Consider the following 115,343-nt stretch of genomic DNA (forward strand, 5'->3'; position numbering starts at 1 on the left):
ATCAAACGGAAAAGCCGAAACCCAGTCACTGCGATGCAATTGATTGCCACCCATCATAATCACGCATTCCGCACCAAAACAGACAAAATTGCCAATATGTAATTGATCAATTGGCTTGTCTGCTGTTGCAGGTTTGTCATGTAAATAACGCACCACACAACGTTCAAAACCCTGATCCCAATAGGCTGAATAATAAGAGTAATTGCCTTTGATGTGGATGTTGGGGTTTTTCACAGTTTTGGAGATGAACTCAAATTCGCACCAGTGTTTAACAGGGGAATTAATCAGCGTTTCGGACATGGTTTTTTCGTGTGGAGAGATGAGGGGATTATATCTGAAATTTTGAACCTCTCCCTAGCCCTTTCCTAGAAGGAGAGGGAATGTTCAAAATATTAGTTGACCACTACACTTTAGTGATTTGAAAGCTTAAAGTATCTATCTTAAAAAACTCCACAAATACATAAAAACATTTTTAACACTGTTTGGAAATAAGAATCCCCAAATAGCAAAAAAGAGTGATGATGCCAATACGATACTGACAGGACTGGTTTGTGTATTGATAAAGAGTCCCCAGACTGGAATTAAAATCAGTCCTAACACAGCCCCAGAAAGCGCATAAACAAATGCATGAATGATGCGATTTTCCATCTTATTTTCCTCTATTTTTATCGCAGTATAATCTATAAGCTCGGCTGTATGATTTATAGGCAATAAAAAACCCCTCAAAGAGGGGCATCGCGTGTAGTCATCTTTATTAAAACTTAAAGATATTCTACATTCACAATTTCATATTCCACTTCGCCTTGCGGAGTGACAATTTTGGCTTCATCGCCTTCATTTTTGCCCAACAAACCGCGTGCAATAGGCGAATTCACTGAAATTTTATTGATTTTAAAATCAGCTTCATCATCACCTACAATTTTGTAGGTTTTTTGCTCTTCGGTGTCTAGGTTTTCAATGGTCACAGTCACACCAAAAACCACACGTCCGTTTTGTTCCAATTCTTTAACATCAATTACTTGGCAAGCGCCTAATTTACCTTCGATGTCTTGGATACGACCTTCGCAGAAACCTTGCTGTTCACGTGCGGCATGGTATTCAGCATTTTCTTTTAAATCGCCATGTTCACGCGCTTCTGCAATCGCTGCAGTAATACGTGGACGTTCAACCGATTTAAGTTGTTGTAATTCTTGCTCTAAAGCGTGTTTACCTTCAGGCGTCATAGGATAACGTTGCATGTTGTCCCTCTTTAAAAATATTGAAGTCTATAAATGAAAAAAGCCCGCCACCCGAAAGGTGACGGGACTTTATTGAAATGTATTAACCTACAGTAAGATCTTGCAGGCGATATACATCCATTGGTAATTTAATCGCTAAGGCTTGGCATACAGCATCTGCGCCATTCAAGGTCGTGGTGTAATACACTTTACCTTGCAATGCAGAACGACGGATTGAGAATGAATCCTGCTGAGCTTGTTTGCCTTCAGAAGTATTGATGATGAGGTGAATCTCACCATTTTTCAAGCGGTCTACAATGTGTGGGCGACCTTCAGTCACTTTATTCACACGTTCACACTCAATACCTGCATCGGTGATGACTTTATGCGTACCACCCGTTGCAACAAGTTTGAAGCCAAAATCAGCCAATTGTTTTGCAATACGCGCCACATGCGGTTTATCTGACTCACGTACAGATAAGAATGCATGTTTTACTTCGCCTTCAGTTGGGATTCCTGGTAAGCGATCATTCGAGCCTAACACAGCTTTATAGAATGCTTCACCAAAAGTTTTGCCCACACCCATCACTTCACCTGTAGATTTCATCTCAGGCCCAAGCACAGGGTCTACACCAGGGAACTTGTTGAATGGGAACACAGCTTCTTTCACAGAGAAGTGTTGCGGAATAATTTCTTTAGTAAAGCCTTGTGCTTCTAAAGATTGACCTGCCATACAACGTGCTGCAACTTTAGCCAATGATTCGCCAATACACTTAGAAACGAACGGAACAGTACGTGATGCACGTGGGTTCACTTCCAAGATATAAACGTCATTGCCTTTCACTGCAAACTGTACGTTCATTAGACCAATAACGCCCAACTCTTTTGCCATGGCAACAGTTTGACGACGCATTTCGTCCTGTACTTCATCTGACAATGAATAAGGTGGAATTGAACATGCTGAGTCGCCAGAGTGAATACCTGCTTGTTCGATGTGCTGCATAATACCGCCAATCACCACATCTTTACCGTCAGATACGCAGTCTACGTCAACTTCAATCGCATCATCCAAGAAACGGTCTAACAGTACAGGTGCATCGTTAGATGCTTGAACTGCATCACGCAAGTAGCGTTTCAATTCTTCTTCGTTATACACGATTTCCATTGCACGACCACCCAATACATAAGATGGACGAACAACGAGCGGGTAACCCACTTTCGCTGCTTCTGCGATACCTTCTTCAGCAGATTTTACAATGCTGTTGTTAGGCTGACGCAATTGCAGACGTTGAATCATTTGCTGGAAACGCTCACGGTCTTCTGCACGGTCAATTGCATCTGGTGATGTACCAATAATTGGCGCACCTGCCTCTTCTAAAGCGCGTGCCAATTTCAATGGAGTTTGACCACCGTACTGTACGATAATGCCTTTTGGCTTTTCAGTACGTACGATTTCAAGTACATCTTCCAAAGTAATTGGTTCAAAGTACAAACGGTCTGAAGTGTCGTAATCGGTAGATACTGTTTCAGGGTTACAGTTCACCATGATGGTCTCAAAACCATCTTCACGCATTGCAAGCGCAGCGTGTACACAGCAGTAATCGAATTCGATACCTTGACCAATACGGTTTGGACCACCGCCAATCACCATGATCTTGTCTTTCGCTGAAGGATTTGATTCACACTCTTCATCGTAAGTTGAATACATATATGCTGTGTCAGATTCAAACTCTGCAGCACAGGTATCCACACGTTTGTAAACTGGGGTTACGCCCAAGTTCCAACGGTGTTTACGGAATTGCTTTTGTGAAATTCCCATCAAGTTCGCAATACGCAAGTCAGATAAACCTTTACGTTTGAACGAACGGATGTTGTCAGCGTTTAGATCGCCAAAACCTAAAGTTTTGATTTCATTTTCAGTGTTAACGATGTCTTGAATTTGAATTAAGAACCAACGGTCAATTTTGGTCGCTTCAAAAACTTCGTCCAAGCTAAAGCCATGACGGAATGCGTCAGCCACGTACCAAATACGCTCAGGGCCTGGAACTTTTAATTCAACTAAAATTTTGTCGCGTGCGCCTTCAGCACCCACTTCAATTTGTTCGTCAAAACCACACGCACCAGTTTCTAAACCACGAAGCGCTTTATTTACAGACTCTTGGAAATTACGGCCAATTGCCATGACTTCACCTACAGATTTCATCTGTGTGGTTAAAGTCGCGTCTGCTTGCGGGAACTTTTCAAAGTTGAAACGTGGAACTTTAGTGACAACGTAGTCAATTGATGGTTCAAATGCCGCAGGAGTGGTACCGCCTGTGATGTCATTTTTCAGTTCATCAAGGGTATAACCCACAGCCAATTTCGCTGCAACTTTTGCAATTGGGAAACCAGTGGCTTTAGATGCAAGTGCAGATGAACGAGATACACGTGGGTTCATCTCAATCACAACCATACGACCAGTATTCGGGCAAATACCGAACTGAACGTTAGAACCACCTGTTTCTACACCAATTTCACGAAGTACCGCTAAAGATGCATTACGCATCAATTGGTATTCTTTGTCCGTCAAAGTTTGCGCAGGAGCAACGGTGATTGAGTCACCAGTGTGCACGCCCATTGGGTCAAAGTTTTCGATTGAACATACGATGATACAGTTGTCGTTTTTATCACGTACAACTTCCATCTCATATTCTTTCCAACCAATAAGTGATTCATCAATCAATAATTGTTTGGTTGGAGAAAGATCGAAACCGCGTTCACAGATTTCAAGGAATTCTTCTTTGTTATATGCGATACCGCCACCAGAACCACCCATGGTGAATGATGGACGAATAATCACAGGGAAGCCAAAGCGAGATTGAATCTCAAGTGCTTCTTCCATAGATTCAGCAATTGCTGCTTTTGGACACTCAAGACCAATTTTACGCATTGCTTCATCAAACAATTTACGGTCTTCAGCTTTTTCAATCGCGTCTTTGGTTGCACCAATCAATTCAACATTGTATTTGGCTAAAATACCGTTGGCATCTAATGCAAGCGCACAGTTCAACGCAGTTTGACCGCCCATGGTTGGAAGTACTGCATCTGGACGTTCTTTTTCAATGATTGCTGCAACAGTCTGCCAAGTGATTGGCTCGATATAAGTTGCATCTGCCATTGCAGGGTCAGTCATGATGGTCGCAGGGTTCGAGTTTACCAAAATCACGCGGTAACCTTCTTCACGCAGCGCTTTACATGCTTGAGCACCAGAATAGTCAAACTCACAAGCCTGACCAATAACAATAGGACCAGCACCAATAATTAAGATGCTTTTAATATCCGTACGTTTAGGCATTATTTCGCTCCTTAATTACTTCTTAGCGGCTTCAATAAGTTCGATGAAATGATCGAACAATGGTGCGCAGTCATGTGGACCTGGACTTGCTTCTGGGTGACCTTGGAAGCTAAATGCAGGCTTGTCTGTACGATGAATACCTTGGTTTGTGCCATCGAACAATGAACGATGCGTTGGACGTACATTGCTTGGTAAGGTGCTTTCATCTACCGCGAAGCCGTGGTTCTGAGAAGTAATCATCACTGTACCAGTTTCTAAGTTTTGTACAGGATGGTTTGCGCCGTGGTGTCCGTTCGGCATTTTCATTGTTTTAGCACCTGATGCAAGTGCAAGAATTTGGTGACCTAAACAGATACCAAATACAGGAGTATTCGTGGTTTCTACAATTGTTTTTACAGCTTCAATTGCGTAGTCACATGCAGCAGGATCGCCAGGGCCATTTGACAAGAAAATGCCATCTGGGTTTAACGCAAGGACTTTTTCAGCAGGGGTTTGTGCAGGAACAACGGTTAATTTGCAACCGCGGTCTGCCAGCATACGCAGGATGTTGGTTTTGACACCGTAATCGTATGCAACCACATGATATTTAAGTTCAGGTTGAGTAAAGCCTTTGCCAAGTTCCCATGAACCTTCAGTCCATTCAAAACCTTCAGGGTCGCAGCATACTTTTGCAAGATCTAAGCCGTTTAAGCCGCCAAATGCACGTGCTTTTGCAATTGCTTCTTCTTCAGTGATATTTTCACCAGCAAGAATACAACCGTTTTGCGCACCTTTGGAACGTAAAATACGGGTCAATTTACGGGTATCAATATCGGCAATTGCAACAACATTGTGTTGTTGTAAGTATTCGCCTAAAGATTGAGTAGAACGGAAGTTACTGTGTAATAAAGGCAAATCACGGATAATTAAACCGTTTGCCCATACTTTATGAATTCGACCTGACTCAACATCTTCATCATTGCAACCAGTGTTCCCAATATGTGGGTAAGTTAAAGTCACAAGTTGTTGTGCATAACTCGGGTCGGTCAAAATTTCTTGATAGCCAGTCATGGCAGTGTTAAAAACGACTTCACCAGTCGTGCTTCCCGTTGCACCGATAGACGTACCTTTAAAGATTGTACCGTCGGCGAGGGCTAAAATGGCGGGGGTGCTCAAACCAAAGCTCCTGAACTAAAACCACAAAAATAGGGCTGTAAAAAAGCGAGTAGACGAAAAAAAAGGAAGGTCAATATTTAAACCTACCCTCCTATGTCTGCTCGCTTGAACTTAACATTGCATTATACGCATGAACTCGCCAAAAGTCCATTGTGAATCTAACGAATATGTAAGATAAAAGACTTGCTTTTTTTGCTAGGTTTATGTTTTAGCGTGTAGTCCAAATGTAAGCAATCTACGATTGTTAGACAATCCAAAACCCATTTGAGTCTAAATTGCCTTATGCTTAATTTATAAACAACAACGACCTTGGGTAAAAGCGAATGACTGAACAAGATAAATCAGCCACTGAACCACAAAACAGTGCAATCAAAGCAGTAAGTGAAGGCGCTGAAAAGCTTGAAAAAGTAACGCATGATGCCAAAGAGCAGGTGCTTGATGTGGTTGCAGAAACGCAAGAAAAACTTCAAGCCGAAGCAAAACAACTCAATGCCAGCGTGCAAGAGCAATTGGGTCAGTTAAAGCAAGATGTGTTGCAAAAAATTGAAGCTTTAAAAGCACAATTTGGCAGTTCACCTAAAGATTTGGGCGAATTAAAAGACTTTGTAAAAACTGAATTTAGCGCAATTATTGAAGATCTTTCTAAACTTGGTAAAGAGTTGAAAGAAGATGTCAGCAGCATTTCAGTGAAACACAAAGACCAATTGGCTGAAACGTTTAAGCGTTCTAAAGAGCACACACTAGAAGCATGGAAAAAAGTAAATCCATCAAAAACTGAAACTAATGATGAAACTGATCAAGCATAATCCAGTTTAATCTGTTGCTGATTCAGCCATAAAAAAAAGTGAGGTCATGCGCCTCACTTTTTTTATTCAAATTTCTGCTCAAGTACAAAATGAAAATCCAATTATGCATTTTGAAACTAGTCAAGATTAGAATTGATGTAACCAATCTCGTTTATTATGAAAATCGGCGGCAGGGCTGCTGTGTTGCATGGCATAAAATTGCTCGCCTTGACTGGTTTTTAATACAGCTGTGAGCCCAATAAACAAATCTGTCCATTTCAGTTTATGTTTCAGCATAAATTCGGTTAAATCCAAACTGACATTTAAACCGTAATGCGTACGTTTTAGCTGATTCAACTCAATATCATAAGCGGCCACAGGTGGCATTTGCTCAGGATAACGATATTCTTCAAAGGCATAGGCTTGCCAAGCTTGAGAAGGGGAGAGATTGATTTCACGATAAAAATCTACGCCCTGAACGCCAATGAAAATTTCAAAGCAGGTCTGTTCCCACAAAAAGTCCTGACGCGGATGTGAAGCCACCAATGCAGGCCATTCGACCCATTGATTCGGATCACGCAGCCAATAACCTACATTTAAGCTAAACGGACTTTGTTGTTCAATTGCACCGACCAAAGAAATCGCTTGAAACTGACGATCAAAGGCGCTGAGTTCGTAACTTGCCATATAAGCTTAGTTAGACAAATGAGCGTGACGAACTAAATTTGACAACTTGGCATTTTGTTTTGCTGCTTTTTTATAAAGTAAAGCAATTTTACCAATTGTTTGTACCACTTCAGAACCTGTTGCTGCAGCAATTTCAGTAATTACAGCTGCACGTACTTCACGGTCTTCACCACCTATTTTAACTTTAATCAATTCGTGATCGTTTAAAGCACGGTTGGTTTCTTCAATTACATTTTCAGTCAAACCTTGACCGCCAACCATCACTACAGGGTTAAGTGCATGACCAATTTGACGTAAACGCTTGCGTTCCTGAATAGAGAGAGCCGCCATAAAGATAACCTAATTTTAAAAACGGCTTAGTATAACAAAAGCCAATTTGAAACGCTGTAAATTCTATGCAAATAATCCGCGATCTTGCAGCAGTACAAAAATATCAAAATTGAACATTTGCTTAGGTTTATCCATTAGTGATGAGTGTGGTTTTTTATGCCACAGTACAGAAATAAGCGATGGATTTAATAGAAAAAACTTGTCAGTTATTGGCATTTAGATACAGATGTCTACTGCAAGCTTGCTAATTTTCACGTACAATCGCAATTTAGATGGCTATTCGTTACTAAGAGAGTTATGGCAACACGCATTACCAACCAAAAGTTATCCAAAAGTAGTCGTGCGTGGATGAGAGAGCACCTAGATGATCCCTTTGTGAAAAGAGCGCAAAAAGAAGGGTATCGTGCACGTGCTGCATACAAACTACTTGAGATTCAAGAAAAATATAAACTGATCAAACCGGGCATGACGGTGGTGGACTTAGGTGCAGCACCAGGTAGTTGGTCGCAAATCGCAGGGAAACTTGTCGGCGACAAAGGTTTGGTGATCGCTTCCGATATTTTGGAAATGGACGCATTACCAGATGTGACCTTTTTACAAGGTGACTTCCGCGAAGAAGAAGTGTTCGAAAAATTGTTAAATATTTTAAACGGACGCACGGTAGACGTTGTAATTTCCGATATGGCCCCCAATACATCAGGTAATAAAGCTGTAGATCAACCGCGTCAAATTTACTTATGTGAGTTGGCTCTCGATTTTGCCAACCGTGTATTGGGACCTAATGGTCAGTTTGTGGTCAAAGTGTTCCAAGGTTCGGGATTTGACGAATTTCGTAAACAGGTCGTGGACGGTTTTGATGTGTTAAAGACAGCAAAACCCGCTGCTTCACGGGCGCGTTCCAAAGAAGTATTCCTTATTGGACAAGGACGTAAAAAAGCGTCTAAATAAAGTTTACTTGCCAAGCCGTTAAAAATTGTGCATTTTGTACGTTTTTAATGAATTGTCTAGCTGATCTTCAGCTTTTTGAATGAAAGGTCACCCAGTAACGGGCATGATCAAATTAGATTGATATGGGAATAAAGCTTTGAGCGATCTCTTCAAGAATGCCGTATTGTGGCTGATTATACTTGGTGTGCTGATTCTAATTTTCAGCAACATCAATAACAGTGAAAAGCCAACTGCAATGAACTATTCAGAGTTCGTTACAGCGGTGAATGCTGGTCAAATTAAGCAAGTCACAATTGATGGCGAAATAATTAGTGGCGAAAAAGTCAACGGCTCGTCCTTTGAAAGCATTCGTCCAGCAGTTCAAGATCCTGAACTGATGCCGAATCTGATTAAAAACAACGTTGTTGTTGAAGGTACTGCACCTCAACGTCAAGGTTTGTTAATGCAACTATTGATCGCAAGTTTCCCTGTACTTTTAATCATTTTGTTATTCATGTTCTTTATGCGCAACATGGGTGGCGGTGCAGGTGGTAAAAACGGCCCGATGAGCTTTGGTAAATCTAAAGCCAAAATGTTGTCTGAAGACCAAATTAAAGTCACATTTGCCGATGTAGCAGGCTGTGACGAAGCAAAACAAGAAGTGGTTGAAATTGTAGATTTCTTAAAAGACCCAGCTAAATTCAAACGTTTAGGTGCAACTATTCCTAAAGGTGTGTTGATGGTGGGTCCACCGGGTACAGGTAAAACCTTATTGGCGAAAGCCATTGCAGGCGAAGCCAAAGTGCCATTCTTCAGCATTTCTGGTTCTGACTTCGTTGAAATGTTCGTGGGTGTAGGTGCTTCTCGTGTCCGTGATATGTTCGAGCAAGCTAAACGTCATGCACCATGTATCATCTTTATTGATGAGATTGATGCGGTGGGTCGTCACCGTGGTTCAGGTACAGGTGGTGGTCACGATGAGCGTGAGCAAACACTCAACCAAATGCTTGTTGAAATGGACGGTTTTGAAGGCAATGAAGGCATTATTGTCATCGCTGCGACAAACCGTGCCGATGTACTGGATAAAGCTTTACTTCGTCCAGGTCGTTTTGACCGTCAAGTCATGGTTGGCTTGCCTGATATTAAAGGGCGTGAGCAAATTCTAAATGTTCACTTGAAAAAATTGCCTTCTGTTACAGGTGTGGATGTCAAAGTCTTGGCACGTGGTACACCTGGTTTTTCAGGTGCGCAATTGGCGAACCTTGTGAATGAAGCTGCATTGTTTGCTGCCCGTCGTAATAAAAACACGGTGGATATGCACGACTTTGAAGATGCCAAAGACAAGTTGTATATGGGTCCTGAACGTAAGTCGATGGTGCTGCGTGAAGAAGAACGTCGTGCAACGGCTTATCATGAAGCAGGTCATGCGATTGTTGCTGAAATGCTGCCGGGTACAGACCCTGTGCATAAAGTGACGATTATGCCGCGTGGTTGGGCATTGGGTGTGACATGGCAATTGCCTGAACATGACCAAACTAGCCATTATAAAGACAAAATGCTGAACGACTTGTCTATCTTGTTTGGTGGTCGTATTGCAGAAGAAGTCTTTATTAATCAAATGTCGACAGGTGCATCGAATGACTTTGAGCGTGCGACTAAATTAGCACGTGCGATGGTGACCAAATACGGTATGTCTGACAAGTTAGGCGTAATGGTCTATGAAGACGATACACAACAATCATTCATGGGTAGTTTAGGCAGCCGTACGATTTCTGAAGCCACCCAGCAACAAGTGGATGCTGAAGTTCGTCGTATTATTGATGAGCAATATAAAGTTGCCCGCGATATTTTGGAAAATAACCAAGACATTGCCCACGCAATGGTAAAAGCATTGTTGGAATGGGAAACCATTGATCGTGACCAAATCCGTGACATAATGGAAGGTCGTGAGCCACAGCCACCGAAGGTGTATATTGCAGACAATCCTGTGATTGATGTAACACCAACCGATGGTCCAAGCACACCGCCACCATTACCAGCGAGCTAATCAGCTCACATGATGTTAAAAAAGAGTCTTTGTATAAAGGCTCTTTTTTTTATTCGTGTGGTTTATGTGCAGTTGTGACCGGAATATTAGGGTCTGTTGACGCTCATCGAAAAGAATTCCACATCTTTAAAATTAGCCTTGTTAAAATAAGCTTTTCAAATTGAAAGGAAGACCAGCATGCAGCTAATGCCATTACCCAAACGTGTATTGCAATGTGGACGTTTAAGTTTAGATTTATCTCAACCGCATGTGATGGGAATTCTAAATGTGACGCCAGACTCATTTAGTGATGGTGGGCGACATAACGAAAAAGATGCGGCTGTAGCACGCGCTTTGGAAATGATGGCCGAAGGTGCAACCGTGATTGATATTGGCGGTGAGTCTACACGTCCGGGAGCCAGTCCTGTGAGTGTGGAAGAAGAAATTCGTCGTGTCGTGCCTGTGGTAGAAGCCTTATCTGCTTATGATGTGGTACTTTCGATTGATACGTCACAGCCTGAAGTGATTCGTGCTGCCGTAGCTGCAGGGGCGCACATCTGGAATGATGTACGTGCACTGACCCGTCCAAATGCGTTGCAAACAGCCGCTGAGTTAAATATCCCCGTGATTATTATGCACATGCGTGGTGAACCGACTACCATGAACAATTTAGATCAATATGATGATGTCACTATAGATGTAATTGCAGAATTGCAGCAGCGTGTCGCCGATGCTTTGGCGGTAGGGGTTAAGCCTGAAAATATCATGATTGATCCGGGTTTTGGTTTACCTAAAAATGCACAGCAAAACTTGAAATTGTTAAATGAGTTGCATCAACTCAATGGTATGGGGTATCCCATTTTATCGGCATTGTCTCGTAAAAGTTTTATTGGTGAAGCTTTAGGTGGGGCAGAGCCAACACAGCGTGCAGTCGGTTCAGTAGCGGCTCATTTACTCAGTATTCAGCAAGGTGCTTGTATGGTGCGTGCGCATGATGTGAAAGCCATGTCTGATGCCATTAAAGTTTGGCAAGCAATGCAGTTGGCAAATTAATCGCTGTTTGTAGATTTGGGTGAAGCTAGAATTAAAGCCCTGCTTATGCTATATAGGCACGCTTGAATCTCTGTATTTTTGAGTGCCTGTATGTTTGCAGATTTACTTCTCCCTATGTTTGATGATGAGTTTTATCCTGATATTTTGGTTGCTGAGTTAAAACAACTGATTCAACAGTTTGCAAAACATGTGTCTAAATCCAATTTATCTGAAACGGATATTTATCATTTTGCTGACCAGACCGTGCAAGCCATCAATAAAATGAAACCACAATTTGAAGATCTAGATTCAGATTTGGACGATACCGCAGCAGATTATATTGCTGAGGCGATGATGATGGTGCTGCAAGAGCAAGGCTATTTTGAGATTGAAATGGAAGAGTTGATTGCAACGAGAGAGTGGTGATAGACACTCTCTTTCAGCTTTCACTTATAGATGATTTAACAAATCATCCAAAACATCATTCAAATGGCAACTTTGCTGTGTATGTAGTTCTGCAATTTCCCGAACATTTAGCGTGTATTGACCATTGTGTTCACTTGGCTGTGCAATTAAATTGACCCAAAACTTTGTATTTTGTTGCAGCAAAGTTTTGAGTTGCTTTTCTTCTTCAGGATTTTGGAAATTTAATAAATATAAATTGTTGCCTAAGCTGCAACGACGTAATTGTAATTCTTGATTTTTATATTGCAATGTTCCTGCAAAAACATCATAAAATTCTGCATCAGTTTCAATTGGGTTTACGGATTCGGTTGCTGACTCAAGGCTGGGATTTTGTGCATGGCTTGCAAAACTGAGCAAGCAGCATAAACAGATCACCCATTTGAAAGAGAAGATAAAGCGTTGTAGAGACATTTCAAATCATCGGCACATAAGTGTTATCGTTTTCAATATTATATTTTTTAGGCATAAAAAAACCAGCTTAATGCTGGAGTTCTTTATTTGCACCATTTGAATGATTTGATTCATTAAAATGGTGCCCGAGGCCAGACTCGAACTGGCACGCTTTGAGGGCGGGGGATTTTAAATCCCCTGTGTCTACCGATTTCACCACTCGGGCATGTGCGCAATAATAGAGGACGAAATAAATCTTGGCAAGTAAATTTATTTACAATTGCTTTCTTTTCAATCAATTCAACTTATTAGCTTGAAAAAAGTTCGGTTTGCAGTATATTTCTGCTGTTTGTCATCAATATTTCATGAATTTGAGATCAAAGCGAAATCATAAATTTCTATGTTGAGCGCTCAAGAAAAATAAAAGGAATATTCATGAACATTCGCTTAACTCGCCGAGAGCTGATTCAAAAAAGTTTGGCTGGTTTTGGGGCGTTGTCATTGCCAGTCGCATTAACTGCATGTGGTGATGACAATGAAAATACAGCAGAAAATGCATTAAAGGTGCAGTTTTTGCATGGTGTCGCCAGTGGTGATCCGCTGCATGATCGTATCATTTTATGGACACGTGTAACGCCAAGTGACATGGCAGCATGCATTGAAGTGGTTTGGGAAATTGCCAGCGATGAGGCGTTTAAGCAATTGGTAAATACTGGCAAAGTACAAACCAGCGCAGCGCAAGATTTTACTGTTAAAGTGGACGCAGATCGTTTACAGGCAGGGACTAAATATTATTACCGTTTCCGCTTTGGTAATACGGTTTCTGCTATAGGACAGACCAAAACCTTGCCACAACGCAGCGATCAAGTGAAATTTGCGGTCTGTTCTTGCTCGAACTATCCCGCAGGTTATTTTCATGTGTATAAAGAAATGGCACAGGAAAACAATCTGGATGTGATTATTCACTTGGGTGATTATATTTATGAGTATGGACAAGGTGGCTACGCGACTGACGATGCAAAACAGTTAGGACGTACCTTTGCTGCAGACAATGATAATGAAATTATCAAGTTAGATGATTATCGTAAACGTTATGCTTTATATCGTACCGATGCTGATTTGCAGACTGCTCACCAACGCCATCCATTTATTGTCATTTGGGATGACCATGAACTCAGTAATGATACTTGGGAAGCGGGTGCAGATAATCATCAAGAAGGTGTAGGCAGCTTTATAGAACGTAAAATTGCGGCATTACAGGCTTATTTCGAGTGGATGCCAATTCGTCCAGTTGCAGAAAATGATCATTTGAATATTTATCGCCAGTTTGATTTTGGTGGTTTGGTGAATCTGATGATGCTGGATACGCGTATTTTGGCGCGTCATAAGCAATTAGATTATGCTAACTATATGACGGCAGAAGGTATTGATGCTGCTAAATTTCAGGCAGATTTATTTAGTGATCAACGCACATTGATGGGTGGAGTTCAACGAGAATGGTTGCAAAAGCAGTTGGGGCAGTCTAAGGCTACTTGGAATGTTTTGGCTCAACAAGTGTTGATGGCGAAAATGCTGATTCCACAAGAACTGTTATTGCCTTTAGCGAAAATCACCAATGGTGATCAGCAACCTGAAACACTTGCACAAATGAAGCAGAAAATTACAGAATTGGTCACGCTGAAATTGCGTTTAAAAGCGAATGATCCAACTTTGACAGCAGTAGATAAGGCACGTTTGTATGCGGTTGCACCTTATAACCTCGATGCTTGGGATGGTTATGCCTACGAGCGAGAAGTTGTGTATGGGACATTGCAGCAACTTGGGAAAAAAGCAGTGGTGTTGGCAGGTGATACTCACAATGCTTGGGCTGCAACCTTGCATACACATGAAACAAATCATGAGGTTGGGTTGGAATTCGCGACCAGCTCGGTATCATCGCCCGGAATTGAGTATTACTTAAATGTGCCTGCAGACGAAATGGCAGCGTTGGAATATGCCTTTCAAGAACTGATTGATGAACTGGATTATTGCAACTTAAATCAACGTGGTTATTTAACGGTGACTTTTGATCGTGCGCAAGTGGTTGCAGATTGGAAGTTTATAGATACGGTTAAGGCACGTGAATACAAACTCGATGATACGCGTGGTCATCAACAGAAGTATGGTGTAGACTTAAAACCAATCATTGATGTCGCTAAAACTGCTTAAAATCAGTCTGATACTTACAGAAAACCGAGCCTAAGTTGCTCGGTTTTTTGATAATCTTTCTGATGTTTGGCGTGATGTTTTAATCGAGTTTATCTTGAATATAACTATCTAAATCTATGTACTTAATCCTTTTACATAAATTGTGTTCAGCCTGCATCAGTTGTTGATGTAACTGAATTGCATGTTGATATTGCTGATTCAATTGGGCAAAACGAGGGCTATTTTTATTGGAAAAATACATCCGATCTTGAATTTTAGCAGCTTGACGATATGACCAATACGCAGCACGGCGAAATTGCGTTAAGCAATATTTTTGTTCAAGGCTTATGTGGTCACGGAACATATTCTCTTTATAGAAACGTACAAAACCAAAACTGATGCAAAAAAAGAAAAGAGCTCCTTGCAGAATTGCACTCTGAAAATAGGCGAAATTTACCGCTTGTAGCAGAATCAATACTGCTATTTTTATGGTGGCATGTTGCTGTAGTTGATACCACGATGCCGAACTGTGTTTAATTTGATACAACACATAAGGTAGAAGCAGCATAAAACCTAACATGATGGCTAAAATCGCCAATGCCTTGGCTTGAAAGGCATCGTACTGCGGTGCAAAGTTTTGAATCCCGTGCGCCAGACTGATTGAAATAGGAATAAAAATCAGGCAGGCCAAGACCCATGGAATCATTTCTTTCCAATCATCCAGCATGCCTTTGCTTTGTATAAAACCGTAAAACAAAATATTTTGTTTAAAGGCAGCAGGGTATTGTTGCTGTAATTGCTGCACATAAAGCAGTGCTTGTTGGGGCTTCATAGGCAGGTCATACAGAGAAATGAATATGGATAGGAGAGGGCTAAATCGCAGGCATAAAAAAACCAGCTAAATGCTGGGTTCTTTACTTGCACCATTTTAATGTGATTTAAAATGGTGCCCGAGGCCAGACTCGAACTGGCACGCTTTGTGGGCGGGGGATTTTAAATCCCCTGTGTCTACCGATTTCACCACTCGGGCATAGTTTTACAAGATTGGAGGCGGAGGTCGGAATCGAACCGGCGTCCACGGAGTTGCAGTCCGCTGCATGACCACTCTGCCACCCCGCCACGTCTTGTTGATGCGTATATTAGCAAGCTCTGAAAAAAAAACAATACTATTAAATGAGCAGATGCACATTAATTCGGCATATAGAATAAAATAGTCTAAATAATCATGTATTATTTGCAAAATTGATTCATATCAACATTTGGAGATGTGCCGTGGCATTAATTTTAGACGGTCGTGCATTGGCAAAACAAATTGAAGCTGATCTGTTAACACGTGTAGAAGCGTTAAAAGCAAAATCAGGTCGTACCCCAATTCTAGCGACTATTTTGGTCGGTGATGACGGTGCATCTGCAACTTATGTGCGCATGAAAGGCAATGCTTGCCGCCGTGTGGGCATGGATTCTTTAAAGGTGGAATTGCCTACAGAAACCACCACAGAACAACTTTTGGCAGAAATTGAAAAATTGAATGCGAATCCGGATGTGCACGGTATTTTGTTGCAACATCCAGTTCCTGCGCAAATTGATGAGCGTGCTTGCTTTGATGCAATTTCGCTTGAAAAAGATGTAGACGGTGTGACTTGCCTTGGTTATGGGCGCATGGCGATGGGTGAGGCTGCTTATGGTTCTGCAACGCCAGCAGGCATTATGACCATTTTAAAAGAAAACAACATTGAAATTGCAGGCAAACATGCTGTTGTTGTAGGTCGTTCAGCAATTTTAGGTAAACCAATGGCTGCGATGCTGCTTGAAGCCAATGCAACGGTAACAACTTGCCATTCACGTACACAAAACTTGGCAGACTTTGTAAAACAGGCCGACATTATTGTGGGTGCTGTTGGTAAAGCAGAATTGATTCAAAAAGACTGGATTAAGCCGGGTGCGGTAGTGGTTGATGCCGGTTTCCATCCACGTGATGGTGGCGGTGTGGGTGATATTCAACTACAAGGGATTGAAGAAATCGCTTCTGCATATACGCCTGTACCGGGTGGTGTTGGCCCAATGACGATTACAACTTTGATTCGTCAAACGGTTGAAGCGGCTGAGAAAGCGTTAGGTTGATGAAGACCTCTCCCTAACCCTCTCTTGCGCTTCAATTTAAAAGCAGTGCTTTAAATTTTGCTCAGGAGAGGGGAAATTCATTGTGAAAATAATGGATGCTCCTTCTCTTGCGCCGTATACGGCTCAGGGAGAAGGCTGGGATGAGGGCTTAAAAATTCTCTCCCTAACTCTCCTAAAAAAGAGTGGGGAATTCATTGTAAAAATAATGAATGCTCCCTCTCCTTTAAAAAAGCAGAGGGAACTTTTTAAATTAGAACGAATAAAAATCCAATGAGCTGTACCTTTCAATTTCCTAAAGCCCCTGAACATCTTTTAGATGCTTTACATGATGTAATTCCAAATTGTGAATTACTGGCACAGCAATTGCCTGAAACGCCTATTTCACTTTGGCTTATTCCACCAGTATTTCCTACCGACAAGCTAGATGATGAAGTGATTCGTCGTATTTGGAATGATACGCCGTACTGGATTTTCTGTTGGGCTTCAGGACTTGCAATGGCGCAATGGTTATTGGCAGAACCGCAGCAAGTAAAAAATAAAGTCGTTTTAGACTTTGGTGCAGGTTCGGGCGTGGTGGCGATTGCTGCAAAAATGGCAGGTGCCAAACGGGTAATTTGTTGTGATATTGACCCCATTAGCCTTGCAGCCTGTCGAGCCAATGCTGAATTGAATGATGTGGTGCTTGAATATTTAGATGATCTATACAAAGCAGAACAAGTGGATGTATTGTTGGCTGCCGATGTACTTTATGATCAATGCAATCGCTTTTTTTTAGATGAGTTCTTAAAGTTCGCCCCAGAAGTTTGGGTGGCAGACAGCCGAGTGAAAAACTTTAGTCATCCACAATATATAAAAATAGATGAACGCAGCGCGACCACATGGCCAGATTTGGATGAAGCCAAAGAGTTCCGTAATGTGAGTTTTTATAAGACGCGATAACTCATCACGTCTTATAGGAAGCCAGTTTTGTGGCGCGAATTAATTGCAGCTATAACGCACAATGCGCAGTGTGCTTGGGCGAGCATCTAAGGCCTGACGTGTAGCATAGTTTTCACTGCTATGTAGCTCAGGTGTGTTCGATAAGCCAATAGAGGTGCGGCTTTGCCCAAGTTGGCGACCATACGGGTCTTGTTGGTTGGCTGCAGGATTCACCACTTCATTAATACTTAAAATCCGCAATTGATAAGTTTTATGCGCACCAAGTTCTTTTTGGCAGGCACGCTGTAATTTACTTTCATCGCGCTGTTGGTTTTGACGTCCTGCAAGCGTATAAGCCAATACGGCAGTGCGATCAGTTTTGCTTTCGACTTTATAGCCAACAAAACTATTCTCGTTTTGCTCTGGCAAACTTTGACAAGCGGATAAACCTAACCCAAGTCCCGTCATAGCCAAAATAATCATTGTATTCTTCATGGTTTTATTCATGATCATGTCCCATGTTTTTGATGTCATTTCGTTCTTGTTTTAAGTATGCCATAGCTGAGAGGACAAAGCATGGCTTTGTTGGCGGTGTAGCAGGCTGTCTATATTTGAGCTGATAAGCGTGTGCTTGTGATGTCATGTTTTTACCTTGAATCTTCGTATTATTTAGTATTTACACATCAGGTGGGATTGTTGAAGAGCGGATTTCGGTGCTTTTAACACATAAAATATTAGGGCAATAAAAAAGGTCACCGAAGTGACCTTTTTTTAGCCATCAGCGTTGAATTACGCAGACTTAACCGCTTCAAGTAAAGCAGCTTGACGTGCTTTCAATGCAGCAGGTAAGCGCTCACCAAGTTTGTTGAATAACTCAGTGTGGCTTTCTAACTCTTTGATCCATTGTTCTTTGTCTTGCGCTGTTACAGTTTCAAATTGCTCTTTAGAGAAATCTAAACCAGTCCAGTTCAATTGCTCATACGTTGGAACAAAACCAATTGGAGTTTCAACAGCTTCTGCACGACCTTCGCAACGATCAATGATCCACTCAAGTACACGCATGTTTTGACCAAAACCAGGCCATACGAAGTTGCCTTCTGCATCACGACGGAACCAGTTTACGTTGTAAATACCTGGTAATTTGTTGCCTGCAGCTTTTGCTTTTTCGCCAACTTTCTCACCCATTTCTAACCAGTGAGAGAAGTAGTCTGCCATGTTGTAACCAGCAAATGGAAGCATTGCAAATGGGTCGCGGCGTACAATACCTTGTTGACCAACGGCTGCTGCAGTAGTTTCAGAACCCATCGTTGCTGCTTTATATACGCCATCTACCCAGTCAAATGCTTCTGAAATTAGAGGCACTGTGTCTGCACGACGACCACCGAAGATGAACGCTGAAATTGGAACACCTGCTGGATTTTCCCAGTCAGCATCGATAGAAGGGCATTGACCTGCTGCAACAGTGAAGCGCGCATTTGGATGAGCTGCTTTTTCTGCGCCAGTGTGTGGTTGACCTTTCCAGTTGGTTAGGTTTGCAGGAACTTCTTTAGATAGACCTTCCCACCATACTTCGCCGTTGTCAGTCACAGCAACGTTGGTATAAATCACGTCTTTGTGCAGAGTTGCCATACAGTTCGGGTTAGTCTTGGTGTTTGTACCAGGAGCAACACCGAAGAAACCAGCTTCTGGGTTAATTGCATATAAGCGACCATCTTCACCTGGTTTGATCCAAGCAATATCGTCACCTACGGTTTCAATTTTCCAGCCTTCGTAACCTGCAGGTGGAATTAACATCGCAAAGTTGGTTTTACCACATGCAGAAGGGAATGCTGCAGCGATGTAGTGTTTTTCGCCTTGTGGATTGGTCACGCCTAAAATAAGCATGTGTTCTGCTAACCAGCCTTGTTCACGGCCCATTGCAGAAGCAATACGAAGCGCTAAGCATTTTTTACCCAATAATGCGTTACCGCCGTAACCAGAACCATACGACCAGATTTCACGAGTTTCTGGATAATGTACGATGTATTTTTCTTTGTTACATGGCCAAGCAACGTCTTTTTCGCCTTCAGCCAATGGTGCGCCCACAGTGTGTACGCAAGGAACAAATTCGCCATCTGTGCCCAATACGTCATAAACAGCTTTACCCATACGAGCCATTTTAGACATGCTGACAGCAACATAAGGAGAGTCAGTTAATTCAATACCGATGTGCGCAATGTGGCTACCTAATGGGCCCATAGAGAATGGAACCACATACATGGTACGACCAGCCATTGAGCCGTCGAATAAACCGTTTAATTTAGCGCGCATTTCAGCTGGCGCTTCCCAGTTGTTTGTCGCACCAGCATCTTCTTTGTTTTCAGAGCAGATGTAAGTACGGTCTTCAACACGAGCAACGTCAGAAGGATCAGAATTTGCAAGGTACGAACCAGGGTGTTTTTCTTGGTTTAATGCTTGCATGGTGCCGTTAGCGATCATCAAGTCGATTAGACGTTGATATTCTTCTGCGCTACCGTCACACCATTCAATTTTTGCTGGTTTCGTTAACTTTGCAATTTCTTCAACCCATGCAATAAGCTTAGGGTGACGAACGAATTCTGGTGCGTTCACTTGGGTCATGGTGAGGCCTATCTTAAATGTGTACAAGTCGTGTACAAAGTACAATCTGAACGATGGGGTACATGGTTCAGATGAAATATGAAAAAAAAGTGGCTGTATTAAAGCACAAAAACATAAAAAAAATAAGACATAGGCTTGATTTAGCTTTATGTGAAAAATACCCATATAAATAATGAATAACATATATGAAACATGGGCTTACAACTTTTTTGTGTTCTATTTATCATTATTTAAAAAAAATATGGGCATTATTTATTTTAATTATTTTTAATTAAAACATATGTTTATAGCTTAAATTTTATAAAGAATGATTATTGATTTAATGAATGGTCATCATTCGATTTTTACATAAAGCTGCTTTTCATTCTGCATCAATTGGTCGAAATTAGAGCAAAAGCTTTAAAATGATTGAAGAAAATGTCGACAACATTACAGCCTTTATCGCTTATTTATAATCAAAAATCTGGATTTCATGCCACACAGCAAGAAGGTGTCTATGAAGAACTGTTGCATGTTTTGTCACAGCATGGTTTTGAAATCCAATTGTTTGAAATGGGTGAAATCGCCAATTTTGATCAACTGATGCAACAGGTGTTAGCACGGCATCAAGCAGCGCAGTTAAGCGGTGTTGTGGTTGCAGCGGGTGGAGATGGTACTTTAAATGCGGTTGCTGCAAAGTTAAAAGGGACATCTATCCCCATGGGTATTTTGCCTTTGGGCACGTTTAATTATGTGGCGCGCTTACTGAATATTCCGCTAGATTTAATTGAAGCAGCGCATGTCATCGCAACTGGCAGTACGCGTGCTGTGCATGTGGCACAAATCAATCAACACATCTATTTAAATAATGCCAGTTTGGGTTTATACCCTTTATTTATTCAAAAACGTGAGCGTTATAACCGTTATTTAGGACGCTTTCCTTTACATGCCTATACCTCGGCTTTAGATGTACTGCTGCGTGACCGTAAAGAATTAAAATTAGAAATAGAGGTCGATACAAAGCGCTATCCGCTGAAAACGCCGCTCATTTTCTTTGGGAATAATCAATTACAACTGTCTGAAATGAATTTACGTATTGCCAAAGCTGCTGCAGCAGGCAAAGTCGCAGGTGTTGCAGTGGCAAAGTCCGATAAATTGACTTTATTTAAAATTCTGTGGCAATTAATTCAGGGGAACGCTGAGCAAGCGAATGATATGTACAGTTTTGCAGCAGAGCAGGTGGTCATTCATAGTAAACGCCAACAACTGACCGTGGCGCTTGATGGGGAAATTGTCAAAATGCGCCCACCACTGCGTATTTCTGTATTGAAAAATGCATTGAAGATTAAGGTGCCGCATGCTGCTGCATCTGTCTGATTTGCACTTTGGCACTGAAAATGTGGCTTGTATGCAGGCAGTACAACAACTGTGTGCAAGTATGCGACCGGAAGCGGTTGTGGTCAGTGGTGATTTAACCCAACGTGCACGCTATGCACAGTTTTATGCTTGTAAGCATTTTTTAGACAGTTTGAATTTACCGTATTTGGTTGTGCCAGGAAATCACGATATTCCGCTATATCATCTTTGGAATCGTTTTTTTAGTCCGTTTGCGCGGTATCAGTTGTTTTTTGGGCGTATGGAAAGTGTGTTGGAAACGCAACATTTTTATCTGATAGGCGTAAATAGTATTCGACGCCGTTTTCATACTCGCGGGCATATTTCTTTGAATCAAATTCAGGAAATAGATACTTTGCTGCAAGCTGCGCCCACAAATAAGTTAAAAATTTTGGTGGCGCATCAACCATTTTATACACCACCAGATGATCGCCACAGCATTAAAGATTGCCCAGTGTTGGGGCGAATTGCCTTAGAGCAGTGGAGTAAAAATGGTTTATATGCCTTGCTGCATGGGCATTTACATCAACCCGCAGTATATGACTTAAATCAAATTTATGCCTTAGGCGCAGCGCATCCTGTGCTGGATATTCATGCGGGTACTGCAATTTCATATCGTTTGCATCAAGGTATGCCGAATAGCTTAAATGTATTGTGTAACAATGGTGATGTGCAGCATTACATTTTTGATGCTGAAAAAAAGCAATTTGTGTTGTGGCAACAAAATGCAGAATAAAACACCGACCTAGCCAATTTGTCTAAAAAAACAACAAAAACTGAAATATTTTTATCTTTCCCCCTTGAAGCGTTTATTTCCATCCCCACAACAGTGTCATCTAAAATTTATTTTGATGATGACCAAAGGAATAATTAAGTCGTCATCAGGAATCTATACATTGACTTAGTCTAATGGAGTTATTTATGAGCAACATTCGTCCATTACATGACCGCGTAGTTATTCGTCGTGTTGAAGAAGAAACAAAAACAGCTGGCGGTATCTTGCTTCCAGGTTCTGCTGCAGAAAAACCAGCCCAAGGTGAAGTGATTGCAGTAGGTAATGGTCAAATTACAGACAATGGCGTACGCGCTTTAGACGTAAAAGTGGGCGACAAAGTCTTGTTTGGTACTTATGCAGGCACCACAGTTAAAGTAGACGGTGAAGAACTTCTAATTATGAAAGAGTCTGATATTTTAGCGGTACTTGAAGGCTAAGTTCAGAACTCTTATTCAAAGCAAATTTGAACATTATTTAAAAATATTTGGAGTTAAACATGTCAGCTAAAGACGTAAAATTTGGTGATTCAGCTCGCACAAAAATGATCGCAGGTGTAAACGTACTTGCAGACGCAGTTAAAGTAACTTTAGGCCCTAAAGGTCGTAACGTAGTGATTGACCGTTCTTTCGGTGCGCCGCACATCACTAAAGATGGTGTATCTGTTGCGAAAGAAATCACCTTGAAAGACAAGTTTGAGAACATGGGTGCTCAGCTTGTACGTGAAGTGTCTAGCAAAACCAATGATATCGCAGGTGACGGTACGACCACTGCAACAGTACTTGCACAAGCCATTTTAAATGAAGGCATCAAATCTGTAACTGCGGGCATGAACCCAATGGATTTGAAACGTGGTATCGACCTTGCTGTAAAGGCAGTCGTTGCAGACATTAGAGCAACGGCTAAACCTGCTTCTGACACGAAAGCGATTGAGCAAGTAGGTTCTATTTCTGCAAACTCGGACACGACTGTGGGCAAGTTAATTGCAGAAGCAATGGAACGCGTTGGTAAAGAAGGCGTAATCACTGTTGAAGAAGGTTCAGGCTTTGAAGACGCGCTTGACGTTGTAGAAGGTATGCAGTTTGACCGCGGTTATATCTCGCCATACTTCGCGAACAAACAAGATACTTTGACTGCAGAACTTGAAAACCCGTTCATTCTTCTTGTTGATAAAAAAATCAGCAACATTCGTGAACTGATTACTGTCCTAGAAGCGGTTGCAAAAACAGGTAAGCCTCTTCTGATCATCGCTGAAGATGTTGAAGGCGAAGCGTTGGCAACACTTGTTGTAAACAACATGCGCGGCATCATTAAAGTATGTGCAGTGAAAGCGCCTGGTTTTGGTGATCGTCGTAAAGCAATGCTTCAAGATATTGCAATCTTGACAGGCGGTACGGTTATTTCTGAAGAAATTGGTATGTCTTTGGAGCAAACATCACTAGAGCATTTGGGGAGCGCGCACAAAGTTACAGTCTCTAAAGAAAACACCGTGATTGTGGATGGTGCTGGTGATGCAAATCAGATTTCTGAGCGTGTTCAGCAAATCCGTGCGCAAATCGAAGAATCTACTTCTGAATATGACAAAGAAAAACTTCAAGAACGTGTTGCTAAATTAGCAGGCGGTGTAGCAGTCATCAAAATTGGTGCTGCAACTGAAGTTGAAATGAAAGAGAAGAAAGACCGTGTGGATGATGCGCTTCACGCAACTCGCGCTGCGGTTGAAGAAGGTGTTGTTGCAGGTGGTGGTGTTGCACTGGTGCGTGCTGCATCTGCACTTGATGGTCTGACTGGTGCTAACGATGACCAAAACGTAGGTATCAACATTCTTCGTCGTGCAATTGAAGCTCCGCTTCGTCAAATCGTAGCCAATGCTGGTGATGAGCCATCTGTAGTAATCAATGCTGTGAAGAACGGTGAAGGTAACTATGGTTATAACGCTGCGACTGGTGAATATGGCGACATGTTGGAAATGGGTATTCTTGACCCTGCAAAAGTAACTCGTTCTGCACTTGAGCATGCAGCGTCTGTTGCTGGCCTGATGTTAACAACAGAATGTATGATTACTGAAATTCCAGAAGACAAGCCAGCAATGCCAGATATGGGTGGCATGGGTGGTATGGGCGGTATGATGTAATTATCAGCGTACCCAAACTTCAAAAACCTCGTATCGTCAGATACGGGGTTTTTTTTATGGCGCAGTTTTTGTAATGTAGAGATTGCACACATAAAAAGACAAAATCACCTAGCTATTTTTTATTTACACATTAAATGTGTAATATGTATCTAAACTCCTTTTTTTTGTGAATAAAACTCATTATTCTTTTTAGAACAATAAGAAAAACAAATGATTAAATAAATGTAATGCAGATTGGAGTAGGCATAAAGGGGATAAAAATGGATAACCGAGAACACGAAATTATAGGCAGTATTTATGATGCCGCTGTAGATGTGAATTTATGGCCGCAAGTAATTGAAAAAATTGTTCAATATACAGACAGTAAAACCGCCATTTTTACTGCCTTAGATCAATTTAGTCCAAGTTACGATTTTTTATTTAGTCACAATATTCCAGATGAAGCTTTGCATGCCTATCGTGATGAGCGGATTCGTGTGATTGACATGCAGTTACACCGAGTATTGTGGGAAAATTTAGGTGTGGGCCAAGTAGCGAGCTCGGATTTATCGCATTATGGGGAAAACCCTGAAAGTGATGAATATATCTTTTATGAACGGTGTTTGAATCCGACGGGAATTAGTTATATCTCGGCTGTTTTGCTCGATCAGGGTTCACATCGTTGGGCAGTTTTAGGATTACATCGTGCGCCAGATGTAGCGCCGTATCAACAAAAAGAGTTGGATTTTTTAAAGCATTTGGGTGTGCATTTGCGCCGTGCCTTACAAATCCATCGTCAATTTAGTTTGGTTAAACAAGAAAATTTAAGTTTGTATAGCGTGCTCGATCATTTAAAAACAGGTGTAATTTTGCTTGATCATCAGCTGAGTTTGACTTATTCAAACCCTTTAGCTCAAAGCATGCTGGAACACGATTCATGTTTAGATTTGGATTTGTATAATCGATTAAAAACCCATGCTTATGATCAAAGTCGTTTAGATCAACTATTACATTCAGCGTTGTTGGGACAGTCGGCATTAAACGCAGATGTAGGCGGTGTATTGTCTTTGTCAGATGCGAAAGGACAACAATTAATGCTGACTATCGTACCTTGTTCTAAATTAAAAAATATGCAGCATCAAAATGCAGGACAACATCAAATTGCGGTATTTCTGACCGATAAACATCAGCACTATGCCTTGTCTAAAGCCTATTTGCAGCAAGCTTATCAATTATCTAAACGTGAGTTTGAGTTGTGTGAGTTGTTGTTGAATGGTTATAAGTTAGAAGAAATTGCGGAACATTGCGGGATTACCCTCAGTTCGGTGCGCACTTATTTTAAAAATATTTATGAAAAAACCCAATGCAACTCGCAAATTGAACTTATGCATTTATTAATGGGTTGTACCATTCATTTTGAGCATATTGGTTAAAGCAGCCTAAGTCGGGCTTAAGCTGCTTCTGAGTATTTTAGTTACTACGTTGTAGGGTAAAAGTGTCTTCGCCTTGCGGATGCAAGGTTAGGCTTGTTCCTGAGATGCTATAAGTTGCATTAACTTTAGTGCTATCCGAAGTGTCATGTAATCCACCGCAACCGTTGGTGTCATATAACACTTCTGTTACGGCAAGTGTATTGGATGTTATTGAATATTTACCATATTCAATTCCTGGGTTATCGCAATCACCTTCGGTGTCTAACAAGAAATAGAATCCTGTGTCAAAGAAAGCAAACAAGTGAGTTTGATTAAATTGCCAAGTGCCAACTAGACCTGATGATTGTTTTACTTTAGTTAAAATATAGGTGCTATTACTTCCTACATCAGTCAGCACTAGATCTGTGCCATTATAACTTAGGCGGTGGTGACCATCATTGTCAGGATGTGAAAGCCCGTAGTCACCGTTTGTATCTATGGAAATTACAGGGTTCAGCGCTGAGGTTAAAGCATTCCAATTTAATTGTCCGATTTCAATACCAGGCTTCCCTGTTTCATCAGCTACATCTGCTTCACCCAGAGCATAACGTCCATCGGGTAAAATATGTAATAAAACAGCAGATGCATTGGTACGTCCAATTTCCCAAGTTCCAGCAATATCTTTATAGAATTGGCTTGCGCTACTTGTGGTAGCACCTTCTGTATTGGGTCTTGTGAGTATAAATGTACCTTCATTTGGTTCGTGGAGTGTAAGTGATGTCGAATTAACCGTGACTGGTAGACCTGAGCTTGAGTTTGCACTATTGTCAGATAAGCCTGCACAGCCATTTGTATCGATCAGGATATTATCTACGAATAACTTTCCATCTTGAACACGATATTTACCATATTCGATACCTGGTCCACCACAAGGCATTTCTCCAACTTCCACTTGATCGTCCCCAACAGCATCAACCATGATATAGGTATTATTATCTGGATTGAAAACAAATAGTTGCTTGCCTGAACTTGAGTTCCAAGCACCGGCAATGCTCGAATTGTTTTGAGGGACTTTAGTAAATGTTGCACTTTCATTAGGGTTTTGAGCTTCAGAAATTTTTAACTGCGTACCATCAAATGATATTTTCATATCACGTGTTTTTCCAGAATCAGTTAAGCCCCAATCTTCATTTGTATCAATTGAAGATTGCGCCCATAAATCTCCAGCAACAGCATTTACCGATAACTCACCGTACTCCATGCCATTCGCACTATCAGATGGTGAGCTAACAATAGGTTCGCCAATCAGGTATTTCCCGTCTGAGGTTACTTGAAGTACGATTTCTGATTCAGCATTTTTTGCGTACCAAACCCCAACGATATCTTTGAGGAGTGTTTTGTTAAAGTTAGCTTGTGCTTCTGTTGCGCTAACTACGACTTTATCTTTAAAAACTTCTATTGTTTGTAGAACAGGTTGAAAGCTTGTAATAAATTCTGTTGTTGGTTTAGAGAAGTCAATTGAGTTTGCAGGGAGTTGACTCACTGAGTCAGGGATTTGAATACCATCGTCATGATCACCCTCAGAATCTAAAGATTGTAAAAAAATAAGTAAATTTGTTCGTGTTGTTACATCATCAGCTAACTCCACAGGGGTAATACGATCAGCACCAATCACTGTGCCAATTTCAATATTTCCGATGGAGAAAGTGATTTCATCACCCTCTTGATATTCAAACTCCCCTTGAGCATTTGTACGTTTAGAGACACCATTAATTGTATAAGTTGCACCACTCACAGGCCCATCGGTCAGTACGCCAGTTTTTGTGGTGTTTGATGGTGGGGGAGCAGAACTACCAGAATCATTGTCTGAACCACCACATGCACTGAGTAAGCCTGCTAAAGTTAAGCATAATAAGGTTTTTTTCATCATGAATTCCTTGTCATCCAAATTGTTATGTCAGAAGTATAGAAATAAGATGAATCTAGGAGCTATCCCAAAATTGGGAGGTCAAATACAAAATCTGTGAGAAAAAATGAAGACCAATCAATATTTTTGTGACAAAACTAGATTTTTTGATATGCAGTCATCGAAGTTCTATTTTGCTGTGTTAATTTGAAAAACGGTTTCAAGTTTTTTTGATGATCTTCATCCACTTGATTCATTTCATATTTAAATATCAACATTGCCATCTATAAGTGATCCAGTTTTATGTTGTCTAAATTTTTTATTGAACGTCCTATTTTTGCAGGTGTGCTCGCCATTGTGGTGATGGCACTCGGGATTTTTTCAGTATTAAATTTACCTGTAGAACGCTACCCAGACATTGCACCACCTCGTATCACTGTCAGTGCAACTTATACGGGAGCTTCGGCAGAAACGGTTGAAGAAAGCGTCACACAGGTTTTAGAACAGCAAATTAAAGGCTTAGATCACTTACTGTATTTCAGTTCTAGCAGTGATTCTTCAGGACGAAGTCGCATCAGCATTAGCTTTGAAAATGGTACCAACCCCGATACCGCACAAGTCCAGGTACAAAATGCGATTAATGGCGCAATTAACCGCTTACCTGAAGATGTGCAGCGTCAGGGGGTAAATGTCTTTAAATCATTGGGTGATACCCACATGGTCATTGGGCTGTACGATGCCACAGGCAAAAGTAGCAATATTGCCTTGTCTGACTATATGATGGGGCATTTAGAGCAAGAACTGGCACGTATTGAAGGTGTAGGTGAGGTCGATGTTTTTGGTGCACAATATGCAATGCGGATTTGGCTGAATCCGTTAAAGTTAAAACAATACGCACTCATGCCAAGTGATGTACGTGCCGCAGTATTGGCACAAAATACCCAAGTCGCGGCAGGGGCAATTGGTGAATTACCCACAGCACAAGAACAATATCTCAATGCCAAAGTCACCTCAGGTTCACGCTTAAAAACGGTAGAAGAATTTGAAAATATTATTTTAAAAGCAGATCAGGCTGGCAGCTTTGTTTATTTAAAAGATGTGGCACGTATTGAACTCGGTGCAGAAAATTATCAAAGTTTTAATACCATTAATGGTTTTCCATCGGCAGGGATGGGGGTTTCCTTATCGTCTGGTGCCAATGCGCTACAAACTTCGGCCTTAATTCAAAAACAAATTGAGCATTTAAAACAGCAATTGCCCGAGGGTTACAAAATTGTCTATCCTCGAGATAACACGCCATTCGTACAGGAATCGATTAAAGAAGTGGTGAAAACTTTAATTGAAGCGGTGATTTTAGTTGTCATCGTGATGTTCTTGTTTTTACAAAACTGGCGCGCGACGCTCATTCCTACCGTAACCGTGCCTGTGGTGATTTTAGGCACTATGGCCGTGTTGCAACTCTTTGGGATGAGTATTAACACGCTGACATTATTCGCTTTGGTCTTAGCCATTGGTTTATTGGTGGATGATGCGATTGTCGTGGTGGAAAACGTCGAGCGTTTAATGCACGAACAGCAGCTCTCGGCTAAACAGGCATCTATCGCATCTATGCAGGAAATTAGCGGTGCTTTGGTCGGCATTACCTTGGTTTTGACCGCAGTATTTATTCCAATGGCATTTTTTGGTGGTTCGACTGGAGTAATTTATCGCCAGTTTTCTATCACCTTAGTGACTGCGATGGCGCTGTCTTTAGGTGTGGCCTTAATTTTAACGCCTGCTTTGTGTGCTTTGATTTTAAAACCCAATTCACAACCTGCTCAATGGGCCATCTGGTTTAATCAAAAACTGGAAAGCTTAAAACAACACTATCTCAAATTATCAGGCTGGATGATTCAGCATAAAGCGATTTGTCTGGTTATTTTTGCAGGCTTACTGACGGTTTTTGCTTTGTTTTACCGTGCCCTACCTACCAGTTTTATTCCTAATGAAGATCAGGGCATGTTGTCGGTGCAATTTAAATTACAGGAAGGTGCGCCGTTGTCTAAAAGTCGTGAAGTGGGCGAAAGCATACGCGAATACTTTATGCAGCATGAAGCCCATAATGTCGATTTGGTGATGATTCGTTATGGACGTAATTTTTCAGGAACAGGGCAGAATTTAGGTCAGGGTTTTATTGCGCTAAAACATTGGGATGAGCGTCAAGGGCAGCAACATACTGCACAAGCCATTCGTGAACGTGCCATGCAGCATTTTCGACAGCATCCCAATGCACAAATTACCATTGGCATGCCCGCAGCAGTTCGTGGTTTGGGGCAAACCGATGGCTTAGAGTTCTGGATGCGCGATGTGAATGGTACAGGACGCGATTTTTTAATTCAGCAATTTCAAAATTTACAGCAGCAAGCCGCTCAATATCAAAGCTTTAAAAATTTAGATCAACGTGCCAATCCTGAAAAAGCGGAGTTAAACGTCACGATTGATCAGAAACAGGCGATGGCAGCAGGTTTAAATCAAACGGCTATTAACAGTACCTTAGCGGCAGCTTGGGGCGGTAGTTATATCAACGACTTTATTGACCGTGGTCGAATTAAACGTGTGATTATGCAGGGTGATGCCGAATTTCGTGGTAAACCTGAAGATTTGAATCAATGGTCGGTACGCAGTCAGCAAAATCAAATGGTACCTTTTAGCCAGTTTGCTCAACTCAGTTGGAGCGGTGGGCCAGAAGTCGTCAATCGTTTTATGGGGTATAGCGCCGTGCAAATGGAAGCCGATACTGCCGAAGGATATAGCTCAGGGCAGGCGATGCGTGATTTAGAACAGATGGTGGCACAGCAGCAGGGCATTGACTTGGCATGGAGTGGGTTGTCTTTTGAAGAAAATCAGTCTAGCAATCAGGCTTTGTTACTGTATTTGGTTTCCATCGGGTTTATTTTCTTGTGCCTTGCGGCCTTGTATGAAAGTTGGAGTATTCCAACAGCGGTCATGAGTGCCATTCCTTTAGGGATTGGTGGAAATATTATTTTCAGCTATTTGGCAGGTTTCCCGAACGATATTTATTTCCAAATTGCCTTGCTCACCACCATTGGTTTGTCATGTAAAAATGCCATCTTAATTGTGGAGTTTGCTTCGGCTGCGCAGCAACAAGGCAAACAGGTGATTCAAGCCGCTTTAGAAGGTGCAAGCTTACGGCTCAGACCTATTTTAATGACCTCATTGGCATTTGGTGCAGGTATTTTGCCGCTAGTATTTGCCTTTGGTGCAGGTGCAGCAAGCCGTCAGGAAATTGGGGTGAGTGTTTTAGGTGGAGTTATTTTTGGCACAATTTTAGTGCTTGTTTTTATTCCGTTTATGTATGTGCTGGTTCGTTCTATATTTCAAGTGAATCGTTCATCACCCATAAACTAAAGATGTTTTTTATTAGGCACTTAGCAAAATTATAGGCTATGATATGAAACGCTAAAAATCTTGCATAAATCTACAGATTTTCGGTTTTTTAAGGGTTGGTTTGGGCCGAGACACTGCGCCCATTCTTCATTTTACGTTTTTGGAATGATGGAGTGGGTGAGAGCAATGACCAATCTGCACGCTGAACAGTTAGAACAAGCCTTACAATTGCATCAGCCAAGCACAGTACACAGCCTGATCGACAGTATCAATCCTGCCGATTTAGCCGACTTAATGCAGTATTTAAGCCTGAAAGCACAGCTGAGTTTAATTGAACAAATTGACAGTGCTGCCTTGGTGATGGAATTTTTACCACTGCATTCACAACTTCAAATTGCCGAAGCGATTGCACCGCAGCAATTGGTCAAACTGATTTCAGCCATGCATTCAGATGACCGCACCGACTTATTTAAGTTACTTTCTCCGCATTTACAGCGTTTTGTCAGCTTACACATTACGGAAGAAAAACGCGCACAGATTCAGACTTTAGCGCGCTATCCTGAAGAATCTGCGGGCGCGATTATGAGTTCGGATTTCGTGGTGCTCTCGCCAGAACTGAACATGCAGCAAGCTATAGATGAATTGCGCAGAATGACCACAGATCGGGAAACTTTGTACCTGATTTATATTGTCGATGAACTAATGAAACTATTGGGGGTTATTTCTTTAAGGGAAATTATTCAAAACCCGCCTGAACAAAAAATTAAAAATGTGATGTGCACCGATTTGGTCACAGGTTTGGTGACTGAAGATCAGGAAAGTATCGCGCAAAAACTCAGCCATTATGATTTTTTGGCCTTACCGATTGTAGATGATGCACAGCATTTACTGGGGATTGTCACCTATGATGATGCGATGGACGTGGTACAGGCAGAAACTACAGAAGACTTTTTAAAATCCAGTGCGGTAGCGTCTTCACCTGGCATGAGTATAAAAACTGCGCCAATTTTATTTTTATATCGCAAACGTGTGTTTTGGTTGGTGATTTTGGTATTTGGCAGTTTATTGTCTGGAATTGGCATTGCGCATTATGAAGACATTATTGCAGCACATATTGTACTGGTTTTTTTCTTGCCGCTTTTGGTCGGTAGTGGTGGTAATGCGGGTTCTCAGTCTGCGACCTTAATGGTACGGGCACTGGCTACAGGTGATGTGCAATTTAAAGATTGGCTGCATTTACTCGGACGTGAAAGTTTGGTGGCGCTATGTTTGGGTGGAACGATGGCTTTTGCGGTTTCAATTTTAGGCTATTACCGTGGTGATATGATGGTGTCTGTGGTATTGGCACTGAGTATGCTGGGCATTGTGCTGATGGGCTGTTTAATTGGCATGAGTTTGCCTTTTATTTTGCATCGCCTGAAACTAGACCCTGCCAGTGCCTCTGCGCCTTTGGTAACCTCGATTTGTGATGCAACGGGCGTGGTGGTGTACTTATTTATTGCTTCACAGTTGTTACTTTAAACACTGTCGGTGATGATGACTTATTCAAGACCTCATCTTAAACTTTTTGCATTGATCAAAATTCTGTTTATAAAATCATAACAGACCTGAGTAAAAAACTGCTTTATTCTCAAGTAGATTGCATTTACCCAACGATACGTTTTCTATGCCAGAACCTGCATCTTCAAAAAAACTTAGCCAGCAAGAGGTGATTCGCTTAGAGCGCGATTTAGCCAAGTTTGCCAATATGATGGATTCTGTGGTGCGTATTCCATTTACCAAGCAGGGCGTGGGAGCAGATGCCGCATTAGGCACTGTACCTGTCGCGGGGGATGTCGCAGGTTTTGCACTGACCTGTTATGCGATTTATAAAGCCAAACAAATTGGTGTACCGCAAACTAAACTCACCCCAGTGATTAAACTTGCTGTGGTAGATGCAGTAGTTGGTTTTGTACCCATTGTCGGTACAGTATTTGATGTATTTATTCGTCCAAGCCGTAAAGCTTTAGATGTAGTGCATACGCATATCCGTGAAGAATATCAGATTCACAGTGAGCATCATGTGGTACATCCTTTTTTACATGAGCGATTGGAACGTAAACAGCAGCAGTCAGCATTTTGGCGTAATCCTGTAGTGGCATGGCTGTGGCTACATTTGCCTGATTTGCTTGGTGTGATTTTTCTTATTTTCTTTATTTGGGCAGCATGGCTCGGTGCAAGTTGGTTGTGGCACTGGTCACAAAGTTTTGCTGTTTAAATGAACCTGTTTTAAGTACAAAACCATCTGGCAGATCTAATTTACAGACATGAAAAAAGCTTCCCTGAGGAAGCTTTTTGGTGTCGCTGTTACAATATCTTGCTAGCAGTATTAAGGTAAATTTAATTGCTGTAAAGCTGCAACACGTTGTTCAATGCTTGGGTGAGTTTGGAATAACGCTGCCAAGCTAAAACCTTCTTCTTTACCTGCAGAAATCGCAAAAGCTTTCATTTCTTTTGGCATTGCATCTGGCATTTCAGATTCTGCTTGTAAGCGTAATAATGCAGAAATCATGGCTTGTTTACCTGCCAAACGTGCACCTGCTTCATCGGCACGGTATTCACGTTGACGCGAGAACCACATCACGATTGAAGAGGCCAAAATACCAAATACGATATCCAGTACAATGGTAATTGCAAAATAAGCCAAGCCTGGTGCTTCGCCATCTTCACGACCAAATACGTTACGGTCAATGAAGTCACCTGCAACACGGGCAAAGAACATGACGAATGCGTTGACCACACCTTGAATCAGTGCCAAGGTCACCATGTCACCATTGGCAACGTGACCAATTTCGTGTGCCAAAACTGCACGTAATTCATCTTTGTTCATACGCTCAAGCAGCCCTGTAGATACAGCGACTAAAGCATCGTTTTTATTCCAACCTGTTGCAAAAGCATTCGATTGGTAAGAAGGGAAAATACCCACTTCTGGCATTTTGATACCAGCACGTTGCGACAATTGCGCAACTTCATTTAATAACCACGCTTCAGCTTGGTTACGAGGGGCATTCGGGTCAATTAATTCAGTCCCAGTTGTTTTTTTCGCCATCCATTTAGACATGAATAGTGAAATTAAAGAGCCAACCATACCAAAGACAAAACAGATGACCAACAGGTTGCCTAGGTTTAAGCCACCCGCGCCATGGTAACTACCGACACCGAAGAGTGACAAAATTATGCCAGCTACAACCAGTACCGCGAGGTTGGTTAGCAAGAACAAACCAATCCGCATCATTGAGTAAATCCTCTTATATTAAAAATGTAATCTGATTTATTAATAAACCATGCCGTAAATATGCGGTGTATGTATTAAAAATTCAAGAAAAAATAATAAAACTGTACTAAAAATATTTTGCGCTGATACTGCAATTGGCATTTCAAAAAGGCTTGCGTTGCCGCAAGCTCAAATGAAGTGCTGCAGCTTTTATTCTGAAATAAAAATACGTGCCGAAGCCGTGGCATTCCCTGTCGCGTATGAACCTGCAGGTGCATCGGTAAAGCGACCATCGGCGGCCATAATAATTTGACGTTGTGGGCGTTTGTTTGCCGCCACTTGATGACTACTGGCAGTGTAATTGTCTGACTGCGCAATCACTTGTGCATTTTGACTCTGAGTATTGCTATTGTTATTTGCCGTAATCGCATTGTTATTAGCACTTGCACTAACACCGTTGGCATACAGGTTGCTATAACGACTGGTCACACGACGTACATAGTCCTGAGTTTCACGAAAAGGTGGTACACCGCCGTATTTTGCAACATTGCCTTCGCCCGCGTTATAACCCGCCAAAGCTAAAGTGGTGTTGCCATTAAAGCGTTTGAGTAACCAAGCCAAGTATTTTGCACCCGCCATAATGTTTTCATGCGGGTCATAAGCATTGCTAACATTAAAACGTCGTGCTGTCGCAGGCATGAGCTGCATTAAACCTTGCGCACCGACAGGCGAGCGGGCGTTGACATTAAACCCCGATTCAGTATGCATTACCGCTTTAATTAGACCTTCTGAAACACCGTGTTGCTGTGCTGCCTGCTGAATAATATGGTCAAAGGCATTTTTATTGCGGCTATAACTTGGCAATACCGATGCTTCGGAATTGCCCCAGTTGCGATAACTGTGAATATTGCTGTCTGGATAATAGGTGACTTTTACTTTTGTCAGCGAACGATCTGCACTTTTACGGTTGGTCAGCAAGGTACTGCCATTGCTGTCCTTATACATATAAATTTGACCTGCGTGCGTTGTCGTTGCCAAAGGCATGATGCTGGCAGTCCCCAAAATATACAGTAAAAAGGCATTAATTTTATTGTTCATGCTGTGAATACACTAAAAGCTGTCCCCAAACAGTTAATAGGAGTTTAACAAAAATCACACAGATGAAAAGGCTTTGTACAAATTCATTTACAGTAGTGTCGAAAAAAATCAAGCTTAATTGCTGACAGAGTAATCAAAAAAAATATTTATTTTTTTTTAATTGGATCAGCTTGACACACTTAAGTGTATGATTTTAAATTAAAATAAAATCGATCAAAAAGTAATCAATTTAAAGAGAAGCCTTAGAATAACGGCAAGAGGCGTTGTCAAGTTGTTTTAAATCCACAAAGTTATCCACAGCTTTTGTGGAAAACTGTGGAAAAGTCCAAAAGATAAGCATCTTGGCGAAAAAGTGAACCTGAGGGTTCAAACTTGCCGCAGAAAAAACGATCTGCGCAGACAAAAATAAAGTGTGCAAACAGAAATGAACGCGCAGTCAGAAATTAAGTTCTCTGACGAAAAGGAAGATTGCGATGAAATTACATTCTTTTGATGCGGGATTGGTCTGAATCGGCTAAAATTGCGCGGTAATTTTTTTCATGGGTTAATCGCGTCTATGTTCTCACCAGTTGAGTCCGATCAAGGCTTTAATTTCAAACCAGAACTTCCAACCAGCTCTGCGTATTATCGTTTGTTGAAAAAGCTGCGTCGTCAAGTCGGGCATGCGATTCGTGACTTCAACATGATTGAAGATGGCGATAAAGTCATGGTGTGTATTTCTGGCGGGAAAGACAGTTATACCTTGCTGGACATTATGTTGCAGTTTAAACGTATTGCGCCAATCAACTTTGATGTGGTGGCAGTCAACCTAGACCAAAAGCAACCTGGTTTCCCTGAAGATGTATTACCGCGTTATTTAGAAGAAAATAACATTCCGTATTATATTTTGGAAAAAGACACCTATAGCATCACCAAGCGTTTAACCCCTGAAGGAAAAACCTATTGTGCGGTATGTTCACGTTTGCGCCGTGGTTCGCTCTATGGCTTTGCACAGGAAATTGGTGCAACCAAAGTGGCGCTTGGGCATCACCGTGATGATATTTTGGCGACTTTTTTCTTGAACTTGTTCCATGGGGGCAGTTTAAAGGCGATGCCGCCGAAGCTACTTTCTTCAGACAAGAAAAATATGTTGATTCGTCCACTGGCTTATGTGGAAGAAAAAGACATCATCAAATATGCAGAAATGCGCAAATTCCCAATTATTCCGTGTAACTTGTGTGGTTCACAGGAAAACTTACAGCGTGCGATTATTAACGACATGCTGCGTGAGTGGGATAAAGCCCATCCTAAGCGTTTACACAGTATTTTTGGTGCTTTGCAGAATGTATCGCCATCACAATTGGCAGACCGAGAATTATTTGACTTTGAAGCTTTAGATAGCCAGCGTGTATTTGATTTTGCAGATCAGGCTGAACAAAATGCTGCTGAGCAGAACAAGCGCATCAATATGGTCAATTTAGGCTACGCTGCAGACTAAGTTTAAATAGTGCGTCAATCCTAGATTCAACATGAACCCCAAGCTTCGGCTTGGTGTTTTTTTATGCTATTGATTTATTTGATAAAGTATTAAATATACAAAAACTGAACGTCCCGTACAAAATTTCTTAGCCTTTATTCAGGTTATCATGCTATAACAATCAGCAAGCAAAATAGCTTAATAATGATGGTGTCTGGATAGACAACACACATGCACAAATATATTGAGGAAGAATCATGCCTGCTTTTTTAACTGATGATTGGTTTGCGACTGTAGAAAACTTAACGGCTCAAGCTGGTGATTTAAATTTACCTCCTGCATTGGCAAATCTAGCAATTAACTTAGTGGTGACTGATGCTGCAGGCAACACCGAGTTGTCTTTAGATGGCGGTAAAATCCAAAAAGGTTTGGCGGACAACGCGAAAACAACATTAAATATGGATGCGGAAACCTTACGCAAAGTATTCTTAGAATTTGATATGGCTGCTGCAATGCAGGCTTTCATGACAGGTAAAATCAAAGTACAGGGTGATATGTCACAATTAATGGCATTGCAAACTGCAAAACCAAGCCAAGAACAAAAAGATTTGTTTAAGAAGATTCTTGAGCAATCTGCTTAATTAAAGTCATTTCTGCTGTAGTGGGTATTTATTGCCGCTACAGCATTAAAAAAGCCTAGCTGACGTATCAACTAGGCTTTTTTATTTGGGCTATAAATAAGAAGCGACAAAATCAAATTTGCGATTTAAGAGACTTAGATGTTAACCAATTGTGGTGTGGTCTTAATATGCTCTAAATAAGCACGAATACGGGTCACGTATTGCACCGCTTGACGATAACGACCATTGCTGGCTTTGTTACGGTCTAAATAAGCATATAAGTTCACCCAGTTATTTGGGTTTTTACCTTGCGCACGAATACGCTTCTGAATCTGACTGACTGCGCCTGGGCCCATGTTATAAGCCACTAGTGCGTACCAGTTACGATCAGGAAATGGAATATGCTCATAACGGCTCAGCATTTGGTCATAATACTTAGCACCACCCTGAATACTTTGTGCAGGATCGGTACGGTTGCTTACGCCCATCGCTTTGGCTGTATTATTGGTCAGCATCATAATACCGCGCACACCTGTTGGCGAAACCGAGTTGGGTTTGAGGTAAGATTCCTGATAACCAATTGCCGCCAAAAGATGCCAGTCTAAATCGTACTGCGTGGCAGTCTTTTTAAAGTTGGCCTTATATAAAGGTAAACGATTACGCAAATCCCGCTGGATCACATCCCACGATTCTTGTTTGACCACATTACGATTATAAAATGAAGCCAATTGGGTAATTGAGCCGTTTTGCTTGCCACGACAAACAAAGTTGCTTGCGGTTTGGCTAAGAGGATCATCTGCGTGTTTAAACACCCAGTTCAGCTCACTATTTAAACCATTACGCTTTAAAGTATTTAAATCGCCACAACTGGCAGAAAATGCCGTGAGTTGCTGCTTTTCGATGCTTTGGATACTCGACGTGGTCATGGCAAAGTTCGCTTTACCAGAAGACACCCATTTTAAAGCGGTCGCATTGTCGCTTACCGTTTTAAATTCGAGTTTCACATTCATGCTGTCGGCATAGTTACGCACAAGGTCATAACCAAAGCCATGTAAATGTTGTCCATCTTTAAACACTGTGGTTGGATTTTCCACAGACACAACGGTCAATTTGTTCTGATTGACGACGCTGTCAAATTGATGAACGGCTTTGCCTGCGTTAATACTGTGGAATGGGAGAAGAACAGTACTGAAAGCGAGGACTTTGAATGGGAGGCGATTAAAAAATGAGTGAAGGCTAAGCCTAGACCCAGACGTTGAACTACTGTGCATGTTGGCTCCGCTACAAGTAATTTATGCCCTAAAAAGCAAAGGCAACACACCTTAAACTTTTTCAAGTTTGATAAATTCAATAAGGGTTGGGCAGTCATGACGTCATTCAAAATGACTTGGGATTAAAGGGAAAATGTGTAAAATTTATACACAGGTTAAAAAGTGATCAAAACTAAAAGATGTGCGAATAATAAAGATGAAAATTTTGGATGTCAAATTTTGTACATAAATTTTTTGAAAAATGTAACATAAGGTATTCATTTCATTGAGAAATAAATTTTATAAATTTTTATTGTGTATAAAAATGCAATAAAATATAGGATTGATGTTAACCAAATGTAAAAAACCGGCTGCAAAAACACCATGAAATCTAACTTAATTACACGTTCTGGACACGATAAACTCGTGGCAGAGTTACAGCATTTGTGGCATGAAGAACGCCCTGAAATCACCAAAAAAGTAAACTGGGCGGCAAGTCTCGGCGATCGCTCTGAAAACGCAGATTACCAATATAACAAACAGCTTTTGCGTAAAATTGACCGTCGGGTACGTTATTTGGGCAAGCGTTTGGAAGAGTTGCGCATTGTCGATTTTGCACCTGAACAAGAGGGTAAAGTATATTTTGGCGCATGGGTCGAAATTGAAAATGAACAAGGCGAGCTAAAGACCTTGAGAATTGTGGGCGTGGATGAAATTTATGATCATCATCCACAACATATTTCGATTGATTCACCTATGGCTAGAGCTTTGTTGTCTAAACAGGTAGATGATGAGGTGGAAGTGCAGACGCCGTTAGGCAAAAAGAGCTGGTTTATTAATTCGATACGCTATGAAAAGCCTGAAATTGCAGAAAATGACTGATTTTTGATTTTATTTTGAACATTTGGATCATAATTTTTAGAAAATATTTGCCAAGCTGAATTTTTCTTTATATGATAGCCGCCATTGGAAGCGTGGCAGAGCGGTTTAATGCACCGGTCTTGAAAACCGACGAGGGTGTGAGTCCTCCGTGAGTTCGAATCTCACCGCTTCCGCCAAATTTAAAAAGACCCTTGATTTTCAAGGGTCTTTTTTTTGAGCTAAAGTTTTCTAGTTTTAATTACTATAATATGAGCTTGACTTTCCCAATAATTATAATATTTGTGTAGATAATTTTGATTAGGTCTAAAAAAGACTAGGTTTTTGTTAGAATCTCAACTTGGAAAATTAATGATTTTTAGATTAATAATTAATCAATAAGCGAACTTTAAAATGGTATAGATATATGAAATACAATAAAATAATAAAAAACATTTATTTTTACTTATGACCTTCTCAAAAAAAGATGTAACTCGCGCAGGCGAAGCTTTAATTAATGATAGTTTATTAGATGACCGCCAATTGCTAGAACGTACTATGCAAATACTAACATATTGGAGAGATAGTCATATTCAGCCTTTGAATGAAGCACACAATTTATTAAATCGCTTTATCTATCGAATTGATAAGAAAGCATTTACTGCTAAAAGATTAAAACGATTTGAGTCAATTAAGAAAAAACTTAAACGTTTTGATGGCATGCAACTCAAAAATATGCAGGATATAGGTGGTATAAGAGTAGTTGTTGAAAATTTAAAACAAGTAAATGCTATTTTTAAAGTTTTAGCAAATGAACATTGTTTTTATAATGATGGAAAATTTATAAAAATGGACAACTACATACTTAACCCCAAAAATGATGGGTATAGATGCATACACATAGTTGGTAAGTTTAACAATAAGTTAAATGAAGAAAGAAAAATTGAATTTCAAATTCGTACTAAACTTCAGCATAGTTGGGCAACAACATTAGAAATTGTTGATATTTTTACAGGGCAAGATCTAAAAAGTAATGATGGTCTTTATGATTATAAAAAATTTTTTAAAGATGTAAGTGATCAATTTCAAATTATTGAAAATTTGAAAGGTTTTCTTGAGAATGATAAAGGTCAGTTAACAAAAGAATATTTAACTAAAGTTGTTCAGACCCAACACCTTATAAATCAATGTATTGATATAAAAAATTTTATGGATCGCTCTGTAGGTGGAATCACTATAGAAAACCATTTAAAAACCTATTGTGTTACTTTAAATGATTTGAATACTGTATTGACTGCAAAAAACAGCAGGGATGGATTTATACTAATTCGACTTAATGTGCAGACAAGAAAGATTGAACATGAATTTTTTGCAAACTCAGAGCAAACATTGGCTTCTCAAAGATATAGTCAATATGAGCAATTATTATCAAAAGATGAAAAATGGATAGTTGCACTTCTTTCAACGAATGCTATTGGGGGATTAAAAGAAGCTTATCCAAACTATTTTGCCGATTCAGAGATTTTTTTATCTTATATCGGTTTGATTAAAATTGCAGCAGTTCTTGGTGGTGCAAAGAAAGTCACTTCAATAGCTGTTTAGGAGTAAGCTATAACCTCTACTGATGATTGTTGATGAATAGTAATTACTCTCCATTCATCATAAGACAAAATAGGCGGAAAAGCGGCTACTAACAACTAAATAGTAGTCGCTTTGTTCTTTCTATGGGTTTCGTTTAGCTGAATACCTTTCCCATAGAGGTGAGAAAACACCTTTAACAGTCAAATTACTCAACAAATTTAGATTAAGTAACGAACTGCCCATAAAACAAAAAACCAGTGAATTTTACAATTCACTGGCTTTTGAAATGACATTATATAGCGCATGGGCAGATGAACCACCCATGCAGCGCAATGCACTTAATTAATCGAATCATCCAAGTTTGGAGCTAACCAACGCTTCGCTTCATCTAAACTCCAGCCTTTACGCTGTGCATAATCTTCAAGCTGATCTAACGAGATTTTACCCGCGTTAAAGTACTCAGAAGCAGGGTTGGCATAGTAGAAGCCGCTCACAGATGAAGGCGGCCACATTGCAAAGCTGCTCGTAAGCTGTGTGCCAATCTTTTCAGTCGAACCTAACCAGTTAAACAGTGTGGCTTTTTCAGAGTGCTCAGGGCACGCAGGATAGCCCGGTGCAGGACGAATCCCTACATATTTCTCTTTAATCAGCTCTTCATTGCTTAGCTGCTCATTCGGCTGATAGCCCCAGAATTCTTTACGAATACGCTCATGCAAATGCTCTGCAAATGCTTCTGCAAAACGGTCACCCAAAGACTGCACCAAAATGGCAGAATAGTCATCGCCTTTGGCTTTAAACTCATTGGCCATTTCTTCCGCACCAAAAATCGACACGGTAAAGCCGCCCAAGTAATCTTGCCCTTGCTCTGTAGTTGCGACAAAGTCTGCCAAAGACAAGTTTGGTTTACCTGTGACTTTGTCTGACTGTTGACGAATATGATGGAAGGTATGCGTTACTTGATTACGTGCTGCATCATATACTTGTACTGAATCTGCCGCAGAACGGTTGGCAGGGTAAATCCCAAAGACTGCACGTGCATCAAAGCGATTATTTGCAATAATATCTTTGAGCATGGCTTGCGCTTGATTATATAAGTCGGTTGCAGCTTCGCCCACCACTTCATCTTCCAGAATTTTCGGGAATTTGCCCGCCAAACTCCAAGAAATAAAGAATGGTGTCCAGTCAAAGTATGGCAACAAGGTTTCAAGCGGGTAATTGGTCAGCACTTGTGTACCAATTAATTTTGGTACTGCAGGCGTGTAGTTGTCCCAATCAATTTTTAAACCATTGTCGATGGCTTCTGCATACGACAATTTCGCAGCTTTTGGTTGCTTATTGGCAATACGTTCACGAATTTTAGCGTATTCCGCACGATGCTCTGCAACAAAAGCAGGTTTCATTTCAGGGGAGAGTAAGGTTGTCGCAACACCAACGGCACGCGAAGCATCGGCAACATAAATCACTGCATCATTTGAGAACTGTGGATCAATTTTAACTGCAGTATGTGCTTTAGATGTAGTTGCGCCACCAATCAACAATGGAATGTTAAAGCCTTTACGCTGCATTTCTTTGGCAACAAAAACCATTTCATCTAAAGATGGGGTAATCAGACCAGACAAGCCAATGATATCGACTTTTTCATCAATAGCCGTTTGCAAGATTTTTTCTGCAGGTACCATCACACCGAGATCGACAATATCGTAACCATTACAGCCTAACACCACGCCCACAATGTTTTTACCAATGTCGTGAACGTCACCTTTTACCGTTGCCATCAAAACTTTACCTTTAGACTGACCTTCGGTTTTTTCAGCTTCAATGTACGGGTTGAGCCATGCAACGGCTTGTTTCATCACACGGGCAGATTTCACAACTTGAGGCAGGAACATTTTACCTGCACCAAACAAGTCACCCACAACGTTCATGCCGTCCATTAATGGGCCTTCAATTACATCTAAAGGACGTTTGGCTTTTAGGCGTGCTTCTTCGGTATCTTCATTAATGAAGGTGGTGATCCCTTTGACTAAGGCATATTCAAGACGTTTTTCGACAGATTCATTACGCCATTCTAAGTTTTCTTCGGCTTTTTGTGCGCCTGCCTGACCACGATATTTTTCGGCCACTTCCAGCAGCTTTTCTGTAGCGTCCTGACCAGTTTCACCTTGGTTTTGGTTCAAAATAACGGCTTCAACCGCATCTTTCAGTTCTTTTGGAATGTCATCGTAAATGGCCAACTGACCTGCGTTGACAATCCCCATGGTCATGCCTTGCTGAATTGCATGATAGAGGAATACAGCGTGAATGGCTTCACGTACAGGTTCGTTACCACGGAAAGAGAAGGATACGTTCGACACACCACCCGAAATCATGGCGTGTGGCAAGTTTTGTTTAATCCAGCCTGTGGCTTCAATGAAATCAACAGCGTAGTTGTTGTGTTCTTCAATACCTGTCGCAACTGCAAACACGTTCGGGTCAAAAATAATGTCTTCGGCAGGGAAGCCAACATCATTGACCAACACATCATAAGAGCGTTTACAAATTTCACGTTTACGTGCTGCAGTGTCGGCTTGTCCGACTTCGTCAAAGGCCATAACAATAACTGCTGCGCCGTATTGGCGGCAGAGGCGGGCTTTTTCGACAAACTCATCATATCCTTCTTTTAAGGAAATAGAGTTGACGATGGCTTTACCTTGTACACATTTCAAGCCTGCTTCAATGATTTCCCATTTTGAGGAGTCAATCATGATGGGTACGCGAGAAATATCAGGCTCAGAGGCTACCAAGTTCAAAAAGTGCACCATTGCACCTTCTGAATCGAGCATGCCTTCATCCATGTTGATGTCGATGATTTGCGCACCGCTTTCTACCTGTTGACGTGCAACATCTAAGGCTTCGGCAAAGTTTTCTTCACGAATTAAACGCAGGAATTTTTTAGAACCTGTAACGTTGGTACGTTCGCCCACGTTTACAAATAAAGAATCATCATAAATGTTAAATGGTTCTAAACCACTTAAACGGCAAGCAGGTTTAATCTCTGGAATTTTACGTGGTGGAATATCTTTTACCGCATTGTAAATCGCGCGAATGTGTTCAGGCGTTGTACCACAGCAACCGCCTGTAATATTGATCAAGCCACTTTCAGCAAACTCTTTGAGGAAAGCTGCAGTTTCTTCAGGCGTTTCGTCATAGCCACCAAATGCGTTGGGTAAGCCTGCGTTCGGGTGCGCAGAAACAAATACATCGGCAACGTCTGAAACGGTTTTGACGTGTGGACGCATGGCATCTGCACCCAAGGCACAGTTAAAACCAATAGAAAGTAAATCGCCATGACGTACCGAGTTCCAGAACGCTTCTGCAGTTTGACCCGTTAATGTACGTCCTGAAGCATCGGTAATGGTACCTGAAATCATTAACGGCAATTCACGCCCGAGCTGTTTAAACACTTCTTTCACTGCAAAAATCGCGGCTTTACAGTTTAAGGTATCAAATACAGTTTCAATGAGCAGGATATCTGCACCCCCTTCAATTAAGGCAAGCGCAGCTTCAATATAGTTTTCTTTGAGCGCATCAAATGTAATGTTACGAAATGCAGGGTCGTTTACATTCGGTGAAATTGAACAGGTACGTGATGTTGGCCCAAGTACACCTGCCACAAAACGTGGTTTGTCTGGCGTTGAATATTTTTCGCAGGCTGCTTTGGCTAAACGGGCTGCTTCACGGTTAATTTCTGGAACCAAATCTTCCATGTGATAGTCAGACATGGAAACGCGCGTGCCGTTAAAGCTATTGGTTTCGATAATGTCTGCGCCCGCATCTAAGTAGGCTTCGTGAATACCCTGAATAATGTGCGGTTGGGTCAGTACCAATAAATCATTGTTGCCTTTGAGGTCATGTGCCCAATCTGCAAAACGCTCACCACGATAATCGGCTTCTTCCAATTGATGGCGTTGAATCATAGTACCCATGGCACCATCGATAATTAAAATTCTTTGGGCAAGAAGCGCTTTCAGGGTGGTAAGCGTGGACATAAAAAAACCTTTATGACTGAATCCGAAATGAGCGCTATTTTAGCAGAGTTCGCAAGGCTTTCGTGCACTTGACGCGAGCAGAGCGAGTGGAAGTCGTAAAAATAGTGCATAAAGCGGTATTTTTAGAATTTTGATGGGGAGTGTACTGTAGGTTTTGATCCCAAATAAAAGCAGTGATGATACTTATGCTAATTTTAATTTTCTTTGATGCGTCATCGCTTTGTCATATTGCTCAGGCAAAATTGGCTCAATCTGAAATTTGTCTGAACTTTTAGACAAATATGACAACCGTGTAATAAATCTAAATTTGAGAGAATGGCATAAGGAAAGTAGGTTTATTTATTCTAAGTGTTTAAATTTAAATATTTATTTTATTTTTATGCACCTAAAACACAGCTTAAAGTGTGAAAATAAAGTATGAAAGTTGCTTTATATAGCAGCTCTTTGTCATATAATTGTCACAATTTAATTGAACAATAAGGGGATTTTAAATCCTCTTTTCTGCTTGCATGAATTCTAAACCAACTCCTGTAGATTCAGCGCACAAGTCGACCACTAAATCGACCAATGTTCATGTGCCTACACCGAAATTTTTTATGCCGGTGTTTTTAACGATCATCGTTTCTACCCTTATTTATATTGGTTTCCAATTGTCTGCGGACTTATCCCACGTACCTGCCTTGAGCATGTACTCGGTGATTTTATTGGCAACTGCTTTATTCATTGCCTTAGGCTTTGAATTTGTGAATGGTTTCCACGACACAGCCAACGCTGTAGCAACGGTCATTTATACCAATGCCTTGTCTGCACCTGTGGCAGTAATGTGGGCGGGTTTCTGTAACTTCCTTGGGGTGATGGTCGCCAGTGGTGCAGTTGCCTACGGTATTATTGCTTTGCTTCCAGTCGAACTGATTATGAATGTCGGTTCAGGTGCAGGTTTTGCCATGGTGTTTGCCATGTTGATTGCCGCAATTGTCTGGAACTTAGGAACGTGGTTCTTTGGTATTCCTGCGTCAAGTTCACACACTTTAATCGGTTCGATTTTAGGTGTGGGGATTATGAACTACTTGCTTAACTCAGGTGCAGGCGCTAGTGGCGTAGACATGGAACAAGTCATGAAAGTGGGCAAGGCTTTATTGTTCTCGCCACTGATTGGTTTTGCCTTTGCTGCGATTTTGTTCTTCTTGGTGAAAAAAATCTTCAAGAAACAAATGGAGTTGTTCCAGCCACCTGAAGGCAATAAGCCACCACCACCACTGATTCGTGCCATTCTAATTTTTACTTGTACTGGGGTAAGTTTTGCGCATGGTTCAAACGATGGTCAAAAGGGCATGGGTTTAATCATGTTGATTTTGATCGGGATTGTGCCGTTGGCGTACTCGTTAAATAAAGAGTTAGACCAAAACCACATTCAATCGTTCCAACAGCTTTCAACGCAAACAGCTGATGTGATTTATGCACAACATGTCGATATGCCAGATGAAAAAGCACGTCAGGTCATCACTAGCTATATTCAGACCAAAGAAATTACCCCTGAAGTCGTGCCTGCTTTGGCAAGCTTAACTGACCATTTGGGTGAGCGTGTGGGTCAATATGGCAACTTGAAAGATGTGCCTGAAGCTGAAGTAGCAGAAATGCGTAATGATATGTATTTAAGCACGACTTCATTCAAGCGTTTAGACAAAGCCAATGCCTTGCCTGAAATGTCGGAAGAACAGAAAAAAGTGGTTAAAAGCTACCGCAGCCATTTAGATTCATTCTTACAATACATTCCAACTTGGGTCAAAGTTGCCGTTGCCTTAGCACTAGGCTTGGGTACGATGGTCGGCTGGAAACGTATTGTGGTGACTGTTGGTGAACGTATCGGTAAGCAGCACATGACTTATGGTCAAGGTATGTCTGCCGAGCTTGTGGCAATGTCAACTATTGCTGCTGCAGATGGTTTGGGGATGCCAGTTTCAACTACACACGTACTGAACAGTGCGGTGGCAGGTACCATGGTGGCAAATAAATCGGGTCTGAATTTCCAAATGGTGCGTACAATTCTTTCGGCTTGGATTTTCACTTTACCTGCGACAATTTGTTTATCGGGTAGCTTGTTCTGGTTGTTCTTAAAAGTGTTTTAATCCATTCTCAACTTTTTTGAGTGGTTGAAAAAAGCGCTGTGATGATACAGCGCTTTTTTTATACCTGCAGATCAGTCTAGAGAAATATTTGCAGGCAAGTTTTTGAATAGATAGATTAGCGGTTTACATTACTTTTTAAATTTTTGGATGACTTTGTCCAGCGGTAATTTATCTGCAGCAAAGCCATAGAGCGCAGCGAAAGGTAGGGCCGTTCGTGCCAAATACGCCACGCGCCACAATCCACCATGGTTCGCACCTTCCATCATCAATTCGAGCGGATGCTCAAGTTTCACTTCAGGATTGGCTGCCGAGTTTGGATTGCGTAAGTCATGAATCCACAATGCCGCCATAATCGCATTGGTGGTTTCAGGGCTAAATGCTTCAACATCAAACAAACTTGCGCCACTAAATGCTGCTTTGAGTAATGGATTTTTGGTCACAGAGTGTGTGGTGGTCGAAGGTGCAATATTGATGCTGACATGCTGTCCTTGATGACGCGCTAAAATTGCACGCCATTGCTGGATGCGTTTTGCTAAAGCATAGTTTGGCCCTTGTTCAACCACCAAACAGTCGGCAATACCATAATGTTGACCATTGTCTGAAGCAATTAAATTATGCAGATTCTTTTGGAAGAAATGACTGCGTGAAATGGTTTCAATACTTTTGGTAAGTAGCTTTTGCCCTTGCGAACGCTGCTGAAACTTCTCTGCCGATGCGCTAATCACTTCTTCAGGAACGGCATAAACATCGGTTGGGGTGCACATAAACATAAGGCTGCTATCAGCTTTGTGTTCGCTGACATATTGCATAATGGCATCCATCGCCATCGAAACACGCACGTGTTTTTCACCATCTAAATAGGCAATGGCTGCTAAATCTAGCGTTTCAGGTTTTTGAGCTAACCATTGTGCAATTTCTGGGGTTTGTGTCAGTAGATTTGCACCCAACTGTTCTGTTAAAATATCAAGTGGGGTATCTGCCGCGAGTTGTGTTGTACTGGGTGCATATAAGGTGGCATTGCCTTGTTGCACAGTGCTTAAAATTTTATTCCACACACGTCTATTTGGTAAATCGACTGCAATAATATTGGCTTTCCATTTGGCTAACCATGTGAGTGGCCCTGCTTCTGAAGCTGCACCAAATAGCACCATGTTACGGTCAGACAAATCAAACCATTCAGGATGCGCGATTGCAGCATTTAACGCTTCGGCATGACTTGGTTCAATAATGCCTGCTGCTAGCCAAATTGCAATTTGATCTAGTAGAGCTTGACCTTGTAACTTTTGCCCACGATACGGCACATACCATTCGGGTGCTGCTTGGCTGCTGCCTTGTAATTTAAAGGTATGTAAAGTTTCAGTAGGCAAGAGCATGACATCTTTCAGCACATATTTTTGCTCATGACGATAAAACTCAAAACTTTGATGAGCTTTTCTTAAACCATCTTCTGCAATTTGAATTGCGTTAGCTTGTTCACGAATACCATTGGTCACGAGGGCTTTAAAGTATTTTGGATAGTGTTTACGCCAGTTTTTTTCTGCCAAAGCATCGACTGAGCTTTGATGATCGACTGTGGCTAAGGCTTCGGCAATAATTTGTTTGCCCGTGCTTGAGGTGCTGGGTTTATGATTTTCTGGATGAATTGGAAACTGTAAGCCATCGTAAGAAGTGGACATGCAAAAACTCGCAAACTAAATTGAAATTAATATACAGATGTATACATTATCTATGCCAAGTTGCGATATGGGGTAGCAAAAACTACCAAAATTGAGTGAAATTTGAATAAAAAAACCTTCACGAAGTGTAAAGGTTTTTAATGTGAATGAAATGTTGTTGAGATTTAAAGGTTAGTGTTTAAATGTCTAGGTTCGAATCATAAATGAGTCTGATGCTGTATCAACAATGTTTTATTCACTCAGACCAACAGCTTAACAACGTCCTTTTTTCGCCTGACCTGGAGGACAAAAATCACCATCACCATGCGGATGTTGGTGTGGATAATAGCCTTTCGGGTAGATCGTGCGGTCAGGATCAATCACCACACTGCCTTCAGGAGTATGTACGGCACATGCGCTTAATCCTAGACTGAGTAACAGGGCGCTTAGAAGTGCAAACTTTTTCATGGCTGACTCCTGATTGCTTGATAGTTTTAGTCTTTATATTCTTAGTATAAGTGCTTGTCGAGTAACTGCATGTTATTTGTTGTGTGCTTTATGCTGTATTGGATCATTCAGATGCTTTCATCAATCAAAAATACTTATCAGCAGTTCATAAAATGACGATTGAAAGTCGTTTTTCCCAATGAGAGAGGCTGAAGATGAGAGGCAATAAATGATGGTGTTAAGCGGATTTATGAAAGCAGTCTATTGACGGATTTGAAAATTCTTTAAAGTAGCAACGACTCAGTGGTAGATGTACCGAGTCGTTATAGTTTCAAAAGTTAAAACGGCAGTTGCGCCAGTTTATTCAGGAAGTGAGGCAAGATGCGTGGTTCAATTAAAATAGTCACAATCACACCATAGGCCGCACCCCATAAATGCGCACTGTGATTAATATTGGAATTGCCGCGTTTACCCGACCAAATGCTATACGCTATATACAGTATTGCAAAAATAATGGCAGGCACTGGAATAAAGAACACGAAAATCAACTTCCACGGCTCAAACAAAATATAGGCAAACAACACCGCAGATACAGCACCAGATGCGCCTAAGCTGGCCCAACGATGGTCATTTTTATGCTTTAAATAACTTGGAATAATCGCGGCGATTAAACCACCCAAATAGAATAAAACAAAGCCTAAATCATAGACGTATTGGCGATAAAAACTTTCAATAATGCTGCCAAAGAAAAACAGGGTAATCATATTGAACAGCAAATGCGCACCATCGGCATGCACAAAACCATGGGTAATGAAGCGGTCATATTGACCACGTTGCATAGCAGGCGGCCAAAAAATCAGACGATTCATTAATTCTTGTTTGGAAAACGCCAACATAGACACAATGACCGTAATAATGATAATGGTCACGGTATGATTAAAAGGTAAATCGAGCATAAACGCCTATTCTTTTACTTGAATTCTGCTGTAATAATGCATCAAAACTGAGTTTGAGTCGAACTTTAGGAATAAATCCGACAATTTTGGTTGATTTTTTTTTATTCCCCCGCATCTTCAGTTAAAATAGCCACTTCAGCTTGAGGAAATTATTGTTATGTCGACTGAGAACAGCAGCACAGCAGTTGTAGATGAAATTCCAAACTTATTGATTACGCCAACTGCTCAAGAGTATTTGAAGGATTTATTGGCAAAGCAAAATACACCGGGTATTGGTGTGCGTGTTTTTGTGGAAAATCCTGGTACACCGCGTGCTGAATGTTGCATGGCTTATAGTGCGCCCGATGAAGTTGTACCTACAGACTACAAACAGGAATATCCAGACTTTCCTGCATTTATTGATACGCCGTCTATTCCGTATTTATTGGATGCTGTAATTGACTACAATAAAGACCGTTTTGGTGGTCAATTGACTTTCCGTGCACCGAACTCAAAAGTGCCACGCGTAGGCCCAGATGCTTCAGTAGAAGAACGCATTACTTATGTTTTACAGTCTGAAATTAACCCAGGTTTAGCAGGGCATGGTGGTAACTGTGCTTTGGTTGAAGTGGTTGAAGATGAAGAACACGGCTTAACTGCAGTATTGAAATTTGGTGGCGGTTGCCAAGGATGTTCAGCGATTGATGTGACTTTAAAGCAAGGTGTTGAAACAACCTTGAAACAACACGTACCTGAATTGATGCGTGTGGTGGATCAGACTGACCACAGTCAATCTGAAGGTGCTTATTTTAAATAAGCTCTAAGCCTCGCTTAAAAATAACCTCCTAAATTTTAGGAGGTTATTTTTTATCTGAAATTGTCAACAGACCCTATTCATTCGTTTGTAGATTTAAAATTTGTTGTGTTTTTTCAGAATAATAAAATTTCTCTAAATAATGGCGCGCACGTTGCTTTAAATAGCCTTCAGCGATCATTTTTTGAATGACTGGATTTAACAGTTGTTGTAATTGTTGTTGGACTAGCGCTTCATCAATGTTTAAGTCGTGCAATAACAAGTCAAAAGGGCGCGCCTGATTGCGTACATACCACGCATAAACCCCATCATGCACTTGCTGTTTCAAATAGTCACTTTGGCGTAAATGATCCCAAATTTCATGTCCTAAATTGACAGTTTGGGATAGGTCTTGTACTTCAATATAATTTTTTAAAACGGAAAGTGGCAAGTCTTTAACTTTGTGCCATAAATTGGCTTGGAAGTGATACAGTTTTTCCTCATCAAAATGTTGATTAAGCACCGACTCGCTCATTTGAGTCAGCTTCTGCACATTTTTTTGCAAATAATGCTGAATGGTCTGGTCTAAATTGGTATCGGTAACGCTTTCCAAAACCGATTTACCCATTTTCATAAAACGCGATACGCCAGGCACGCTTTTGGCGATCACCGAATTATCCATATAATCCTGAATGGAATGTTGAATGAGTTGGGTAATCATGGCGGCAAAGGCAGGATTATTCACCACGGCTTTAATCAAACGCTGACGATGTCCACTTTTACTTGCAACATATTGTGCAATTTTGTCGATGGTCAGCACAGGTATCACATCGGCAATTTTACTGCTGTCATTAACAGGGTGTACCAGTGCAAAACGAATATGCTCAGCAATTTGTTCCACTAAAAATGAACTGGCAGGTGTATTTAAAATTTGATGTTGAATCAGTTGATGAATGGCTTCAGATGTCCATAAATCTTGTAAGCTTTGTTTGCGAAACCATTGGTAAAACTGCACAAATTCAGTTTGTACCATTTCACTTTGGTTAAATTCTTGATCTAAAAAATCAAGCTGAGCTTCAATTAGTTGCTCAATGATGGGATGTTTCTGCATGAAGGTTTTATATAATAATTAATTTAGAGGAATCAGTTTATCAGCAAGTGGGTTTTTTAGGTTCTGAGTTTTAGCCAGAAACGGCAAATAATATTGTGCGACTTGTTTTTCAGCTTCCAATAACGGCATGTGTCCAACATTATTAAGAATCACAGGTGTTTCGGCGCGTTTGAGTAAAGATTGTAATTCCTTCGCCACTTCAACATTAATAATGCGATCTTGCTTACCCCATAAAATCAGGGTCGGTGCTTCAATTGATCCTGCTAAACGTGCAAATGAGTCTGGAGTATAAATATGGTTGAGTTTGACAATTTGCTCAATTGCTTTACGGGTTTGTTCTGAGCGAGAAATCAGGACTTCTTCTTGCGCATGTTGAATTTGTGAGGTCATGGCAGGCGGGCTTTGCATGATTTGTTTGGCGACGTCGGCTAAATCGCCATGTTTGCTCACAATTAAGTCATTTAAAGATAATGGATTTTTGGTGTAAGGCGTATTAGCAAGTTTATAAATGCCTGCACTATTGAGTAAAAATAAACTTTGCGTATCAAAAGGATATTGCGAGGCATACACGGTTGCAATTGAGCCGCCTAAAGAATGTCCTGCCACGTGTAAGTTTTCTTCACAGTCAATTGCTTCAATAAATTGACGCAGTTGTGAAGTTACATTCGGAACTGAATTATCAAAATTGCTTGGGGTTTTGGTGTCTCCGCTATTGGGTAAATCTGGAATAATCACATGATAATGCGGTGTTAAAAATTGCGCGACACGGTTCCAATTGTCACGTGTGCCTGCCAAACCATGAATCAATAAAATTGTGGGTTTGCTGTGCGAGCCACCTTCGTTATAGCTCCAGACGACATCTCCAACACGAATGCTTTTAGAGCTGAGTCCTGCTTGTTTGCGCTGTTGCTGAAAGTGATTTTGTAACAGTTTAAGTTCAGTCGCGTTGTTGCTATTAATATTATTGTTTTTTGTGAAAGTATATTGATTAGGCGCAGCACTATGCACAAGGCAAGATGTACTTAGTCCCAAAGCCAAAAAAATCGTATGTAGATAACGTGATCGAATACATTTCATCAAAACGTCTTCCCCTGACGAACCAAAAACAGGCTCCAATAATGGTCGGCATTAGCTCTTAGATCTAATTGCACATCTGTAATCTGTCTATTGTAGGCGATTAAAAATGAAAGTCATCCATTGCTTTTTGACCAAAGCTTTGAAATTGGTAGAAAATGTGACATATCTCTATAAAAAGTGAAAAAATTTATAACAAAAATGAATAAAGAAAAGCGCGGTTGTATATTTTTTTGCAAGTGACATTCATAAAGACTGGCTTTAGAATATTCCAACTTCAAAGATCGGTGGTAAATCAAGAATGCTAACAGCTCAAGAAGCTTTAGAACGTCTTAAACAAGGAAACCAACGTTTTGTTTCTGGTGATACCAAACATCCGAAGCAATTGTCGCACCAACAACGTGCAGAAATGGCAGAAGACCAAAATCCTTTTGCCATTATTTTAGGATGTTCAGATTCACGTGTCCCTGCAGAAATGGTATTTGACCAAGGATTGGGTGATCTTTTTGTAATTCGTGTTGCGGGCAACGTGGTTGCGCCATCACAGGTAGGTAGTGTTGAATTTGCGGCAGAGCGTTATGACTGTGCTGTGGTTGTTGTCTTAGGACACAGTCACTGTGGTGCAATTCAAGCAACAATTGATACTTTAATGTGCCCAGACTGCCCGCCATCGGCAAATTTAATGTCGATTGTGAACCGTGTTCGACCTTCAGTTGAAACTTTAATGCAGACTGAACTAAAAAATGATTTGGCGAAATTGTCTAAGCATGCGGTGCGTTCTAATGTGTTTGCATCGGTAAATCAATTGCGTCATGGTTCAGCAGTTTTAGAAAACCTGATTGAACAAGGTCAGTTGAAAGTAGTCGGTGCAGAATATTCACTGGAAACAGGTGAAGTGGTTTTTTTTGATTTTTAATCCGAACCGCACAGCAATTAGATTTTCCTCAAAGGCGCTTTATAAAGCGCCTTTGATATATGGATAAGCATTATTTAGCAAAATAGGCTGAGCTTTGGCATTTGGATGAATTAAATCTTTTTGCATCAATTGCTTATTGCCCGCAATACCTTCCATAAAAAATGGCAGTAATTTGACTTTATATTGCTGACTCACCACTTTATAGTTATTTTCAAATGCTTTGCTATACGCCGAGCCGTAATTTGGCGGCATTTTCATCCCAAAAATCACCACTTTCGCTTTGGCTTTTTGGCTATGCTGAATTAAGTTCGCTAAATTTTTTTGAATCATTTGTGGCGGTTGTCCACGCAAGCCATCATTTCCGCCTAACTCAATGACTACAACGTCTGGACGATGGGTCTGCAGCAATTTAGGCAGACGCGCCAAAGCACCACTGGTGGTTTCGCCACTGACACTTGCATTGACCACTTTATGCTGTTTCGGATACTGTTGTTCTAAACGTTTTTGCAATAAGTGAACCCAACCTTGTTGTGGTTGTATGCCGTAACCTGCACTTAAGCTGTCACCTACAATCATAATGGTTTTTGCAGATACCACGAATGGGCTGAAACATAGTCCGAGCAGCAACACACGCGGGAAGACACGACTAGTTAGATTGCGATTTTGCATAATGGGAAACGTATGACTCAAAACACTAAAGAATCTAATATCATGCCACAAACGATTATTTCTGCCCAAAATTTGACACAAAAGATACAACTTGCACAAAAACAATTGACCATTTTTGAGAATTTAAACTTCGATATTCAGGAAGGTGAACAAGTGGCCATTACAGGTCGTTCGGGTTCAGGAAAATCGACCTTATTGGGTATTTTGGCAACATTAGATCAGGCCAGCAGTGGAAAATTGGTGGTATGTGGTGAGTCAATTGCAGAATTAAACGAAGAACAACGTGCAGAAGTTCGTTTAAAGCATATTGGTTTTGTGTTCCAGTCATTTCAGTTATTGCCGCATTTGACGGCACTGGAAAATGTGATGTTGCCACTACGTTTGCAGGAAAAATTTAAATATGCAGAAGCTGAACAAAAAGCGCTGAATTTGCTGAAACGTGTCGGTTTAGAGCGTCAGGCACAGCAAACGCCGAAAGTGCTTTCGGGAGGCGAGCAACAACGTGTCGCCATTGCGCGTGCTTTAATTCGTGAACCTAAAATTATTTTTGCCGATGAACCGACAGGAAACTTGGATGGTGAAACTGCAACTGAAATTGAGCAATTGTTATTTGAATTGAACCGTGAGTTGCGCACAACTTTGGTTTTGGTCACGCATGACCCGAAACTGGCGGCACAATGTCAGCGCCATTACGCTTTAATTGATGGGCAATTGGTTGAGCAATTTGCAGCTAAGCCAACCGCTGCCATAACAGGAGGATGAAATGAACGCATTATTTCATCCACTGTTAAAGCAGAGTTTTAAAAGCAGTGGTGTCTATTTACTGATTATTGCGCTGACTTTAGCGATTAGCGCGACCACAGCCTTAAAGTTTAGCAATGAGCAAATTCAAAATGCTGTAGCGTTGCAAGCGGCAGAAATGTTGGCGGGTGATTTAGTCCTGAGCGACAATGAACCCATTGCACAAGACTGGCAGGATCAGGCGACTGCACATCAGTTACAACAGTCGCATGTGACTGTATTTAGTTCGATGGCACATACTCAAGCACAATTTGTGATGGTGAATGTCAAAGCGATTGAGCACAATTTTCCGTTACGCGGTGAATTACGGGTGAGTCCTGCAGCGGACAAGATTCAGTCTGGCGAAATTTGGCTCAGCCAACGTGCTATGGATTTACTTCACGTTAAACTGGGTGAAACAGTAAATATTGCCGATGCAGCATTTACCGTGACTGCCAAAATTGAACATGATTCTAATCAGGAACTCGGTTTTTCAGGTTTTTCGCCGACAGTAATTATTTCACAGGCCGATGTGGCACGTACCCACGCGATTCAAGTGGGTAGCCGCATAGATTACCGTTTGTTGTTGGCAGGCAGCGCCAAAGATACACAAAATTTTGAGCAGTATTTTAAAACACATACACAACAGCCTGCACAGGCACAGCAAACGGCCAGCCCTGAACAAAACTTTGAAGAACAAAGTAGTTTAAGACTACGCAATGCCAGTGAAGGCAATACTCGCTTAATGCGCCCCATTGCCAATTTAGATACCTTTTTACAGTTAGCGAATATCCTGACCATTTTATTGTGTGGGATTGCGATTGGTTTGACCAGTCAGCGCTATGTGCAACAAAATCAGGATCATATCGCCTTATTACGTTGTATTGGTGCAAGTAAACGACAAATTTTAGCCGCTTATTTGGCTTTGCTTGCTTTGGTCTTAATTATCGCTATGGGCATTGGCAGTATTTTGGGCGTGACGTTGGGCTATGCTTTGTTGCAAATCATGCTGCAACTGATTCCGCACCTGGAAATTCAATTTTCAGCCATGGCAATGTTGCTTGGGCCATTGCCAATCGCCATGCTCACCAGTGCTGTGGTGTTGTTGGGTTTTGTGCTGCCTAATTTATTGCAATTGCTGAATACCGCACCGATTCGCGTGATTCGCCAACAAGACAAAAGCATGCGCGCTTGGTGGTGGATGTTGCTTACAGGGACGCTAAGTCTAATCGTATTTTGTGTGGTCTTGACCGAAAGTTTAGTGCTTAGTACATGGGTGATTGGTGCGATTATTGCGCTGTGCGTATTGCTGTATGGAGTGGTGTGGAGTTTATTAAAATTATTGCGTCATTCTAAAGGCAGACTCGCAGCGTATATTCGTGCGCCTGCTGTCACGGCATTTCAAATTACTGCATTGGCTTTAGGATTAAGTTTAATTACGGTACTTGCAGTGTTGCGTACCGACCTGCTAGATCGTTGGCAGCAGCAATTGCCCGAAGGAACACCCAATCAGTTTGTTTACGGCTTGCCCCCGTTTGATATGCCTGAGTTTCAACAACAATTAACGCAGCAGCAGTGGCACAGCACGCCACTTTATCCAAATATACGCGGGCGTTTGGTCGCCAAAAATGATCAACCTTTTGCCGACGCCTTAATTCAGCAAAGCAATACGTTAAGACGCGAACTCAACCTGACACAGTCTGACCGTTATCCTGCCGATAATATCATTGTAAATGGGCAAGCCAATTTCAGTGCAGTGGGACAAGTGTCAGTAGAAGCAGATACGGCTGCCGAGTTGGGCATTCAAATTGGTGATCGACTCAGTTTTAGTTTGCCTGAAGGCATACTTGAAGCCGAAGTGATTAATCTGCGTACGGTGGAGTGGGAAAGCTTTAGTCCAAATTTTTTCTTTATTTTTTCACCGCACACTATGGATGAAAATGCAGGCAGTTATTTGGGCAGTTTCTATGTGCCTGAAGCAGATAAACCGAAACTAATTCAATTGATTCAGCAATTTGCCAACACAGTGTTTATTGATGTCAGCCTAATTTTGGATGAAATTAAACGCATTGTGAATGTGTTGGTGCAGATCATCACCATTTTAGCCATTTTGGTGAGTGTGTCTGGGCTGTTGGTATTAATCGCGTGTTTAAACTTGCTGATGGATGAGCGCAAACGCGAAGTCGCATTACTGCGTTCTTTTGGTAGTTCTAAACAAAAACTCAAACGTATGTTGAGTCTGGAAATCGGTTTTATGGGCTTTATAGCGGGAATAGTGGCGTGTTTATTTGCCGAAGTCATTAGTGCTGTTGCCAGTTACCGCATGGATTTAATGCTGCAACCACATTGGGAAATCTGGCTGATTTTGCCTGTATTTATGACCGTGCTGTGTGCCTTGATTGGACGTTATCGTTTAAGTTATTTATGCGATATTCCGCCACTGCAAAGTTTAAGGGAGATGAATCAGTCCTGATTCATCTCTAGTTGATGTTGTTTTACTTGCTGTAAAGGTTGATTGTTCAACCCAGACTGCGTTGCATCATGCTAAGCAGTTCTTGCCAAAGGGGTTGAATTGGAGCAAGCAGTTTATGGCAATACCAGTAAAATGCAGCACAACCCAATGGTGCAAGGAGCATCGAAAAACTGTTCACTAAGTTACTGTGTTTGCTGCGTTGTCCAAGGTACCAAATGAGTGTCATCGCTGCGCCCATGAGCATGCCGCCAATATGTGCAGCATTATTAATGCCACTGATCATAAAGCCCATACCTAAGTTCAGTGCCATCACCATCACCAAAGTCTTGCCATCCAACAGAAATTTTTGGCGAGGTAATTGGGGCAATAACGCCAATACCGTCAGTGCAGCTCCAAGTCCCATCACTGCACCCGATGCACCTGCACCCACGCTAGGTAACAGCTTTGGATTAGCGACACCTTGTTCGAGCAGGGTATAGCTGTCTTGAATGCTGACATAGCCACTAAGCAGGCTACCCATCAAACCTGTGCAAACATATAACACTATAAAATAGACACGCCCAAACAACTGTTCACTGACGCTGCCAAAAATATACAAGGCCCACATATTTAACATTAAATGTACTAAACCGAAATGAAAAAACATGCTGCTGAACAGGCGAATGGGTTCCGCCAAAAAGGTTAAAGGTGCATAATCAGCACCCCAGCGTATTGCATCTTGCGGGCTAGGATTGCTAATGTTCATGCCGTTGAGCACTTGCCATGCAAACAAAGCCACGTTTATTGCAATCAGGGCTGCGGTAATCCACCACAGGTGAATTTCAACTTTATTGTTGCGCAGGTTTGGGGGATGTTGGGACATATATTTGAATATTGTGTCGTAGTGATCAATCTAAGCTTAACACGAAAAAATAACGCTTCAGGAGCCATGCACCAAGATGAAAGCTTTTTTTATACGAACTTTGTTAATTCTTGTCAGTGTGGTGCTTTTGGTTCAATTATGGATTTTTAGCAGCTTGGTGTGGTGGCGTACGCAGCCTGTGCAATCGACCATGATGATGCGTTTGGATTATTGGGCTGAACCGAGTAAGCCTATACAACATCAATGGCGCGACTATGACCAACTCAGTGATAATTTAAAGCGAGCTGTGGTGACTGCCGAAGATGGCAAATTTATGCAACATCATGGCTTTGACTGGGAAGGTATTCAAACTGCGCTGGAACGGAACAAAGATGAAGGCAAGGTTGTTGCAGGTGGTTCCACAATTTCTCAGCAGCTCGCCAAGAATTTGTTTTTATACAATAAGCGATCTTTTTTGCGTAAAGGGCAAGAAGTTGTGGCGACATGGATGATGGAACGTATGTGGTCAAAGCAGCGTATTTTAGAGGTCTATCTCAACTCGGTAGAATTTGGCGATAATATTTATGGTGCCGAAGCTGCGGCACAGCATTATTTTGGCAAAAGTGCAAAAAGTTTAAGCCGTGATCAAGCAATTTTCTTGGCTGCGATTTTAACCAATCCAAAATATTTTCAGGAACATCGTAATGCGGGGGCATTAAAAGCCCGTAAACAGATGGTGCAGCGCTATATGCGTTATGCGGAAATTCCCTAAATTGAGCGAAAACAAACTATAAAATGTGAAAACATCCACAAAGCCTAATTTTTTAGGCTTTTTTTATGAAAATGTCACAAAATTGAAGCATACTTGTAGCAGTGCCAAACATTTTAAAAAAGCATAGGTGGGTATGAATACGGCAACAGGCGCGACTCCTGCGCAAACAGAATATACATATAATGATCGCTACATTAACCGCGAACTGTCTATTTTAGATTTCCATTTGCGCGTGCTTGAGCAAGCTGTCGATCCGTTGCATCCTTTGTTGGAACGCATGAACTTCCTGCTGATTTTTTCACGTAACTTGGATGAGTTTTTTGAAATTCGTGTTGCGGGCATGATGGAACAATTGGACTTGGGCAATGAAAGCCGTAGTCCAGATGGTTTAACCCCTAAGCAGGTGTTAGATCAAATTTCTAAAACAGCACATGCTGCTATTGAACGCCAGTACCGTATTTTAAATCAGGAAATTTTGCCAAAATTACGTGAAGAAGACATTTGTTTCTTACGTCGTGGTGAATTAACCCCTGCACAATCGGCATGGGTGAAAAAATATTTCCAAGAGCAAGTTGCCCCTGTATTAACCCCAATTAGCCTAGACCCTGCACATCCATTTCCACGTTTGGTCAATAAAAGTCTGAATTTTATTGTGACTTTAGAAGGGAAAGATGCTTTTGGTCGTCAAATTGATTTGGCGGTTGTTCCTGCACCACGTTCATTACCACGTGTAGTTCGTTTACCCGATGAACTTACAGGCGGTAAAGAGCACCACGTCATGCTTTCAGCAATTATTCATGAGCATGTGTCTGACTTATTCCCGGGCATGACTGCGACTGGATGCTATCAATTCCGTGTGACCCGTAATGCAGATTTGGCCTTAAATGAAGATGTAGAAGACTTGGCCAAAGCCCTAAAAGGCGAATTAAACTCACGCCGTTTTGGTCGTGCGGTACGTTTAGAAGTAACGCACAACTGCCCGAAAGCCATTTATGATTATTTGCTAGATGAGTTCGATCTTGAAGAAGAACAACTTTATAAAGTAGATGGCCCAGTGAACTTGGCGCGTTTATTGTCTAATTTTAAACGTCCACATTTACGTTATGATTCACATACACCCGCCATTCCAAAGGTGTTAAAAAAGTCTGAAAATATTTTTTCAGCGATGCAAAAGCAAGACATTTTATTACACCATCCGTTTGAATCTTTTGCACCCGTGATTAACTTGCTGCGTGAAGCTGCACGTGATCCACAAGTCTTGGCAATCAAACAAACTTTATATCGTAGTGGCGCAGATTCTGAAATTGTACAAGTGCTTGCAGAGGCTGCACGAAACGGTAAAGAAGTGACTGCGGTGATTGAACTGCGTGCACGTTTTGATGAAGAATCTAACATTGCTGTGGCTAACGTGTTGCAAGAAGCGGGCGCTGTAGTTGTGTACGGTATTGTGGGGTATAAAACCCACGCCAAAATGATTTTGGTGGTGCGCCGTGAAAATAATAAATTGGTGCGTTATGTACATTTAGGCACAGGTAACTACCACGCAGGCAATGCGCGTATTTATACCGACTATGGTTTACTGACCACAGACAAAGAGCTGTGTGAAGATGTGCATCGTATTTTCCAAGAGCTAACAGGCATGGGTAAAATGGCAAAACTGAAAAAGTTGTTGCATGCACCATTTACCCTGCACGCACAGTTGGTGAATTATATTGATGAAGAAATTGCCAATGCTAAAGCAGGTAAGCCCGCACAAATTATTGTGAAAGTGAATGCACTGACTGAAATGCAATTGATCAATAAATTGTACGAGGCGTCTCAGGCGGGTGTGCAAATTGATCTCATCATCCGTTCAATTTGCTGCTTACGTCCAGGTTTGCCAGGCTTATCGGAAAATATCCGTGTGCGTTCGATTGTCGGACGTTTCCTTGAACATACCCGTGTCTATTATTTCTCTAATAATGGCAATCCACGTATTTATTGTTCAAGTGCTGACTGGATGGATCGTAACTTATTTAACCGCGTTGAAGCGTGTTTCCCAATTGAAGATCCAGCTTTGAAAAAGCGTATTTATGAGCAAGGTTTATTGACCTATATGCAAGACAATCAACAGGCGTGGCTGTTGCAGGGTGATGGAACTTGGGTGCGTGTAAAAGCAGCTGAGGGTGAAGAACCACACAATGCGCAGCGTATCCTGACCGATTGTATTGTTTAGTTTCAAACATTTATAACAGGTAAAAAGAGCGATGCCAGACATCGCTCTTTTTTTGTTTCTAATATTTATTTAAGACTTATATTTTTGATTGATATTTATTGATCAATAATTTAAGAAAAACAGCACATCGCATCATCCGCATTCATAATTTTGCGATAAATACTTTTCGCATAACCATGCACCAGTTGTTCTGAAGCATTCAGGTTGGCAGCAACTTGTTGTGAAGGTAAACCTTGTCCTGAAAGCGCCAATATTTCATGTTCAGTTTTAGAGAGTGCCAAAGAATGACCATGTGCGACAATGGATTGTTCGCAGGCTAAGATTTCATTGGCTAAGTTGCCGTCTAGCGGTGAGCCGCCACGTAAAATGGTGCGAATCTGGTTTTGCATGCCTGTTGCAGATTGGTCGCTAAAGACATAGGCTGAAATGCCTAAATGAATAGCTTGTAGCAATTGTTTTGGCATACTTGAAGGCAGCACCGCCACAATTAAGGTATCTTTACGGAAAAGTTTGAGATTTTGGATAAAATCAATTTGAGCTTTTGACCAATCTTGCAGATTAATAAACACAATATTGGGTAAGTGATGCTGCACCATGAGAGTTGCATGCTGTAAAGAAGTACTGCTTAACAGTAATTCTTCTGGGTAGCCAAAATTCATTAAAATATCGCTTAAGTCGTTTAACTGCTCGACGGAATGATCAATCAGTAAAACAGGCACAGGCAAAATCAGATCTCTATGAATCATTGCAAGTACTCCTGTTTTGCTCAATGAAAAAATCTTGATTCTTAATTAACGCTATTTTGCAAAATATTAGGGAGTCTGAATATCCTTGAATATAGTGATTTTTAGCAAAAAAGGTAAATATAAATAATTGTTGTTGCGTATGTTTTTCTAAATATTGTAATTATGTGAGTTGTGTAACAATAATAGGATTCCTTTTAAAGATTTGCACCTAAATATGCAAAAATCAATAAAACAGCAATTTTTTATTTTATTTATATTTTTAAATCACTTAAATCCATAAAAAGGATTGGTGTTTAATAGGTATTATAACGAAGAATAAAAAAGGAGCCGTTTAGGCTCCTTGATTACAACAGCATTTTTATACTGTAGTTTGAGTGATCTTTTGTAAAATTTGTAGCAAAACGTCAAATTCACTTTGTAATGGCGTGCTTTTACGCGTCACTAAAGCCAAAGTACGGCTTGGTGCAGCCTCAATACTTTTGATCTGTAAATCTGGATTCGATTTGATCATGGCATTATGAATTGCAATTTCAGGCAATAGGGTAAAGCCTAAATTTGCAGACACCATTTCAACCAAGGTCGGCAAAGAGCTGGCTTTTAAACGATGATCGTTTTTGCGTTCACCAATCGGGCAAGCACTTAAAGTGTGATCACGTAAGCAATGACCTTCTTCAAGCAGCATTAAGCGCGATAAATCCAAATCATCTAAAGAATTGGCCTGCGCCGATTTTTGATCGCCCTTGTGATAAACCAAGAACAAATCTTCTTTAGAAATTTCAGCCACTTTCAAACCACGCGTATCGAATGGCAGGGCTAACACCACCATATCTAAATTGCCGTGTTCTAGTTTTTCGACAATTTTTTCACTTTGCGCTTCGTGTAAATGCAATTGAATTTTAGGTAGCTGCTTATGCACTTCATCTAACAGTTGCGCCAAAATAAATGGGGCAATGGTTGGAATCACGCCTAAGTGTAAATCACCTGTGAGAGGCTCACTCATTTCACGGCTTAAACGCATTAAGTCCTGTGCATCTGCTAACAGAACACGGGCGCGTGCTACGACTTGTTCACCCAATGGGGTTAAACGTACATTCTGTCGATCACGTTCTACCAGTACGCCGCCAAGCAGGCGCTCCAGTTCCATGATCCCGCCAGACAAAGTCGACTGAGTTACAAAAGAACGGCGAGCCGCTTCTGTAAAATGTAACGTTTCAGACAGTGTAACGAGGTATGACAGCTGTCTTAAAGATGGTAATGCAGCCATAGTGTCCTAATGATTATGATTTAAAGTGGTGAGCAAACAGTTCGCTAAGATGAGGAATAAAGTGTGGAGGAATATCATGCCCCATTCCTTTGATTAATTCAAACTTAGCGCTTGGAATCGCTTTCGCAACAGCCTTACCATGCCCTGGTGGGAGCAAACGATCTTGCGAACCATGTACCACAAGGGTAGGTTGCTGAATTTGTTTGTCCAGTTGTAGCAACGAGCCTGTACATAATATTGCTAAAAACTGTTGAAGTACACCCGCAGGGTAATAACTTCGCTGATATAATTTGCGTGCAGTTTGCATCGCTTCGAGTTGATTCACATAGCCTGGTGAGCCTATCACCTTAAAGAGTTTTAAACTATGATCAACAATGCCATTTTCATCTTGCGATTTTGGTCTTTCTAGCAAACTGAACAGTTGTTTCGGAAATGGTGGTGGTAAAAAAGGCTGGTTATTACTGGTAAATAATAAGCCTAAATTATTCACGCGATCTGCATATTTGGCAGCCAAAATTTGGGCAATCATGCCGCCCATAGAAGCACCAATCACTTCGGTCTTTTCAATGCCTAAGCGTTCTAATAGTAATGCAGCATCATCCGCCATATCAAATAAGTTATAAGGCGCACCGTGGTTTTGCAGACCTAAGCTAAAACGCCCCATCATTTTATAGGTGTTCAGACGTGGACCTTTGTGGCGAATTTTGGATGACAAACCAATATCGCGGTTGTCATAGCGAATGACACGATAGCCCTGATCAATCAGTGATTTACAAAAGAAATCGGGCCAGTACAACATTTGTGCGCCTAAACCCATAATCAGCAAAATAGGTGGATCTTCAGTTTTGCCGCCCACTTCGACATGCAGCTGAATTCCGTTGCCTAAATCGACTTTGGTTTCGTGCATAAATGCCGTATAGGGCGATGTGGTGAACTGAAGTGCACTATTCATGTTGTGATCCTCATGTCAGGCAAGGGCGAAATCAATCGCCCTTTATTGTTTTTATTTTATTCCGATACAGGCAATAAGTCTGGCACTAATTTGGTCAAACTCAAGCGTTGTTTGGCCGCTGTTGCGCCTAATAGGACAAAGCCACGTAAGGTATCGGTTTGGTCATAGGCTCTGGCAATCATGCCATCGTCAAATTCTTCGGTATCCCAGTTGACATCTACCCCTAGTGGCGCAGGTAAAACGGTCAGTGGTGCAGCAGGTGTTTTCACTGCAACAGGCATGGCAGGGTAGTGTACCTGAGTAGTTTCACCATTTAAGGTTTTGGCTAAGGCACGTGCTTGCTGCATGATTGGCATCACATACGGCAATAAAATACCATTCACTTCCGCACAGTCACCTACTGCATAGATATCAGCTTGGCTGGTTTCAAGTTGCGCATTGGTTAAGACCCCACGACTGGTTTCAATGCCTGCAGTTTTTGCCAGTGCAATATTCGGTTGTAAGCCAATTGCAGACAGAACGACATCGGCAATTAAAGATTGACCGCTGGTAATCGTCACTAAATAGTCGTCATTTTTAATTTTTGAAACTTTTTCAACAGTTGTGCCAAGTACAAAGTGAATGCCTGTTTCTTCTAAATTTTGTTTAAATGCGCTGGCAACATAATCAGGTAGTAAACGCCCAAGAGGTTGGGGCGCAAGGTCAATCACCGTGACTTGATGACCTGTTTGCTGTAAGTCGTTGGCAAATTCACAGCCAATTAAGCCTGCACCTAAAATCACCACACGTTTGTCTTGGCGTTGTTCAAGCTGCTGGCGAAATGCTGTGTAATCACTTAGGTTATTCACAACATGAATATCATCGCTGCCATCACCTGCAATGGCTAAACGTACAGGGTTAGCGCCCACCGCTAAAATCAGTTTGGAATAAGGCTGACGGCTGCTTACACCATCTTTTTCAATTTCGAGTACATGTGCTTCTGCATCAATCGCTTTTACCCAAGTCTGCGTTGCAATGCGCATATTGAGTTGGCTTGCCATTTTCTCTGCATCGCCCAAAGCAATTTGTGCAGGCGCTTTATTGCCTGCCAAAGCATTAGACAAGGTTGGTTTCGCATAGTTGGTGGCATCGTCTGCGCAGATCATAAGTAATTCATGTTCTGTATTGAGTTTACGGAACTCGCGAGCAACAGTATAACCTGCCATGCCTGAACCAATAATAACGATAGGATGCATAGGGTGTACTCCAAATTAGGGCATAGAAATAGGCGTTAAAAAAAGACCATGCGGCATGGTCTTTTAATGGTCTTAAACTTCAATCATTTCAAAGTCAGCTTTTGAAACGCCGCAGTCTGGGCAAGTCCAGTCATCAGGGATATCTTCCCACAATGTACCTGCCACAATACCGTCTTGAGGCCAGCCTTCTGCTTCGTCATAAATCCATCCACAAACGATGCATTGATATTTTTTCATTCAATTCTCCATAAACCGATCTTTAAATTTCTAGATCAGCAAAAACTTATCTACGACCAGATACATGATATGACTTTTAGTATATCTATTTGATTAAATTTTTACGCAGTTATACGGCTAAAGTAAAGTAAATAAGCGATTTTAATGTGCTGCACAGCAGATGGAATAGCAGCTGAGGACAAAACTCGACTGAAAAAGCCTGACTTGCCCTATTTTCAACAATGAATCAGGTGGTTTTATTGTGGAAAATTCATCTTATTGGGAGTTTTATGGCTATTTAAGACCTTGGTCGTACAGAATATTAAGTGTGATTTTGATATTCTATAATAGAATTTTTATATGTTTGAATTTTTAAAATAATATATATCTAATTAAATCAATAATTTGTTTCTTTGTTTGGTGCAGTGAGTGCTTGTCTTGCCGATTTTATCACTAGCCTTAATTGAAAATAAACGTTAAAATTCAACCATTCTTTAGTCACATTTCTGATCTTCCATGAGCAATTTGTCTACTTTTTTGTGGTCGCATATTCGTACTGTTCCTCATTTTCCAAAACCAGGCGTAGATTTTTATGATTTAACGCCTTTGTTTATGAATAATTTGGATTCATTAACAGATGCTTTAATTGCCAGCATTCCTGCAGAAAAATTAGCTGAAGTTGAAAGCTTTATTGCAGTAGAAGCACGTGGTTTTGTATTGGCGAGCCTTTTGGCACAGCGTACAGGCAAAGGTTTGGTACTTGTGCGTAAAGCAGGTAAATTGCCACCACCAGTTGTGGGTGTGGGTTATAGCTTAGAATACGGTTTAGACCGTTTAGAAATGGCTGCCGATGTGCAAGCGCAAAAAGTCATTATTGTAGATGATGTATTGGCGACAGGTGGCACTTTAAAAGCAGTGAAACAATTGGCTGAAAAATGTAATCATCAAGTTTTAGGTGCAAGCATTTTCCTAGACTTACCAGATTTACACAAAAATTTAGGTTTAGATATTTGGTCCGTATTGGACAATAAATCTAAACCAGAACAAGCAGTGGCTTAATCCTTTTAAGTTATTGTAACTGCTGTAAAAAAGCCTGATCTCCATAGTTGTGATCAGGCTTTTTTAATGGGTGATGTTTAATTGATTATTTTTAATGGATAGCTTTGACTTTATTTGGCAAGATAAGCTTGTTCGATTTGCTGAATACAAGAATTAATATTTTCTGGATGCAATAAGCGATGATGCCCAGACTCAAAAGTAGAGGTCTGCATATAGTTTTCTAAAAATGCTTGCGCGGCATGCATATCCAAAATTTCATCGCCCAATTCTAAATAAGCCAATTGTGGAATATCGTGCTGCAAGTCATCATCTGAAATTGCAGGATAGTCATTGCGAAACGTGGGAGCTAAACTTGGATTTGCCACCACACACGGAATATGGTGCGACAAAGACATTTTGAGTGCCCAATAGCCGCCTAGACTATGTCCCACCAAAATTTCAGGCTTAATTTTTTGAATGATATTGTGATAAAAATCGGCAACAGTTTGATAATTTAAGTTGCGATAATCGACATTGATACAAAATTTTTGCTCTGCATCAATGGCATGGAATTTAGTCGATTCTCGAGAGGAATCTAACCCATGTAAAAACAAGACTTTTAAAGCACATGTATTCATTGCCAGATTCACATAGTCGATTATTTTCATAGAACAGATTTCATAGTACAGATCGTGATTTTTAACTCGGTTTGGCTGAAACTAAAAATAGCGACCAAAAACGATCTTTTTCATCTATTTTCTGATCAATATTGTAGTGCGCTCGGGCAAAGAAAGAAGTTAGCTTTTGGTCTAAGTCAACAAAAAACTATAAAAGCAAGGGGTAATTAAAAAAATATATAGACCGAGTTAGAGAAGGCATACGAAATCGTGTCTAAATCTGCTATTCTATTGAACTTCTTTTTTTAGTAATTATTCGAGGCAGAGATGACGCAACATAACGCTCAATCGACTTCTGAACCCACTATTTCCGAAAACGATTTAATTGCGCAGCGTCATGCCAAGTTAAAGCAAATTCAAGAACAAGCGCAGGCGAAGGGAACTAGCCCTTGGCCAAATACGTTTAAGCGTGAAAACTACGCAGATGATTTGCAGGCACAATTCGCAGAAGTTTCTAAAGAAGAAATTGAAGCAGGCGAAAAAGTGTATGTGTCTGTAGCAGGTCGTGTGATGTTGAACCGCGGTTCATTCATCGTAATTCAAGACATGACAGGTCGTATTCAGCTGTATGTGGCGCGTAAAGAACTTAGTGCTGAAACATTAGAGACGATCAAGAGCCTAGATTTGGGCGATATTATCGCAGTGAAAGGCTATATTGGTCGTTCAGGCAAAGGCGATTTATATGTTCATATTCAACATTTTGAATTGTTGACCAAATCTTTACGTCCATTACCAGACAAATATCATGGTTTAAGCGATACCGAAGCGAAATATCGTAAGCGTTATTTAGACTTAATCGTAAATGAAGACACCCGTAAAACCTTTGAAATTCGTGCCAAAGTGGTTTCGGGTATTCGTGCATTTTTAACTGAACAGCGTTTTATGGAAGTTGAAACGCCAATGATGCATGTGATTCCTGGCGGTGCATCGGCACGTCCATTTGAAACGCATCATAATGCTTTAGATATGCCGTTATTCTTGCGTATTGCGCCTGAATTATATTTAAAGCGTTTAGTGGTTGGCGGTTTTGAACGTGTGTTTGAAATTAACCGTAACTTCCGTAATGAAGGGGTGTCTACACGTCATAACCCGGAATTTACCATGATCGAATTCTACCAAGCTTATGCCGACTATAAAGATTTGATGGCATTGACTGAGCAAATGCTAGAAAAACTGGCTTTGGATATTTTGGGTACTACCGATGTGCCGTATGGCGATGAAGTGTATAGCTTCAAAGGCCCATTCAAGAAAATTTCTATGTTTGATGCCATTCTTGAGCATAATCCACAATTCACGCCAGAAAATGTTAATGACCGTGATTTCTTGGCTAAATTTGTGCAGGAAGAATTGAAAGAACAGGTGAAGCCTGGTTTTGGTTTGGGCAAACTACAAACCATCGTGTTTGAAGAAACCGTAGAAACTCAATTACGTCAGCCGACTTTCATTACAGAATATCCTGCAGAAACGTCGCCTTTGGCACGTCGTAATGACGATAACCCACACATTACTGACCGTTTTGAGTTCTTTATTGGTGGTCGTGAATTGGCGAATGGTTTCTCAGAATTAAATGACCCGATTGACCAAGCTGAGCGTTTCCAAGCACAGGTTGCAGAAAAAGACGCAGGCGATGATGAAGCGATGCATTACGATGCAGACTTTGTTGAAGCTTTGGAATACGGCTTACCACCAACTGCAGGTGAGGGCATCGGGATTGACCGTTTGGTAATGTTGTTTGCCAACGCTGCGAGTATCCGTGATGTGATTTTATTCCCACACATGCGTCATAAAAACTAAGTTTTAGCGCATCGTTGACGACATAAAAAACAACCTGCAGAAATGCAGGTTGTTTTTTGTTGTAACTTAAAGTTAAACACTTGCCACCAATTTTTTGATCATAGGTCGCTGGCGTTGACTGGCAAGCCATAAATCATGCTGCATTTGTAAATTCAACCAAAACTCTGGTGAGGTTTCTAAGGCTTCACTCAAACGAATCGCCATATCTGCAGAAATTCCAGTATGACCATTCAAAATGCGAGATAGGTTTGCACGTGTCACTCCAAGTGCTTGAGCCACTTCAGTCACAGAAGTTTCACCAATATATTCGCGCAACATTTCGCCCGGATGAGGTGCATTAAACATCATATTCATCTTTGTACTCCTGCGCTAGAAGCTATGTGATAATCCAAATAATCTACAATGTAGACATCACCATCTTCAAATTTAAAAATTACACGCCAATTACCATTTACTGTTAGTGACCATTGATCTTGTAGATTTGCACTCAATTTATGTAAACGCCAATTGGGTGGAGTTCGCAAATCATTCACCGTAGATGCAGCATGTAGTGCTGCAAGTATTAAACGTAATTTTGTAGAATGCGCTGCTTGAATACCTGCTGTTGAACCAGTTTGGAAAAAAGCCTGAAGACCTTTATGTTTAAAACTCTTAATCAAGCCTTAGTATCCAAGTGTATTGTGTATATGTACAGTATACGATAATTTCGAGTTTAATCAATCAACCAGTTTTGGCGGGGTTTAAGTGCATCTTGCGTAATCCGCAGAAACTTAAAGTGATGATGCTTATAACAACGCCGTTTGAATCCGTACTTTCATCTCTAAAGCTTGCTGCAAAATATGCGCTTTCATCCAAGTTACTTGTGTACCCATGGGGTTGGTTTTAATAGCAGTGTTTAAGAAATCCAGTTTTTCTTGCGAAAATAATTGCGTTTCAATCGCTTGATGCAGTTCTGCCGTGGTTGCATTTAAAGGCACATCTACCAAATAAAAACCTTTAGGATAATTATAAAATGCATACATTAAGTTAAAGGCTTTTTGTTCGGCCTTTAAATTGCCCGCACCAATTTCATAGCTGCGGTCTTGATTGCTATGCGTCACGCCTATTAAAAAGGAGAGTTGTTGATCACGGCAACGCAAACCAAATTGCAGCCCAATCTGATCTGCACTGAGTTCATGTTGCACAAAAACATTCAGCATTGAAGCATCATCGTTTAAAGGCTCTTGTAGGACGAGTAGCTCAGGGCTGTGCTGATACAAAAAACCAGCCAGCTGCGCCTGTTCAAGTTTGGATTTGATCTGTTCAATCTGTGGCATGGGAGCATCTTAAAAATAAAAAAATATGTTTTTACTTTAAGCATTTTTTGTTCATGCTTGAAGCACTGAATTAGATGAATAATCTATGAAGTTATTCAAAAATGAGCAGCTTGTAAGCGCGATTTGTATGTATCAAACGTAGCGAGAATGACGTTGAATTTCAATATATGATGGAATAAACTATTGATTAAATAAAACTTATACTGCTTATTGGTTTTCTTTTATATGAGCTTTTTGCATATAAATATAATAAAACAAGCAATAGTCTGCATAACTAAGTCACTATAATGAAAATCAAATTCTATCTGTGTTATTCGTACACAAGTTTAAGTACATCTGGTGTGATCAATGTCAATAAATCAGGAAAGACTTACTCATCTTAAACAGCTTGAAGCTGAGAGTATTCATATTATCCGTGAAGTTGCAGCCGAGTTTGAAAATCCAGTCATGTTGTATTCGATTGGTAAAGATTCAGCGGTAATGTTGCATTTGGCTTTAAAAGCATTCTATCCAGCGAAACTGCCATTTCCACTGTTACATGTGGATACAGGCTGGAAATTCAAAGACATGATCACTTTCCGTGACAACATGGCAAAACAGCACGGTTTTGACTTGATTGTTCATCAAAATAAAGAAGGGGTAGATGCCAACATTAACCCATTCGATCATGGCAGTTCTAAATATACTGACATCATGAAAACCCAAGGCTTAAAACAAGCTTTAGATAAATACGGTTTTGATGCGGCATTTGGTGGCGCGCGTCGTGATGAGGAAAAATCACGTGCCAAAGAACGTGTTTATTCTTTCCGTGATGCAAAACATCGTTGGGACCCGAAAAATCAGCGTCCTGAATTGTGGAATTTGTATAATGGCAAGGTCAATAAAGGCGAAAGTATTCGTGTGTTCCCATTGTCTAACTGGACTGAATTGGATATTTGGCAATACATTTACCTCGAAAGTATTCCATTAGTACCGTTGTATTTGGCTGCAGAACGTCCTGTCGTTGAGCGTAGCGGCACTTTAATTATGGTCGATGACGAACGCATGCCGTTGCTAGAAGGTGAAGTTCCACAAATGAAATCGGTACGCTTCCGTACTTTAGGTTGTTATCCACTTACGGGTGCAGTCGAATCAGAAGCGAATACCTTGCCTGAAATTATTCAGGAAATGCTATTGGCAACCAGTTCAGAGCGTCAGGGTCGTATGATTGACCACGATGAAGCTGGCTCGATGGAAAAGAAAAAGCAAGAAGGTTACTTCTAATCTCTCCTGAAAAATCTCCCCAAACCCCTCTTTATAAAGAGGGACTTATAAAAAGCGGAGCAAAGCCTCCCTTTATAAAAGGGAGATTTAGAGGGATTAAAGATTAAAAAACCGATTTCTAAAAAATATGTGGAGCTTTGAGCAATGTCTCATCAATCGAATTTAATTAGCCAAGATATTTTGGCGTATTTAAAACAGCACGAAAACAAAGATCTACTGCGCTTTTTAACTTGCGGTAACGTAGACGATGGTAAATCGACATTAATTGGTCGTTTGTTGTATGACTCAAAATTGATTTATGAAGATCAATTACAAGCCGTGACTCGTGACTCGAAAAAAGTCGGCACTACGGGCGATGCACCTGATTTAGCTTTATTGGTCGATGGTTTGCAAGCCGAGCGTGAGCAGGGCATTACCATTGATGTGGCTTATCGTTATTTTTCTACTGAAAAGCGTAAGTTCATCATTGCCGATACACCCGGGCATGAGCAATATACACGTAACATGGCAACAGGTGCATCGACTTGTGACTTGGCGATTATTTTGATTGATGCGCGTTATGGCGTACAAACTCAGACCCGTCGTCATACTTTTATTTCTAGTTTATTGGGCATTAACAATATTGTGGTTGCCATCAATAAAATGGATTTGGTGGATTATTCAGAAGCACGATTTAACGAAATTCAGACGGAATATGCGAACTTTGTGAATCAACTGGGTGATCGTAAACCATCGAATATTATTTTCACGCCAATTTCTGCCTTAAATGGCGATAACGTGGTGAACAAGTCTGAGCATACCCCTTGGTACACAGGCGATACTTTAATGGGAACATTGGAGTCGGTAGAAATTAACCGTAACTCGGCTCAAAATGATTTCCGTTTCCCTGTGCAGTATGTCAACCGTCCAAACCTTGACTTCCGTGGTTTCTGCGGCACGATTGCTTTGGGCGATATTCATGTGGGTGACCGCATTGTGGCATTGCCATCGGGTAAAAGCTCGACAGTAAAAGAGATTGTGACTTTTGATGGCAATCTTGAACATGCAATTGCAGGTCAAGCAGTTACCCTAACACTGAACGATGAAATTGATATTTCACGTGGTAATGTTTTGGTGCGTGAAGATCAGGCACGTCCTGAAATTTCACGTGCTGTAAATGCCACAGTGGTGTGGATGGCTGATCAGCCACTATCTATTGGCAAGCTGTATAACTTAAAAGTGGGTACACAAACTGTGCCTGCAAAAGTCACAGCCATTCATTACCGTACCAATGTGAATACTTTGGAACAGGTGCAGGTTGAACAGCTTGAACTGAATGCAATTGCCAATGTCACCATCGAATTTGATGCGCCTGTGGTATTTGACCGTTATCAAGACAGTCGTTATACAGGTTCATTTATTTTCATTGACCGTCTTAATAACGTGACCATTGGTGCGGGTATGGTTGAAGCTTGTGTAGAATGGTCTGCACACAGCGCGCCAGTCACTGCAGAAGATCGTGCTGCACGTTTAGGTCAGAAGCCTGCTGCAGTCAGCGTTTCAAGTCAAATTTTAGCGCAGGCTCAGGCCATTGAAAGTTTGTTGATTCAGCAGGGTATTGTTGCAATTGCCAAAGCAGGGTTAGATGCTACGCAAGTTGCGTTACTGCGTGAAACAGGCATTGTGGTGATTAGTGATGTAGAAAGCGGTGCCGATGCGCAGTTAAGTGCAGACAGCATTGAAGAATTGGCAGAAAAAATTATTGCGCTAGTTCGTTTATAAAATCGTAGCTGCAATACAGATGAACCCGCTTTCAAATGAAAGCGGTTTTTTTTATGGGGGTATCGAACTGAAAGATTGTTGTACTCAGGATTGCTCTGATCGTTCTGTATTAAGATGTTTGAGCATGGGGGTGAAATGCCCATAACTAATTTTTTGTGGTTGAATTTCAAAATCGTATTTTTGATAAAACATCAGCGCAGTCTGTGTGCTAAACACACTGATTTGCGATACATTTTTAGCCCGTAAATGAGCAATAGCTTCAAATAACAAGGCCTGACCAATACCACGCTGTTGTACTTCAGGTGCAATCGCATGTTGTAAAATTTGCCCGCGATCACTCATCATAATAAAGCCAACCACCACATGCTGTAAGACATAGACCCAACAATTGTTGTAATGCAGCAGCATTAAAATATTTTCATAGCTTTTATTTTCTAGCCATGCCTGAATTTTGGCTTCATTGCGTTGATGATCTTGAATACAAGAGCGAATACTGGCGTGTAATACCGCAACCAAATTGGCGACATCTTGAATTTGTGCAGCTCTAATCATCTAGGCTTAGGGTGATAGATAAAAACAAGGCTCTATTGGAAGCGAAAAGTGTTTAAAAAAATAGCAGAAAATTGTTGTGTTTTACTGCGTTATACTGCAGCACAAGTCCTATTTTTAAGGCAATCGGTATCATTGTGTAATTGAGCATTGCACTTTTTAGCGATGCATGGATGGAATCATCTGTTAAAGCATAAGCGTTGAAGCGTGCAGCAGCGAATAGACGCTAAGCCCTGAAATGGTTATACTTTATTGAAACGCCTGAAATAAGAGCGAAGACCAAGATGGCAAAACTATTGTTATGGATTTTGTTGTTGATTGCCGTATATGCAGTCTGGAAAGTCTGGTTCAAAATAAAAATTAATCGTACTTTTCAGCAAAGCTGTCAAGATATTGCCAATATTGTCCAAGACCCGATTACCCACAAAGCACCGCGCCCTGTTCGTGAGGTGGTGGAAGAAGTTGCCGAATACGAACAGCAATTATTTGATGATATCGCAGAAATATTTTTAAGCTTAAAAGTATCTAGTCGTGACCCTGAAGATGCCGAAACTATTCAACAAGAAGTGCTGAATAAAATGCCTGCCAAAGCACATACGCAAATTCGTCAGTTAGACTTGGGGGAGTGGTCAATTTACTGGAGTTTTTACGAGCAATCCCTTGAATATTTTGTCGGCAAATACGGAGTTTTTATTACCCATGTAGACCGCTTTGGGCAAGAGCATAAATACAATAATTCAGAGCAGTTTCAAACAGATTGATTTTCATGCCTGATTTTCTGTTTATGATTTTACAGAGGTTTCTTGAAAATTAATTGCAGCATCTTCTTGTCAGTTAAGTGTTTGGTTAAATGTTGAGTTTTGCGCTATTTTCCCGAAAAGAGGTATCATGCCTTTTTCTTTTACATAGGCAGCATCAATGTCAGTTTTAGAAATCATTGCTGTGTTGATTAGTGTTTTAGGCGTGACCTTAACCATTAAGCGACATATAGCTTGCTGGGTGGTGAATTTTATTGCCTGTTTGCTGTATGCCTATTTGTTCTTTGAATATCAATTGTATGGCGAAACGGTATTACAAACCCTATTTATGGGCATGGCTGTTTATGGTTTTTTCCAGTGGAAAACTGCACAGCAGCAAAAACAACATATCATCATTCAAAGCTTGCCACTCTCTAAAATGTGGCTGCAAATTGCACTGAGTAGCATACTGGGTTTACTGTTTGGGCTAAGTTTAAAGTGGTGGACGCAGGCTTCACTGCCTTTATTGGATGCACAACTGGCAGCTATGAGTCTATTGGCAACCTATTGGACCAGTCGTAAATACTTGGCTACATGGGTGTTATGGATTGTGGTCGATCTGGTGTATATCGGCATGTTTATTTACAAAGAGTTGCTGTTAACGGCTGTGTTATATGCAGGTTTTGTGGTTCTTGCTTATTTGGGCTGGCGTGAATGGCATAAAATCCGACAACAACATGCGGCACATTCTGCGGAGTGATGGCGTGTAGCGATGAGCAATTTAATTGATTTTAAACAGGCGCAGCTTAAACAATTTGATTTATTGGCATTGGATATTTTAGCGTATCCTGAGCGTTATTTACAGTTTGATTCGATTGCAGATTTTTACCAAGCCCAGTGGTTAGATGATTTCCCCAAACGGACGACATGGTGTTCCACAGGACTAGATGATGGCGCAGAACATTTTTATGCCAAAATTGAATTTTATGGGCATTATTTAACTATTTATAGCCATGAAACCTATGCCGCTGAATTTGGCATCATTCACACAGAATAGACAAAATAGAGTCAATGACAGCAGGCGGAAAAAACATTTTAATAGCCTGAAAATAAAGTTGTATTTAGGATATAAAACAGCTTATACCCGTTGAGCATCAGCCAAATTATATTGCACGATGATGCTAGACCTACTCCATCAATAAACAAAATAAAAGGAACTCAAATGGCTCATCAATTTACTGTAAACGCCACCATTCATGGCGTTTCAATTGACGAATTTAAGCGTTTAGTGGCAGATGTTGCTTTGCATGAAGCAGTCTGCAAGCGTATTCCTGGTGAAAATTTGGAAATTTTAGAATCTAAAAAGAACGGTGATATTTACACTTTACGCCGTGCTTATAATTTAGATGTGAATATTCCAGATATGGCTAAAAAATTATTAAAAGATGCATTTCGTTTAAAACGCAATGATGTGACCCATTTAACGGCGCTTACTTCTACCGTGGAGCTTGGTGCAAACTTGCCTTTAGAAGCTAAAGGCGAGCGTAGTGTGACAGGCAACCATGAAAAAATTGATATTCAATTAAACTGGACAATTAAGGTTAAAGTGCCATTGATTGGCGGCATGTTGGAAAAACATGCAGAAGGGGAAATCCGTCGTTTCAGTGAGTTGGAAATTGGTATTGTAGAAGATGAACTCAAGAAAAATTTAGCGGCTTAACCCTTCATTTCTACTAGAAAAGATTGCTCTTAAATACATGCTTGGCGCTGCCGTTTTCGGTGGCGCTTTGTTTTTTGGACGTATTGAATTGTGATTGTTGATGCTGGGGTCATTTTACAGTGATCAATTTTTGATTTTTGAAAAAGTTTAGTGCTTGGCTTTATTGCATACAGACTATCGTTTTAATTTATTATTTAAATATAGTATATTTATTATGCTAATATTTTGACCAGATTTAAATTGAGTGTGAGTTCTGCCATGAAATTGATTCAGTTGTTATGTTTATCGGTTTTGCTGACCTTTGCCAGTCTATCTCCAGCAATGGCAGAGAGCAAAAAAGATCCACTTTTTGTCTTGCTTACCAGCAGTGATGCGCACCGCACCAAAATGGCAATTGGCATGAGCAATAACCAATTTGGCAAAGGTCATCCACTGACGATTTATTTGGTCGATCAAGGCGTAATGTTGGCATCTAACCGCTTTGAACATAAATATGCAGAGCATCAGAACATGCTGAAAAGTATTATCGCCAAAGGTGGTGATGTGTATATCTGCAAAATGTGTATGGAGCAGTACGGTGTTGTTGAAGGTGACTTAATGAAAGGTCTGAAATATGCCAATCCAGATGCTATGGGTGAAGCAATTTTCCGTCCAGGCACTCAGACACTGAGCTGGTAATTCGGCTGCTTGAAATGCAAAAGCCTTGTTGAAAAACAGGGCTTTTTTATTGCGGAATTTCTAGCGCATGGCGTATTTTTTTAAACGATAATCCAGTGCAGCGCGGGAAATTCCCAATAAGCGTGCCGCTTCAGATACATTGTGTTTGGCTTTTTGCATCGCGGTGATAATCAGTTGTTGCTCATGCTGTTCTAAATCAAAACCTTCGGTTAAAAGCGTGTCTAAATCTACGCTGTCTTGCTCATCTACAGTATGGTCGCTGTGCATTTGCGGAAACAGGGCATTCAGTTTAATCAGTTGTTGATCTTCCGTCAGTAGTACCGCACGTTCGAGCAGGTTTTCCAGTTCACGAATATTGCCAGGCCACGCATAGCTTTGCATAAAGTTAGTGGCTTTTTCACTGACGCCTTGAATTTGTTTGTCATACATTTTTTCAAAGCGTTTTAAGAAATGTGCAACCAATAATGGTAAATCTTCACGGCGTTCACGCAGCGGTGGAATCTGCACAGGAAAAATGTTTAAACGGTAATATAAATCGGCACGGAAACGACCTGCTTTAACCGCTTGTTCTAAATCTTCATTGGTTGCAGCAATCACGCGAACATCAATATGACGGGTTTGCGAATCTCCAACGCGTTCCACTTCACCTTCTTGTAGCACACGCAGCAAAGCCGCTTGAGCGCGTGGCGAAAGTTCAATCACTTCATCTAAAAAAATAGTACCGCCATGGGCGCGTTCAAATTTACCTAAGCGTGATTGATGTGCACCTGTAAATGCACCTTTTTCAACACCAAACAGTTCAGATTCAATCAGTTCAGGTGGAATTGCCGCACAGTTGACCGCAACAAAAGCATGTTCTTTACGTTGACTGAGTTCATGCACACCACGGGCAAAGGCTTCTTTCCCGACCCCTGTTTCACCTTGCAGCAAAATCGACACTTTTGCACCTGCCGCTATTTTGAGTAAGTCACACACCCGTTGATAAGCCGCCGATTGTCCGACTGAGCTGAACATGCTGTAGTCATTTTTACTGGTGGCATAAATCGACTTTTTCAGTTCATACAATTCGGCTTGCAGTGCAATGAGTTCCTGTTCCATCGGTTCAGGCGACATGAACTGAATCAGCTCATCGGCATTTTCCCATTCACTGAGTTGTTTACCAATAATACGGCAATGCTCACGCCCGCAGGCTTTACATTCCACTTCCTGATAAATAATGGTCATGCCTGTGGCAAAACTGCTGTAACCGCAAGCATAGCCCAGCAGCATCCAGCAAGAAGGTTCGTGACTCAGTCCAAATTGCTCAACATGCACATCGGCTTCAAAAGAGTTATGCCAGTTTAAGTCTGCATAAAACTGTTTTTTCTTTTGATTTAAAATCAATTGATTGGCAGAAACTTGCACCATGCCACGAATACCGTGCATTTGCGGCCCTGCCATAAAAGCCTGTTCTTCATTTAAACCTGGGCGCATTTTAGTAGTGACTTCTGCATCTTTCAGACCTGCCTGATAGCCCAAACGAATAAAAAAGCGTTTGGTGCGTTCCATTCCAATCATATTGGCAAGGTCTTTACGCAAATAGCCCATGATGCTGGTATGCATCAGCAACATGCGATATTCATCAAACCAGATTTGTCCACGCTCAGTGTCAAAATGTAGTTTGGAAAGCAGGTCGTGAATTTCCTGAGGATGACCTGCATATTTGCCGCTGCTGTCGTATTTTACTCGTACCATGCGCCGTGTTTAATCCATTAAATTCGAGGCTGTTTAGCCATCTTATGCAAATTCGTGAAAATTCAATAATACCTAAACAGCATCATGCCAAACCTTAAAGGTATTTAGTTGTATCTATATGTTTTTGTTGTTTTTATTCCGTCTTTATCATAAGCGAATTGCATAAAGCCCAAGGGTAAATTTTTGTATCTGTACGGGCTGTATTTCATCAAATCATGAAATCTTAAATTTTTTAAACATCAAAATTCATCAAATCATGAAATCCAAATTCTTATAAAAACACTCAGATTTTTTAAGTTGCTGTTTTTCAATGTTTTTATAAAGTTGGCACGCTTGTTGTAATAGTAAAAGTAAGCAACAGATGCATGAAGCAACTGAAGCAAGTTCTGAATGAATCAGATCTTGTAGGAGAACAATATGAAGGATGCAACAGGCGCATTGCCCTTAACCAAATATATTCGGGTAACGGGCGATATTAATGCCGCATTTGTCGAGTTCGACTTTGCCATTCACGATCCCACTTTATATGTGGAGTTGGTGTTACCGCAGCAAGCATTCCGCGAGTTCTGCGCAACCAATCAAGTGGTGGAAATGAGCGAACAACAGCAAGCCGTGAATGATGCTGAAGAAGACAAATGGCGTTACGGCATTGAACACGACACTTTAGTCGGTGCACAGCGATACAACATTGATCATGAAGATCAACACTGAATGCTTAAGGAGATAAGCGATGACTTTAGAAATTAAAACAGCGGGTATTGAGCCAATTCGTCAAAACTATGCCTATATTGAGCGCCGTTTTGGCAACAAGCCAGCCACTCGTTATCAGGAAGTCAGTTTTGATATTCAGGCGGAAACCAACTTTCACTATCGTCCGCTGTGGAAACCTGAAAAAACCTTAAATGATAAAACCCATACTGCAATTGAAATGCAGGATTGGTACGCATTTAAAGACCCGCGTCAGTTTTATTACGGAACTTATGTGCAGCATCGTGCGCGTTTGCAGGACATTGCCGAAAGTAACTTTAGCTTTTTTGAAAAGCGTCAGTTGGCAGAGCATATTTCTGAAGATGTCAAAGCCAAAGTGATTGCCTTGTTTTTGCCGTTTCGTCATATCGAACAGACTGCCAATTTACACATGATGTCGGGCAGTGCTTATGGTTATGGCACGGTGCTGACCCAAGCCTGTATTTATGCTGCGATGGATCGTTTAGGGATGGCGCAGTACATCTCACGGGTTGGTTTGGCACTCGATGGCAACACGGGCGAATCTTTAATTCCAGCCAAACAAGCATGGATGCAGGATGAAGCATGGCAAGGACTGCGCAAGTTGTGTGAAACCAGTTTGATCGAGCAGGACTATTTCAAACTGTTTTTATTACAAAACTTGGTGATTGACAGCTTTATGAGCGAATTGGTTTACACCCAATTTGATCAATGGCTGGCACAGCATCAAGCACGTGACTTGGCGATGCTGATGGAATTTATGCAGGAAGCCATGGCAGATTTACGCAAATGGTCAGACAGCGTATTTAAAACCGCAGCTGCAGAATCTGCACATAACAAACAATTGTTGAGCCAGTGGTTAGCCGAATATTTACCTGAAGTGAAAGCGGCATTTGCAGCGTGGGCAGCTGAGGCGTTGTCTGCAGATGCAGTCGACATTGCAGAACAAAAACTGCTGGAACGCAGTAAAAAAATTGGCATCGAACTCGAACAAATTTTGCAGGCTTAAGGAGAAGCAGCATGTCTAAGGTTTATCTCGCATTACAGGACAATGACACGTCGCGCTACATCATTGAAGCGATTGAAGAAGACAACCCAGATGCCACGATTCAATATCTGCCAGCCATGATTCGGGTAGAAAGCGAAACAGGTCTGATTGTTAAAGCAGAAACGGTATCTGAAAAACTTGGACAAGATTGGGATATTCAGTCTTTACAACTCAACATGATTACGTTGGGCGGCAACGTCGAAGAAGATGATGACAGTTTCCGTTTGCACTGGAACTAGGAATAAGGATGTGCACTGAGCCAATTTGAGTACAGTGCCGCCAGAACATATTGCTGCATAGATTGCCGCTAAAAAATTTAAGGATGATGAGCATGAATTCACAAGTTAAAACCCCAGCAAAAAAACTGAATGCCAAAGACCGTTATCGCGCACTTACTCGTGACTTGGATTGGGACTTTTCTTATGCAGACCGCAAAGAAGCCTTTCCATACGAAGAATTTGAAGGCATTAAAATTACAGACTGGTCTAAATGGGAAGATCCATTCCGTTTAACCATGGATGCTTACTGGAAGTATCAGGCAGAAAAAGAGAAAAAACTTTACGCCATTTTTGATGCTTTTGCACAAAACAACGGTCAAATGAACGTGACCAATGAGCGTTATTTGAATGCCATCAAACTGTTTTTAACTGCGGTAACTCCGCTTGAATATCAGGCATTCCAAGGTTATGCACATGTAGGGCGTCAGTTCAGTGGTGTAGGCGCACGTATCGCATCACAAATGCAGTCGATTGATGAATTACGTCACGTGCAGACGCAAATTCATGCCATGAGCCATTACAACAAATTCTTTGATGGTTTTCAGGATTGGTCGCACATGCATGACCGCGTTTGGTACTTGTCTGTACCAAAATCTTTCTTTGAAGATGCGCGTTCAGCAGGGCCGTTTGAGTTCTTGTTAGCCATTAGCTTTGCCTTTGAATATGTATTGACCAACTTGTTGTTCGTACCGTTCATGTCAGGTGCAGCACACAATGGCGATATGGCAACGGTCACCTTTGGTTTTAGTGCACAGTCCGATGAAGCACGTCACATGACTTTAGGTCTAGAAATCGTGAAATTCTTGTTAGAACAACACGAAGATAACGTGCCAATCGTACAGGAATGGATTGATAAGTGGTTCTGGCGTGGGACTCGTCTGTTATCTATAGTTGGCATGATGATGGACTACATGCTGCCAAACAAAGTCATGTCGTGGAAAGAAGCGTGGGAAACCTACTTTGAAGAAGCGGGCGGTGCGTTATTTAAAGACTTGAGCCGTTACGGTATTCGTATGCCGAAATATTCAGAAGTAATTACCAAAGAAAAAGAACACGTGTCGCATCAAGCGTGGTGGATTTTCTATAACTTCGGTCATGCAGCAGGTTTCCATACTTGGATTCCAACCGATCAGGAAATGGATTGGTTATCTGAAAAATATCCAGACACCTTTGACAAATACTACCGTCCAAAGTGGGAGTTAGCACGCAAGATGGAAGCAGAAGGCAAGCGTTTCTACAGCGCAGGCTTACCGCAATTGTGCCAAATTTGCCAAGTGCCAATGACTTTCACCGAAATGGATGGCGATCCGACCATGTTTACGTATCGTGAGTCTGTTTATAAAGGCGAGCGTTACCACACCTGTTCAGATGGTTGTCACGATATTTTTGAACGTGAACCTGAAAAATATGTGCAGGCATGGTTGCCAGTGAACCAAATTCTACAAGGCAACTGTGGTGGCTTAGATTTGGAAAACATGCTGCGCGAATATTATCGCTTCAATGTCGGTGCAGATAACTTGGATATTGAAGGTTCACCAGACCAGCAACGCTGGAAAAAATGGAAAGGTGATGCGGCTTAACGCTCATTCACTATCTAAAGTAAATATCTAAAATTTAAGTTATTTCAAGATTCAAATTTAAAAGGATTTCGGTTTGAGTCATTTGCGGCTCAAACTACCCCGATACGGAGAATGACCATGTCAGTACGCGCTATTCGCCCAGATTACGACTTTGAACCACGCGACCTACAAAAACACTATGGCGACAACATTTTGGTGTATGTGGGTTGGGATCATCACACTTTATATTGTTCTGCACACGCCATGTTGGTTTCGCCGCAGCAAACCTTTCAGGAATTTTTGGATCAGCAAATGCAGGCGGGTTTCCATCAACATCCTGACTTTGAAAACATTAAATGGGATGAAGTGCAATTTACTTTAAACAAACAGGTAATTCAGCCACGCCCTGAACAGACCTTGGCAGAAATTGGCTTCGATCAAAAATCACTACTGCGTTTTGTGACCCCAGGACTGAATGGGTACAAGGGCGCACACGTTTAAAACAGTAAGATCACAACAAAATAAAGACAGCAAAGCACAGTCAGTAAGTACAAGACAGGAGGTCGCAGATGAGCTATCAAGTCACAATTGAGCCAATTGGCACAACCATTGAGGTTGAAGAAGATCAAACCATTTTAGATGCCGCGTTACGTCAAGGCGTGTGGTTGCCATTTGCTTGTGGGCATGGCACTTGCGGCACTTGTAAAGTCCAAGTCACCGATGGTTATTATGATATCGGCGAAGCGTCACCTTTCGCGCTGATGGATTTGGAACGTGAAGAACACAAAGTGTTGGCGTGCTGCTGTAAGCCTGAATCAGACATGACCATTGAAGCCGATGTTGATGAAGACCCAGATTTCTTGGGATATTTGGTTCAGGATTATCTGGCCAAAGTCCTTGAGGTAAAGGACTTATCTCCAACCATTAAAGGTGTGCGCTTGCAGTTAGACCGCCCGATGGAGTTTCAGGCAGGGCAATACATTAACGTGCAATTCCCGGGTATTGAAGGCACTCGTGCCTTCTCAATTGCCAATGCACCAAGCGAACTAGGCATTATTGAATTGCATATTCGTCATGTTGTGGGCGGCAGTGCTACGACCTATGTGCATGAGCAGCTTGCGGCAGGCGACGCACTGGAAATTTCAGGGCCATACGGACAATTCTTTGTACGTAAATCGGATGATCAGGATGCGATTTTTATTGCAGGTGGTTCAGGTTTATCTAGCCCGCAATCTATGATTTTAGACTTACTAGAGTCGGGTGATACCCGCACCATTTACCTATTCCAAGGTGCGCGTGATGTTGCGGAATTATATAACCGAGAACTGTTTGAGCAGTTAGTCAAAGACTATCCAAACTTCCGCTACATTCCTGCATTAAATGCACCTAAAGCAGAAGACCATTGGACAGGATTTACAGGCTATGTGCATGAAGCGGTTGCCGATTATTTTGAGCAGCGTTGCGGTGGACACAAAGCCTATTTATGCGGCCCACCAGTCATGATTGATGCAGCAATTTCGACCTTAATGCAAAGCCGTTTGTTTGAACGTGATATTCACACTGAACGCTTCTTGAGTGCTGCCGATGGTGCAAGTGGTCAGTCACGTTCAGCATTGTTTAAACATATTTAACACATATTTAAAAGTGGATAGGTGCTGCAATATTGTACTGAGCCTATCGAATTGCAATAGATAAAAAGTTTCCAAGGAAGTCGGTCAGTGTTGAGGCATTTAGCTCAGCACTGACACCATCATCAACACAGTAAGGCAGTGTCAAAAGCCAAAATAGCAATGCGACAACCAGCAAAGCCAAAATAGCCAAGGAGAGTTACATGGACCGTCAACAAATTGATACTTTAGTGAAGGAAATGAACGTAGACACCGCTACACGCCCTGTCGATCAGCGTGTGCAGCAAATAGTGGTGCGTTTAGTGGCAGATTTATTTCAAGCCATTGAAGATTTAGACATTCAGCCTTCAGAAGTGTGGAAAGGTCTGGAATATATTACCGATGCAGGCAAAGCCAATGAACTTGGTTTACTTGCAGCAGGTTTGGGTTTAGAACATTATCTAGATTTACGTGCCGATGAAGCCGATGCTAAAGCAGGCGTAACAGGCGGTACACCACGTACCATTGAAGGGCCACTTTATGTTGCAGGTGCGCCTGAATCAGTCGGTTTTGCGCGTATGGATGATGGTTCAGAATCAGACCATTTAGATACGTTAATTATTGAAGGTACAGTCACTGACACCAATGGCAATATCATTGAAAATGCCAAAGTCGAAGTTTGGCATGCCAACGGTTTAGGTAACTATTCATTCTTTGATAAATCTCAGTCTGACTTTAACTTACGCCGTACTATTTTCAGTGATGCCAATGGTAAATATGTGGCGCAAACGACCATGCCAGTCGGTTATGGCTGCCCACCAGACGGCACGACTCAAGCTTTATTAAACAAACTAGGTCGTCATGGCAACCGTCCATCTCACGTGCATTACTTCATTTCTGCACCAGGTTACCGCAAACTCACTACGCAATTTAACATTGAAGGTGATCAATACCTGTGGGATGACTTCGCATTTGCGACCCGTGAAGGTCTGGTTGCAACAGCGGTAGATGTGACCGATGCTGCAGAAATTCAGCGCCGTGGTTTAGACAAACCATTTAAGCACATCACCTTTAACTTTGAATTAGTCAAAGACACTGCAAATGCACCATCGACTGAAGTTGAACGTCGTCGTGCAAGTGCTTAATCCCACACCTTAAAACACAAAGTTTTAACACGTTCGCTAATACAGCATCAGCAAGTTCTTTGTTGATGCTGCCCTTAAAAGTCGGCTGTTCGCGCATGAATGATTCAGGCGCAGCAGGCAGACTTCATCAAAATTTCTATTGAATAGGATGTTCTATGAATAACAAAATTTGGGCACTCATGCTTTTGGGTGTCATGGCGACACACGTCAATGCAACAGAAAACGGTTTAGATACATTTGGATTAGGCGCAGAAGGCATTGCAGCAGGGGCTTTACCACCAGCTGGGGTATACTTACTCAACTACTATCAGAACTATCATGCCAGTGAGTTTAAAGACGGCCCAGACAATTTCCATGCCGATGTGAATGTCTATATTCCACGTTTGGTATGGATGACCCCCCAACACATTGCAGGCGGTCAGTTGGGTTTATATGCTGCACAGCCTTTGGTCGATTTGCGTTTAAATGTGATGGGCATGTCAGACTCTAACAGTGGTTTGGGCGATTTGATTATTGGCAGCATGTTGGGTTGGCATAAAGGCAATCATCACAGTGTAGCTGCTTTAGAAGGTGTGCTCGCAACAGGCGATTATGAAGATGCCAATCCACAACGTCCTGTAGTTGCCAACTTAGGTAAGAACTACAACACCATTCGTCCTATCTTTGCGTATTCTTATTTGCAGCCGCAAGGTTGGGAGTTTTCCACCAAAATGTCTTATAGCTTCAACAGTGAAAATGACGACACAAATTATCAGTCGGGGGATTATTTCGCTGGAGATTATGCAATCGGTTATCAATTGAATGATCAAGTCAAATTGGCACTCGAAGGTTATGTATTTAAACAAACCACAGATGATGAAGTGAATGGTGTCAGTATTGGCAATAAAGGACAGGCTCTATCTTTTGGTCCCGCGATTCAATACAAACGTGATAATTGGTCTTTGGAAGCAAAGTTTTTGAAAGAAACCGAAGTGGAACATCGTCCTGAAGGACACTCTTCGACTTTGAAATTGGTTTGGGCTTTTTAAAGCCCGAACCTGATTCTGCAGTGTTGCACATCAAGCTATCTTACAAAACAAAGTCAAGTTGAAAGACTTGTCTTTTTTGCAGCATCATTTTTCAAGATGGCTTGCTTCTAATTACGTGCTTCCATAAGTTGAGTTTGGTGGACTGAATTTTTAATCTCTCACGTGTTGCACTTATGCGCTAAGATTAGGCATAGCAACAGGGTGCGTATTGCGAGCAGGAGAGCCATTTTGAATCAAATAATGGATGCCGATGTAATTATTATTGGTGGCGGACAAGCAGCATTGGCCACGGCTTACTTTTTAAAACGGCAAAAAATCAATTTTCTGATCTTGGATAATCAAACGCAGTCGGGCGGTGCGTGGCAACATGCGTGGGATTCTTTACAGCTGTTCTCTCCAAATACATGGAGTTCTTTGTCCGGCTGGTTAATGCCAAAAACCGAACAGGAATATCCGAAACGATTAGAAGTGATTGACTATTTAACAGCGTATGAAACACGCTATCAATTTCCTGTGCTGCGTCCTGTGCAGGTCGAAAAAGTCCTGAAGGAAGGCAATGATTTAATTGTGTGTTCGGCACAGCAAAGCTGGCGAGCCAAAGCCGCTGTGAGTGCTACTGGAACGTGGAGTCAGCCTTTTATTCCTGCTTATACAGGACGCGAACGCTTTTTAGGCACACAAATTCATTCGGCTCATTACCGCAATGCCAATGCTTTTCAGGGCAAAAGAGTCATGATTGTCGGCGGGGGTAACTCAGGCGCACAAATTTTGGCAGAAGTGTCTAAAGTGGCCGAAACTTTTTGGGTTACACAGCAACCGCCAAGTTTTTTAGCCGATGATGTAGATGGACGGGTTTTATTTTTACGTGCCACGGAGCGCTTAAAAGCCCAGCAGGAAGGTCGCAGTATAGAACAACCGATTGGCGGTTTGGGGGATATTGTGATGATTCCAAGTGTCAAAGATGCACGGCAACGCAATGTATTGCATGGTCTGCCGCCATTTGACTATTTAACTGAACATACTGCAGTTTGGGCAAATGGAAGTGAACAGGAAATTGAAGCCATTATTTGGTGTACAGGTTTTAAGGCAGCAGTGTCACATTTGCAAAGTTTGGGTGTGGTCAATGCACACGGTACAGTCGATGTGTCAGAAAATCGAGCGCTACAACAGCAAAATTTGTGGTTGGTCGGTTATGGTGATTGGACTGGTGCAGCATCGGCAACTTTAATTGGCGTTTCCCGAACAGCACGAGATGTGGCAGCGCAAATCGCAGCGTATTTACAGACAACAGTGTAAGGTCATCATTGTGACTAAAAGTTATGATTAAAAACTGAAAACAGCAACTATAGCCATAAAAAAAGCCCTCTGTAGTAGAGGGCAAGAGGGTAACTTAAAAGTATTTACAGGCACTACTCAAAATAAGCAGTTACTGTTTTGGTAAATCAAACCAAATAAATTGGCTGTCTTGCTTTGCTTCAATCACGGCATCATCAGCAAATAACAAGGCATCGCCTGCTTTCACGGTCTGCTCACCAATGCTGATTTCACCACGAATTACATGCACATAGTTTACCGCTTGTGTTGCTGTAACTTCTAAACGATGTCCAGTTTCTAAAACAGCTGCTTTTACTTCTGCCTGTTGACGAATGTGCATTGGGGCATTGTCATTCGGGCCGACAATTAAATGCCACTGGTTGGGTGCTGTATTTGGGTCACGTTGAATTTGCTGATACGTCGGCTCTGCATCGCGTACATTCGGCTGAATCCAAATTTGCAGCATGTGTACTTCTTCATCACCATTGTTAATTTCGCTGTGCTGAACGCCTGTACCTGCGCTCATTAACTGCCATTCACCTGCAGTAATATGGCGTTCATTGCCCATGCTGTCGCGGTGGGAAATCGCACCACTTAATACACAAGTCAAAATTTCCATGTTGTCGTGTGGGTGAGTACCAAAACCATTATGTGCGGCAATACGGTCATCGTTAATGACACGTAAGGCACTAACACCCATATATTTCGGGTTATACCAATTACCAAAAGAGAAACTATGTTTGGTGTCTAACCACCCCATTTTCACATGACCACGATCTTCACTACGGTGTAAATAAGCATTCATGATAATGCTCCTATCATTTTTTTAACTTGAACTAATCTTAATCTTTTCACCGCAGCCGACCTAGAGGCGAACTGCAACATGCCGTTCTAAAATTGCAACATGTGTAGATTTTTTGCAGAACCTAGACATTTTAGAGTTTTATCGCGGCATTAAAAAACCCACGTAAAAACGTGGGTCTTTTGCGGTTTAAAGCGATCACTGATTATTCAAGGAATTTTACAGTCACGCCAGAACGTACTTTACGACCTAAATCGTTTGCATCCCAGTTGGTTAAACGGATACAACCATGCGACGCTGTTTTTGAAATGGTCGATGGGTTTGGTGTGCCGTGAATACCGAATGATTTTTTACTTAAACCAATCCAGATATTCCCCACAGGGCCGTTAGGGCCTGGTGGTAAAGACAGCGGTTTTAAGTTTTTGCCCTGAATAAAGTTACTTGGTGAATAGCTGTACCATGGGTTTGGTGCAACACCTGTCACTTTATAAGTACCTGTTGGCGATGGAGTATCTGCACTGCCAATGGTTGCTGGGAATGAGCCGACCATTTGGTTTTGTTTGTTGAACAAATACAGTTGTTTTGCACCTTTGTGCGCCACAATCAGGTGAATGTCTTCAGGTAAGTCATTGCGAACGTTGGTCACCAATAACTTTTCACCCACTTTATTAAATGTTGCATTCGGATTTAATTTCTTTAAGAAATTTTCATCCATGTGGAATTTTTCACCTAACATTTCACTTACGCGGGTGTAGTACAAGCCTTTCATTTTGGCTTGTTCTGCATAGTCATGCGGAATAGATTTCGCATAAGGACCTTTTAAGTCCGCTTCAGTAACCGTGTATTCTACAAATGCAGGACGTGAACCTTGACGTGCAACCAACGCATCCCAAGTTTCTTTGGTTAAAATACCCGTTGGGCTAATGCCATTCATTTGCTGGAATGATGCAATTGCTTTTAGGGTGTTCTTACCACTAGTGCCATCAATTGCACCTGGAGAAGCATGTGAATTGTTCAGCATCACGTGTGCACGTGCATACACAGGGAACTGACCTTTACCAATATTTTCATACCAAGTGGCATTATTTAAACCATCTAAAGTCCATGAAGCTTTTGGTGCTGCTGTGTTGGATGTAGCAGTTTGGCTTGCAGAGCTTTTTGTTGGTGCAGTGCCTACATCGGCAGTGGTATCTTCAGTTTTGTGTAGATCATCTAAGGTTTTTGAAGCCTTATTTAAATCATTTTGTTCTTGTTGCGTAATAGCAGTGTCTGTTGCATTTAGATTATTTTGTGCAGCCGATGCTTCTGTCGCTAAAGGATCAATCGGATCTTCAATAGCGGTATTGCTAATCACTTGTGGATTTAACGGTTGTTCAGCAGTAGATGCAGCAAAAGTAGTCCCTGCAAAAATGCAACTTAAACTCATTGCGAGTATTGTGCGAACCAACATGTAATTCAACCTTGAGAATTATTCATTTACATAGATAAAAACTAGCCAAGTATTGCAGAAAAACTAAGGAGATGCAGTAGTTGTTTTGTGTAAATATGCAAGATAACCCCAATTTTACAGTGACTTTTGTTTGTGTGATGTATTTCACATAAACGTAAGCTGAATTTGAACACTTAGAATAGGCTGAAAAGACGAGCAAGAAATGAAGTTATTAAAACTTCAACCTTTTTGATATGATGGCTGCAAGATTGAAAATGAGTTGGGAAAGTAAATGACGACCTTAAAAAATGATCGTTTTCTTCGTGCCTTATTACGTGAGCCAGTAGATTGCACGCCCGTATGGATGATGCGTCAGGCAGGACGTTATTTACCAGAATATCGTGCTACACGTGCGCAGGCAGGAGATTTTCTTTCTCTATGCAAAAATACTGAATTTGCCTGTGAAGTGACTTTACAGCCTTTGCGTCGTTATGAATTAGATGCTGCGATTTTATTTTCAGATATTTTAACTGTACCCGATGCATTAGGCTTAGGTCTGTATTTTGAAGTAGGCGAAGGGCCAAAGTTTCATAAAACGGTGCGTACCGAGCAAGACGTTGCCAATTTACCTAAATTTAATGCCAAGTCAGACTTAGACTATGTCATGAATGCAGTATCGACCATTCGTTCTGCTTTGGGCGGACAAGTGCCTTTAATTGGTTTTTCAGGTAGTCCATGGACTTTGGCAACGTATATGGTTGAAGGTGGTTCAAGCAAAGATTTCCGTTTCACCAAAAACATGATGTACGCACAGCCTGAAGTTTTACATGCACTATTAGACTGTCTGGCCGATGCAGTGACCGAATACTTAAATGCACAAATTGATGCAGGTGCACAGGCAGTACAAATTTTTGACAGTTGGGGCGGTGCATTGGCCCATCGTGAATATCTTGAATTTTCACTCCACTATATGCAGAAAATTGTGTCAGGTCTGCAACGTGAAAAAGATGGACGTAAAATCCCTGTTATTTTATTTACCAAAGGTGGCGGTCAATGGCTGGAGCCAATGATTGCAACAGGTGCAGATGCTTTTGGTCTGGACTGGACAACACCGTTAAATGTCGCACGTCAAACGGTGAGTGGTCGTGCCGCATTGCAAGGTAACTTAGACCCAGCCACTTTGTACGGTTCACCTGAAGCAATTGCCAAAGCAACACGTGCGATGCTAGATGATGCCTATGCCAATGGTGAAAAAACAGGTTATGTAGCCAACTTAGGGCATGGTATTACCCAGTGGGTAGACCCTGAACGTCCTAAAGTATTTATCGACACGGTTCATGAATACAGTGCCAAATATCTATAATCGCACAATGATATAGATGGATCATTTGTAGATGTATCGGTGTAATCTCAGCTTCAGTCAGGTTGTCACATCATGTGGATAACATGGCTAAAGTCAGGAGTTGAGTTTTCGACTAAGGCAGCTTCGGCTGCCTTATTTGGAATTTTATTGCTGATTGCATTTGCCCTGACTGCTTCAATGGGCAGTCAGGAATATTTCGGATTTTTCCGTTACGACTATTTATTATTCTATGCCTTAATTATTCAAGTTTGTCTTTTATATTTAAAACTGGAATCTTGGGCAGAAGCCAAAGTCATCGCTTTGTTTCATATTTTAGCGATGATCATGGAAATTTTTTTAACTCATCCACAAATTGCATCGTGGCAATATCCTCAACCTGCTGTCTTTAAAATTATGACCGTACCGCTTTTTGCAGGCTTTATGTATTCTGCAGTTGGCAGTTTCTTTGCGCGTTCTTTGCGTTTGTATCGGGTATCTTTACGGAATTTGCCGACTTTTAGCAATATGATGGCCTTGGCAGTGTTGTCGTACATCAACTTCATGAGCAAGTTTTTTATCCCCGATATTCGTTATGGCTTGTTTGCGTGGAGCGTTGTGATTTTCTGGAAAACCAAAATTCGTTTTCAATTACAACGGTCTCAATTACAACTGCCAATGTTGCCTGTATTGATGCTTTTGGCTTTTATTATTTGGGTCGCAGAAAACATTAGCACCTTTTATCAAATATGGTTGTATCCAAGTCAGGTCGATGCGTGGCACATGGTCGGCTGGGGCAAACTCGGTTCTTGGTATTTATTGCTGTTACTGAGTCTGGTTCTGGTCATGAAAATTTTGGGTTATCGCGATGCAGAAGGGCAGTGGACACTGAAAACTGATGATCAACAGCAGCTGTAAATCTAAATGCTATCTTCAACACTAAAATCTATTTTCAAATTTAAGACCAATCTTTAAGCTAAAAACCAATCGACGCTACAAAAATGCACAAAAATAATGCCTGATTTTGTGATAAATGTTTTGCCTTCTGAGTGACATCTCGCTATCTTAAAATAGTGTAATAAAAATTACACATAGCAATAAAGAATAACGATTCGAAGCATAATTTTTCGAATAATAAATCTCTGGAGTAAGGCGATGATTAAAAAATTAGCATTGGCTGCTGTCTTGGCAGTGGGTTCTACAGCAGCATTTGCAGACCGTGATGCAGGTTGTGGTATCGGTTCTCAAGTTTGGGCAGGTCAGTCTGGCAAAGTTGCAAAAATTTTAGCAGCAACTACAAACGGTATTTTTGCAAACCAATTGTTTGGTATCACATTTGGTACTTTAGGTTGTAGCGGTACAGGTACAGTAACTGCACAAGTTGTGACATTTACCAATGAAAATGCTGAAACATTGGCACGCGATATGGCAGTTGGTGAAGGCGAAAGCTTGAACGTATTGGCTGAATTATTAAGCATTAAAGCAGAAGATAAAGCACATTTCTTTGCGGTTTCTAAGCAAAACTTTGCATCTATTTATTCTGCAGAAAACCAGACTTCTTTAGAAGTATTGGCATCTTTACAGAGCGTGATGGCGAATGATGACGTTTTAAAAGCATACGTTTAAGTTTGAATAAAGCCCTGCATTATTCGCAGGGCTTTTTTATAGCACAAGAATACGTTTAAGCCTGAATATGTATATAAAATTTATAAAATGTCCATGAAATCCATTATTTTAAGTAGTTTAGTTTTTTTATCTCCTACGGTTTTTGCGTTATCTCCTGAAATATCTCCAATACAGATTCAGCCACTTACAGCCACTTCTACAGTACAAAATACAAATAAATTAGCAATATCTTCCGCACATTATGTGCAAAAAGCCAAAGACCTACACTTGGCAGAACAGGTGACTTGGCAGCGTTTAATGTATGCGCAGCAAGGCAAAAGTGAAGTGCAATATGCAGGCTATTTTGTGTCGGAACAAGGCGGAAGCAATTTAAACCAAGAGTTACTTCGCAATGTGCAGGCATTATTTGAAACAGCGCCTGCCAATCAATCGGTGCAGTGTAAATTTCCTGCACGTAGCCGCTGGTTAATTGAACAATTACAAATTCCTCAACAAGATTTGGCACAGGTGCAATGTCCTGAATTGGACGAATGGATTGGACAAATTAAACCTTATAAAGCAGTGCTGATTTATGCCACAGACTTTATGGGCAATCCAAGTTCTATGTTTGGGCATACTTTATTGCGCTTAGACCCAAAAGATCAAAAACAACTGAATTTAATTTCTTATGCTGTCAATTATGCAGCAACGGTAACGGGCAGCGAAGGTTGGTCTTATGCATGGAAAGGACTTACAGGGCAATATCCGGGTGAATATTCACTGATGCCGTATTACCGCAAAGTAAAAGAATATGGCGATTTAGAAAGCCGAGATTTGTGGGAATATGAACTGGCACTGAATGAGCAGGAAACCACATTTTTAGTGCAGCACATTTGGGAAATGAAGCATGTGCAATTTCCGTATTATTTTATCAGTGATAATTGTGCCTATCGCTTATTGGGTTTAATGGATTTGGTGCGCCCTGAGCTGAATTTACAGCAGCAGTTTAGAGTCGCATCTATTCCAATTGAAACACTAAAAGCTGTAGAGCAGGAAAATTTAGTGGCAGATGTTGTCTATCGTCCTGCTTTGGAAACTCAGTTATTGGCGCAAGCTAGACAACATGGCACAGCGTTGGCAAAAACTGCCCATCAAGTGGCCGAAGCAGAACCTGAAAATGTGGCGGCAGTTTTGCAAAATCACAGCCAAATCGATCAAGCTAAAATTCTGGAAATGGCTTATGACGATTTGTATCTGAAACTGATTGGACGCAAAATTGAAGCCAAAATTGCACAACCGCGACTGAGACAAATTCTGAGTTTAAGAAGTCAGATCAATTTAGAAAAACAACGTCAGGATGTCGCACGCCCTCAGGTCGATCCTGTGCAGGGGCATCATGCACGAAGCTTTGCTGTGCGTACTGGCGAGGTGCAAGGCGAGCATTTTGTAGAGTTGAGTCATCGACAGGCTTACCATGACTTACTTGATCCGCAAGGTGGTTTTCGTACAGGGACGCAACTCAACTTTTTAGAAGCTTCTGTGCAATATCGTGAAGACCGCTTAAAACTGAATCAGTTAGATTTACTCTCGGTGAACTCTTATAACCCAATGACCGCATTTAAAACACCACTTAGTTGGGGCTTTAATTTGGGTTGGCAGCAAGAAGCCCTGAATTCACACGGAACTTTTAGTGAAACTGAGCAGCATGGCGTGATGAGCATCAAGACCCAGTTTGGTTATAGCGTGGCTAATCAAGCGCGTGAACATTTGTGTTATGTGCAAATTCAAAATCATGTGCAAGCGGGTAAGGCTTTAGACAAAGGCTGGCGTGTTGGAATTGGCCCAACACTGGGTTGTCAAAATATCTGGTCAGCACGCATGAATAGTTTGGTTCAGCTTGAATTACCGTATTGGGAAGAACGTCACCAATGGCAATTTAAGCTGAACAGCCAGTTGCAATATGTACTCAACCCGCAGCATGTGTTGCGATTGGGTTGGGAATATCAACAACAGGACAAACAGGACTGGAACAAGACCAGTTTAGGCTATGTGCATTTTTTTTAAAGAGCTGTTGAATTTATACTGAATTGTAAAAAACCAGCTAAACAAGTTGAGTTGCTGGTGAAACCCGTTAAAATTTAGCAGTTTCTTTTGGCTGGGTTGTTGTGGATGTATCAAGAGTGTACGCATGAGCTTGCAGAGCAATGGAAGTCAATTTGCGAGCAATTTAAGCCAGAAGATTTGCAAGCGACATTCCAGTTTATTCAAGCACATGCAGAAGATTTTGTGATCGAGTTCTATCAGCAAATGTTGCTTGAAGAACATGCGACAGAATTTTTGTCTGCAGAGATGGTGAAGAATCGCTTAAAAAACTCTTTATATCAGTGGCTAATTTCCAGTTTTGAAGTTCCGTTTCAACACAATTATAACGAGATTGTAGAAAAGCAATTTAAAGTGGGCGATGTGCATGCACGTGTACAAATTCCATCTTGGCTGATTATTCGTGGTGTGCGCGTTATTATAAAAAAGGCTTTTGAGTTTTTTGCAACAGAAGCCAATAGCAACTTAAATCAGTTTAATTATTTAAGCCAAATTTTATGCTTTGCCACAGAAATTATGTGCCGATCTTATGAAATGAAGGTCGAAGTACATAATGATATGAAACATACCTATCGCTTATTTTCTGCCATGCAAGATGTTGCCGTGCACAAAGATCGACAACGCGGAACTTTGCTGGATTGGGAAAATGAACTGATGTTTCAGGTGGTGTCCGATCACACCAAAATGACGCAACCGATTTTATCTAAAACAGAATTTGGTTTATGGTTTATTCATAAAGCGGCTTATGCATTTTCAAGTTCGGAACAAGTACAAACTATTACTGAATTTATTTATCAGGTGGATGAATTAATTCAGAAAATTGGTCAATGTGAAAGTCAGGCACAGGCAATTGAAATGATTCAATCCATTCGTGCCAAGAATCGTGAAATTTTGCATTTAGTCGATCAAATTTTTCAGGTGTCTGAATATATCAATTCAGGCAATGATGCCTTAACTCAACTGCTCAACCGCCGTTATTTAAATACCATCGTGTCCCGTGAAATTAATTTTTCACGAAAAAATAATTCGCCTTTAACATTGTTGGCGATAGATGCCGATCATTTTAAATCAATCAATGACCGTTATGGACATGCAGCAGGAGATGATGCATTACAGTTTTTAGCTGATGTGATTTTGCAATATGCAAAAGGCAGTGACTATGCCTTCCGAATTGGCGGCGAAGAATTTTTACTGTTACAGATTGATACCACCATTGATCGTGCCTTGGTAGTCGCTGAAAATATTCGTAAACGTGTCGAAAAAGCCACATTAAAAACATCAACAGGTGAAGAATTTAACTTTACCATTAGTATAGGTGTGCATGAATATGATGGGCATCCAGACTATCAACGTTTTTTTGAAGAAGTGGATAAAGCCTTGTATATGGCAAAAAATAATGGACGCAACAATGTGTCTGTAGGTTGAATCTGAAGATGTATCAAGCTAATTTTTTAATCTAAAACCCAAAAATCCCGAACATAAATTTCGGGATTTTTTATTTGATTGAGGAACTTAGCCACAATTTAAAAACTCTCAGGCACCGCACTTAAAAATTCACGACGGGCTTCTTTATCTGTTTTAAAGTCACCTACAAAAGATACGGTACGTGTGGTCGATTCCTGTTTGCCTACACCGCGCATCATCATGCACATATGGGCTGAATCAATCACCACAGCAACACCGCGTGCTTTGGTCACTTCAGCCACAGCTTCCGCAATTTGCTGAGTCAGATTTTCCTGAATTTGCAAACGACGTGCAAACATTTCGGTAATACGGGCAAATTTAGACAAGCCTAAAACATTACCTTCAGGTAAATAGGCGATATGCACGCGACCATAAAATGGCAATAAATGATGTTCACACAGTGAGTAGAACTCAATATTTTTCACCAAGACCATTTCACGGTTGTCGGATGGAAATACGGCATTATTGGTCACTTCGGCTAAGGTTTGGCTATAGCCCGAAGTTAAATACGAAAAAGCTTTAGCAGCACGCATCGGCGTATCTTTTAGACCTGGACGATTAAGATCTTCACCAACGGCGGTTAGGATGTTTGCGTAGGATTGCTGCATAGACATAAGACGTGTTCACTTACACTGATATTGAACAAGGTCGGCATTGTAACAGAAAACTATTGCAATGCCTTGTTTAAAAGATGAAACCGATTACTGTTTAAACTTTGGGTTCTTTTCGCTGCGTTTAAGCAACACTAAAACTGCACCAGTGCCACCTTGTTTTTCAGGCGCACTCACAAAAGCCAAAACATCACGATGCTGACGCAGCCAGCCATTTACATAAGTTTTTAAAATGGCTTCAGGGCCTTTGCCATGCACAATTTTAATCACGTTCTGGTTTTCATCTTTAGCCATTTGAATGATTTGCAAAACGGCTACCCGCGCTTCTTCTACCGTACAACCGTGCAAATCAACAGCTTCAAACCAGCGTAAGTTGCCTGCTTTTAAATCTTCAAAGACTTTATGTTGCAAAGTTGCAATGCGATAGCTCAGCGAAGCTTGGCTGCCCACAGGGTTAAGCATGGCTTGCGTATCGGACAGCAAGGTATCATCGGTTTCCATAGGGCCTATGGCTGCTGCACGTTTGGCCAGCGTTTGGGCATCTGGTTTTTTCTTGGCAGTGTGTTCGATTTTTGCAATATTGCCTGCGTCCATTTTTTGAACGCCTTGCATTTGCTGACGAAACAATGCGAGATCATCTTCCTGTTGTTGCTCAGGCGTCTGAACTTTGGGTTCAGACGGCTTGGCAATGCTTGAAGTATGAGGCTGAGTGATTTGCTTTTTAAAAGATTTTAGTAAATTGTACTGTTCTTTAGAAAGCGAAGAATCATGTTTACTCATGGTATTTCAAATTGGATTATAGATTTTCAGGCTGACCAAACAGTGCCGTAAAGGCATGGTCAGGACGTGCTTGTTTCATAAAACTTTCACCGACCAAGAAACTGTGAATCTCATGGTCTTGCATCATACGGACGTCTTCTGGTGTGGCGATACCACTTTCAGTGACCAATAAACGCGCAGGCGGCAACAAGTTTTTTAAACGCAATGAGGTGTTTAAATCGACTTCAAAGGTTTTTAAATTTCGGTTATTGACCCCTAAAATACAACGCTCTGAAAGATTCAAAGCACGTTCCAATTCATTTTCATCATGCACTTCAACCAACACATCTAAGTGATGTTCAAAAGCCGTTTCCGACATTTCTTCCAACTGTTGGTCAGATAAGCAAGATACAATCAATAACACACAGTCTGCATGTAAGGCACGTGCTTCCACCACACCATACGGATCAATCAAGAAATCTTTACGCAGAGCAGGCAAGTTACAGTGTGAACGGGCAATCTGAATATTTTCATCTGCACCCTGAAAGAAATCGACATCAGTCAGCACAGATAAACAGGCTGCGCCTGCGGCTTCATATTGCTGTGCAATTTCGGCAGGGTCAAAGTTTTCACGAATAATGCCTTTAGATGGTGATGCTTTTTTAATTTCCGCAATCACCGCTGGGCGTTTGTTATGCAAGGCTTGTGCAAAGCCACGTGCAGGTGTTGCTGCACGTGCCAATTGTTCTAGGTCTGCATAACTGCGTTGTTTTAAACGCTCGGCAAACTCTTCTTTTTTACGTTCTACAATTTTACCTAAAATGGTATTGCTAATATCCACCATGATGCACCTTCCTGATTTGCTTTATGCTTCGTACTGTTTGAGCGTTTTGGTAAATTCAGACAACACGCCCATTTTTTCCAAAGCTTGTCCACCATAAATAATGTCATGTGCCAAAGCGACACCTTGTTTGTAGCTTGTAGTTAGACCCGAAACATAGATACCCGCACCCGCATTGAGTGCAATCATATTGGCCGCTTTTTCGCCTTTATCTGATTTGTTTTTGCCTAAAGCATCTTTAATCAAACTCAAGCTTTCAGCAGAGTTTTCTACAATCAGTCCTGTTAAAGTTTGAGATTCAATTCCCACGCTTTCAGGGGTAAGTTCCCATTCGGTAATTTCACCATCTTTGAGTTCTGCAACATAAGTGCTCGAAGCAAGGCTAATTTCATCTAAACCATCTTTAGAATGCACCACCATGACATGCTCAGCACCGAGCTGTTTCATCACTTCTGCAATCGGGCGGCATAATTCATTGCTAAACACCCCAATGACAAAACGCTTTACACCCGCAGGGTTAGTCAATGGCCCAAGCAAGTTGAAAATACTGCGAATACCCAACTCTTTACGCGGGGTAACCGCATATTTCATGGCTTTGTGATGATTCGGTGCAAACAAGAAACCTACGCCCATTTCACGAATACAGCGTTCAGTTTGTTGCATGTTTAAGTCAAGATTAATGCCTGCTTGCTCAAGTAAGTCAGATGAGCCTGATTTGGTTGAAACCCCACGGTTACCGTGTTTGGCAATGGTTGCACCTGCAGCTGCAATGACAAAGGAAGAGGCGGTAGATACGTTAAATAGGTTTTGACCATCGCCACCTGTACCAACAATATCTACGAGAAAAGGAATATCGCTGACATCAATTTTGATGGCAAATTCACGCATTACACGTGCAGCAGCAGTAATTTCATCAATGCTTTCGCCTTTTAAGCGTAAGCCCATCATCAATGCACCAATTTGAGCGTCTGTTGCTTCGCCCGACATAATCGCGCGCATCACATCTTCCATTTGAGGCTGAGTCAGGTGAATTTGTTTTGTAATATGGTTGAGTGCTTGTTGAATATTCATGTGATTTGACTCGCTCATTATGCGTAAATTTCCAAAAAGTTTTTAAAGATTTGATGACCGTGTTGGCTCAGGATCGATTCGGGGTGAAATTGCACGCCTTCAACAGGCAAAGTTTTGTGCTTCACGCCCATAATTTCTTCCATCGAACCATCTGCTTCTTTGGTCCAGCATGTCACTTCCAGACAATCTGGCAAGGTTGCTTGATCAATCACCAAAGAGTGGTAACGGGTTGCAGAAAATGGTGAAGGCAGATTGCTAAAAATACCTGTGTTGCTGTGGTACATATCCGATAAACGACCATGCATCACGGTTTTAGCGCGCACAATGTTTCCACCAAAGGCTTGTCCGATACTTTGGTGTCCTAAACACACGCCCAGTAACGGAATTTTGCCTGCGAAATGCTGAATGGCAGGAATAGAAATCCCTGCTTCAGATGGAGAACAAGGGCCTGGGCCAATCACCAAATACTTGGGTTGCCATCGCTCAATATCTTCTAATGTCACGGCATCATTACGAACGACTTTTACTTCCTGATTTAACTCGCCAAAATACTGGACGATGTTGTAGGTAAAAGAGTCATAGTTATCGATCATTAAAAGCATGAGCTAACCTATTGAAAATTGAACACTTTAAGTGCTAAAGAGTCTGAGATAATTTGCTTTATTCCTGCGCCTATAATGAGAAAGGACTTTATTTTTCTTGTCGATAAAGAAGGTGGAATAAGAAAGCACTTATCATCATAGCAAATAATAAGCATTTTCTGCGGACTATTTATATGATAATCCCTGTTAAAGCTTATCAGCGCATTCACCAGTTCATAGATTTTCAAAGCTTATTACACATTGTTCAAGTTTGATCTGAAAGAAATGATCACTTGATCAAGCAGGGTCATTCAGCAGTCATATTTTAGCTTCACACTTATAGATAACGTAAAAAATGCGCTAAAAAGTAGCATCATGGCGCATGTTATTAGCGGTTCACGTCAGGCAGTTTGATTGCAAAACATCGATAGAAAATACAAATGTGTAGTAAAGGTATTTTCAATCAGCTTGCTCGAAAAGAATACAGATTTAGGATTTTTAAACGATCTTATTATTTTTGCTCAATAAAAAATAAAGTGTTGTTTAATATTGTTGAATAATTTGCATTGCTCAATGAAAGTACGGCACAGCAAAATACTTGCATAGATACAGTTTGAGCTATTTTTTGATCTACAATTCAACAGAAATAAAACATAAATGCACTAAAATGGTGCTATGTTTTGCAGTTTTAAATCAAATTAAATGAACAGTGTTTGAATATGGTGCAAATCGTATTTCTGACAGTATAATAGCGACAAAGTAATTTTTTTAAATGATGTATTCTCATACGGAATTCATGGTTTTAGCTTTGCTTTTAAAAGTTGGTACGCTAATTGCTTAATAACTGCCAACTACTAACACGCACTTTCGGGTGCAACAAAAAACATCGGAGCAAAATGAGCATGGCGAACAAGGTCCTTCAACTCATCCAAGAAAGTGGTGCAAAATGGGTCGATTTCCGCTTTACAGATACTAAGGGTAAAGAGCAGCACGTAACTTATCCTGCAGACAGTATCGATGAAGATACCTTTGAAGACGGTAAAATGTTTGATGGTTCTTCAATTGAAGGCTGGAAAGGAATCGAAGCATCAGACATGATCTTACGCCCAGATGCCAACACAGGTTTTATTGACCCGTTCTTTGCAGAACCAACAGTGGTTGTAACGTGTGATGTTATCGAACCATCGACAGGTCAAGGCTATGACCGCGATCCACGCTCTATTGCTCGCCGTGCTGAAGAATATTTAAAATCGACAGGTATTGGTGATACTGCTTTCTTTGGCCCAGAACCAGAATTCTTTGTATTTGACGAAGTAAAATGGGACATCGATATGTCTGGCGCGCGCCACACATTAATCGCTGAAGAAGCTGCATGGTCTACAGGTAAAGACTACGAAGCTGGTAACTCAGGTCACCGTCCACGTGTGAAAGGCGGTTATTTCCCAGTACCACCAGTAGATTCTTCTCAAGATATGCGTGCAGATATGTGTGCAAAAATTGAAGAAATCATGGGGCCTGGTCGTGTAGAAGTACATCACCATGAAGTTGCATCTTGCCAGTTAGAAATTGGTGTGAGCTTCAATACTATGGTGCGTAAGGCTGACGAAGTGCAACAGTTCAAATATGCAGTTTGGAACGTTGCGCATCAATATGCAAAAACTGCAACCTTTATGCCTAAACCAATGGTAGGCGATAACGGTTCAGGTATGCACGTACACATGTCTATCTCTAAAGATGGCAAAAACTTATTCGCAGGCGATGAATACGCAGGTTTGTCAGAAATGGCGTTGTACTTCATTGGCGGTATTATCAAACATGCCCGCTCTTTGAACGCGTTGACTAACCCATCGACCAACTCATATAAGCGTTTAGTACCGCACTTTGAAGCACCAATTATGTTGGCTTACTCAGCGCGTAACCGTTCTGCATCTATTCGTATTCCTTACGTGTCTAGCCCGAAAGGCAAACGTATTGAAGCGCGTTTCCCTGATCCAATGATGAACCCGTACTTAGGTTTTGCGGCATTGTTGATGGCGGGTCTTGACGGTATTCAAAACAAGATTCACCCAGGTGAAGCTGCAGATAAAAACTTGTATGACCTTCCGCCTGAAGAAGAAGCAAAAATCCCAACTGTGGCACACAACCTAGAAATGGCGCTTGATGCTTTGAAAGAAGATCACGACTATTTATTAAAAGGTGGTGTATTCACCAAAGACATGCTTGATGCTTATATCGAATTGAAAACTGAAGATGTACGTCGTTTGAACACGACCACTCACCCAGTTGAATTTGATATGTACTACAGCTTGTAATACATCAAAAATCTTAAATTTGAAAAACCCGCTTCGGCGGGTTTTTTGTTTTAGATGGTGCAATCATGGTTTTGAATTGGCATGGATTTTATCAAAATATAAGAATTCGCTTAATTTTTTTGGATAATTGCAGGGAATTGCGCCATCGGTCACAAAACTTTGCCTAAATTTGGGCTACACTAGGCTATCTTGTTAAGGTGGCGGAACATGCGAACACAGCCTATTTTTCCCAAGCAGGCAAATCTGCCTTCTGAATTAAAAACATGGCTATATGCAGCAGGTTCTTTGACCCAACAACTGACTCAGCTCGCAGGCGGACAATTTAAAGTTGAACCACTGCAGCAATCTTTTCAGCGTTTAAATTTACAAGATGCCCAGTGGATGCAAATGCCACATTGGCACACTTCATGGGTGCGTGAAAGCTATTTATATGGGTGTGATGAACAGCCATGGGTCAAAGCCAAAAGTATTTTTCCGATTCTAAGTTTGCAAAGCAAAGCCCGTTTATTTCAGCATATTGGCAATAAACCCATTGGCTGGTTTTTATTTCAGCGTACCAATCCGTTGTGTCAAAGGCGTGTGGTTTTGCTCGATGAAGGCTGGACACGACAGAGTTGCTATACTTGGCATGGCTGTAAATTTATTGTCCAAGAAACTTTTTTACCGCGTTTTGAGCAATTTATTCAACAACATTAAGATACGAGATTGGTATGGCATTGGTACAGCAGATCACGTGGCGTGAGCGTTTAGAAGCATATTATTATTTGTGTCGTTTCGATAAACCGATTGGCACAGAACTGGTGTTTTGGCCAACCATGTGGGCCTTGTGGATTGCTAATCAGGGCATGCCGTCTATCGGGATATTAATCCCTATGATTCTGGGCACAATTTTTATGCGCGCTGCAGGCTGTGCCATTAATGACTTTGCTGACCGTAAGGTAGATGGTCATGTAGAGCGTACCAAAACACGTCCTTTAGCCACGGGTGTGATTAGTGCCAAAGAAGCCATTTATGTATTCTTAGGTTTGGTTGCACTAAGCGCAGCCATGTTGTTATTTTTACCAATTGAAACTTTCTATTGGTCATTTGGGGCATTATTTTTAGCGTTTATTTATCCATTTATGAAACGCTACACTCATTTACCGCAAGTGTTCTTGGGAGCGGCATTTTCATGGTCTATCCCTATGGCTTATACCGCTGTAGGTGCAACGCCTGATCTTACTTGTTGGTTATTGTATTTTGGCAATTTGGCGTGGACTGTGGCTTATGACACTCAATATGCAATTACAGACCGTGAATATGATTTGAAAATTGGGGTGAAATCTACCGCAATTTTATTTGGTCGCTATGACATTCAAATTATTTCATTGTTGCAAGCGGGCAGTGTACTTTTGATTGGTACGGCATTGTGGTTAGAAAATTTACTGATTCCGTTTGGTTTAGCGGCATTACTGGTTGTGGTTGCAGACTTTATATACCAATGGAGTAAAACCAAAGATAAAGACCCGCAACGCTGTTTTTGGGCATTTCGTCATAACCGTTGGGTAGGGCTGATTATTTTTGTGGGAATTGTATTGGCTTTAATGTAAATATTTCTGTGCGATAAAAAACTGAGCAAAGCATCTGATGGTAGTTTGGTCAGGTGCTTTTTTATTCGATCGCTGATCAATTTTTGCTGTTAAAAATTAAACTGAGCATTAGAACGTGCGTACTTATGCACAAAGCACAATCAGCATTATTCTGATATATTGAGCCTCATTTTGAAGTTTGAATTAGGAATAGATGATGTCACAGTCTGAACAGCAAGCACCTGCAAAAAAGCCAAGCCTAAAAAAGATGATTTTCTTGGCAAGCTTAGGTTTGTTGATTCCTATTTTCTTGGTTAGCATGGCATTTTTAGCAGTTAATAGTGATGCTAAAAATCAGGAAAAATATAAACAACAGCAGGCAGAAATTATTGCGCGTATTGAAGCGCGTGAAGCTGCAGAACAACAAGCGAAGCAGGCCAGTCAGATACAAGCCGCTTCAGAAGCTACACCTTAATATCGAGTTGATGATTTCAGCTCAAATCTGATTGCAATTGTCTGATACTCGGAATTTCGGTGTATCGGACAACGCGATAACCTGCCTCGTGAAACATTGCATCCCGTTCTGCATCTTCCTGTTCTTTGCCAATATGTGAGGGGTCATCTAACTCTATAATTGCAATGACCTGCATTTCTGCATTTAAGATCACAAAATCAGTCACTTTACGATTAAACAGCGCACGAATTTTATAGTGGTTGTTGGTGATTAATGCGCTAAACGCCACTTGCGCCAAGATGTGATGCTCAGGAAAAGCTTGTTTTAAACGCATAAACATTCTGCGTTCAAAAGCAGTCATCATCGGTTTAGGATAAAAGTTTTTCTTGGGGAAAAATAATTGCTTAAAAATTAAGATAAACAGGGCAAGGCTAGCCAAGCTGCCAATAAGCAAGAAAGTCGATTGACTGGATTCAAACATAGATGATGCGGTGTCGTTAGACCCTAAACAGCAGGAATAAAAAACCCACGTCATAATGCGTGGGTTTTTTAAGAATTTTGGCTCTCCCACCTGGGCTCGAACCAGGGACCTGCGGATTAACAGTCCGTCGCTCTACCGACTGAGCTATGGGAGAATCTGACACGCATTCTATGTGGGTATCTGTTTTTGGTCAAGCTGGAATTGAAAAAAAACCGTAATTATAGATTAACTGCTTTAAAAATAATCATCTAGCTTTGTTTCAACGCAGTTTTTAGAGTGCTTGAATGGCTTTTATATAATCTTCGCGTGTCTGTGGTGGGTTGGTTTTACGACATAAGTTAATTAATTGCAGCATCTCTTGCTGAGTCATTTCTGTTTTCACTTGGCTTTGAATTTGTTTTAAGGTGGCTTGTTGTTGTGCGTTCAGATCACGACTGCATTGATACAGACGTTCATACATGAGTGTCGCAGCAGTTTTATTGCTTTCAGATTTTTGCGTACATTGAAAAATTGCAAAAATCACCACAATCAGAATTGTCCAAAAAATCAGGGATTTTAACCAAGGCGCTTGCATGGGCTTTCAAGTTTTATTGTTGTTGATGAACCTAAGTTAGCGAAAAAATAGAGTCATCACAAGAGGGGATAGCCCGATCTTCACTGTATGGTTTTAATTTTGATTTAAGGGGAGAGTGAGGCCTGTTCCATTCGTTTAGAACATCATATCCACTATAAAAACAATAAAAATTGCAAAAAAAAATCCCACGTCATACTGCGTGGGATTTTTAGAATCTTGGCTCTCCCACCTGGGCTCGAACCAGGGACCTGCGGATTAACAGTCCGTCGCTCTACCGACTGAGCTATGGGAGAATAGATTGGCTCTCCAACCTGGGCTCGAACCAGGGACCTGCGGATTAACAGTCCGTCGCTCTACCGACTGAGCTATTGGAGAATCTGTGGGGCATTTTAGGGATGAAAGTTTAAGTCGTCAACACGTTCATCATCAGAAATGTATTGTTTGCTTTATAAATATTCATTTCGTCTGCAAAAATAAAAAAACTGCCCATAAAGAGCAGTTTTTCTACAGAAAAATAGAAATTATTTTTCTACACCAGCATCTTGACCTGCGTATTTCGCATTTGCGTAATCCCAGTTTACAAGGCTTTCTAAGAAAGTTTTGATGTAAACAGGACGTGCATTACGGAAGTCGATGTAGTAAGCGTGTTCCCAAACGTCAATCGTCAATACTGCAACTTTGCCGTGCGCCATTGGTGTGTCAGCATTTGAAGTTTTCATAATAGAAAGTTTGCCATTCACTTCGTCAGCTACTAACCAAGCCCAACCTGAACCGAATTGAGTTGTTGCAGCAGCAGCAAATTCTTCAGCAAATTTTTCGTAAGAACCGAAAGCTTCATCAATTTTAGCAGCCAAAGCACCAGTAGCTTTACCACCACCGTTTTTCGCCATACAGTTCCAGTAGAACGTGTGGTTCCAAACTTGCGCTGCGTTGTTGAATACACCAGCTTTAGCTGCATCGCCTGCAGTTGCTTTGATGATTTCGTCTAAAGTTTTACCTTCAAGCTCCGTACCCGCGATCAAGTTGTTCAGGTTCACAACATAAGTGTTGTGGTGTTTGTCGTGGTGGAATTCTAAAGTTTCTTTGCTGATGTGTGGAGCAAGATCTTCGTAACCGTATGGTAAAGCCGGTAAAGTAATGGTTGTCATGTTTTCAATTCCTTGCATTTTGCTGGGTTTTAACATTAAGTGGCTCTATTGTAATAGATTTCGAGATCAAATTGCGCATTAGGTATAAATAACCATACAGAATAAGACTCGAATGTATACATCTAAAGACTATGTTAAACACAGATGTCATTTGAGTGAAATCGTTGGGTGAAACGGTGTATTAAATTGGGTTATTTAATTCAAAATAACTATACTCAATATTAAACTGTTCTGAAATAGCTTTTGCGAGTCGTTGTACACCATAGCGCTCAGTCGCGTGATGTCCGCAGGCATAATAATGCACGCCTAGTTCTTTGGCTTCATAATAGGTGCGTTCACTGACTTCGCCCGAAATAAAGGCATCACAACCTTGTTCTGCCGCTTTGCCAATAAAATCTTGTGCTGCACCCGTGCAGAACCCTACTTTTTGAATCTGACTTTTTTCGGCAGGAAGATGAATGGTTTTAAAGCCTAAACGCGCTGTGAGATAGTCACGAAATTCGGTTGCGCTCATGGCTTGCTTTAAAAAACCAATATTACCAATAGGATGACGTTCACTCGGGTCTAGGGCTTGCAAATTTTCTAATGCCAAACATTCAGCAATGGCAGCATTATTGCCTAGACTTGGGTGTGAATCGAGCGGTAAGTGATAACCCACCAAAGAAATATCATGCTGGATTAAACTTTTGATGCGTTTACCGCGCATGCCTGTAATTGGGTAAGGTTCGCCTTTCCAAAAATAGCCATGATGTACCAACAGTAAGTCTGCATTTTGGGCAATAGCAGCATCAATAGCCTCTTGAGAGGCAGTCACTGCACATAAAATTTTTTGAACTTCAGACTTACCTTCAATTTGTAAACCGTTGGGCGCGTAATCTTTAAATTCATGTGTATTTAAAGTTTGATCACACCATTGAATAATTTCTTTTAGCTGCGCCATAACTTTCTCAAATTGCTCATATTTAGCCAATATCAAAACATATTTTGTATTGTAACTAAAGCAAGACAAAACTCTTGGGCTTTTTTATGTTTCTATTTGTGTTTCGTTTTACAATAGCTCATTCAATGACTTAATCATCAAAAAAAATTTACTTAGAGGTACAAAACGTGCGCCGGACCTTTACCTGGTTACCTTGGGTGTTACTCATTCTGGTTATTATTGGCTTTGTGACTTGGCAACAACTGCAAAAACCGAAAGCGCCTGTGGCTGCCGATGGGGTCAAAATGCCTGCCGAGAAAGTTGAACCATTAATTGATACAACACGGACAGGTGGGGTGGTGTCGTATAGCGCTGCGGTTAAAGTGGCAGCGCCTGCGGTGGTAAATATTTTTACCACACAAAAAGTGAAACAAATGGATCATCCATTGTTAAATGACCCTGCATTTCGTGAATTTTTTGGCAATCAGTTACCCGATCAATTTAAGCAAGGCCCAAATGAAAACAGTTTGGGGTCTGGGGTCATTGTTCGTCCAGATGGTTATATTTTAACGAATAATCATGTGATCGCGCAGGCTGAACAAATTGTCGTGGCTTTGCACGATGGACGCCGTGCGGTTGCAAAAGTTGTTGGAACTGACCCAGACACAGACTTAGCGGTCATTAAAATTGATCTAGAAAAACTGCCTGTATTGCCATTTAAACTGAGTGGCAATGAAGTGGGCGATGTCGTACTTGCGATTGGTAACCCATTTGGTGTGGGACAAACCGTGACTCAAGGGATTATTTCTGCGACAGGACGTTCTGACTTGGGTATTAATACCTATGAAGATTTCATTCAAACCGATGCAGCAATTAATCCAGGTAACTCAGGTGGTGCATTGATTGATGTGGCAGGGAATTTGATTGGGGTAAATACGGCAATTTTCTCGCAATCAGGTGGTTCATTGGGCATCGGCTTTGCAATTCCTGCACAAGTCTGTCAGCAGGTTTTAAACTCGATTTTAAAAGATGGACGTGTGGTTCGTGGTTGGTTAGGTATTAGTTTGTTGCCTGTGCAACAAGACAACATTTTAGAACCTGCACAAGGCGGTGTAGTGGTTGCTGATGTACTGCGCGGTGGCCCAGCTGCAGAAGCTGGTTTAAAACGTGGTGACAAAATTTTAAAAGTGAATGATGAAGCGATTACTTCAACCTCGCATTTAATTAATTATGTTGCTGCACAAGCACCGCATACGACGGTGACTGTTTCAGTTGAACGTGGTGAAGAAGCCTTAGATTTGGAAGTCGCAGTCGGTGAGCGCAAAGTTCAAAATACCGATAAGCAATTTATTCCATTGCCTGAATAATAGATTTAACAGTAACAATTTAGCCTTGCCCGTTTGCAGGGCTTTTTTGTTGGCTAAGTAAATGGAGATCGACTGGAAATAACCAAAGTGATACGGATAACGTGATTTGATTTATCTCTGGGTAGATACAAAGAGAAGGTGGGCTAAATAAACTGTATTGATGAATGATGATACTTTTTGATAGATCTAATCAATCGAGGGTTTGGTTTTGTGTGGCAAGTGTGGATGTATTCGGTGTTGATGTCTTAGAAGATTTAAACGTGCTGTTTAAACATGATGGGTCTCAACTTAGATAAAGAAAGGCATAAAAAACAGCAACCGAAGTCGCTGTTTTTCTAGATCCATTGAAATTATTGCTCTTGCTGAATACCTGCCACTAACCAGTCTTGATTAGAGCCTGCAGGTTTTACAAAGTGCCAAATTTCTGTAAATGGTTGCGGTAAACTGTTCAGGTCTTCGCTGACTGTACCTGTAAAGCGTACACTTATGACATATTGACCATTTTCAGTTGCAGAATCGACCACCATGGCATTCAAGTTAGAAAACTCTGCTACATCTTGGTCTTGGTTTGCCATAATGTCCTGATACATCGACTGATATAAATCAGGAGTTAAATAACGCTGAATTTCTGCGATATTACTGGCTGTGTTCATAGACTGAATATGGTTAAAACGCTGACGCGCTACACGTAAAAAGGTTGCAGGCTCTGAACCATCAGGCAATTGATTGCCACTGTTGGTATAAGCTGCACCAAATGGCGCGTTATTATTGGCAGCTTGACCAAAAGGCGCTTGGGTAGAAGCGGCAGACCCCCCAACAGATTGACCAAAAATATTGGTATTGTCGTTACGTGGCGCTGCAGCAGGTGGTGTTTGCGCAAACGGTGCCTGATTGGCACCGCTATTTGGCGCATACGGATTAGGCGTTAGTTTTTTTTTTGCGCCCATCTTACGGAAAATGAAGAAGGCAACAGCAGCAGCGAGTAAAATCCAAATCCAGCTTGGAATACCGCCTTTTTCCTCTTGCGCTTCGGCAGCACTTGCAGCTTGATCATCGGCCAAGGCATTGGCAGCAACCGCACCAATTGCCGCACCTGCAACACCTGCAGCAACCATACCACCTACGCCTGGACCAGATTTTTGCTGTGCTGGTGCAGTTGTTGGTTGTTGTGCTGGCGTTGTTTGACGAGGTTGTTGGTAAGACTGAGTTGGAGCAGCCGAACGACTCATGCCATGGCTTTTACCGCCACCTGCACGTTTTGCTTCTGCTGCTAACGGAGCTACCAATAAAGTCGCTGTGAGCATTGCTGCGATCAAACCACGCTGTCGAACTTCCATCAAATTTTCCTATATTAAAATAAAGTTAAGCTGTGTATTTATGCAGGCATTTGCTGCGAATTTCAATATAAATATGATATTTTTTCTTGAAACTGAAAAAATATCATCCAAGGATTTAACCTAAGTTTTCACTTAAATTCATGGCTTCAGTTAAGGCTTCATGCAAACGCGCCACCGCAATAATTTGCACACCTGCAATGGCTTTTTGTGGGGCATTGCCACGCGGCACAATAATATATTTAAATCCGTGTTTAATAGCTTCTTTTAAGCGTTCCTGACCATTTGGTACTGGGCGGATTTCACCCGATAAACCGACCTCACCAAATACTGCCAATTGTTGTGGCAGGGCTTTGCCACGCAAGCTAGAAGCACAGGCAAGTAGTACAGCAAGGTCTGAACCTGTTTCAGTAATTTTTAAGCCGCCGACCACATTCACATACACATCTTGCCCTGAAGTTTGTACGCCGCCATGCCGATGCATCACCGCCAATAGCATATTCAGACGGTTTTGTTCCAGACCTAAAGCCACACGTCTAGGCTGACCATGTGCATCATCCACCAAAGCTTGTACTTCAACTAAAAGTGGTCGCGTTCCTTCGCGGCTAATCATGACAATAGAACCTGGAATTGCCTCATCATAACGGCTCAAAAATATCGCAGATGGATTGGCAACCTCGCGTAAGCCTTTATCGGTCATGCCAAAAACGCCCAGTTCATTCACTGCACCGAAACGGTTTTTGACTGCTCGAATCATACGGTAGCGTGAGTCTGACTGTCCTTCAAAATACAAGACGCAATCGACCATGTGTTCAAGGACGCGCGGCCCCGCTAAAGCCCCTTCTTTGGTCACATGACCGACAATAAACAGCGCAGTGCCACTATTTTTAGCAAAACGAGTCAGCAAGGCAGCTGATTCACGAATTTGTGAAACACCACCTGGAGCAGACTGCAACGTTTCGGTATATAAAGTTTGAATCGAGTCCAGAATGGCTACCGCAGGGCGTTCATGCGCCAAAACTTCACAAATCCGTTCGACACAGGTTTCTGCCATGACTTTCAGTTGATCGGTGGGTAAGTCTAAGCGTTGAGCGCGTAACGCTACTTGCGAAAGAGATTCCTCACCTGTGATATATAAAGCGGTGTTATTGGCAGCCGCCATGTGAGTCGCAGTTTGTAGCAAAATGGTCGATTTACCGATACCAGGATCTCCACCAATCAGTACCACAGAGCCCGTAACCAAACCGCCACCCAAAACACGGTCAAATTCCCCAATGCCTGTTGTTAAACGGGTTTCGTGCGATACAGACACTTTATTAAGCGTGGTAATGGCGGCCGCTTGTCCTGCATAGCCACCGCCCATTTTAGGTTGGGCACGATGCGTCACCGCAGGGGCAATACTGACCTCATGAAGTGAGTTCCATTCCCCACATTCTGAACATTGACCTGCCCATTTAGGATGATCTGCACCACATTGTTCACAGCGATAGACACTTTTTACTTTTGCCATAACCCAGTCATTGCATCAATTAAAAACTGACTACAGCATACAGAGGAATGTTCGCGAAATGAATGTTATCTGGATTTTTCATGGAAAATCATACAACCACGTGGGTGATTGTATGATTTATGATTTGAACGGAATAATTCAATGAATTGGGCTTATTTAATACAACTCGCCAGATTTGCGCTTCGCAATAAAGTCTTTAGATTCTTTGGCAATCACACCAGACAGTAACAACAAGGCAATTAAGTTTGGTACAGCCATTAAACCATTAAAGGTATCGGCAAATAACCAGACTAAATCTAGGGTGGCGATGGTGCCAATGAACACTGAAGCAATATAAATTAAGCGGTAAATCAACACGTATTTTTCGCCGAATAAATAAGTACAGCATTTTTCACCATAATAGCTCCAACCGAGAATGGTGGAATAGGCGAAGAAGATGATCCCGAAAGTGACGACCCAACCACCAAAGCCTGGCAATAACTGGTCAAAAACCTGTGTGGTGAGTACAGCACCTGTTGCACCACCAAAGCTATTACCTGCCATAATGAAGCCCATTACCAAAACAATCCCCGTGATGCTACAGACAATAATGGTATCAATGAAGGTACCTGTCATAGACACTAAACCTTGACGCGCAGGGTGGTCGGTTTTTGCAGCCGCAGCAGCAATTGGGGCAGAACCCATCCCTGCTTCGTTGGAGAATACGCCACGTGCAACCCCGTAACGAATTACTGCACCAATTGCACCGCCCGCAACTGCTTCACCAGTAAAGGCATCACGGAAAATTAGCTCAAATGCAGGCACGACAAGGTGTAAATTATTCAGGATAATAATTAAACCGCCTGTAACATACAGAATGGCCATAATCGGAACAATCACCGAAGATGCTTTGGAAATCGAGCTAATTCCGCCCAAAATCACCAATGCAGAAAATACGGTAATTACCACGCCAGTAATCCAAGTTTCTACACCTAAGCTATTTTCAACTGCTAAAGCTACGGTGTTGGATTGTACTGAACTACCAATTCCAAACGAGGCGACTGTGCCAAAAAAGGCAAAGATAATCGCGAGCCATTTCCATTTTAGTCCGCGTTCAATGTAGTACATTGGGCCGCCTGACATTTGCCCTTTTTCATTTTTAATACGGTATTTAACCGCCAAAACACCTTCACCATATTTGGTCGCCATACCAAACAGGGCAGTCATCCACATCCAAAACACTGCACCCGGGCCACCGAGGACGCAAGCCGTTGCAACACCTGCAATATTTCCCGTACCAATGGTGGCAGAGAGTGCAGTCATCAGTGATGCGAAATGTGAAATATCGCCTGGTTCTTTTTGCGCTTTGTCATGTTTGCAAAAGACTTGTTTAAAAGCCAGAGGCAGCATGCGGAATTGCCAGAACAATAAACGGAAGGTAAGGAAAACACCCGTTCCCACAATGAGAATGAGCATATATGGACCCCAGACCCAGCCGCTTAAGGTTTCCATGATCGATTGTAAATTTTGCATAAATTTCTTCTTATAAACGCAGTGTTATAAATGCTTAAAATTGGCTGTAATTGAACAGTTGTAAAAATTAAGCAAGTGATATGCCAGTCTTTAAAACTTCCTGTTAAAAGAACTTGGTTTTAAGCACGTTATATTTTTTGCATAGTTTTTAGATTTTGACAATTGATGCCTTGAAATAAAATTGACTTTATCTGTGTCAGAAGTCGCAATTTTTCAGACCTGATAAGGTCAATCTATGTCAGCAGAATAGTAAGTAAGCTAGAATTTTTACTAAGCTCAATATAATCTCTCTGCATTAGCACTTTGGTCGCGGCAGTGATCGCGTTATACTTCATCGAAAATATTTTATAGGTGGTCAGATGCGTACCGTCATTTGCTGCATGAGTGTTTTGCTTACAACAGTGGTTTTGGTCGGTTGTGGTCAGTCAGGTACATTACAGTTACCCAATGACCCAAATTACGACAAACGCGCAAAATATTTGTTATATCCAGATGCTGCGCCTAAACGTGCAACGCAATCGGCAACATCGTCAGACACAGCCGTACCTGTGCAACAGCAGTTTGCTGCACCTGCTGCATCTACATCGACTACACCTTAACGCTTTCTAGATAAAGGATACATTCATGAGTTTTACCCGCATTCAAGGGGTTTTGCACGCCGAGCAATGTTCGCTACAACAACTCGCACAGCAATTTGGCACACCACTCTATGTTTATTCAAAAGCGACTTTTGAAAAGCATTATTTAGATATGGATCGTGCTTTCCACTTTATCGATCATCAAATTTGTTTTGCGGTAAAGTCAAACTCGAATCTTGCGGTATTGAATGTATTGGCTAAGTTGGGTGCAGGTTTTGATATTGTGACAGGCGGTGAATTGGCGCGTGTTCTCAAAGCAGGTGGTGATGCATCGAAAATTGTTTTTTCAGGTTTAGGTAAAACTGAAGCCGATATTCAAAAAGCGTTGGAAGTTGGAATTGCCTGCTTTAACGTAGAATCGCATGCAGAATTAGACCGTATTCAAAAAGTTGCGGCAAGCATGAATGTCAAAGCACCAATTTCATTACGGG

The 115,343-nt window shown here is 41.3% G+C and carries 105 protein-coding genes and 7 tRNA genes (2 of these 112 cut by a window edge); 58 read left to right on the plus strand and 54 right to left on the minus strand.

Annotated elements, in window-relative coordinates:
* From C3Y93_RS13340 to carA, 5 genes are all read right to left on the minus strand, one after another.
* Positions 1–300 carry the 5' portion of a CatB-related O-acetyltransferase gene (locus C3Y93_RS13340; RefSeq protein WP_096901002.1) on the minus strand. The gene continues 339 nt to the left of window position 1, outside the view, so only the first 300 of its 639 coding nucleotides appear in the window; the start codon lies at positions 298–300; the stop codon falls past the left edge of the window.
* A 135-nt stretch (positions 301–435) separates the two neighbouring features.
* The gene (locus tag C3Y93_RS13345) at positions 436–648 is read right to left on the minus strand and encodes a hypothetical protein (protein ID WP_104853155.1); all 213 of its coding nucleotides are present in this window, start codon (positions 646–648) and stop codon (positions 436–438) included.
* 113 nt (positions 649–761) lie between these two features.
* Positions 762–1,238 (minus strand): transcription elongation factor GreA, encoded by a 477-nt coding sequence (gene greA, locus C3Y93_RS13350; protein ID WP_004972169.1) that lies wholly within the window; start codon positions 1,236–1,238, stop codon positions 762–764.
* 82 nt (positions 1,239–1,320) lie between these two features.
* Positions 1,321–4,551 carry a carbamoyl-phosphate synthase large subunit gene (gene carB / locus C3Y93_RS13355; RefSeq protein ID WP_004972166.1) on the minus strand — a complete coding sequence of 1,077 codons (3,231 nt, stop codon included), beginning with the start codon at positions 4,549–4,551 and terminating at the stop codon, positions 1,321–1,323.
* 15 nt (positions 4,552–4,566) lie between these two features.
* A complete protein-coding gene (carA, locus tag C3Y93_RS13360; protein WP_104853156.1) occupies positions 4,567–5,706 on the minus strand; it encodes a glutamine-hydrolyzing carbamoyl-phosphate synthase small subunit in 1,140 nt (379 codons plus the stop codon).
* Positions 5,707–6,029: 323 nt separating this feature from the next.
* Here carA and C3Y93_RS13365 point away from each other — a divergent pair, with 323 nt between their 5' ends.
* Positions 6,030–6,512, plus strand: a complete 483-nt coding sequence (locus C3Y93_RS13365; RefSeq protein ID WP_004972162.1) for a hypothetical protein — start codon at positions 6,030–6,032, stop codon at positions 6,510–6,512.
* A gap of 126 nt (positions 6,513–6,638) precedes the next feature.
* Here the strand turns inward: C3Y93_RS13365 and C3Y93_RS13370 are convergent, their stop codons facing one another.
* Positions 6,639–7,178: a DOMON-like domain-containing protein gene (locus C3Y93_RS13370; RefSeq protein ID WP_104853157.1), complete on the minus strand. Its 540-nt coding sequence runs from the start codon at positions 7,176–7,178 to the stop codon at positions 6,639–6,641.
* A gap of 6 nt (positions 7,179–7,184) precedes the next feature.
* Positions 7,185–7,508: a ribosome assembly RNA-binding protein YhbY gene (gene yhbY, locus C3Y93_RS13375; RefSeq protein WP_004972158.1), complete on the minus strand. Its 324-nt coding sequence runs from the start codon at positions 7,506–7,508 to the stop codon at positions 7,185–7,187.
* 297 nt (positions 7,509–7,805) lie between these two features.
* Here yhbY and rlmE point away from each other — a divergent pair, with 297 nt between their 5' ends.
* From rlmE to C3Y93_RS13395, 4 genes are all read left to right on the plus strand, one after another.
* Entirely contained in the window at positions 7,806–8,456 is a 651-nt protein-coding gene (gene rlmE / locus C3Y93_RS13380; protein WP_104853158.1) for a 23S rRNA (uridine(2552)-2'-O)-methyltransferase RlmE, read from the plus strand.
* A 136-nt stretch (positions 8,457–8,592) separates the two neighbouring features.
* Entirely contained in the window at positions 8,593–10,482 is a 1,890-nt protein-coding gene (gene ftsH / locus C3Y93_RS13385; protein ID WP_104853159.1) for an ATP-dependent zinc metalloprotease FtsH, read from the plus strand.
* 177 nt (positions 10,483–10,659) lie between these two features.
* Positions 10,660–11,514 carry a dihydropteroate synthase gene (gene folP, locus C3Y93_RS13390; RefSeq protein ID WP_104853160.1) on the plus strand — a complete coding sequence of 285 codons (855 nt, stop codon included), beginning with the start codon at positions 10,660–10,662 and terminating at the stop codon, positions 11,512–11,514.
* Between the two features lie 90 nt (positions 11,515–11,604).
* On the plus strand, positions 11,605–11,919 hold the full coding sequence (locus tag C3Y93_RS13395) for a DUF5713 family protein (protein ID WP_019836758.1): 315 nt from the start codon (positions 11,605–11,607) through the stop codon (positions 11,917–11,919).
* A 24-nt stretch (positions 11,920–11,943) separates the two neighbouring features.
* Here C3Y93_RS13395 and C3Y93_RS13400 read toward each other — a convergent pair whose 3' ends face one another.
* Positions 11,944–12,369 carry a hypothetical protein gene (locus C3Y93_RS13400; RefSeq protein WP_104853161.1) on the minus strand — a complete coding sequence of 142 codons (426 nt, stop codon included), beginning with the start codon at positions 12,367–12,369 and terminating at the stop codon, positions 11,944–11,946.
* 119 nt (positions 12,370–12,488) lie between these two features.
* Positions 12,489–12,574: transfer RNA gene (locus C3Y93_RS13405), tRNA-Leu, on the minus strand.
* Between the two features lie 209 nt (positions 12,575–12,783).
* Between C3Y93_RS13405 and C3Y93_RS13410 the strand changes: the two genes are divergently transcribed.
* Positions 12,784–14,556, plus strand: coding sequence for an alkaline phosphatase D family protein (locus C3Y93_RS13410; RefSeq protein ID WP_104853162.1), 1,773 nt, complete (start codon positions 12,784–12,786; stop codon positions 14,554–14,556).
* A gap of 79 nt (positions 14,557–14,635) precedes the next feature.
* On the opposite strand, the gene C3Y93_RS13415 is transcribed toward C3Y93_RS13410, so the two are convergent.
* The 3 genes from C3Y93_RS13415 to C3Y93_RS13425 form a co-directional block, all read right to left on the minus strand.
* Positions 14,636–15,367, minus strand: a complete 732-nt coding sequence (locus tag C3Y93_RS13415) for a hypothetical protein (protein WP_104853163.1) — start codon at positions 15,365–15,367, stop codon at positions 14,636–14,638.
* Positions 15,368–15,479: 112 nt separating this feature from the next.
* A tRNA-Leu gene (locus C3Y93_RS13420) sits at positions 15,480–15,565 on the minus strand.
* Between the two features lie 15 nt (positions 15,566–15,580).
* Positions 15,581–15,654 (minus strand) — tRNA-Cys (locus C3Y93_RS13425).
* A gap of 153 nt (positions 15,655–15,807) precedes the next feature.
* Here C3Y93_RS13425 and folD point away from each other — a divergent pair.
* Entirely contained in the window at positions 15,808–16,656 is an 849-nt protein-coding gene (gene folD, locus C3Y93_RS13430; RefSeq protein ID WP_104488415.1) for a bifunctional methylenetetrahydrofolate dehydrogenase/methenyltetrahydrofolate cyclohydrolase FolD, read from the plus strand.
* 270 nt (positions 16,657–16,926) lie between these two features.
* Positions 16,927–17,595: a class I SAM-dependent methyltransferase gene (locus tag C3Y93_RS13440; protein WP_004972140.1), complete on the plus strand. Its 669-nt coding sequence runs from the start codon at positions 16,927–16,929 to the stop codon at positions 17,593–17,595.
* A 39-nt stretch (positions 17,596–17,634) separates the two neighbouring features.
* Here C3Y93_RS13440 and C3Y93_RS13445 read toward each other — a convergent pair whose 3' ends face one another.
* Both C3Y93_RS13445 and C3Y93_RS13450 read right to left on the minus strand, forming a co-directional pair.
* Positions 17,635–18,069: a hypothetical protein gene (locus C3Y93_RS13445; protein ID WP_026438295.1), complete on the minus strand. Its 435-nt coding sequence runs from the start codon at positions 18,067–18,069 to the stop codon at positions 17,635–17,637.
* 294 nt (positions 18,070–18,363) lie between these two features.
* Positions 18,364–20,193: a phosphoenolpyruvate carboxykinase (GTP) gene (locus C3Y93_RS13450; RefSeq protein WP_004972137.1), complete on the minus strand. Its 1,830-nt coding sequence runs from the start codon at positions 20,191–20,193 to the stop codon at positions 18,364–18,366.
* A gap of 417 nt (positions 20,194–20,610) precedes the next feature.
* On the opposite strand from C3Y93_RS13450, the gene C3Y93_RS13455 reads away from it, so the two are divergent.
* From C3Y93_RS13455 to C3Y93_RS13475, 5 genes are all read left to right on the plus strand, one after another.
* On the plus strand, positions 20,611–21,549 hold the full coding sequence (locus C3Y93_RS13455; RefSeq protein WP_104853164.1) for a diacylglycerol/lipid kinase family protein: 939 nt from the start codon (positions 20,611–20,613) through the stop codon (positions 21,547–21,549).
* Positions 21,530–22,303 (plus strand): metallophosphoesterase family protein, encoded by a 774-nt coding sequence (locus C3Y93_RS13460; protein ID WP_104853165.1) that lies wholly within the window; start codon positions 21,530–21,532, stop codon positions 22,301–22,303. The genes C3Y93_RS13455 and C3Y93_RS13460 overlap by 20 nt, the downstream gene beginning before the upstream one ends.
* Before the next feature lie 185 nt (positions 22,304–22,488).
* Positions 22,489–22,779, plus strand: a complete 291-nt coding sequence (locus C3Y93_RS13465) for a co-chaperone GroES (RefSeq protein WP_004972131.1) — start codon at positions 22,489–22,491, stop codon at positions 22,777–22,779.
* Between the two features lie 59 nt (positions 22,780–22,838).
* Complete coding sequence (gene groL / locus C3Y93_RS13470) at positions 22,839–24,473, plus strand: chaperonin GroEL (RefSeq protein WP_096900991.1); 1,635 nt, start codon at positions 22,839–22,841, stop codon at positions 24,471–24,473.
* Between the two features lie 260 nt (positions 24,474–24,733).
* Complete coding sequence (locus C3Y93_RS13475; protein ID WP_004972128.1) at positions 24,734–25,885, plus strand: helix-turn-helix domain-containing protein; 1,152 nt, start codon at positions 24,734–24,736, stop codon at positions 25,883–25,885.
* A gap of 37 nt (positions 25,886–25,922) precedes the next feature.
* Here C3Y93_RS13475 and C3Y93_RS14485 read toward each other — a convergent pair whose 3' ends face one another.
* Positions 25,923–27,791: a hypothetical protein gene (locus C3Y93_RS14485; protein ID WP_228153768.1), complete on the minus strand. Its 1,869-nt coding sequence runs from the start codon at positions 27,789–27,791 to the stop codon at positions 25,923–25,925.
* A gap of 282 nt (positions 27,792–28,073) precedes the next feature.
* Between C3Y93_RS14485 and C3Y93_RS13485 the strand changes: the two genes are divergently transcribed.
* The 3 genes from C3Y93_RS13485 to C3Y93_RS13495 all read left to right on the plus strand — a co-directional run bounded on the left by C3Y93_RS13485 (position 28,074) and on the right by C3Y93_RS13495 (position 33,414).
* Positions 28,074–31,178: a multidrug efflux RND transporter permease subunit gene (locus C3Y93_RS13485; protein WP_104853166.1), complete on the plus strand. Its 3,105-nt coding sequence runs from the start codon at positions 28,074–28,076 to the stop codon at positions 31,176–31,178.
* A 165-nt stretch (positions 31,179–31,343) separates the two neighbouring features.
* Positions 31,344–32,678, plus strand: a complete 1,335-nt coding sequence (gene mgtE / locus C3Y93_RS13490) for a magnesium transporter (protein WP_075175071.1) — start codon at positions 31,344–31,346, stop codon at positions 32,676–32,678.
* A gap of 145 nt (positions 32,679–32,823) precedes the next feature.
* Positions 32,824–33,414, plus strand: a complete 591-nt coding sequence (locus C3Y93_RS13495) for a DUF4112 domain-containing protein (protein ID WP_104853167.1) — start codon at positions 32,824–32,826, stop codon at positions 33,412–33,414.
* 111 nt (positions 33,415–33,525) lie between these two features.
* Here the strand turns inward: C3Y93_RS13495 and htpX are convergent, their stop codons facing one another.
* Positions 33,526–34,431, minus strand: a complete 906-nt coding sequence (gene htpX, locus C3Y93_RS13500; RefSeq protein WP_004972117.1) for a protease HtpX — start codon at positions 34,429–34,431, stop codon at positions 33,526–33,528.
* A 189-nt stretch (positions 34,432–34,620) separates the two neighbouring features.
* On the minus strand, positions 34,621–35,508 hold the full coding sequence (locus C3Y93_RS13505; protein WP_104853168.1) for a lytic transglycosylase domain-containing protein: 888 nt from the start codon (positions 35,506–35,508) through the stop codon (positions 34,621–34,623).
* Between the two features lie 556 nt (positions 35,509–36,064).
* Between C3Y93_RS13505 and ttcA the strand changes: the two genes are divergently transcribed.
* Both ttcA and C3Y93_RS13515 read left to right on the plus strand, forming a co-directional pair.
* Positions 36,065–36,985, plus strand: a complete 921-nt coding sequence (gene ttcA, locus C3Y93_RS13510) for a tRNA 2-thiocytidine(32) synthetase TtcA (protein WP_104853169.1) — start codon at positions 36,065–36,067, stop codon at positions 36,983–36,985.
* Between the two features lie 236 nt (positions 36,986–37,221).
* Positions 37,222–37,605 carry an SCP2 sterol-binding domain-containing protein gene (locus C3Y93_RS13515; RefSeq protein ID WP_004972111.1) on the plus strand — a complete coding sequence of 128 codons (384 nt, stop codon included), beginning with the start codon at positions 37,222–37,224 and terminating at the stop codon, positions 37,603–37,605.
* Positions 37,606–37,739: 134 nt separating this feature from the next.
* On the opposite strand, the gene C3Y93_RS13520 is transcribed toward C3Y93_RS13515, so the two are convergent.
* Positions 37,740–38,855 carry a transglycosylase SLT domain-containing protein gene (locus C3Y93_RS13520; protein WP_104853170.1) on the minus strand — a complete coding sequence of 372 codons (1,116 nt, stop codon included), beginning with the start codon at positions 38,853–38,855 and terminating at the stop codon, positions 37,740–37,742.
* A 363-nt stretch (positions 38,856–39,218) separates the two neighbouring features.
* Between C3Y93_RS13520 and greB the strand changes: the two genes are divergently transcribed.
* The 3 genes from greB (at position 39,219) to C3Y93_RS13535 (ending at position 41,294) form a co-directional block, all read left to right on the plus strand.
* Positions 39,219–39,716 carry a transcription elongation factor GreB gene (gene greB / locus C3Y93_RS13525; protein WP_104853171.1) on the plus strand — a complete coding sequence of 166 codons (498 nt, stop codon included), beginning with the start codon at positions 39,219–39,221 and terminating at the stop codon, positions 39,714–39,716.
* 86 nt (positions 39,717–39,802) lie between these two features.
* Positions 39,803–39,892, plus strand: a tRNA-Ser gene (locus C3Y93_RS13530).
* Positions 39,893–40,160: 268 nt separating this feature from the next.
* A complete protein-coding gene (locus C3Y93_RS13535; RefSeq protein WP_104853172.1) occupies positions 40,161–41,294 on the plus strand; it encodes a hypothetical protein in 1,134 nt (377 codons plus the stop codon).
* A 317-nt stretch (positions 41,295–41,611) separates the two neighbouring features.
* Here the strand turns inward: C3Y93_RS13535 and metH are convergent, their stop codons facing one another.
* On the minus strand, positions 41,612–45,301 hold the full coding sequence (gene metH / locus C3Y93_RS13540; protein ID WP_104853173.1) for a methionine synthase: 3,690 nt from the start codon (positions 45,299–45,301) through the stop codon (positions 41,612–41,614).
* Between the two features lie 509 nt (positions 45,302–45,810).
* Between metH and C3Y93_RS13545 the strand changes: the two genes are divergently transcribed.
* Positions 45,811–47,427, plus strand: coding sequence for an inorganic phosphate transporter (locus C3Y93_RS13545; RefSeq protein WP_104853174.1), 1,617 nt, complete (start codon positions 45,811–45,813; stop codon positions 47,425–47,427).
* A gap of 128 nt (positions 47,428–47,555) precedes the next feature.
* Here the strand turns inward: C3Y93_RS13545 and C3Y93_RS13550 are convergent, their stop codons facing one another.
* From C3Y93_RS13550 to C3Y93_RS13560, 3 genes are all read right to left on the minus strand, one after another.
* The gene (locus tag C3Y93_RS13550; RefSeq protein WP_104853175.1) at positions 47,556–49,103 is read right to left on the minus strand and encodes a hypothetical protein; all 1,548 of its coding nucleotides are present in this window, start codon (positions 49,101–49,103) and stop codon (positions 47,556–47,558) included.
* A gap of 252 nt (positions 49,104–49,355) precedes the next feature.
* Positions 49,356–49,550 carry a hypothetical protein gene (locus tag C3Y93_RS13555; RefSeq protein WP_004972042.1) on the minus strand — a complete coding sequence of 65 codons (195 nt, stop codon included), beginning with the start codon at positions 49,548–49,550 and terminating at the stop codon, positions 49,356–49,358.
* 317 nt (positions 49,551–49,867) lie between these two features.
* Positions 49,868–50,485 (minus strand): rhomboid family intramembrane serine protease, encoded by a 618-nt coding sequence (locus tag C3Y93_RS13560; RefSeq protein WP_104853176.1) that lies wholly within the window; start codon positions 50,483–50,485, stop codon positions 49,868–49,870.
* 157 nt (positions 50,486–50,642) lie between these two features.
* On the opposite strand from C3Y93_RS13560, the gene nfuA reads away from it, so the two are divergent.
* Positions 50,643–51,281, plus strand: coding sequence for a Fe-S biogenesis protein NfuA (gene nfuA / locus C3Y93_RS13565; protein ID WP_096900978.1), 639 nt, complete (start codon positions 50,643–50,645; stop codon positions 51,279–51,281).
* Positions 51,282–51,354: 73 nt separating this feature from the next.
* On the opposite strand, the gene C3Y93_RS13570 is transcribed toward nfuA, so the two are convergent.
* Positions 51,355–52,368: a hypothetical protein gene (locus tag C3Y93_RS13570; protein WP_096900977.1), complete on the minus strand. Its 1,014-nt coding sequence runs from the start codon at positions 52,366–52,368 to the stop codon at positions 51,355–51,357.
* Positions 52,369–52,386: 18 nt separating this feature from the next.
* Positions 52,387–53,445 carry an alpha/beta fold hydrolase gene (locus tag C3Y93_RS13575; RefSeq protein WP_104853177.1) on the minus strand — a complete coding sequence of 353 codons (1,059 nt, stop codon included), beginning with the start codon at positions 53,443–53,445 and terminating at the stop codon, positions 52,387–52,389.
* 298 nt (positions 53,446–53,743) lie between these two features.
* Here C3Y93_RS13575 and C3Y93_RS13580 point away from each other — a divergent pair, with 298 nt between their 5' ends.
* Positions 53,744–54,358 carry a carbonic anhydrase gene (locus C3Y93_RS13580; protein ID WP_019837464.1) on the plus strand — a complete coding sequence of 205 codons (615 nt, stop codon included), beginning with the start codon at positions 53,744–53,746 and terminating at the stop codon, positions 54,356–54,358.
* Positions 54,359–54,397: 39 nt separating this feature from the next.
* On the opposite strand, the gene C3Y93_RS13585 is transcribed toward C3Y93_RS13580, so the two are convergent.
* Positions 54,398–55,027 (minus strand): arylesterase, encoded by a 630-nt coding sequence (locus C3Y93_RS13585; protein ID WP_004972029.1) that lies wholly within the window; start codon positions 55,025–55,027, stop codon positions 54,398–54,400.
* A gap of 12 nt (positions 55,028–55,039) precedes the next feature.
* Between C3Y93_RS13585 and C3Y93_RS13590 the strand changes: the two genes are divergently transcribed.
* Both C3Y93_RS13590 and C3Y93_RS13595 read left to right on the plus strand, forming a co-directional pair.
* Positions 55,040–55,789 (plus strand): ABC transporter ATP-binding protein, encoded by a 750-nt coding sequence (locus C3Y93_RS13590; protein ID WP_104853178.1) that lies wholly within the window; start codon positions 55,040–55,042, stop codon positions 55,787–55,789.
* A 1-nt stretch (position 55,790) separates the two neighbouring features.
* Complete coding sequence (locus C3Y93_RS13595) at positions 55,791–58,280, plus strand: ABC transporter permease (RefSeq protein WP_004972024.1); 2,490 nt, start codon at positions 55,791–55,793, stop codon at positions 58,278–58,280.
* A 46-nt stretch (positions 58,281–58,326) separates the two neighbouring features.
* On the opposite strand, the gene C3Y93_RS13600 is transcribed toward C3Y93_RS13595, so the two are convergent.
* Positions 58,327–59,142 (minus strand): rhomboid family intramembrane serine protease, encoded by an 816-nt coding sequence (locus C3Y93_RS13600; protein ID WP_104853179.1) that lies wholly within the window; start codon positions 59,140–59,142, stop codon positions 58,327–58,329.
* A 76-nt stretch (positions 59,143–59,218) separates the two neighbouring features.
* On the opposite strand from C3Y93_RS13600, the gene mtgA reads away from it, so the two are divergent.
* A complete protein-coding gene (gene mtgA / locus C3Y93_RS13605; RefSeq protein WP_004972019.1) occupies positions 59,219–59,893 on the plus strand; it encodes a monofunctional biosynthetic peptidoglycan transglycosylase in 675 nt (224 codons plus the stop codon).
* Between the two features lie 133 nt (positions 59,894–60,026).
* Positions 60,027–62,108 carry a polyphosphate kinase 1 gene (gene ppk1, locus C3Y93_RS13610; protein ID WP_104853180.1) on the plus strand — a complete coding sequence of 694 codons (2,082 nt, stop codon included), beginning with the start codon at positions 60,027–60,029 and terminating at the stop codon, positions 62,106–62,108.
* 110 nt (positions 62,109–62,218) lie between these two features.
* Here ppk1 and C3Y93_RS13615 read toward each other — a convergent pair whose 3' ends face one another.
* From C3Y93_RS13615 to rubA, 5 genes are all read right to left on the minus strand, one after another.
* A complete protein-coding gene (locus C3Y93_RS13615; protein WP_104853181.1) occupies positions 62,219–62,854 on the minus strand; it encodes a LuxR C-terminal-related transcriptional regulator in 636 nt (211 codons plus the stop codon).
* Between the two features lie 358 nt (positions 62,855–63,212).
* On the minus strand, positions 63,213–64,118 hold the full coding sequence (gene oxyR / locus C3Y93_RS13620; protein ID WP_004972012.1) for a LysR family transcriptional regulator OxyR: 906 nt from the start codon (positions 64,116–64,118) through the stop codon (positions 63,213–63,215).
* Positions 64,119–64,131: 13 nt separating this feature from the next.
* The gene (locus tag C3Y93_RS13625) at positions 64,132–65,070 is read right to left on the minus strand and encodes an alpha/beta fold hydrolase (RefSeq protein WP_104853182.1); all 939 of its coding nucleotides are present in this window, start codon (positions 65,068–65,070) and stop codon (positions 64,132–64,134) included.
* A gap of 56 nt (positions 65,071–65,126) precedes the next feature.
* The gene (locus C3Y93_RS13630) at positions 65,127–66,305 is read right to left on the minus strand and encodes an NAD(P)/FAD-dependent oxidoreductase (protein WP_104853183.1); all 1,179 of its coding nucleotides are present in this window, start codon (positions 66,303–66,305) and stop codon (positions 65,127–65,129) included.
* Positions 66,306–66,377: 72 nt separating this feature from the next.
* Positions 66,378–66,542, minus strand: a complete 165-nt coding sequence (gene rubA / locus C3Y93_RS13635) for a rubredoxin RubA (RefSeq protein WP_004972007.1) — start codon at positions 66,540–66,542, stop codon at positions 66,378–66,380.
* Positions 66,543–67,037: 495 nt separating this feature from the next.
* Between rubA and C3Y93_RS13640 the strand changes: the two genes are divergently transcribed.
* Positions 67,038–67,580 (plus strand): adenine phosphoribosyltransferase, encoded by a 543-nt coding sequence (locus tag C3Y93_RS13640; RefSeq protein ID WP_004972003.1) that lies wholly within the window; start codon positions 67,038–67,040, stop codon positions 67,578–67,580.
* 110 nt (positions 67,581–67,690) lie between these two features.
* On the opposite strand, the gene C3Y93_RS13645 is transcribed toward C3Y93_RS13640, so the two are convergent.
* Positions 67,691–68,197: a YqiA/YcfP family alpha/beta fold hydrolase gene (locus C3Y93_RS13645; protein ID WP_104853299.1), complete on the minus strand. Its 507-nt coding sequence runs from the start codon at positions 68,195–68,197 to the stop codon at positions 67,691–67,693.
* A gap of 306 nt (positions 68,198–68,503) precedes the next feature.
* Between C3Y93_RS13645 and lysS the strand changes: the two genes are divergently transcribed.
* Positions 68,504–70,030, plus strand: a complete 1,527-nt coding sequence (gene lysS, locus C3Y93_RS13650; protein ID WP_104853184.1) for a lysine--tRNA ligase — start codon at positions 68,504–68,506, stop codon at positions 70,028–70,030.
* A 72-nt stretch (positions 70,031–70,102) separates the two neighbouring features.
* Here lysS and C3Y93_RS13655 read toward each other — a convergent pair whose 3' ends face one another.
* The 3 genes from C3Y93_RS13655 to C3Y93_RS13665 form a co-directional block, all read right to left on the minus strand.
* On the minus strand, positions 70,103–70,384 hold the full coding sequence (locus C3Y93_RS13655) for a HigA family addiction module antitoxin (protein ID WP_004971994.1): 282 nt from the start codon (positions 70,382–70,384) through the stop codon (positions 70,103–70,105).
* Positions 70,381–70,689, minus strand: coding sequence for a type II toxin-antitoxin system RelE/ParE family toxin (locus tag C3Y93_RS13660; RefSeq protein WP_104853185.1), 309 nt, complete (start codon positions 70,687–70,689; stop codon positions 70,381–70,383). Before C3Y93_RS13660 ends, C3Y93_RS13655 begins: the two co-directional genes overlap by 4 nt.
* Positions 70,690–70,815: 126 nt before the next feature.
* Positions 70,816–71,346, minus strand: a complete 531-nt coding sequence (locus C3Y93_RS13665; protein WP_096900966.1) for a hypothetical protein — start codon at positions 71,344–71,346, stop codon at positions 70,816–70,818.
* Between the two features lie 354 nt (positions 71,347–71,700).
* Here C3Y93_RS13665 and cysD point away from each other — a divergent pair, with 354 nt between their 5' ends.
* The gene (gene cysD, locus C3Y93_RS13670; RefSeq protein WP_026438300.1) at positions 71,701–72,609 is read left to right on the plus strand and encodes a sulfate adenylyltransferase subunit CysD; all 909 of its coding nucleotides are present in this window, start codon (positions 71,701–71,703) and stop codon (positions 72,607–72,609) included.
* A 144-nt stretch (positions 72,610–72,753) separates the two neighbouring features.
* Positions 72,754–74,370 carry a sulfate adenylyltransferase subunit CysN gene (cysN, locus tag C3Y93_RS13675; protein ID WP_104853186.1) on the plus strand — a complete coding sequence of 539 codons (1,617 nt, stop codon included), beginning with the start codon at positions 72,754–72,756 and terminating at the stop codon, positions 74,368–74,370.
* A gap of 84 nt (positions 74,371–74,454) precedes the next feature.
* Here cysN and C3Y93_RS13680 read toward each other — a convergent pair whose 3' ends face one another.
* Complete coding sequence (locus C3Y93_RS13680) at positions 74,455–74,922, minus strand: GNAT family N-acetyltransferase (protein ID WP_104853187.1); 468 nt, start codon at positions 74,920–74,922, stop codon at positions 74,455–74,457.
* A 281-nt stretch (positions 74,923–75,203) separates the two neighbouring features.
* Between C3Y93_RS13680 and C3Y93_RS13685 the strand changes: the two genes are divergently transcribed.
* From C3Y93_RS13685 to C3Y93_RS13705, 5 genes are all read left to right on the plus strand, one after another.
* On the plus strand, positions 75,204–75,680 hold the full coding sequence (locus tag C3Y93_RS13685) for a hypothetical protein (RefSeq protein WP_104853188.1): 477 nt from the start codon (positions 75,204–75,206) through the stop codon (positions 75,678–75,680).
* A 157-nt stretch (positions 75,681–75,837) separates the two neighbouring features.
* Positions 75,838–76,416: a nicotinamide riboside transporter PnuC gene (gene pnuC / locus C3Y93_RS13690; RefSeq protein WP_104853189.1), complete on the plus strand. Its 579-nt coding sequence runs from the start codon at positions 75,838–75,840 to the stop codon at positions 76,414–76,416.
* A gap of 12 nt (positions 76,417–76,428) precedes the next feature.
* The gene (locus C3Y93_RS13695) at positions 76,429–76,713 is read left to right on the plus strand and encodes a hypothetical protein (protein ID WP_104853190.1); all 285 of its coding nucleotides are present in this window, start codon (positions 76,429–76,431) and stop codon (positions 76,711–76,713) included.
* Positions 76,714–76,878: 165 nt separating this feature from the next.
* On the plus strand, positions 76,879–77,376 hold the full coding sequence (locus C3Y93_RS13700) for a DUF2505 family protein (RefSeq protein WP_004971978.1): 498 nt from the start codon (positions 76,879–76,881) through the stop codon (positions 77,374–77,376).
* A gap of 258 nt (positions 77,377–77,634) precedes the next feature.
* Positions 77,635–78,054: a DsrE family protein gene (locus C3Y93_RS13705; RefSeq protein WP_004971976.1), complete on the plus strand. Its 420-nt coding sequence runs from the start codon at positions 77,635–77,637 to the stop codon at positions 78,052–78,054.
* A 60-nt stretch (positions 78,055–78,114) separates the two neighbouring features.
* On the opposite strand, the gene mobR is transcribed toward C3Y93_RS13705, so the two are convergent.
* Entirely contained in the window at positions 78,115–79,788 is a 1,674-nt protein-coding gene (mobR, locus tag C3Y93_RS13710) for a phenol degradation transcriptional regulator MobR (protein ID WP_104853192.1), read from the minus strand.
* A 417-nt stretch (positions 79,789–80,205) separates the two neighbouring features.
* Between mobR and C3Y93_RS13715 the strand changes: the two genes are divergently transcribed.
* The 9 genes from C3Y93_RS13715 to C3Y93_RS13755 all read left to right on the plus strand — a co-directional run bounded on the left by C3Y93_RS13715 (position 80,206) and on the right by C3Y93_RS13755 (position 88,475).
* Positions 80,206–80,499 (plus strand): phenol hydroxylase subunit, encoded by a 294-nt coding sequence (locus C3Y93_RS13715; RefSeq protein WP_004971972.1) that lies wholly within the window; start codon positions 80,206–80,208, stop codon positions 80,497–80,499.
* A 19-nt stretch (positions 80,500–80,518) separates the two neighbouring features.
* Complete coding sequence (locus tag C3Y93_RS13720; RefSeq protein WP_004971970.1) at positions 80,519–81,523, plus strand: aromatic/alkene monooxygenase hydroxylase subunit beta; 1,005 nt, start codon at positions 80,519–80,521, stop codon at positions 81,521–81,523.
* Positions 81,524–81,534: 11 nt separating this feature from the next.
* Complete coding sequence (locus C3Y93_RS13725; protein ID WP_004971969.1) at positions 81,535–81,801, plus strand: MmoB/DmpM family protein; 267 nt, start codon at positions 81,535–81,537, stop codon at positions 81,799–81,801.
* 92 nt (positions 81,802–81,893) lie between these two features.
* On the plus strand, positions 81,894–83,420 hold the full coding sequence (locus C3Y93_RS13730; RefSeq protein ID WP_004971966.1) for an aromatic/alkene/methane monooxygenase hydroxylase/oxygenase subunit alpha: 1,527 nt from the start codon (positions 81,894–81,896) through the stop codon (positions 83,418–83,420).
* Positions 83,421–83,537: 117 nt separating this feature from the next.
* On the plus strand, positions 83,538–83,900 hold the full coding sequence (locus tag C3Y93_RS13735) for a phenol hydroxylase subunit P4 (RefSeq protein WP_104853300.1): 363 nt from the start codon (positions 83,538–83,540) through the stop codon (positions 83,898–83,900).
* A gap of 68 nt (positions 83,901–83,968) precedes the next feature.
* Positions 83,969–85,030 (plus strand): NADH:ubiquinone reductase (Na(+)-transporting) subunit F, encoded by a 1,062-nt coding sequence (locus tag C3Y93_RS13740; RefSeq protein WP_104853193.1) that lies wholly within the window; start codon positions 83,969–83,971, stop codon positions 85,028–85,030.
* 200 nt (positions 85,031–85,230) lie between these two features.
* Positions 85,231–86,151 carry a catechol 1,2-dioxygenase gene (catA, locus tag C3Y93_RS13745; protein WP_004971957.1) on the plus strand — a complete coding sequence of 307 codons (921 nt, stop codon included), beginning with the start codon at positions 85,231–85,233 and terminating at the stop codon, positions 86,149–86,151.
* A gap of 155 nt (positions 86,152–86,306) precedes the next feature.
* Entirely contained in the window at positions 86,307–87,179 is an 873-nt protein-coding gene (locus tag C3Y93_RS13750) for a SphA family protein (protein WP_004971953.1), read from the plus strand.
* Positions 87,180–87,419: 240 nt separating this feature from the next.
* Complete coding sequence (locus C3Y93_RS13755; protein ID WP_416224615.1) at positions 87,420–88,475, plus strand: ArsO family NAD(P)H-dependent flavin-containing monooxygenase; 1,056 nt, start codon at positions 87,420–87,422, stop codon at positions 88,473–88,475.
* Between the two features lie 130 nt (positions 88,476–88,605).
* Here C3Y93_RS13755 and C3Y93_RS13760 read toward each other — a convergent pair whose 3' ends face one another.
* The gene (locus C3Y93_RS13760; RefSeq protein WP_104853195.1) at positions 88,606–89,298 is read right to left on the minus strand and encodes a pirin family protein; all 693 of its coding nucleotides are present in this window, start codon (positions 89,296–89,298) and stop codon (positions 88,606–88,608) included.
* Positions 89,299–89,500: 202 nt separating this feature from the next.
* Entirely contained in the window at positions 89,501–90,745 is a 1,245-nt protein-coding gene (locus C3Y93_RS13765; protein WP_004971948.1) for a L,D-transpeptidase family protein, read from the minus strand.
* A gap of 271 nt (positions 90,746–91,016) precedes the next feature.
* Between C3Y93_RS13765 and hemE the strand changes: the two genes are divergently transcribed.
* From hemE to C3Y93_RS13790, 5 genes are all read left to right on the plus strand, one after another.
* Positions 91,017–92,087, plus strand: a complete 1,071-nt coding sequence (gene hemE / locus C3Y93_RS13770) for a uroporphyrinogen decarboxylase (RefSeq protein ID WP_104853196.1) — start codon at positions 91,017–91,019, stop codon at positions 92,085–92,087.
* A gap of 72 nt (positions 92,088–92,159) precedes the next feature.
* Entirely contained in the window at positions 92,160–92,981 is an 822-nt protein-coding gene (locus C3Y93_RS13775) for a DUF817 family protein (RefSeq protein WP_104853197.1), read from the plus strand.
* Between the two features lie 237 nt (positions 92,982–93,218).
* Positions 93,219–93,689, plus strand: coding sequence for a DUF3015 family protein (locus C3Y93_RS13780; RefSeq protein ID WP_104853198.1), 471 nt, complete (start codon positions 93,219–93,221; stop codon positions 93,687–93,689).
* A 93-nt stretch (positions 93,690–93,782) separates the two neighbouring features.
* Complete coding sequence (locus C3Y93_RS13785) at positions 93,783–95,732, plus strand: DUF4105 domain-containing protein (protein ID WP_213064879.1); 1,950 nt, start codon at positions 93,783–93,785, stop codon at positions 95,730–95,732.
* A gap of 105 nt (positions 95,733–95,837) precedes the next feature.
* Positions 95,838–97,193 carry a diguanylate cyclase gene (locus tag C3Y93_RS13790; protein ID WP_104853199.1) on the plus strand — a complete coding sequence of 452 codons (1,356 nt, stop codon included), beginning with the start codon at positions 95,838–95,840 and terminating at the stop codon, positions 97,191–97,193.
* A gap of 98 nt (positions 97,194–97,291) precedes the next feature.
* Here the strand turns inward: C3Y93_RS13790 and folE are convergent, their stop codons facing one another.
* The 5 genes from folE to C3Y93_RS13815 all read right to left on the minus strand — a co-directional run bounded on the left by folE (position 97,292) and on the right by C3Y93_RS13815 (position 101,116).
* Positions 97,292–97,840, minus strand: a complete 549-nt coding sequence (gene folE, locus C3Y93_RS13795; protein ID WP_171062567.1) for a GTP cyclohydrolase I FolE — start codon at positions 97,838–97,840, stop codon at positions 97,292–97,294.
* A gap of 93 nt (positions 97,841–97,933) precedes the next feature.
* Positions 97,934–98,623, minus strand: a complete 690-nt coding sequence (locus tag C3Y93_RS13800; RefSeq protein WP_104853200.1) for a Smr/MutS family protein — start codon at positions 98,621–98,623, stop codon at positions 97,934–97,936.
* Between the two features lie 16 nt (positions 98,624–98,639).
* Positions 98,640–99,446 (minus strand): indole-3-glycerol phosphate synthase TrpC, encoded by an 807-nt coding sequence (gene trpC, locus C3Y93_RS13805; protein ID WP_104853201.1) that lies wholly within the window; start codon positions 99,444–99,446, stop codon positions 98,640–98,642.
* Between the two features lie 21 nt (positions 99,447–99,467).
* Positions 99,468–100,514, minus strand: a complete 1,047-nt coding sequence (gene trpD, locus C3Y93_RS13810; RefSeq protein WP_104853302.1) for an anthranilate phosphoribosyltransferase — start codon at positions 100,512–100,514, stop codon at positions 99,468–99,470.
* Between the two features lie 17 nt (positions 100,515–100,531).
* Positions 100,532–101,116 carry an anthranilate synthase component II gene (locus C3Y93_RS13815; RefSeq protein WP_004971915.1) on the minus strand — a complete coding sequence of 195 codons (585 nt, stop codon included), beginning with the start codon at positions 101,114–101,116 and terminating at the stop codon, positions 100,532–100,534.
* Between the two features lie 875 nt (positions 101,117–101,991).
* On the opposite strand from C3Y93_RS13815, the gene glnA reads away from it, so the two are divergent.
* The 4 genes from glnA to C3Y93_RS13835 all read left to right on the plus strand — a co-directional run bounded on the left by glnA (position 101,992) and on the right by C3Y93_RS13835 (position 105,450).
* A complete protein-coding gene (gene glnA / locus C3Y93_RS13820) occupies positions 101,992–103,407 on the plus strand; it encodes a type I glutamate--ammonia ligase (RefSeq protein ID WP_171287402.1) in 1,416 nt (471 codons plus the stop codon).
* 207 nt (positions 103,408–103,614) lie between these two features.
* Complete coding sequence (locus tag C3Y93_RS13825) at positions 103,615–104,103, plus strand: chorismate--pyruvate lyase family protein (protein ID WP_004971911.1); 489 nt, start codon at positions 103,615–103,617, stop codon at positions 104,101–104,103.
* A 14-nt stretch (positions 104,104–104,117) separates the two neighbouring features.
* Entirely contained in the window at positions 104,118–104,996 is an 879-nt protein-coding gene (gene ubiA, locus C3Y93_RS13830; RefSeq protein WP_104853203.1) for a 4-hydroxybenzoate octaprenyltransferase, read from the plus strand.
* Between the two features lie 196 nt (positions 104,997–105,192).
* The gene (locus tag C3Y93_RS13835) at positions 105,193–105,450 is read left to right on the plus strand and encodes a hypothetical protein (RefSeq protein ID WP_004971904.1); all 258 of its coding nucleotides are present in this window, start codon (positions 105,193–105,195) and stop codon (positions 105,448–105,450) included.
* Positions 105,451–105,466: 16 nt separating this feature from the next.
* Here the strand turns inward: C3Y93_RS13835 and C3Y93_RS13840 are convergent, their stop codons facing one another.
* From C3Y93_RS13840 to C3Y93_RS13870, 7 genes are all read right to left on the minus strand, one after another.
* A complete protein-coding gene (locus C3Y93_RS13840) occupies positions 105,467–105,910 on the minus strand; it encodes a DUF2726 domain-containing protein (protein ID WP_004971902.1) in 444 nt (147 codons plus the stop codon).
* Between the two features lie 78 nt (positions 105,911–105,988).
* Positions 105,989–106,064: transfer RNA gene (locus C3Y93_RS13845), tRNA-Asn, on the minus strand.
* A 117-nt stretch (positions 106,065–106,181) separates the two neighbouring features.
* Positions 106,182–106,484 carry a hypothetical protein gene (locus C3Y93_RS13850; protein ID WP_004971899.1) on the minus strand — a complete coding sequence of 101 codons (303 nt, stop codon included), beginning with the start codon at positions 106,482–106,484 and terminating at the stop codon, positions 106,182–106,184.
* A gap of 217 nt (positions 106,485–106,701) precedes the next feature.
* A tRNA-Asn gene (locus C3Y93_RS13855) sits at positions 106,702–106,777 on the minus strand.
* A gap of 6 nt (positions 106,778–106,783) precedes the next feature.
* A tRNA-Asn gene (locus tag C3Y93_RS13860) sits at positions 106,784–106,859 on the minus strand.
* A gap of 146 nt (positions 106,860–107,005) precedes the next feature.
* The gene (locus C3Y93_RS13865; protein ID WP_026438302.1) at positions 107,006–107,632 is read right to left on the minus strand and encodes a superoxide dismutase; all 627 of its coding nucleotides are present in this window, start codon (positions 107,630–107,632) and stop codon (positions 107,006–107,008) included.
* A 181-nt stretch (positions 107,633–107,813) separates the two neighbouring features.
* Positions 107,814–108,572 carry a Nif3-like dinuclear metal center hexameric protein gene (locus tag C3Y93_RS13870; RefSeq protein WP_004971895.1) on the minus strand — a complete coding sequence of 253 codons (759 nt, stop codon included), beginning with the start codon at positions 108,570–108,572 and terminating at the stop codon, positions 107,814–107,816.
* Between the two features lie 167 nt (positions 108,573–108,739).
* On the opposite strand from C3Y93_RS13870, the gene C3Y93_RS13875 reads away from it, so the two are divergent.
* Complete coding sequence (locus C3Y93_RS13875; RefSeq protein ID WP_004971893.1) at positions 108,740–109,918, plus strand: trypsin-like peptidase domain-containing protein; 1,179 nt, start codon at positions 108,740–108,742, stop codon at positions 109,916–109,918.
* Positions 109,919–110,268: 350 nt separating this feature from the next.
* On the opposite strand, the gene C3Y93_RS13880 is transcribed toward C3Y93_RS13875, so the two are convergent.
* The 3 genes from C3Y93_RS13880 to C3Y93_RS13890 all read right to left on the minus strand — a co-directional run bounded on the left by C3Y93_RS13880 (position 110,269) and on the right by C3Y93_RS13890 (position 114,274).
* Positions 110,269–111,255, minus strand: a complete 987-nt coding sequence (locus C3Y93_RS13880; protein ID WP_004971891.1) for a Tim44 domain-containing protein — start codon at positions 111,253–111,255, stop codon at positions 110,269–110,271.
* 115 nt (positions 111,256–111,370) lie between these two features.
* Positions 111,371–112,762 (minus strand): DNA repair protein RadA, encoded by a 1,392-nt coding sequence (gene radA, locus C3Y93_RS13885; protein ID WP_104853204.1) that lies wholly within the window; start codon positions 112,760–112,762, stop codon positions 111,371–111,373.
* A 156-nt stretch (positions 112,763–112,918) separates the two neighbouring features.
* Positions 112,919–114,274: an alanine/glycine:cation symporter family protein gene (locus C3Y93_RS13890; protein WP_104853205.1), complete on the minus strand. Its 1,356-nt coding sequence runs from the start codon at positions 114,272–114,274 to the stop codon at positions 112,919–112,921.
* A 359-nt stretch (positions 114,275–114,633) separates the two neighbouring features.
* Between C3Y93_RS13890 and lptM the strand changes: the two genes are divergently transcribed.
* Both lptM and lysA read left to right on the plus strand, forming a co-directional pair.
* A complete protein-coding gene (gene lptM / locus C3Y93_RS13895; RefSeq protein WP_004971884.1) occupies positions 114,634–114,873 on the plus strand; it encodes an LPS translocon maturation chaperone LptM in 240 nt (79 codons plus the stop codon).
* 25 nt (positions 114,874–114,898) lie between these two features.
* Positions 114,899–115,343, plus strand: partial view of a diaminopimelate decarboxylase gene (lysA, locus tag C3Y93_RS13900; RefSeq protein ID WP_004971882.1) — the 5' end (the start) only. Its footprint extends 800 nt past the window's final position; only the first 445 of its 1,245 coding nucleotides appear in the window; its start codon is at positions 114,899–114,901; the stop codon falls past the right edge of the window.

This window comes from Acinetobacter sp. SWBY1 (genome assembly GCF_002946595.1).
Taxonomy (GTDB): Bacteria; Pseudomonadota; Gammaproteobacteria; order Pseudomonadales; family Moraxellaceae; genus Acinetobacter; species Acinetobacter towneri.

What these genes read in the sequence shown, in the direction of transcription:
- C3Y93_RS13815 (WP_004971915.1), bottom strand. Translation starts at nt 101,116, where the DNA reads ATGCTTTTAATGATCGATAACTATGACTCTTTTACCTACAACATCGTC.
- C3Y93_RS14485 (WP_228153768.1), bottom strand. Translation starts at nt 27,791, where the DNA reads ATGAAAAAAACCTTATTATGCTTAACTTTAGCAGGCTTACTCAGTGCA.
- C3Y93_RS13715 (WP_004971972.1), top strand. Translation starts at nt 80,206, where the DNA reads ATGAAGGATGCAACAGGCGCATTGCCCTTAACCAAATATATTCGGGTA.
- C3Y93_RS13495 (WP_104853167.1), top strand. Translation starts at nt 32,824, where the DNA reads ATGCCAGAACCTGCATCTTCAAAAAAACTTAGCCAGCAAGAGGTGATT.
- groL (WP_096900991.1), top strand. Translation starts at nt 22,839, where the DNA reads ATGTCAGCTAAAGACGTAAAATTTGGTGATTCAGCTCGCACAAAAATG.
- greA (WP_004972169.1), bottom strand. Translation starts at nt 1,238, where the DNA reads ATGCAACGTTATCCTATGACGCCTGAAGGTAAACACGCTTTAGAGCAA.
- C3Y93_RS13865 (WP_026438302.1), bottom strand. Translation starts at nt 107,632, where the DNA reads ATGACAACCATTACTTTACCGGCTTTACCATACGGTTACGAAGATCTT.
- C3Y93_RS13890 (WP_104853205.1), bottom strand. Translation starts at nt 114,274, where the DNA reads ATGCAAAATTTACAATCGATCATGGAAACCTTAAGCGGCTGGGTCTGG.
- C3Y93_RS13750 (WP_004971953.1), top strand. Translation starts at nt 86,307, where the DNA reads ATGAATAACAAAATTTGGGCACTCATGCTTTTGGGTGTCATGGCGACA.
- C3Y93_RS13515 (WP_004972111.1), top strand. Translation starts at nt 37,222, where the DNA reads ATGCCTGCTTTTTTAACTGATGATTGGTTTGCGACTGTAGAAAACTTA.
- C3Y93_RS13400 (WP_104853161.1), bottom strand. Translation starts at nt 12,369, where the DNA reads ATGTCTCTACAACGCTTTATCTTCTCTTTCAAATGGGTGATCTGTTTA.
- C3Y93_RS13555 (WP_004972042.1), bottom strand. Translation starts at nt 49,550, where the DNA reads ATGAAAAAGTTTGCACTTCTAAGCGCCCTGTTACTCAGTCTAGGATTA.
- radA (WP_104853204.1), bottom strand. Translation starts at nt 112,762, where the DNA reads ATGGCAAAAGTAAAAAGTGTCTATCGCTGTGAACAATGTGGTGCAGAT.
- C3Y93_RS13520 (WP_104853170.1), bottom strand. Translation starts at nt 38,855, where the DNA reads ATGCACAGTAGTTCAACGTCTGGGTCTAGGCTTAGCCTTCACTCATTT.
- C3Y93_RS13730 (WP_004971966.1), top strand. Translation starts at nt 81,894, where the DNA reads ATGAATTCACAAGTTAAAACCCCAGCAAAAAAACTGAATGCCAAAGAC.
- catA (WP_004971957.1), top strand. Translation starts at nt 85,231, where the DNA reads ATGGACCGTCAACAAATTGATACTTTAGTGAAGGAAATGAACGTAGAC.
- C3Y93_RS13485 (WP_104853166.1), top strand. Translation starts at nt 28,074, where the DNA reads ATGTTGTCTAAATTTTTTATTGAACGTCCTATTTTTGCAGGTGTGCTC.
- C3Y93_RS13765 (WP_004971948.1), bottom strand. Translation starts at nt 90,745, where the DNA reads ATGTTGGTTCGCACAATACTCGCAATGAGTTTAAGTTGCATTTTTGCA.
- cysN (WP_104853186.1), top strand. Translation starts at nt 72,754, where the DNA reads ATGTCTCATCAATCGAATTTAATTAGCCAAGATATTTTGGCGTATTTA.
- folP (WP_104853160.1), top strand. Translation starts at nt 10,660, where the DNA reads ATGCAGCTAATGCCATTACCCAAACGTGTATTGCAATGTGGACGTTTA.
- C3Y93_RS13880 (WP_004971891.1), bottom strand. Translation starts at nt 111,255, where the DNA reads ATGGAAGTTCGACAGCGTGGTTTGATCGCAGCAATGCTCACAGCGACT.
- C3Y93_RS13655 (WP_004971994.1), bottom strand. Translation starts at nt 70,384, where the DNA reads ATGAATATGATGTTTAATGCACCTCATCCGGGCGAAATGTTGCGCGAA.
- C3Y93_RS13740 (WP_104853193.1), top strand. Translation starts at nt 83,969, where the DNA reads ATGAGCTATCAAGTCACAATTGAGCCAATTGGCACAACCATTGAGGTT.
- C3Y93_RS13825 (WP_004971911.1), top strand. Translation starts at nt 103,615, where the DNA reads ATGCGAACACAGCCTATTTTTCCCAAGCAGGCAAATCTGCCTTCTGAA.
- C3Y93_RS13345 (WP_104853155.1), bottom strand. Translation starts at nt 648, where the DNA reads ATGGAAAATCGCATCATTCATGCATTTGTTTATGCGCTTTCTGGGGCT.
- C3Y93_RS13680 (WP_104853187.1), bottom strand. Translation starts at nt 74,922, where the DNA reads ATGATTAGAGCTGCACAAATTCAAGATGTCGCCAATTTGGTTGCGGTA.
- C3Y93_RS13645 (WP_104853299.1), bottom strand. Translation starts at nt 68,197, where the DNA reads ATGAATACATGTGCTTTAAAAGTCTTGTTTTTACATGGGTTAGATTCC.
- C3Y93_RS13705 (WP_004971976.1), top strand. Translation starts at nt 77,635, where the DNA reads ATGAAATTGATTCAGTTGTTATGTTTATCGGTTTTGCTGACCTTTGCC.
- C3Y93_RS13720 (WP_004971970.1), top strand. Translation starts at nt 80,519, where the DNA reads ATGACTTTAGAAATTAAAACAGCGGGTATTGAGCCAATTCGTCAAAAC.
- C3Y93_RS13440 (WP_004972140.1), top strand. Translation starts at nt 16,927, where the DNA reads ATGAGCTGTACCTTTCAATTTCCTAAAGCCCCTGAACATCTTTTAGAT.
- C3Y93_RS13410 (WP_104853162.1), top strand. Translation starts at nt 12,784, where the DNA reads ATGAACATTCGCTTAACTCGCCGAGAGCTGATTCAAAAAAGTTTGGCT.
- lptM (WP_004971884.1), top strand. Translation starts at nt 114,634, where the DNA reads ATGCGTACCGTCATTTGCTGCATGAGTGTTTTGCTTACAACAGTGGTT.
- ubiA (WP_104853203.1), top strand. Translation starts at nt 104,118, where the DNA reads ATGGCATTGGTACAGCAGATCACGTGGCGTGAGCGTTTAGAAGCATAT.
- C3Y93_RS13790 (WP_104853199.1), top strand. Translation starts at nt 95,838, where the DNA reads ATGTATCAAGAGTGTACGCATGAGCTTGCAGAGCAATGGAAGTCAATT.
- C3Y93_RS13550 (WP_104853175.1), bottom strand. Translation starts at nt 49,103, where the DNA reads ATGTCCACTTCTTACGATGGCTTACAGTTTCCAATTCATCCAGAAAAT.
- C3Y93_RS13370 (WP_104853157.1), bottom strand. Translation starts at nt 7,178, where the DNA reads ATGGCAAGTTACGAACTCAGCGCCTTTGATCGTCAGTTTCAAGCGATT.
- C3Y93_RS13415 (WP_104853163.1), bottom strand. Translation starts at nt 15,367, where the DNA reads ATGAAGCCCCAACAAGCACTGCTTTATGTGCAGCAATTACAGCAACAA.
- C3Y93_RS13870 (WP_004971895.1), bottom strand. Translation starts at nt 108,572, where the DNA reads ATGGCGCAGCTAAAAGAAATTATTCAATGGTGTGATCAAACTTTAAAT.
- C3Y93_RS13570 (WP_096900977.1), bottom strand. Translation starts at nt 52,368, where the DNA reads ATGCAGAAACATCCCATCATTGAGCAACTAATTGAAGCTCAGCTTGAT.
- nfuA (WP_096900978.1), top strand. Translation starts at nt 50,643, where the DNA reads ATGTCGACTGAGAACAGCAGCACAGCAGTTGTAGATGAAATTCCAAAC.
- C3Y93_RS13585 (WP_004972029.1), bottom strand. Translation starts at nt 55,027, where the DNA reads ATGCAAAATCGCAATCTAACTAGTCGTGTCTTCCCGCGTGTGTTGCTG.
- carB (WP_004972166.1), bottom strand. Translation starts at nt 4,551, where the DNA reads ATGCCTAAACGTACGGATATTAAAAGCATCTTAATTATTGGTGCTGGT.
- hemE (WP_104853196.1), top strand. Translation starts at nt 91,017, where the DNA reads ATGACGACCTTAAAAAATGATCGTTTTCTTCGTGCCTTATTACGTGAG.
- C3Y93_RS13600 (WP_104853179.1), bottom strand. Translation starts at nt 59,142, where the DNA reads ATGTCCCAACATCCCCCAAACCTGCGCAACAATAAAGTTGAAATTCAC.
- C3Y93_RS13785 (WP_213064879.1), top strand. Translation starts at nt 93,783, where the DNA reads ATGAAATCCATTATTTTAAGTAGTTTAGTTTTTTTATCTCCTACGGTT.
- C3Y93_RS13755 (WP_416224615.1), top strand. Translation starts at nt 87,420, where the DNA reads ATGGATGCCGATGTAATTATTATTGGTGGCGGACAAGCAGCATTGGCC.
- C3Y93_RS13625 (WP_104853182.1), bottom strand. Translation starts at nt 65,070, where the DNA reads ATGAATAGTGCACTTCAGTTCACCACATCGCCCTATACGGCATTTATG.
- mobR (WP_104853192.1), bottom strand. Translation starts at nt 79,788, where the DNA reads ATGGTACGAGTAAAATACGACAGCAGCGGCAAATATGCAGGTCATCCT.
- C3Y93_RS13460 (WP_104853165.1), top strand. Translation starts at nt 21,530, where the DNA reads ATGCTGCTGCATCTGTCTGATTTGCACTTTGGCACTGAAAATGTGGCT.
- C3Y93_RS13455 (WP_104853164.1), top strand. Translation starts at nt 20,611, where the DNA reads ATGTCGACAACATTACAGCCTTTATCGCTTATTTATAATCAAAAATCT.
- rlmE (WP_104853158.1), top strand. Translation starts at nt 7,806, where the DNA reads ATGGCAACACGCATTACCAACCAAAAGTTATCCAAAAGTAGTCGTGCG.
- C3Y93_RS13735 (WP_104853300.1), top strand. Translation starts at nt 83,538, where the DNA reads ATGTCAGTACGCGCTATTCGCCCAGATTACGACTTTGAACCACGCGAC.
- C3Y93_RS13665 (WP_096900966.1), bottom strand. Translation starts at nt 71,346, where the DNA reads ATGCCACAGATTGAACAGATCAAATCCAAACTTGAACAGGCGCAGCTG.
- C3Y93_RS13535 (WP_104853172.1), top strand. Translation starts at nt 40,161, where the DNA reads ATGACCTTCTCAAAAAAAGATGTAACTCGCGCAGGCGAAGCTTTAATT.
- C3Y93_RS13685 (WP_104853188.1), top strand. Translation starts at nt 75,204, where the DNA reads ATGGCAAAACTATTGTTATGGATTTTGTTGTTGATTGCCGTATATGCA.
- C3Y93_RS13575 (WP_104853177.1), bottom strand. Translation starts at nt 53,445, where the DNA reads ATGAAATGTATTCGATCACGTTATCTACATACGATTTTTTTGGCTTTG.
- C3Y93_RS13700 (WP_004971978.1), top strand. Translation starts at nt 76,879, where the DNA reads ATGGCTCATCAATTTACTGTAAACGCCACCATTCATGGCGTTTCAATT.
- trpC (WP_104853201.1), bottom strand. Translation starts at nt 99,446, where the DNA reads ATGGTGGATATTAGCAATACCATTTTAGGTAAAATTGTAGAACGTAAA.
- C3Y93_RS13725 (WP_004971969.1), top strand. Translation starts at nt 81,535, where the DNA reads ATGTCTAAGGTTTATCTCGCATTACAGGACAATGACACGTCGCGCTAC.
- C3Y93_RS13780 (WP_104853198.1), top strand. Translation starts at nt 93,219, where the DNA reads ATGATTAAAAAATTAGCATTGGCTGCTGTCTTGGCAGTGGGTTCTACA.
- C3Y93_RS13840 (WP_004971902.1), bottom strand. Translation starts at nt 105,910, where the DNA reads ATGTTTGAATCCAGTCAATCGACTTTCTTGCTTATTGGCAGCTTGGCT.
- mtgA (WP_004972019.1), top strand. Translation starts at nt 59,219, where the DNA reads ATGAAAGCTTTTTTTATACGAACTTTGTTAATTCTTGTCAGTGTGGTG.
- glnA (WP_171287402.1), top strand. Translation starts at nt 101,992, where the DNA reads ATGAGCATGGCGAACAAGGTCCTTCAACTCATCCAAGAAAGTGGTGCA.
- C3Y93_RS13615 (WP_104853181.1), bottom strand. Translation starts at nt 62,854, where the DNA reads ATGATTCATAGAGATCTGATTTTGCCTGTGCCTGTTTTACTGATTGAT.
- C3Y93_RS13760 (WP_104853195.1), bottom strand. Translation starts at nt 89,298, where the DNA reads ATGAATGCTTATTTACACCGTAGTGAAGATCGTGGTCATGTGAAAATG.
- C3Y93_RS13835 (WP_004971904.1), top strand. Translation starts at nt 105,193, where the DNA reads ATGTCACAGTCTGAACAGCAAGCACCTGCAAAAAAGCCAAGCCTAAAA.
- C3Y93_RS13395 (WP_019836758.1), top strand. Translation starts at nt 11,605, where the DNA reads ATGTTTGCAGATTTACTTCTCCCTATGTTTGATGATGAGTTTTATCCT.
- folE (WP_171062567.1), bottom strand. Translation starts at nt 97,840, where the DNA reads ATGCAGCAATCCTACGCAAACATCCTAACCGCCGTTGGTGAAGATCTT.
- ppk1 (WP_104853180.1), top strand. Translation starts at nt 60,027, where the DNA reads ATGAATACGGCAACAGGCGCGACTCCTGCGCAAACAGAATATACATAT.
- yhbY (WP_004972158.1), bottom strand. Translation starts at nt 7,508, where the DNA reads ATGGCGGCTCTCTCTATTCAGGAACGCAAGCGTTTACGTCAAATTGGT.
- C3Y93_RS13695 (WP_104853190.1), top strand. Translation starts at nt 76,429, where the DNA reads ATGAGCAATTTAATTGATTTTAAACAGGCGCAGCTTAAACAATTTGAT.
- C3Y93_RS13630 (WP_104853183.1), bottom strand. Translation starts at nt 66,305, where the DNA reads ATGCATCCTATCGTTATTATTGGTTCAGGCATGGCAGGTTATACTGTT.
- C3Y93_RS13505 (WP_104853168.1), bottom strand. Translation starts at nt 35,508, where the DNA reads ATGAACAATAAAATTAATGCCTTTTTACTGTATATTTTGGGGACTGCC.
- metH (WP_104853173.1), bottom strand. Translation starts at nt 45,301, where the DNA reads ATGTCCACGCTTACCACCCTGAAAGCGCTTCTTGCCCAAAGAATTTTA.
- C3Y93_RS13465 (WP_004972131.1), top strand. Translation starts at nt 22,489, where the DNA reads ATGAGCAACATTCGTCCATTACATGACCGCGTAGTTATTCGTCGTGTT.
- C3Y93_RS13475 (WP_004972128.1), top strand. Translation starts at nt 24,734, where the DNA reads ATGGATAACCGAGAACACGAAATTATAGGCAGTATTTATGATGCCGCT.
- greB (WP_104853171.1), top strand. Translation starts at nt 39,219, where the DNA reads ATGAAATCTAACTTAATTACACGTTCTGGACACGATAAACTCGTGGCA.
- C3Y93_RS13365 (WP_004972162.1), top strand. Translation starts at nt 6,030, where the DNA reads ATGACTGAACAAGATAAATCAGCCACTGAACCACAAAACAGTGCAATC.
- ttcA (WP_104853169.1), top strand. Translation starts at nt 36,065, where the DNA reads ATGTTCTCACCAGTTGAGTCCGATCAAGGCTTTAATTTCAAACCAGAA.
- C3Y93_RS13590 (WP_104853178.1), top strand. Translation starts at nt 55,040, where the DNA reads ATGACTCAAAACACTAAAGAATCTAATATCATGCCACAAACGATTATT.
- C3Y93_RS13775 (WP_104853197.1), top strand. Translation starts at nt 92,160, where the DNA reads ATGTGGATAACATGGCTAAAGTCAGGAGTTGAGTTTTCGACTAAGGCA.
- C3Y93_RS13850 (WP_004971899.1), bottom strand. Translation starts at nt 106,484, where the DNA reads ATGCAAGCGCCTTGGTTAAAATCCCTGATTTTTTGGACAATTCTGATT.
- C3Y93_RS13580 (WP_019837464.1), top strand. Translation starts at nt 53,744, where the DNA reads ATGCTAACAGCTCAAGAAGCTTTAGAACGTCTTAAACAAGGAAACCAA.
- mgtE (WP_075175071.1), top strand. Translation starts at nt 31,344, where the DNA reads ATGACCAATCTGCACGCTGAACAGTTAGAACAAGCCTTACAATTGCAT.
- C3Y93_RS13640 (WP_004972003.1), top strand. Translation starts at nt 67,038, where the DNA reads ATGAGCAATTTGTCTACTTTTTTGTGGTCGCATATTCGTACTGTTCCT.
- C3Y93_RS13445 (WP_026438295.1), bottom strand. Translation starts at nt 18,069, where the DNA reads ATGAAGAATACAATGATTATTTTGGCTATGACGGGACTTGGGTTAGGT.
- rubA (WP_004972007.1), bottom strand. Translation starts at nt 66,542, where the DNA reads ATGAAAAAATATCAATGCATCGTTTGTGGATGGATTTATGACGAAGCA.
- C3Y93_RS13545 (WP_104853174.1), top strand. Translation starts at nt 45,811, where the DNA reads ATGAATTCTAAACCAACTCCTGTAGATTCAGCGCACAAGTCGACCACT.
- oxyR (WP_004972012.1), bottom strand. Translation starts at nt 64,118, where the DNA reads ATGGCTGCATTACCATCTTTAAGACAGCTGTCATACCTCGTTACACTG.
- lysS (WP_104853184.1), top strand. Translation starts at nt 68,504, where the DNA reads ATGACGCAACATAACGCTCAATCGACTTCTGAACCCACTATTTCCGAA.
- C3Y93_RS13595 (WP_004972024.1), top strand. Translation starts at nt 55,791, where the DNA reads ATGAACGCATTATTTCATCCACTGTTAAAGCAGAGTTTTAAAAGCAGT.
- C3Y93_RS13560 (WP_104853176.1), bottom strand. Translation starts at nt 50,485, where the DNA reads ATGCTCGATTTACCTTTTAATCATACCGTGACCATTATCATTATTACG.
- htpX (WP_004972117.1), bottom strand. Translation starts at nt 34,431, where the DNA reads ATGATGCGGATTGGTTTGTTCTTGCTAACCAACCTCGCGGTACTGGTT.
- pnuC (WP_104853189.1), top strand. Translation starts at nt 75,838, where the DNA reads ATGTCAGTTTTAGAAATCATTGCTGTGTTGATTAGTGTTTTAGGCGTG.
- C3Y93_RS13800 (WP_104853200.1), bottom strand. Translation starts at nt 98,623, where the DNA reads ATGAGTAAACATGATTCTTCGCTTTCTAAAGAACAGTACAATTTACTA.
- trpD (WP_104853302.1), bottom strand. Translation starts at nt 100,514, where the DNA reads ATGAATATTCAACAAGCACTCAACCATATTACAAAACAAATTCACCTG.
- C3Y93_RS13450 (WP_004972137.1), bottom strand. Translation starts at nt 20,193, where the DNA reads ATGACCCAAGTGAACGCACCAGAATTCGTTCGTCACCCTAAGCTTATT.